Annotated in this window: 69 protein-coding genes, 2 tRNA genes and 16 pseudogenes; 37 read left to right on the top strand and 50 right to left on the bottom strand. The window is 44.4% G+C overall.

Annotated elements, in window-relative coordinates; genetic code table 11:
• The coding region (locus JCM10512_RS12585; RefSeq protein ID WP_044163506.1) for a carboxypeptidase-like regulatory domain-containing protein at window positions 1-275 on the bottom strand (275 nt) is incomplete at its 3' end.
• Between the two features lie 698 nt (window positions 276-973).
• Here JCM10512_RS12585 and JCM10512_RS12580 point away from each other — a divergent pair.
• The 10 genes and pseudogenes from JCM10512_RS12580 to JCM10512_RS12535 all read left to right on the top strand — a co-directional run bounded on the left by JCM10512_RS12580 (window position 974) and on the right by JCM10512_RS12535 (window position 14,232).
• Window positions 974-2,832, top strand: a pseudogene (locus JCM10512_RS12580) (outer membrane protein assembly factor BamB family protein).
• A gap of 25 nt (window positions 2,833-2,857) precedes the next feature.
• Window positions 2,858-4,320 (top strand): annotated as a pseudogene (locus JCM10512_RS12575) (glycosyltransferase family 2 protein).
• 17 nt (window positions 4,321-4,337) lie between these two features.
• Window positions 4,338-5,288: a DUF4922 domain-containing protein gene (locus tag JCM10512_RS12570; protein WP_394354199.1), complete on the top strand. Its 951-nt coding sequence runs from the start codon at window positions 4,338-4,340 to the stop codon at window positions 5,286-5,288.
• 12 nt (window positions 5,289-5,300) lie between these two features.
• A pseudogene (locus JCM10512_RS12565) lies at window positions 5,301-6,592 on the top strand (MFS transporter).
• A gap of 18 nt (window positions 6,593-6,610) precedes the next feature.
• Window positions 6,611-7,849, top strand: coding sequence for an exo-beta-N-acetylmuramidase NamZ family protein (locus JCM10512_RS12560; RefSeq protein ID WP_044163504.1), 1,239 nt, complete (start codon window positions 6,611-6,613; stop codon window positions 7,847-7,849).
• 6 nt (window positions 7,850-7,855) lie between these two features.
• Entirely contained in the window at window positions 7,856-10,696 is a 2,841-nt protein-coding gene (locus JCM10512_RS12555; RefSeq protein WP_044163501.1) for an FAD-binding and (Fe-S)-binding domain-containing protein, read from the top strand.
• A gap of 12 nt (window positions 10,697-10,708) precedes the next feature.
• Window positions 10,709-11,872 carry an acyltransferase family protein gene (locus JCM10512_RS12550; RefSeq protein ID WP_044163500.1) on the top strand — a complete coding sequence of 388 codons (1,164 nt, stop codon included), beginning with the start codon at window positions 10,709-10,711 and terminating at the stop codon, window positions 11,870-11,872.
• The gene (locus JCM10512_RS12545; protein WP_044163498.1) at window positions 11,869-12,720 is read left to right on the top strand and encodes an ATPase; all 852 of its coding nucleotides are present in this window, start codon (window positions 11,869-11,871) and stop codon (window positions 12,718-12,720) included. Before JCM10512_RS12550 ends, JCM10512_RS12545 begins: the two co-directional genes overlap by 4 nt.
• 2 nt (window positions 12,721-12,722) lie before the next feature.
• Complete coding sequence (gene murQ, locus JCM10512_RS12540; RefSeq protein WP_044163494.1) at window positions 12,723-13,559, top strand: N-acetylmuramic acid 6-phosphate etherase; 837 nt, start codon at window positions 12,723-12,725, stop codon at window positions 13,557-13,559.
• Between the two features lie 7 nt (window positions 13,560-13,566).
• On the top strand, window positions 13,567-14,232 hold the full coding sequence (locus JCM10512_RS12535; protein ID WP_081741296.1) for a GDSL-type esterase/lipase family protein: 666 nt from the start codon (window positions 13,567-13,569) through the stop codon (window positions 14,230-14,232).
• Between the two features lie 1,328 nt (window positions 14,233-15,560).
• Here JCM10512_RS12535 and JCM10512_RS12530 read toward each other — a convergent pair.
• The 3 genes from JCM10512_RS12530 to JCM10512_RS12520 form a co-directional block, all read right to left on the bottom strand.
• Window positions 15,561-17,177 carry an alpha/beta fold hydrolase gene (locus JCM10512_RS12530; RefSeq protein WP_044163493.1) on the bottom strand — a complete coding sequence of 539 codons (1,617 nt, stop codon included), beginning with the start codon at window positions 17,175-17,177 and terminating at the stop codon, window positions 15,561-15,563.
• Window positions 17,178-17,185: 8 nt separating this feature from the next.
• Window positions 17,186-19,132 (bottom strand): glycoside hydrolase family 97 protein, encoded by a 1,947-nt coding sequence (locus tag JCM10512_RS12525; protein ID WP_044163491.1) that lies wholly within the window; start codon window positions 19,130-19,132, stop codon window positions 17,186-17,188.
• Between the two features lie 67 nt (window positions 19,133-19,199).
• Entirely contained in the window at window positions 19,200-20,063 is an 864-nt protein-coding gene (locus JCM10512_RS12520) for a helix-turn-helix domain-containing protein (protein ID WP_044163489.1), read from the bottom strand.
• 117 nt (window positions 20,064-20,180) lie between these two features.
• Here JCM10512_RS12520 and JCM10512_RS12515 point away from each other — a divergent pair, with 117 nt between their 5' ends.
• A complete protein-coding gene (locus JCM10512_RS12515; RefSeq protein ID WP_044163487.1) occupies window positions 20,181-20,999 on the top strand; it encodes an SDR family oxidoreductase in 819 nt (272 codons plus the stop codon).
• Window positions 21,000-21,031: 32 nt separating this feature from the next.
• Window positions 21,032-22,213, top strand: coding sequence for a mannonate dehydratase (gene uxuA, locus JCM10512_RS12510; protein ID WP_183208842.1), 1,182 nt, complete (start codon window positions 21,032-21,034; stop codon window positions 22,211-22,213).
• Between the two features lie 572 nt (window positions 22,214-22,785).
• Here the strand turns inward: uxuA and JCM10512_RS12505 are convergent.
• The 10 genes and pseudogenes from JCM10512_RS12505 to JCM10512_RS24855 all read right to left on the bottom strand — a co-directional run.
• Window positions 22,786-25,227 carry a family 43 glycosylhydrolase gene (locus tag JCM10512_RS12505; protein ID WP_044163485.1) on the bottom strand — a complete coding sequence of 814 codons (2,442 nt, stop codon included), beginning with the start codon at window positions 25,225-25,227 and terminating at the stop codon, window positions 22,786-22,788.
• Between the two features lie 258 nt (window positions 25,228-25,485).
• A complete protein-coding gene (locus JCM10512_RS12500) occupies window positions 25,486-26,895 on the bottom strand; it encodes a glycosyl hydrolase family 28 protein (RefSeq protein WP_044163537.1) in 1,410 nt (469 codons plus the stop codon).
• An 88-nt stretch (window positions 26,896-26,983) separates the two neighbouring features.
• A complete protein-coding gene (locus JCM10512_RS12495) occupies window positions 26,984-28,279 on the bottom strand; it encodes an alginate lyase family protein (protein ID WP_044163483.1) in 1,296 nt (431 codons plus the stop codon).
• Window positions 28,280-28,316: 37 nt separating this feature from the next.
• Window positions 28,317-30,338: an IPT/TIG domain-containing protein gene (locus tag JCM10512_RS12490; protein ID WP_158332217.1), complete on the bottom strand. Its 2,022-nt coding sequence runs from the start codon at window positions 30,336-30,338 to the stop codon at window positions 28,317-28,319.
• A 26-nt stretch (window positions 30,339-30,364) separates the two neighbouring features.
• Window positions 30,365-31,528: an IPT/TIG domain-containing protein gene (locus tag JCM10512_RS12485; RefSeq protein ID WP_044163481.1), complete on the bottom strand. Its 1,164-nt coding sequence runs from the start codon at window positions 31,526-31,528 to the stop codon at window positions 30,365-30,367.
• A 39-nt stretch (window positions 31,529-31,567) separates the two neighbouring features.
• Complete coding sequence (locus JCM10512_RS12480) at window positions 31,568-33,325, bottom strand: RagB/SusD family nutrient uptake outer membrane protein (protein ID WP_044163479.1); 1,758 nt, start codon at window positions 33,323-33,325, stop codon at window positions 31,568-31,570.
• A gap of 19 nt (window positions 33,326-33,344) precedes the next feature.
• Window positions 33,345-36,605 (bottom strand): SusC/RagA family TonB-linked outer membrane protein, encoded by a 3,261-nt coding sequence (locus JCM10512_RS12475; RefSeq protein WP_044163477.1) that lies wholly within the window; start codon window positions 36,603-36,605, stop codon window positions 33,345-33,347.
• A gap of 46 nt (window positions 36,606-36,651) precedes the next feature.
• Window positions 36,652-37,182 (bottom strand): sigma-70 family RNA polymerase sigma factor, encoded by a 531-nt coding sequence (locus JCM10512_RS12470; RefSeq protein ID WP_044163476.1) that lies wholly within the window; start codon window positions 37,180-37,182, stop codon window positions 36,652-36,654.
• A gap of 225 nt (window positions 37,183-37,407) precedes the next feature.
• A pseudogene (locus JCM10512_RS25090) lies at window positions 37,408-38,175 on the bottom strand (response regulator transcription factor); the annotation flags it as partial.
• 80 nt (window positions 38,176-38,255) lie between these two features.
• Window positions 38,256-41,486 (bottom strand): annotated as a pseudogene (locus JCM10512_RS24855) (sensor histidine kinase); the annotation flags it as partial.
• 255 nt (window positions 41,487-41,741) lie between these two features.
• Here JCM10512_RS24855 and JCM10512_RS12460 point away from each other — a divergent pair.
• From JCM10512_RS12460 to JCM10512_RS12450, 3 genes are all read left to right on the top strand, one after another.
• Window positions 41,742-42,179: a MarR family winged helix-turn-helix transcriptional regulator gene (locus JCM10512_RS12460; RefSeq protein WP_044163474.1), complete on the top strand. Its 438-nt coding sequence runs from the start codon at window positions 41,742-41,744 to the stop codon at window positions 42,177-42,179.
• A gap of 79 nt (window positions 42,180-42,258) precedes the next feature.
• Window positions 42,259-42,627: a DUF1304 domain-containing protein gene (locus JCM10512_RS12455; protein ID WP_044163473.1), complete on the top strand. Its 369-nt coding sequence runs from the start codon at window positions 42,259-42,261 to the stop codon at window positions 42,625-42,627.
• 6 nt (window positions 42,628-42,633) lie between these two features.
• Window positions 42,634-43,266, top strand: a complete 633-nt coding sequence (locus tag JCM10512_RS12450) for a nitroreductase family protein (protein WP_044163472.1) — start codon at window positions 42,634-42,636, stop codon at window positions 43,264-43,266.
• 362 nt (window positions 43,267-43,628) lie between these two features.
• Here JCM10512_RS12450 and JCM10512_RS12445 read toward each other — a convergent pair.
• The 6 genes and pseudogenes from JCM10512_RS12445 to JCM10512_RS12425 form a co-directional block, all read right to left on the bottom strand.
• Window positions 43,629-45,039: pseudogene (locus JCM10512_RS12445) on the bottom strand (glycosyl hydrolase family 28 protein).
• Between the two features lie 159 nt (window positions 45,040-45,198).
• Window positions 45,199-47,682, bottom strand: a complete 2,484-nt coding sequence (locus JCM10512_RS12440; protein ID WP_244437164.1) for a hypothetical protein — start codon at window positions 47,680-47,682, stop codon at window positions 45,199-45,201.
• Complete coding sequence (locus tag JCM10512_RS23940; protein WP_244437163.1) at window positions 47,658-47,999, bottom strand: hypothetical protein; 342 nt, start codon at window positions 47,997-47,999, stop codon at window positions 47,658-47,660. The genes JCM10512_RS12440 and JCM10512_RS23940 overlap by 25 nt, the downstream gene beginning before the upstream one ends.
• A gap of 5 nt (window positions 48,000-48,004) precedes the next feature.
• The gene (locus tag JCM10512_RS12435) at window positions 48,005-50,002 is read right to left on the bottom strand and encodes a tetratricopeptide repeat protein (RefSeq protein WP_394354198.1); all 1,998 of its coding nucleotides are present in this window, start codon (window positions 50,000-50,002) and stop codon (window positions 48,005-48,007) included.
• Window positions 50,003-50,083: 81 nt separating this feature from the next.
• Window positions 50,084-50,625, bottom strand: a pseudogene (locus tag JCM10512_RS12430) (DUF3575 domain-containing protein).
• Window positions 50,626-50,766: 141 nt separating this feature from the next.
• Window positions 50,767-53,513, bottom strand: a pseudogene (locus tag JCM10512_RS12425) (endo-acting ulvan lysase-like protein).
• Between the two features lie 317 nt (window positions 53,514-53,830).
• On the opposite strand from JCM10512_RS12425, the gene JCM10512_RS12420 reads away from it, so the two are divergent.
• A complete protein-coding gene (locus tag JCM10512_RS12420; protein WP_044163533.1) occupies window positions 53,831-54,619 on the top strand; it encodes an aspartate dehydrogenase domain-containing protein in 789 nt (262 codons plus the stop codon).
• Here the strand turns inward: JCM10512_RS12420 and JCM10512_RS12415 are convergent.
• On the bottom strand, window positions 54,602-55,486 hold the full coding sequence (locus JCM10512_RS12415; protein ID WP_044163467.1) for an NAD(P)-dependent oxidoreductase: 885 nt from the start codon (window positions 55,484-55,486) through the stop codon (window positions 54,602-54,604). The two genes, JCM10512_RS12420 and JCM10512_RS12415, sit on opposite strands and share 18 nt — an antisense overlap.
• 186 nt (window positions 55,487-55,672) lie before the next feature.
• Here JCM10512_RS12415 and JCM10512_RS12410 point away from each other — a divergent pair, with 186 nt between their 5' ends.
• From JCM10512_RS12410 to JCM10512_RS12370, 9 genes and pseudogenes are all read left to right on the top strand, one after another.
• Entirely contained in the window at window positions 55,673-56,101 is a 429-nt protein-coding gene (locus JCM10512_RS12410; protein ID WP_044163465.1) for a DUF3788 family protein, read from the top strand.
• On the top strand, window positions 56,098-56,625 hold the full coding sequence (locus JCM10512_RS12405) for a DUF2867 domain-containing protein (protein WP_044163464.1): 528 nt from the start codon (window positions 56,098-56,100) through the stop codon (window positions 56,623-56,625). Before JCM10512_RS12410 ends, JCM10512_RS12405 begins: the two co-directional genes overlap by 4 nt.
• A pseudogene (locus JCM10512_RS12400) lies at window positions 56,613-57,325 on the top strand (DNA alkylation repair protein). Before JCM10512_RS12405 ends, JCM10512_RS12400 begins: the two are co-directional and overlap by 13 nt.
• Before the next feature lie 6 nt (window positions 57,326-57,331).
• Window positions 57,332-57,694, top strand: coding sequence for an MmcQ/YjbR family DNA-binding protein (locus JCM10512_RS12395; RefSeq protein ID WP_044163462.1), 363 nt, complete (start codon window positions 57,332-57,334; stop codon window positions 57,692-57,694).
• Window positions 57,695-57,699: 5 nt separating this feature from the next.
• Window positions 57,700-58,197 (top strand): HXXEE domain-containing protein, encoded by a 498-nt coding sequence (locus tag JCM10512_RS12390; RefSeq protein WP_044163460.1) that lies wholly within the window; start codon window positions 57,700-57,702, stop codon window positions 58,195-58,197.
• A 27-nt stretch (window positions 58,198-58,224) separates the two neighbouring features.
• Window positions 58,225-59,103: a DUF7000 family protein gene (locus tag JCM10512_RS22020; protein WP_081741295.1), complete on the top strand. Its 879-nt coding sequence runs from the start codon at window positions 58,225-58,227 to the stop codon at window positions 59,101-59,103.
• A 40-nt stretch (window positions 59,104-59,143) separates the two neighbouring features.
• Entirely contained in the window at window positions 59,144-59,707 is a 564-nt protein-coding gene (locus JCM10512_RS12380; RefSeq protein WP_044163458.1) for an anthranilate synthase component II, read from the top strand.
• The gene (locus JCM10512_RS12375; RefSeq protein ID WP_044163456.1) at window positions 59,704-60,690 is read left to right on the top strand and encodes an aminodeoxychorismate synthase component I; all 987 of its coding nucleotides are present in this window, start codon (window positions 59,704-59,706) and stop codon (window positions 60,688-60,690) included. Before JCM10512_RS12380 ends, JCM10512_RS12375 begins: the two co-directional genes overlap by 4 nt.
• Window positions 60,687-61,289: an aminotransferase class IV gene (locus tag JCM10512_RS12370; protein ID WP_044163455.1), complete on the top strand. Its 603-nt coding sequence runs from the start codon at window positions 60,687-60,689 to the stop codon at window positions 61,287-61,289. The genes JCM10512_RS12375 and JCM10512_RS12370 overlap by 4 nt, the downstream gene beginning before the upstream one ends.
• Window positions 61,290-61,315: 26 nt before the next feature.
• Here the strand turns inward: JCM10512_RS12370 and JCM10512_RS12365 are convergent, their stop codons facing one another.
• The gene (locus tag JCM10512_RS12365) at window positions 61,316-61,942 is read right to left on the bottom strand and encodes a class I SAM-dependent methyltransferase (protein WP_044163529.1); all 627 of its coding nucleotides are present in this window, start codon (window positions 61,940-61,942) and stop codon (window positions 61,316-61,318) included.
• Window positions 61,943-62,072: 130 nt separating this feature from the next.
• Window positions 62,073-62,837: a helix-turn-helix transcriptional regulator gene (locus JCM10512_RS12360; protein WP_044163454.1), complete on the bottom strand. Its 765-nt coding sequence runs from the start codon at window positions 62,835-62,837 to the stop codon at window positions 62,073-62,075.
• 215 nt (window positions 62,838-63,052) lie between these two features.
• Between JCM10512_RS12360 and JCM10512_RS12355 the strand changes: the two genes are divergently transcribed.
• Window positions 63,053-63,667 carry a DUF1349 domain-containing protein gene (locus JCM10512_RS12355; RefSeq protein ID WP_044163453.1) on the top strand — a complete coding sequence of 205 codons (615 nt, stop codon included), beginning with the start codon at window positions 63,053-63,055 and terminating at the stop codon, window positions 63,665-63,667.
• Between the two features lie 99 nt (window positions 63,668-63,766).
• Here the strand turns inward: JCM10512_RS12355 and JCM10512_RS12350 are convergent, their stop codons facing one another.
• On the bottom strand, window positions 63,767-64,513 hold the full coding sequence (locus JCM10512_RS12350) for a DUF3667 domain-containing protein (RefSeq protein WP_158332216.1): 747 nt from the start codon (window positions 64,511-64,513) through the stop codon (window positions 63,767-63,769).
• 1,034 nt (window positions 64,514-65,547) lie between these two features.
• Here JCM10512_RS12350 and mgtE point away from each other — a divergent pair.
• Both mgtE and JCM10512_RS12340 read left to right on the top strand, forming a co-directional pair.
• A complete protein-coding gene (gene mgtE, locus JCM10512_RS12345; RefSeq protein ID WP_044163451.1) occupies window positions 65,548-66,930 on the top strand; it encodes a magnesium transporter in 1,383 nt (460 codons plus the stop codon).
• 298 nt (window positions 66,931-67,228) lie between these two features.
• A complete protein-coding gene (locus JCM10512_RS12340) occupies window positions 67,229-67,621 on the top strand; it encodes a hypothetical protein (RefSeq protein WP_044163450.1) in 393 nt (130 codons plus the stop codon).
• Between the two features lie 1,644 nt (window positions 67,622-69,265).
• Here JCM10512_RS12340 and JCM10512_RS12335 read toward each other — a convergent pair.
• From JCM10512_RS12335 to JCM10512_RS12325, 3 genes are all read right to left on the bottom strand, one after another.
• On the bottom strand, window positions 69,266-70,621 hold the full coding sequence (locus JCM10512_RS12335) for a WG repeat-containing protein (protein WP_148298387.1): 1,356 nt from the start codon (window positions 70,619-70,621) through the stop codon (window positions 69,266-69,268).
• Window positions 70,622-71,410: 789 nt separating this feature from the next.
• Window positions 71,411-71,498, bottom strand: a tRNA-Ser gene (locus JCM10512_RS12330).
• Between the two features lie 62 nt (window positions 71,499-71,560).
• Window positions 71,561-71,645, bottom strand: a tRNA-Ser gene (locus tag JCM10512_RS12325).
• Window positions 71,646-71,941: 296 nt separating this feature from the next.
• Here JCM10512_RS12325 and pflB point away from each other — a divergent pair.
• Window positions 71,942-74,169, top strand: a pseudogene (gene pflB / locus JCM10512_RS12320) (formate C-acetyltransferase).
• A 16-nt stretch (window positions 74,170-74,185) separates the two neighbouring features.
• Window positions 74,186-74,911 carry a pyruvate formate-lyase-activating protein gene (gene pflA, locus JCM10512_RS12315; RefSeq protein WP_044163525.1) on the top strand — a complete coding sequence of 242 codons (726 nt, stop codon included), beginning with the start codon at window positions 74,186-74,188 and terminating at the stop codon, window positions 74,909-74,911.
• Window positions 74,912-74,989: 78 nt separating this feature from the next.
• On the opposite strand, the gene JCM10512_RS12310 is transcribed toward pflA, so the two are convergent.
• Together JCM10512_RS12310 and JCM10512_RS12305 are read right to left on the bottom strand one after the other, a co-directional pair.
• On the bottom strand, window positions 74,990-76,237 hold the full coding sequence (locus tag JCM10512_RS12310; protein ID WP_044163522.1) for an outer membrane beta-barrel protein: 1,248 nt from the start codon (window positions 76,235-76,237) through the stop codon (window positions 74,990-74,992).
• Window positions 76,238-76,244: 7 nt separating this feature from the next.
• Window positions 76,245-76,793, bottom strand: coding sequence for an RNA polymerase sigma factor (locus JCM10512_RS12305; protein ID WP_044163448.1), 549 nt, complete (start codon window positions 76,791-76,793; stop codon window positions 76,245-76,247).
• A 173-nt stretch (window positions 76,794-76,966) separates the two neighbouring features.
• Here JCM10512_RS12305 and JCM10512_RS12300 point away from each other — a divergent pair, with 173 nt between their 5' ends.
• Window positions 76,967-77,680: a NigD1/NigD2 family lipoprotein gene (locus tag JCM10512_RS12300; protein ID WP_044163447.1), complete on the top strand. Its 714-nt coding sequence runs from the start codon at window positions 76,967-76,969 to the stop codon at window positions 77,678-77,680.
• A gap of 106 nt (window positions 77,681-77,786) precedes the next feature.
• Here the strand turns inward: JCM10512_RS12300 and JCM10512_RS12295 are convergent, their stop codons facing one another.
• Complete coding sequence (locus JCM10512_RS12295; protein ID WP_044163446.1) at window positions 77,787-78,713, bottom strand: hydrogen peroxide-inducible genes activator; 927 nt, start codon at window positions 78,711-78,713, stop codon at window positions 77,787-77,789.
• 133 nt (window positions 78,714-78,846) lie between these two features.
• On the opposite strand from JCM10512_RS12295, the gene JCM10512_RS12290 reads away from it, so the two are divergent.
• Complete coding sequence (locus tag JCM10512_RS12290) at window positions 78,847-79,323, top strand: Dps family protein (protein WP_044163444.1); 477 nt, start codon at window positions 78,847-78,849, stop codon at window positions 79,321-79,323.
• Window positions 79,324-79,897: 574 nt separating this feature from the next.
• Here JCM10512_RS12290 and JCM10512_RS12285 read toward each other — a convergent pair.
• From JCM10512_RS12285 to JCM10512_RS12245, 9 genes and pseudogenes are all read right to left on the bottom strand, one after another.
• A complete protein-coding gene (locus JCM10512_RS12285) occupies window positions 79,898-82,267 on the bottom strand; it encodes a glycoside hydrolase family 3 N-terminal domain-containing protein (protein WP_044163442.1) in 2,370 nt (789 codons plus the stop codon).
• Between the two features lie 26 nt (window positions 82,268-82,293).
• Window positions 82,294-84,177, bottom strand: a complete 1,884-nt coding sequence (locus JCM10512_RS12280) for an alpha-L-fucosidase (protein WP_044163519.1) — start codon at window positions 84,175-84,177, stop codon at window positions 82,294-82,296.
• Between the two features lie 18 nt (window positions 84,178-84,195).
• A complete protein-coding gene (locus JCM10512_RS12275; protein WP_052517195.1) occupies window positions 84,196-84,936 on the bottom strand; it encodes a DUF1573 domain-containing protein in 741 nt (246 codons plus the stop codon).
• 132 nt (window positions 84,937-85,068) lie between these two features.
• The gene (locus JCM10512_RS12270; protein ID WP_052517194.1) at window positions 85,069-86,793 is read right to left on the bottom strand and encodes a DUF1735 and LamG domain-containing protein; all 1,725 of its coding nucleotides are present in this window, start codon (window positions 86,791-86,793) and stop codon (window positions 85,069-85,071) included.
• 10 nt (window positions 86,794-86,803) lie between these two features.
• Complete coding sequence (locus tag JCM10512_RS12265) at window positions 86,804-88,015, bottom strand: DUF1735 and LamG domain-containing protein (RefSeq protein WP_044163440.1); 1,212 nt, start codon at window positions 88,013-88,015, stop codon at window positions 86,804-86,806.
• Between the two features lie 40 nt (window positions 88,016-88,055).
• The gene (locus JCM10512_RS12260; protein ID WP_044163438.1) at window positions 88,056-89,087 is read right to left on the bottom strand and encodes a glycoside hydrolase family 18; all 1,032 of its coding nucleotides are present in this window, start codon (window positions 89,085-89,087) and stop codon (window positions 88,056-88,058) included.
• 70 nt (window positions 89,088-89,157) lie between these two features.
• Complete coding sequence (locus JCM10512_RS12255; protein WP_052517193.1) at window positions 89,158-90,753, bottom strand: RagB/SusD family nutrient uptake outer membrane protein; 1,596 nt, start codon at window positions 90,751-90,753, stop codon at window positions 89,158-89,160.
• Between the two features lie 24 nt (window positions 90,754-90,777).
• Window positions 90,778-94,077, bottom strand: a complete 3,300-nt coding sequence (locus JCM10512_RS12250) for a SusC/RagA family TonB-linked outer membrane protein (protein ID WP_044163435.1) — start codon at window positions 94,075-94,077, stop codon at window positions 90,778-90,780.
• 251 nt (window positions 94,078-94,328) lie between these two features.
• Window positions 94,329-95,241: pseudogene (locus tag JCM10512_RS12245) on the bottom strand (FecR family protein).
• A gap of 312 nt (window positions 95,242-95,553) precedes the next feature.
• On the opposite strand from JCM10512_RS12245, the gene JCM10512_RS12240 reads away from it, so the two are divergent.
• The gene (locus JCM10512_RS12240) at window positions 95,554-96,117 is read left to right on the top strand and encodes an RNA polymerase sigma-70 factor (protein ID WP_044163432.1); all 564 of its coding nucleotides are present in this window, start codon (window positions 95,554-95,556) and stop codon (window positions 96,115-96,117) included.
• On the opposite strand, the pseudogene JCM10512_RS12235 reads toward JCM10512_RS12240, so the two are convergent.
• From JCM10512_RS12235 to JCM10512_RS12200, 8 genes and pseudogenes are all read right to left on the bottom strand, one after another.
• Window positions 96,094-97,192: pseudogene (locus JCM10512_RS12235) on the bottom strand (AMP-binding protein). The gene JCM10512_RS12240 and the pseudogene JCM10512_RS12235 sit on opposite strands and share 24 nt — an antisense overlap.
• Window positions 97,192-98,222: pseudogene (locus tag JCM10512_RS12230) on the bottom strand (o-succinylbenzoate synthase). The pseudogenes JCM10512_RS12235 and JCM10512_RS12230 overlap by 1 nt, the downstream one beginning before the upstream one ends.
• Before the next feature lie 2 nt (window positions 98,223-98,224).
• Window positions 98,225-99,049 carry a 1,4-dihydroxy-2-naphthoyl-CoA synthase gene (gene menB / locus JCM10512_RS12225; protein ID WP_044163430.1) on the bottom strand — a complete coding sequence of 275 codons (825 nt, stop codon included), beginning with the start codon at window positions 99,047-99,049 and terminating at the stop codon, window positions 98,225-98,227.
• 3 nt (window positions 99,050-99,052) lie between these two features.
• Window positions 99,053-100,720, bottom strand: coding sequence for a 2-succinyl-5-enolpyruvyl-6-hydroxy-3-cyclohexene-1-carboxylic-acid synthase (gene menD / locus JCM10512_RS12220; RefSeq protein WP_044163428.1), 1,668 nt, complete (start codon window positions 100,718-100,720; stop codon window positions 99,053-99,055).
• Window positions 100,721-100,815: 95 nt separating this feature from the next.
• On the bottom strand, window positions 100,816-101,925 hold the full coding sequence (locus JCM10512_RS12215; protein ID WP_044163426.1) for an isochorismate synthase: 1,110 nt from the start codon (window positions 101,923-101,925) through the stop codon (window positions 100,816-100,818).
• Window positions 101,922-103,153 (bottom strand): annotated as a pseudogene (locus JCM10512_RS12210) (Cof-type HAD-IIB family hydrolase). The gene JCM10512_RS12215 and the pseudogene JCM10512_RS12210 overlap by 4 nt, the downstream one beginning before the upstream one ends.
• 84 nt (window positions 103,154-103,237) lie before the next feature.
• Window positions 103,238-103,600 (bottom strand): DUF488 domain-containing protein, encoded by a 363-nt coding sequence (locus tag JCM10512_RS12205; RefSeq protein ID WP_044163511.1) that lies wholly within the window; start codon window positions 103,598-103,600, stop codon window positions 103,238-103,240.
• Between the two features lie 550 nt (window positions 103,601-104,150).
• A complete protein-coding gene (locus JCM10512_RS12200) occupies window positions 104,151-104,696 on the bottom strand; it encodes a signal peptidase II (protein WP_044163508.1) in 546 nt (181 codons plus the stop codon).
• A 141-nt stretch (window positions 104,697-104,837) separates the two neighbouring features.
• Between JCM10512_RS12200 and JCM10512_RS12195 the strand changes: the two genes are divergently transcribed.
• Together JCM10512_RS12195 and JCM10512_RS12190 are read left to right on the top strand one after the other, a co-directional pair.
• On the top strand, window positions 104,838-105,296 hold the full coding sequence (locus JCM10512_RS12195; protein ID WP_044163424.1) for a GNAT family N-acetyltransferase: 459 nt from the start codon (window positions 104,838-104,840) through the stop codon (window positions 105,294-105,296).
• A gap of 38 nt (window positions 105,297-105,334) precedes the next feature.
• Window positions 105,335-105,829, top strand: coding sequence for a hypothetical protein (locus JCM10512_RS12190; RefSeq protein ID WP_044163422.1), 495 nt, complete (start codon window positions 105,335-105,337; stop codon window positions 105,827-105,829).
• 221 nt (window positions 105,830-106,050) lie between these two features.
• On the opposite strand, the pseudogene JCM10512_RS12185 reads toward JCM10512_RS12190, so the two are convergent.
• A pseudogene (locus JCM10512_RS12185) lies at window positions 106,051-107,936 on the bottom strand (beta-galactosidase).
• A 311-nt stretch (window positions 107,937-108,247) separates the two neighbouring features.
• Here JCM10512_RS12185 and JCM10512_RS23930 point away from each other — a divergent pair.
• Window positions 108,248-108,691 carry a GNAT family N-acetyltransferase gene (locus tag JCM10512_RS23930; protein WP_244437158.1) on the top strand — a complete coding sequence of 148 codons (444 nt, stop codon included), beginning with the start codon at window positions 108,248-108,250 and terminating at the stop codon, window positions 108,689-108,691.
• Window positions 108,649-109,368, top strand: a complete 720-nt coding sequence (locus JCM10512_RS23925; protein ID WP_244437157.1) for a lipid II:glycine glycyltransferase FemX — start codon at window positions 108,649-108,651, stop codon at window positions 109,366-109,368. Before JCM10512_RS23930 ends, JCM10512_RS23925 begins: the two co-directional genes overlap by 43 nt.
• Window positions 109,369-109,773: 405 nt before the next feature.
• Here the strand turns inward: JCM10512_RS23925 and JCM10512_RS12175 are convergent, their stop codons facing one another.
• Together JCM10512_RS12175 and JCM10512_RS12170 are read right to left on the bottom strand one after the other, a co-directional pair.
• Complete coding sequence (locus tag JCM10512_RS12175) at window positions 109,774-110,136, bottom strand: fibrobacter succinogenes major paralogous domain-containing protein (protein WP_148298385.1); 363 nt, start codon at window positions 110,134-110,136, stop codon at window positions 109,774-109,776.
• A pseudogene (locus tag JCM10512_RS12170) lies at window positions 110,061-111,567 on the bottom strand (BACON domain-containing protein); the annotation flags it as partial. The gene JCM10512_RS12175 and the pseudogene JCM10512_RS12170, both read right to left, overlap by 76 nt.

Below are 111,567 nucleotides of genomic sequence, written 5' to 3'. Positions count from 1 at the left end.
TGCGTTTTATACCCCACAAACGAGATAAGCAGGGTAGATCCCGGTTTCACATTCAATAAGTATTTCCCGTCAAAATCGCTAATCGTGCCATTGGTCGTCCCTTTTTCTATGACACTGGCACCAATTATCGGTTCTTTATTGGCATCTTCGATCACACCTTTTACAGTGAGTTGTTGTTGCTGTGTTGTCTCAATAGCATTCACAGATACAACATGACCAGATTCCGCATGACTGTTCCCCGCTATAAATAGGATGTCAGCATTACAGCAATACATAACTTGCTGTTTACAGCTTTCCGCTTGTTGTGATTTTCATTCATAAAGGATTATGATTAGTTGGTTTTTACTTTGTTATTTTCTCTGAAAGGTCAAACGAAATAAAATAGATTGGACTACTTATTATGAGTCCGAAGAGGCACTTAATCAATCATAGGCTTTTCATTTATTATCATTTTAGATTTAAGAATCATTATTTAAGGTTATTGACATTTGTATTTTAAAAAAATACGCTGGTTCAAGCGTCAATCAAATATTCTCTCTATTTAAATTATATTCGAATAAGAATAATTAGAAGTCACAGAGAGTCAGAACAGTCTTCAATAGTATACAATGACAAAGATATATATTTATTTATTACCACCTACTAAGACATCTTATTTTTTCATATTATATTCTTATATTCACATATATAAATACTTAAATCACTCCAAAAGCATTAAAATTGAACCTATCTGACTATTACACACCCTATTAAATCCTTTGAGCATACAGTAAAGCGCATCTAGTAAATCCTAAATATATAACCTTAATCATTAATTTTAGTAAATTAAAGCTGCGAGATAGAAATCTTTGGTATATTTGCATATCAGATCAGGAATAAGTCCGGTTACTCTTACATAAAAACCGGATATGCATCTTTAAGAGATGGTATTTCAAGCGAACAAGATTCTATTCACTAATATACGCCAAATACTATGAATAAGAAAGTTATATTATTGATTATATTTCAATTACTCTCATTCACGACCTATAAGGCAACTGCAAAGGGTTTCAAATTTGCAATCATCACTGATACACACTTATCATCGGGGAACCCAAAGCCGGCAGAGGATCTACAGCTCTCTGTGAACCAAATCAATGCAACACCGAATATCGACTTCGTATTAGTAACCGGAGACATTACAGAGAATGGAGACCGCGCCAGTTTGTTACACGCTAAATCAATATTAGACCGTTTGCATATAAAGTACTATATCATTCCCGGAAACCATGAAACAAAGTGGAGTGAATCGGGCATGACCGACTTCGCCCAGATTTTCGGTAGCGAACGCTTCGATTTTGAACATCAGGATTTCAGATTCCTCGGTTTCAATACCGGTCCGTTAATGCGCATGGCTTACGGCCATGTAGCCCCTCAAGACATAACATGGCTTAAACAAGAACTTGAAAAAGCAGGAAAAGACAGACCGATTGTTTTAGCCACCCACTACCCTATTCAGGAGGGAGATGTAGACAATTGGTATGAACTGACAGACGCTGTACGCCCCTACAACATCCGCATGTTCATCGGTGGACATTACCACTCAAACCGACAGTTGTCATACGATGGAATACCCGGCATCCTCATTCGCTCCAACCTAAGAGATAAAGATGGCATCGGAGGATACGGCATAGCTGAAGTGACAAGTGATTCGATTCTGATATACAATGAGCGTATCGGCGAACCCAAACAGAAATGGGCTGCATTGTCTCTACACCATACTTATTACCCGCGTGCAGGCAAAGCAACTAAATACCCGGACTTTTCCGTGAACCAGAAGTTTCCACAGGTTAAGTACGATTGGTTACTTCACACCGGAATCGGAATATACAGTTCTCCTTATATATATAAGGATAGAGTGTATATAGGGGATGACATGGGATATCTTTCATGTTATACACTCAAAGAGGGACATAAATGCTGGAGCTTCCAATCAAAGCAACGCATCGTAGGAACACCGGCAGCAGCGGACGGCGTAGTCGTGTTTGGCTCAGCCGATAATCATATCTATGGGCTGGATTCACAAACAGGAGTGCAGAAGTGGAAAATACAAACCAATGCGCCTGTGCTGGGAGCCGTTAGCATCGAAAACGGAGTAGCTTACATCGGAGCAAGTGACCATACATTCAGAGCCATCCATATGCAAACCGGTAAGGTTGTATGGGAGTATACACAGGTAAAGGGGTATATCGAAACCAAACCATTGCTTACCAAAGACGAGGTAGTATTCGGTGCTTGGGACAATACACTTTACGCACTTCAAAAGAAGAACGGAACCGAACGTTGGAAGTGGACAGGAGGATTGACACGCATCCACTTCTCCCCCGCCGCTGTATGGCCTGTGTATGCAAATAATAAAGTCTTCATCGCAGATCACAACGTGCCTTAACAGCAATTGATCTGCAAACAGGTGAAACGGTCTGGAGAACTTTTCAATCTCAAGTAAGAGAAACCATCGGTATATCAACTGACAAGAAACGCCTATACGCCAAAACAATGAATGACAGCATAGTGTGTTACTCGACTGAGCCTAACACAGCTGTAAAGTTGTGGAGTACAAATGTAGGTTTTGGCTATGAACACGCACCATCGATGCTGATAGAAAAAAATAACATATTGTTTGGTAGTACCAAAGAAGGAGTTATTTTTGCAGTAAAAGCAAAGAGTGGCGAAGTTGTGTGGATATATAAAGTAGGTAATTCTCTGGTTAACACAGTACTTCCCATTGGAAGCCAAAAATTACTTTTTACAACAACCAATGGAGAAGTCGGATTATTAAATTGGAGAAACTAACGAAAATAACAAATTAATACGAGCCATGAAACTAACCGTAAACTGCTTTATTCCCTATATGGGGAAAGCGCAAGCTGAAAAAACCATCCAAGGATTACAATCGCTACAGGTAGTCGATAAGATATTCCTGCTAACCAATGCCCCAGACGCAGAACCTATTTCGGGATGCGAATTGCTTCCGATCGGTCATTTATATGCCACCGATTCCATCCGGGCGATAGCCGAACACACCCATGCAGACTTCACCTTACTCTATACCAAATATACGACACTCGAATTGGGGCTGTTCGCTTTAGAGAGAATGATGCATATCGCCACAGACACGAAGGCAGGAATGGTTTACGCGGATCATTATCAACGAATCGATGCTGACATACAAAAGGCACCGGTTATAGATTATCAGGAAGGAAGTTTGCGGGATGATTTCAACTTCGGTTCAGTCTTACTCTTCCGTTCCACCGCATTCAGAGAAGCCGCATCCCGAATAAAGACAGACTATCAGTATGCCGGTTGGTACGATATGCGCCTAAAGCTTTCACAAACGGCCCCGCTCATTCATATCAATGAATATCTATATACAGAAATAGAAGAAGATGTACGTAGAAGCGGAGAGAAGATATTCGATTATGTAGACCCTAGAAACAGAGGAGTACAAATTGAAATGGAACAAGCCTGTACCGAACATTTGCAAGAAGTAGGAGGATACCTCCAACCCGACTTCCGCACCGTTGACTTTACCAGCACTTCTTTTGCGTACGAAGCTTCTGTCATCATCCCCGTACGCAACCGTATTCGTACAATCCGAGACGCTATTCATTCCGTACTCAACCAAAAGACCGATTTCAAATTCAATCTAATAGTGATCGACAACCACTCCACAGATGGAACAACAGAAGCTATTCAAGAATTTGCTTCCGACAAACGCCTGACACATCTTATTCCAGAGCGAAAAGACCTGGGAATAGGCGGATGTTGGAATTTCGGCGTACACCATCCACATTGTGGAAAGTTTGCCGTCCAGCTCGACAGTGACGATGTTTATAGTGACGAGAAATCATTGCGTACGTTGGTGAAGCTTTTTATGAACAAAACTGCGCCATGGTAGTAGGTACGTATATGATGACAGATTTCAAAATGGACATGATCCCTCCCGGCATTATCGACCATAAAGAATGGACACCCGAGAACGGGCGAAACAACGCTTTACGCATCAATGGACTGGGGGCTCCGCGCGCCTTCTACACCCCCCTACTCCGCGACATTCAAGTACCGAACACCAGTTATGGAGAAGATTACGCACTCGGACTAAGGTTCTCAAGGAATTATCAGATCGGACGTGTGTATGACGTAGTTTATCTATGCCGTCGCTGGGAAGATAACTCTGACGCCTCACTGGATATTGCAAAGATGAATGAACATAACTTATACAAAGACCGCATCCGCACTTGGGAGCTCCAGGCGCGAATCAACCTGAACAAAAAAGAATAATGAGTATGCATCGAACCATAAAGGAAAACATACAGACCTTACTAGCCGGCCAACTCTCTACATGGGAGTTGGCAAAGCTTAACTATAAAGCGTTGGAAGCTGTCCGAACAAAGGAGTTTCAGATAAACAACGCGAACGAACGCGTACAATTCAACCCGGCACGTATTCTTTCGTCTGCCGCCAAGGTAGATGCAACTTCTATTCGCGAGAGGAAGTGTTTTCTGTGTACCGCCAATCGTCCTGCCATTCAACAAAGTATTTTATTCGGAGAGAAATATCAGATATTGGTAAACCCATATCCCATTTTCCCACAACATCTGACCATCCCTGATGTCGTCCATCTCGACCAACGTATAAAGGGCCGTTTCAATGATATGCTCGATTTAGCAGAAGCGATCGACAATTTTGTGATATTCTATAACGGACCTCAGTGTGGAGCCTCCGCACCGGACCACGCCCACTTCCAAGCGGGTAACAAAGGGTTCCTACCCATAGAAAGCGAATGGAAAGCTTACCGGAAAGAGGAAATCAAAACCACCGTTCATGCTTCGATTCAAGTGTTGGACAGCTATCCGAGAACAGCTTTGATTATAGAAGCGACCCACAAACAAGAGGCGAATCGTTTATTTGAGTGTATCTATAAAGAAGCATCTCGTATCAGCTCGATGGCTAATGCCACGCATCCGATAGAACCGATGATGAATATTCTCACTTGGAAAGAGGCCGAAAAATGGATAACGGTTGTTTTCTTACGCAGCAAGCACCGTCCTTCCTGCTTTACTGAGCAAGGGGAAAACAATCTTTTGATCAGCCCGGCTTCTGTCGACTTGGGAGGCGTATGGATCACTCCCCAGGAGAAAGACTTTGAAAAGCTTACAGCCGAAACAATACATAGAATCATTGAAGAAGTCAGTTTGCCAACCGATGACTTCCTCCAATTAATAGAAAGAATAAAAGGAACTAAATAACCTCATTAAATAATGAAAGAAAAAAAGACCTCACCGTGGGCGTGGATCCCTACCCTTTACTTCGCGCAAGGACTTCCTTATGTAGCCGTCATGACTATTTCCGTAATCATGTACAAGAACCTGGGTATATCCAATACCGATATCGCCCTTTACACCTCATGGCTCTACCTACCTTGGGTTATCAAACCCTTCTGGAGTCCTTTCATCGATCTTTTAAAGACGAAACGTTGGTGGGTCGTCAGCATGCAGCTATTGGTTGGCGCAGGGCTAGCGGGCATTGCCTTTACAATCCCCATGTCGAACTTCTTTCAGACAACACTTGCCATATTCTGGCTAGTAGCATTCAGTTCCGCTACGCACGACATAGCCGCCGACGGATTCTACATGCTTGCACTCGATGTGAAAGATCAAGCCCTCTATGTGGGCATTCGAAGTACCTTCTACCGTATCGCAACCATTGCCGGCCAAGGACTGCTAGTCATGCTTGCAGGAGGCCTGGAGATTTGGACAGGGAGCATTAAATATGGTTGGAGCATCACATTCTTTGTGTTAAGCGGCCTATTCATCGGTTTCTGTCTATATCATCATTTCATTCTGCCTAAGCCTGTCTCGGATAAAGCAGTAGCCAATGAAGGAAACGCTCGAGCCATCTTCAACGGTTTTCTAGAGACATTCGCCTCTTTTTTCCGAAAGAAACAAGCGGGAGTAGCTATTCTGTTCATGCTATTCTACCGATTCCCCGAAGCTCAATTGGTGAAACTGATTAATCCTTTTCTACTAGACCCGCTCGAAAAAGGAGGGTTGGGATTGACAACAGCCGAAGTCGGTCTGGTGTACGGCACAATCGGCATCATCGGATTAACGATTGGTGGCATCATCGGCGGAATCTGCGCGGCCAGAGGCGGCCTGCAAAAGTGGCTGTGGCCAATGGCCTGGAGCCTCTCGCTGACCTGCCTGACTTTTGTTTACCTCGGTTATTTCCAGCCTCAGAACTTCTTCATCATCAGCCTGTGTGTCTTCATCGAACAGTTTGGGTACGGCTTCGGCTTCACTGCTATATGCTCTACCTCATCTATTATTCCGACGGTGAGCACAAGACCGCCCATTACGCAATCTGTACAGCCTTCATGGCACTAGGCATGATGCTACCGGGCATGGCAGCCGGATGGTTGCAAGAGCAAATCGGATACGAGAAGTTCTTCTTGTGGATCATGCTATGCTGTGCAGCTACTATTGCGGTATGCGCCTTTATCAAAATCGATCCGACATACGGGAAGAAAGACCCGGTCAATAAGCAGTCATAACCTTATAAGAAGATAAACATGAAAAAAACAACTCTTTTAATCCTTTGGATAATGTGCCTACACATATACAACGTACAGGCGCAAAAAATAAAGATTAAAACCGGAATCGAAGTTCTCAAGGAGCAAAACTTCAAGTGCATAGACGGCAAACGTGTCGGTCTCATCACGAATCCAACGGGAGTAGATAACCAAATGCGCTCTACTGTAGATATTCTGCACGAAGCACCCAATGTTAAACTGGTAGCCTTGTACGGACCGGAGCATGGAGTTCGGGGAGATAGTCATGCCGGAGACGCGGTTGGTAGTTCCGTTGATTCAATCACCGGACTTCCCTTATTGTCCTTATACGGCAAAACCCGCAAGCCCACACCTGAAATGCTGAAAGGAGTAGATGTACTAGTATACGACATACAAGACATCGGGTGCAGATCTTTTACCTACATCAGCACCATGGGGTTGGCTATGGAAGCGGCTGCGGAGAACGGAATAGAAGTTATTGTGCTGGACCGTCCCAATCCGTTGGGAGGGAATAAAGTAGAAGGTAACTTAACAGAAGACGATTGCATCTCCTTCGTCAGCCAGTTTAAAATCCCGTATCTCTATGGACTGACATGTGGCGAGTTGGCACAAATGCTCAACGAAGAGCAACCGGCTGCCAAACGTTGCAAGCTTCAGGTTGTGAAAATGAAAGGTTGGAAGCGCAAGATGAATTATATGCAAACTGGTTTGCAGTGGATTCCCTCTTCTCCCCACATTCCCCAACCGGTATCCGCGTTTTTCTATCCGGTATCCGGCATCCTTGGCGAATTGGGCTATATCTCCATCGGAGTAGGCTATACAATTCCTTTCCAGCTATTCGCAGCCTCTTGGATTGAAGCCGACCGGTTGGCCGACCGACTAAACGCACTCCGGTTACCGGGCATTCAGTTCCGCCCCATTCACCTGAAGCCTTTCTATGCTTTTGGAAAAGGAGAAGATCTGCAAGGCGTACAAGTACATCTTATGAATTACGAAGCAGCGGCACTGAGCGAGATTCAGTTCCTCGTCATGCAAGAAATAGCAGTTCTCTACCCGGACCGAGCCGTATTTTCTCATGCAGACCCGAAGCGATTCAGGATGTTCGACCAAGTCTCCGGTTCCAAACAGATTCGGGAGCTATTCAGCAAACGCAATCGGTGGGAAGACATCAGAGACTATTGGTATAAAGACGTAGATAGCTTCCGCAAATATTCAAAACGATTCCATTTATACAAATAAGAACGTATGAAAGAGAGAGAGATACTTTTCCTGAAAGAAATAAGTAAATTCATCCCACGTGACCGAATTTACACGGATGAACTGCGCCGCTTAGCCTGGGGAACAGACGCAGGCTTCTATCGCCTTGTTCCGAAAATCGTCATTCGTTCGAAAGGCGAACAGGAAGTATCCGAATTGCTGCAAACAGCCGACCGCCACCAGTTGCCTGTTACCTTCCGGGCAGCCGGTACCAGTCTGTCCGGACAGGCGATCAGCGATTCCATTCTCATCATTGCCGGAAAGCATTGGGAAAACTATTCAATCTCTGCGGATCATCAATCCATATCCTTACAACCCGGCATCATCGGGCAACGCATCAATGAAGTGTTAGCTCCATTCGGACGCAAATTCGCTCCCGACCCGGCTTCTATCAAGAGTGCGATGCTGGGAGGTATTGTCATGAACAACGCCTCGGGTATGAATTGCGGCACCCACGCCAACAGCGATAAGGTGTTATTATCCGCTCGAATCATATTAGCAGACGGTACAATACTGGACACAGGCAATCCGGATTCTCGCAATGCTTTCGAACAAAGCCATCCGGAGTTCATCCGACAGATAGTCCGGTTGAGAGATCGTGTAAAGCATGACGAGCAATTGTCAAGCCGTATACGCTACAAATATTCCATTAAGAATGTGACAGGGCTCAACCTACTTCCTTTGCTGACCTTCGACGATCCTTTCGACATCATCACACACCTAATGGTTGGTTCCGAAGGTACGCTCGCTTTTCTGGCTGAAGCCACTATGCAGACGGAATACGATTATCCGCACAAAGCAAGTGCCATGCTCTATTTCGAAGATATAAAAGAAGCTTGTAGGGCCGTAGTCGCTCTGAAAGGAATAACCTCTCCGACTGGCGAACGGATTGTAAAAGGAGCCGAATTATTGGATTGGAAATCGCTCGCATCGGTGAACGACCCCACAGGTGAAGGGCTTACGGCTGTACTTACCGAGACAAAAGCATGTACTTCAGAGGAGTTAAACGAGCGTATTGCCGCTATCAAAGAAGCCCTGGCACCCTTCCGAACGTTCACGCCCATCTATTTTACAGACAATCCGGAGGAGTATTCCAAGTATTGGGCAATCCGCTCCGGCATCTTTCCTTCCGTAGGCGGTACACGTCCCTTGGGGACAACCAGCCTGATTGAAGATGTTGCGTTCCATATTGAAGACCTTCCCGAAGCCACCGCAGAGTTGCAGCAACTCCTTGCCAAGCACGGTTACGAAGACGCCTGCATTTACGGACACGCCCTTGAAGGTAATTACCACTTCATCATTAACCAGTCGTTTCACACGGAAAAAGAAGTGAATCGCTATGAAGATTTGATGAATGATGTTATCACCCTCGTTGTAGACAAGTATGACGGATCGCTCAAAGCAGAACATGGTACGGGACGCAACATGGCCCCGTTTGTACGCTACGAATGGGGAAATGACGCTTACGACCTGATGAAAAGCGTCAAACAGTTATTCGATCCGAAAGGGTTATTGAACCCCGGCGTTATTTTCAACGACGATCCGAAATGCCACATTAAGAACTTCAAACCGCTTCCTCTGACTAACCCCCACGTGGATAAATGCATCGAATGCGGATTCTGCGAAGTCAACTGCCTGACCTGTGGCTTCACGCTTTCGTCCCGGCAACGGATCGTTTTGCAAAGAGAAATTACGCGCCTTACGCAGAGTCAAGAAGATCCGGTCAGATTAAAAACATTGCAACGCCAATACCTGTATCCCGGAAATTCGACTTGTGCCGGCGACGGACTCTGCTCCATGTCATGCCCGATGAGTATTAATGTGGGCGACCTCACCCATGATCTCCGACAAGCCGCAATTCCTGTGGGAAGCCTGAGCTATTCGGTTGGCAACTGGACCGCCTCACACTTCCGGGGTGTGAAAAAAGGCATGCGTTCGGTATTGACTCTGGCCGATGCGGCACATACTGTCTTGGGAACTACCGTGATGAGTTCATTAACTCAACGTATGCATCAACTGGTAAAGGTACCTCTATGGACACCGTCAATGCCTAAGGCGTACCAGATTAAAGAGAACGTCAAGCGAGATGCGGCAAATCATACCGAAGCCTGCAAAGTCGTTTACTTCCCCAGTTGCATCAATCAATCGATGGGAGTGAGCGCGCAATCGCCCGTTAAGCAACCGCTTGTTGAGAAGAGCATACAGCTATTGCAAAAAGCCGGATATGAGGTTATCTTCCCCAAAGAGATGGATAAGCTATGCTGCGGTACAATTTGGGAAAGCAAAGGTATGCCCGATATTGCAGACCGTAAAGCTTCGGAATTAGAAGAAGCCTTATGGGAAGCGAGCCAACAGGGACTTTACCCGGTGTTGTGCGATCAAAGTCCTTGTTTGTACCGCATGCGGAATACCATACATAAGATGCATTTATTCGAACCGGTAGAGTTTATCTACACCTTCTTGCGTGATCAATTGGAGTTTATCCCAACCGAGCAACCCATCGCCATACACATCACTTGTTCCATGCGCAAAATGGGATTGGACAAAACCTTCATCTCCTTAGCCCGGCTATGCGCCAATCAGGTTCTTGTACCGGAAGAAGTAGGCTGTTGCGGATTTGCCGGTGACAAAGGATTCACGCAACCCGAGGTAAACGCTTATGCATTGAGGAAGCTTAAACCTCAACTAGAACAACATGATATACGCGTGGGCTATTCCAACAGCCGGACCTGCGAAATCGGATTAACCACACATTCGGGCATATCCTACATTTCGCTAGTCTATCTGGTAGACCAATGTACACGCCCTAAAAAGAACTTAACACACTAATACTATCAAACGATGATTCGAACAGTCAACCAACGTCTATTATCTCTAGACATCCTTCGAGGCATTACGATTGCCGGAATGATTCTGGTCAACAACCCCGGAAGTTGGAGCCATGTCTATGCTCCTTTGAGGCATGCCGAGTGGATCGGACTCACCCCAACCGATCTGGTGTTTCCTTTCTTCATGTTCATCATGGGAATATCAACCTACATCTCTTTACGGAAGTATGAGTTCCGATTCAGTCGGACAGCGGCTATGAAAATACTCCGCCGGTCGGTTGTTATTTTTGCGATCGGGCTAGGCATTACCTGGTTCTCGATGCTTTGCCAGACCTGGAACTCCTTGTCCGAGCAGTCGCTTCCGTTCTTCGCTCGGCTGGGACAGTCGATGTGGACCTTCGACCACATTCGGATTCCGGGAGTTATGCAACGATTGGGAATCTGCTATGGTGCTACCGCCCTCATCGCCCTCACGATGAAGCATAAGCATATTCCTTACCTCATAGCCACCTTGCTGGTGGGTTACTTTCTACTGCTTGTCAACGGCAACGGTTTTGAATACAACTCATCTAACCTGTTGTCTGTTGTCGATCGTGCCGTATTGGGAGAAGTGCATATGTACAAAGATAACGGCATCGACCCGGAAGGGATTCTCAGCACCATCCCTTCCATCGCCCATGTACTTATTGGTTTCTGTGTCGGCAGACTGATGATGCGTACTAAGGATATCCATGCAAAGATCGAACGGTTATTTCTGGTAGGAACCGTGCTCACGTTCAGCGGCTTCTTACTCAGTTACGGCTGCCCGATCAGCAAGAAGATATGGTCGCCCACCTTCGTGCTGACTACTTGCGGACTCGGCTCTACCCTGCTTGCCCTACTCATTTGGCTGATTGATGTGAAAGGTTACCAAAAGCCCACTCGCTTTTTCGAATCTTTCGGTGTCAATCCACTATTCATGTATGTGGCGGGAGGCGTACTTTCAATCTTGCTCAACAACCTACTATTCACCTATCAGAGAGAAACAATCAGCATGCATGGATTCGCTTATGAAACCATACTAAGGCCTTTCTTTGGCGACTATTTCGGATCGTTTCTATTCGCGATCCTATTCGTTGGTCTCATTTGGTGCATCGGATATATATTATACAAAAAAAAGATATACATAAAGATATGATTCTAATAGCAGATAGCGGCTCCACCAAAACAGCCTGGTGCCTGGTAGAGGATGGCCGTATTAAACAACAGATAAAGACGAAAGGCATCAATCCTTTTTTCCAGTCGGAAGAAGAGATTCAGGAAGAGATAGGCAAAGGACTTATCCCATACTTGCCCACGCACAGGATGGGGGAAGTTCATTTCTATGGCGCAGGTTGCGCCTTTCCCGATAAGCTGGCCATTATCCACCGGGTGATTACCAGTCATTTTGAAGTAACCCGGGAAGTTGAAGTCAACACCGATATGCTGGCAGCAGCACGCAGCCTGTGCGGACATCTGCCGGGGATAGCCTGCATTTTGGGAACAGGCTCCAACTCATGCCATTACGATGGCAGAGACATCGTAGAGAATGTTTCTCCGTTGGGTTTTATCTTGGGAGACGAAGGTAGCGGAGCAGTCTTGGGAAGAGTGCTGGTTGGCAATATCCTCAAAAACCAACTGCCTACTGAGATGAAGAATGAGTTTCTAAACCAATACGGTTTATCAGCTTCGGAGATTATCGACAAGGTCTACCGTCACCCCTTCCCGAATCGCTTTCTGGCAAGCCTTTCTCCCTTTCTGGCCCAACATATCGATGTTCCTGAAATACGTCGGTTGGTTTTGGAAAGCTTCAAAGACTTTCTGAAGCGCAACGTCATGCAGTATGATTACAACCAGTATCCTGTACATTTCACCGGCTCCGTCGCATTTTATTATCAAGACATCTTGAGACAAGCGACTCAGGAAACGGAGATCGAGCTGGGAAACATATCCCAAAGCCCGATGGAAGGGTTAGTCAAGTACCACCAAACAGTAAGAAACAATTAGTTATGGATTTTATAAAAATAACAGAGCAGCCTTCGCTCTACAATGATCTTGAGAGTAAGTCGGTAGAAGAGATTCTAAAAGAGATCAACGCCGAAGATCATAAGATTGCGGATGCCGTACACAAAACCATTCCGCAGATAGAGAAATTGGTTGAACAGATTCTTCCCCGTGTAAAGGAAGGAGGACGCATCTTCTATATGGGCGCAGGCACCAGTGGACGTTTGGGGGTGCTCGACGCATCGGAGATTCCGCCGACATTCGGTATGCCTTCCAATGTTGTTATCGGCTTGATTGCAGGCGGTGAGACCGCTCTACGCAATCCGGTAGAAAACGCGGAAGACAATACAGAACAAGGCTGGCAGGATCTGTTGGCATACAGCATTAACCCGAAAGACACCGTGATTGGAATTGCGGCTTCGGGCACAACTCCGTATGTCATTGGGGCTATGCATACAGCTCGTGAGCATGGCATCTTGACCGGATGTATCACCAGCAATCCCAACTCGCCCATGGCTGCCGAAGCGGATGTAGCAATCGAAATGATTGTCGGCCCGGAATATGTGACAGGTAGCTCGCGCATGAAATCGGGCACCGGACAAAAGATGATTCTGAACATGATCAGCACCACGGTCATGATCGGACTCGGAAGAGTGAAAGGAAACAAGATGGTCAATATGCAACTCAGCAACCACAAACTGGTTGACCGCGGTACGCGTATGATTATCGAGGAGCTGCCATTGAGTTACGAAGAAGCCGAAGCCTTATTGTTACAATACGGTTCGGTCAAGGAAGCAGTAGAAGCTTACCGAAACCAACAAACGACTACCCCTCTAACATAAAATCGAAATGAATAAAATACGGCTTCTCACAATTCTGTTACTGCTTCCTCTCAATTTCATTCCGGCTCAGGAGCCTGTACGATCGGCGCACTATGACAGCCGTTTACAGGTGTTTGAGCAGGAAACTCCCATCTGCCACCAGGAGATTGTTATGCTTGGCAACAGTTTGACGCAAAACGGAGGTGACTGGAATACCCGCCTTGGGAAAAAGCTGATTCGGAACCGGGGAATTATCGGTGATGACGCACAGGGAATATACGACCGTTTAGATGAAATAACTTCCGGGCACCCTCGTAAGATCTTTCTGCTGGCAGGAGTTAATGACTTATCGCACGACCTGACTGTAGATAGCATTGTGGCACAGCTAACCAAAGTGATTGATAAAATCCGAAAAGACAGTCCCCAAACCCGTTTGTATGTACAAAGTTTGCTACCGATTAACGAAAGCTTCAACCGTTATCAGCGGCTCAACGGTAAGAGCGACTCGATACCTGCCATAAACCGTAAACTAAAAAAGGTGGCCAAAAGCAGAAAGGCACGTTTCATCAATCTATTTCCTCGATTTACAGCTCATGATGCACGCTCACTTCGCCCCGAGCTGACTACTGATGGTCTACATTTGAATGAATCCGGTTATGTAATTTGGTGCAAAGCACTCAAAAAGCGTTTCTAATTAAAAGAAGCTTTTGCCTTTCCTCTTTTGATAAAAGACCCGCCATTCGGAATCAGAGACCAGCATAAACAGAAGCCATAAATGTATACTTATTTCAAAATACGATATCAACATATTAACATTCATAGTGGCAGTACTTACTGCCACAAAAAGCAAAGCCCCACAAAGTAAAAAAAGATATTAAACACTATATATCAACAACTTATCTCTTTTTGAGAGCCAAATTTATTGCTGCCACTGCCAACTGCCACCTTAATGCCTATATCCACAGAGATTTTAGTCTAACAAGCCAACCAATTGTAAATTTATAATGAAGTAAAGCAACGCTATTTACTAACCATTTTTACTAATTTCCACACTTGGTTGAACGTGTGTATATCAAACATTCACAGCTATCTCTATCAACAGAGTAATGCATTTGGAAGTTGGGCTCACCCTTTTACCTTTTTTTGATGCATTTCTCATGCTTATTCAAGGCATTTCTCATTGCATATTGCTCATTTTCCAAGAGTGAGAATGCAATACCCCACTAAGCTGAAGGTAGGAAACTAGAAAAGCTAGTACTAAGTAGGTAAAAGCTAGTACTAAGTTAGGGTAAAGCTAGTACTAGGTTAGGGTGAACCTAGTACTAACATTGGTCGGACCTAGTACTAGGTTTGGGTCAATGTAGTACTAGCTTTTGGAAATTGTAGCACTTGACTCTCCTTTCTTAATAAATACGTTGGTAACTCTCAGAAGAAAAGAAACAATACTGTTTGCAACTTCAATGAAAGATCCGACTAGTAGAAGGTCACATTCGTAGTTATTGTATATCTGCATCAAAAGATCCTTTAAGTAACCCGGTAATTGGGGGTATACATATCAAGAGGGATGGTGAAGAAACAACGACTCAAAACCATCATTATATAGTTACATATCATTCTTGCTTTTTATTAAAATCGCTGCTGAGATAGGCATTAAGGTGGCAGTTGGCAATGGCGGCAGCATTTTTGCTAATAAAAACCGAGTAACTCACTGAACAACAACGAATAACATATCAACAACCCTACTGCCACTTATTTATTTCTTATTGAAGATACTGCCACAAAAAATGGCTATTCGCATAGAACCAAATTCAATAATAATATACAAACAGATAATTATCTTGATAGTAAGTGACGGTTCAGAATAACATATTCCCCACCCCTTTCACACCTTTACGAGTACGTGCAACTCACCCTTTTCGTATTCTAGCTAAAGCTACCAAACAAGAAACCACTCCTGCTAAAGTTGCTTTAAGCAGGAGTGGTTTCACATAAAACAGTTCTTTGAAATAATCTTTTCGAGTCTTACCGAGCGGTAATGAAAAAGCTCCGTTCGACAGCTTCAGCCGTTTGAACTTTGGGTTCGATGCTACGCCCATATTGCCAGGCAACAACCGTGATCTTTACCGGATATTTGGCGCGGGGAGGAATCGATGTCAATACAAGTCGATTGCCTTTCATTTCGGCAGGTCCCTCCTTGACATAGTAATAAACCGGAAGCCCGGAGTCGGATGTAGCTGAAAGCGCTATCGTTTGAATGCTTTTATCTACCGAGGGCAGTTCCGGAAAAGTAATCCGCTGAGGCTTGCCTTCTTTATGGCGATAAGGCATACGTATTTCTACCTGCTGAACGGTACTCTTGTACTTTTTGTCCTGTGAGACAGCAGCCATCAGACAAATACTGGCAGTTCGTCTCGGATTGTGCAGGCCCATTCGGTAAAAGCGAACGGTGAATGTGGTATCGTTCACCACTTCTACCGGGCCACAAAGGCGAGAAACTGTTATCGACCGCTTGCCATGATCTGCCGAATAAGCAGCTCGCAACGTGTCTGTATATACAGCTTTCAAGTGGAAAGTCACGCCATCTTTCTCGGGTAGAAACGCAGGAGACATCCGCACATGAGACTTGGGATCAAACAGAACAAGTCGGTTAGCTTGTTCGAAACCGATGTATTGCTCCTTTTTCCCTCGTTCGTTGGCATAGTACCTTTCAGTGGCTTGGGCCATTTCCTTATCGAAATACCAGAAAGCTTGTGTTTTATCACCTTTATATTCGGCATAAGGAGCAGCCTCTGCTACGGGCAGTTCGTCTTTTCTCCAACGATCGGCCAACCAGCCTTTATGCGCCTCAACGGGAATCAATTGAACCGGAGCATCCAAAGGAGCTGTCCGAGGCAATCGGTATTGGGTGGCTTTGGTTAAGAACAGGTTCAGATAATCAATCAGTTCATCCGATATATCGAAATGCCCATGTCCGGCATCGGCCAGGAAAGAGAGTGGTGCATTGGGATGCTCCCGCCGGTAATCGAAAGAGGTAAATAACCGATCTTCCCACCACTCGTATTCCCCCATCACCATCAAAGAAGGAATACCTTCAATGCTGCGTGTGCCCCAATCCAGATTCGCCCTTCCATAACCGGTAAGATGAGTCCGCGGAGAATCACCGTGAATGGAAAGCACGGCAAGTGTCCGTTCCGGATTCCATGCGGCATAGTTCCACGGATAGGTTGCCATAGCCGAATGGCCAACCGGAATAACGGGAGCAAACTCCAATTCCGTATAGCCACTCACTGCCGAGAAATCTTTCAGCATCTTTTCGAAGATACGTTGCACGCCCGTTGCGATATCCCATCGTTGATCAACTCCGGGGGTGATCCATATTTCCGCGATTCCGAGTTTACTGAGGGTCTTGCGGAATTCAGGGTGTTCAAATATTGTTTCCTCGGTCATGTTATGCTGACCGATAATGACCGCGCGAACCTGCTTGCAGTTCTCCGGTATCCACAAGAATGCACGGGGATGGCTCTTTGTCTCATCGGAAACAAAGTCTTCGAGTTCAACCGACCATTGCCAAGGGGCTGCCATTGCCCTGCCAACACATAGAGACAGGGCTAACAATACGAGTACAAGATGTTTTTTCATACGATTGCTTATTTAGCCGGAGTAAAATGCAATGCCGCACCTCCACTGGCTTTCAGTTTCAAAACCAGTTTGTCACCCGCTTTAATATTCTTGCGAGTGATACGCACTTTCGTACGTGTATTCAACCGATCGTCGTCTTCGTACAGAGCCAAGCTGTATTTTGTTCCCGGAGTCAGAAAATCAGTAGGTACAGTTACCGTACGCGCGTCGGTGTTGGTCATTGCCCCAACAAACCACTCGTTGCCGGAACGACGTGCCTGCACGATATACTCACCTATTTCTCCGTCAAGGGCACGACTATCGTCCCAAACGGTAGGAATCGCTTTCCAAAACTCCAATTCTTCTTCGCCTCTATAAAGTGACGGCTGATCGTACCAGAACATGAACTGCAAAGGACTGTAGTAAACAGCCGCCATTGCCAACTGATGTGCCTTGGTGTTTTTCACACGGTTATTAAAGTAACAGAGCGTATAGTCGGCAGCTCCGGCCAGGAAACGGGTATAAGGCAACAGTACGTTGTGTGTAGCATCGGGCATTTCTTCGTTCCCCCGAATACCTTCCTGTGTCATTAGGTTCGGATACGTACGGCTGAAACCTGTGGGGCGATATTCATCGTGAATATCGACAAGCATCTCATACGCGGCACATTTGCGGATCGCATCGTGCAACCAAGTACTCCAATGTTGGTTGCCGATTTGTACGAAACCAAACTTGATGCCTTTCACCCCCCATTGCTTATAGAGTGGCAACAGCACATCGAGTTGCTGCACCAGCGCACGCTGATTGACGTAAACAAAGACTCCCACTCCTTTGGACTCGGCGTATTTACATAATGCGGGGATATCGAGGTCTTTCGCTTCGTCCACGGACGTTGCATCAGAGCTCATCTTCATCTCCGGACCGTACCAGCCGGCATCCATATGTACGTATTGCAGACCCCGCTCAGCCGCAAAGTCGATTCCTGCTCTAACCTCAGCCTGTTTCAATCCGCAACGGAATACCTTACCGGGTTTAATCCAAGAGGTATCGGCGATCCGACACGCCGGGTTCAGGTTGAGTATGAGATCGTTGTTGTTTATCAATTCGATGGGTCGCGTAGCCGCCATAATAACTCGCCAAGGGGTATTGTAAGGTGAAATCACATCCACACTGCTGTATAGACTTGTAACCAGCGTAGACGGTTTTTCGGCGGATAAGCGGAACTTACCACGGGCGTAGTCCACCATTTCGGCTTCGGTGAGTGCCACGAATAATCCGTTCGGCAGTTTCAGAGTCAGCGGGCGTTCGCTCTCTTCTTCGCCCCATCCTTTCAACGGGCGGAGTTCGCAAGGGCCTTGTGCCCAACGCTCATAATAGGCCAATGTTCCTTCGGGCATCGTGAAGCTCGTTTGTTCGCCGGTGATATGCAAGAACAATCCGTTGGTCGTTTCCGGAAAGTGATAGCGGAATGCCACTCCTTCATTGTAAGCACGGACAACGATATTCATGCGGTAGTTCTTACGCTTATCATATCCGCCTTCCCTATCACCCTCTCCTTCTCCCTTTTGGAGTTTCAGGGTCATTTCATGATAACGATCCAGAACTTCCGAACGCTCGCCATATACAGGCTTCCACGAATGGTCTACCGACTGACGCTCTACATCGGTCATGCGCAGGTTTTCACACCAGAAGTGGCAGGTGTCATTCGGGACGCCTAGTGCGGACTCGAACAATTGGTTCTTGATCTGTACGCCCAACTCGCTTTCTTCTACAACCACCTGATCTTTGTACATCAGCGTGTAATACATCCGGGCATTATCTACCCCGAACGAGCGTTGATAAAACGTAAACCGATAGTTTCCGTCAGGAGAAGCTAACTCCTGACGAGTCTCTGTCATCACATCTTGTGCGTTCGCCAACATGGGCACACACAGTAGCAGAAGCCAAATTCTTTTCTTCATTCTATTTAAATTCATGTTTATTCATTTTCCTTTATATACGAACGGAACCTTGCTTCCACTCAACCGGAAGGTATAGAAAAGCTTATTCCATCTGTTCGCGGTAAAGAGTAGGCGTCATCCCAATCAGTCTTTTGAAAACACGATAGAAATGGGCGGGTGTATCGAAACCACACGTGACACATATCTGAGACACATTCATCCGACTACCCGTCAAGAGTTTGCACGCGTAACTGATGCGCATTTCCAGTATATATTCTTTCAGTGTTTTGCCGGTATTCTCTTTGAAATAGCGACAGAACGCCGCCGGATTCATCGCGATATAAGACGCTATTTCGTTCAACCCGATTGGTTCGGTATAGTGTTTGTTCAGGTACGCGATAACCTTTTCCATTCTTTCATTCTTCAAGATGGAGGTGGTTGGTGTGTAATGGGGTGTTGTCAGGCACTTCCGCTCTTCTCCCGTAGCGATAGTTTGAAGGAGTGAAAGCAGTAGGATGATTTGTTCGGCTCCTTTCGCCAGGGGCAGCTGTTTGAGCAACCGGACAACCTTTCCGGCACGAGGAAGGGATAATTTGATTCCCCGGGAGGACTCTTCAAGCAGATTCCGGATCGAAATAAACTGGGAGTATTGCGATATGGAATAATGCATAAAGTCTTTCTCGAACTGTATATTCACTCCTCTCACACACTGTTCCGGCATCCCCTCGCAACGGGACGGACTTTGCATACTGTGTGGAAGCCCGGAACCGAAAAAGAATAAATCACCTTTTGAATAAGGAACAATGCTGTCGCCAACCAGACACTCTCCCTCTCCTTCTTCGACATAGATAATTTCATATTCGTCATGATAGTGCCACGGATAAGTAAAACACGGATAGTCATAAAGACGGGCTCGAATGGGATGGGTGGTCGAGATGGCCAGCTTCTCGTTCATTATTTTCTTCATAGTACTCTTCTGCTTTATAGATTTCCGCAAATATAAGCAAACTTCTTGCAAATATACGCATGAAAAGATGTAGAAAAACCACCTATTTTTGCATCAATTCAAATAAACACTAATAGAATGAAGAACGAGTTATTTAGCATTGCCGGTAAGGTAGCTGTCATTACCGGAGCAGGTGGAGTCTTGGGTGGTAGTATTGCCCAGCACTTTATACAGCAGGGAGCCAAAGTTGTAGCGATCGATATCCGTCAGGAGCAGTTGGATAGCCGGGTGGCGGAACTTAAGAAATACGGGACGGACGTGATCGGAATTATCGGTAATGTACTGGACATCTCAAGTTTGGAAAAAGTTGCCGAAGAGATAGTCAACCAATGGGGACGGATTGATATTCTGCTCAACATTGCGGGAGGAAATATGCCGGGAGCTACACTCGAACCGGAACAACACTTCTACGATATGGATATTGCGTGCTGGGAAAAGGTGACGAATCTGAATATGAACGGAACTGTTTACCCTTCGATGGTATTCGGTAAGGTGATGGCTAAGCAAGGCAAAGGATGCATTATTAACGTATCTTCCATGGCTGCTTATAGTGCCATAACTCGCGTACCGGGTTATTCGGCAGCCAAGACCGCCGTAGCTAACTTCACTCAATGGCTTGCCACCGAAATGGCCTTGAAGTATGGCGATGGCATCCGTGTGAATGCTATTGCTCCGGGGTTCTTCATTGGCGATCAGAACCGTCGTGTACTTATTAACCCGGACGGATCACTGACAGAAAGAAGCGTAAAGGTGCTGGCTAAGACCCCGATGAAGCGTTTCGGAGACATCAATGAGTTGAACGGCTCTGTGCACTTTTTGTGCAGTGAAGCCGCCAGCTTTATAACAGGGGCTATGTTGCCTATCGATGGTGGTTTCAGTGCCTTTAGTGGCGTTTAATAAGCTGCTCCTAAATATAAAGATAAGAAGCTATGATGGAAAAAACATGGAGATGGTTCGGCAAAAAAGATAAGATCACGTTGCCGATGCTCCGTCAGATAGGTGTCGAAGGAATCGTCACCGCTTTACACGATGTACCGAACGGTGAAGTCTGGACGGTAGAGGCAATCAGTGAACTGAAGTCGTACATTGAGTCGCACGGCTTGCGTTGGTCGGTGGTGGAAAGCCTTCCGGTTAGCGAAGCGATTAAATATGCCGGTCCGGAACGCGAACGATTGATCGCGAACTACCAAACGAGCCTGGCGAATCTGGGCAAATGCGGGGTGAAAACCATCTGTTACAACTTCATGCCCGTGATCGACTGGATACGTACCGACCTGCAACACCCCTGGGCCGATGGCACCAGCTCGTTATATTACGACCGCATCCGCTTTGCCTATTTCGATATCCGGATCTTGGAACGTGAAGGGGCAGCCAATGACTATACTGCGGAGGAACTTCGCAAGGTCGACGAGTTGGATAAAGTGATTACGGAAGCGGAAAAGGAGGAACTGATCGATACCATTATCGTCAAGACGCAGGGCTTTGTGAATGGGAACATCAAGGAAGGAGACAAGAATCCGGTTGCTATCTTCAAGCGATTATTGGCTTTATACAAAGATATTGACCGGGATGCTTTACGCGAAAATATGCGTTACTTCCTAGCTGCTATAATGCCTATATGCGATGAATACGACATCAATATGTGTGTGCATCCGGACGATCCTCCCTTTCAGGTACTCGGACTACCCCGTATCGTGACTAACGAAACAGATATTGCTTGGTACTTGCAAGCGGTAGACAATCCTCACAACGGTTTGACATTCTGTGCCGGTTCACTGAGTGCGGGTGAACACAACGACACCCGCGTACTGGCGAAGAAGTTCGCCAAACGTACGCACTTTGTTCATCTGCGCAGTACGGCTGCCATGGCCGATGGCAACTTTATCGAAAGCTCTCACCTCGAAGGCAGAGGACACCTCATCGAGCTGATTCGTATCTTTGAACGGGAGAATCCGGGACTACCCATGCGTGTGGATCATGGAAGGATGATGCTGGGTGATGAGGATAAGGGTTACAATCCGGGCTATTCGTTTCACGGACGTATGTTGGCTCTGGCACAGGTCGAGGGAATGATGGCGGTGATTGATGACGAGAAAAAAAACAAGTCCTAACAGATAGCTGGGGAAGCGCTGTGGTGATCACAGAACATCCGCCACAACGTAAACGAAAAGCAAATGCAACACCCTACTTTCTCAGCGGGAAGAAGGGTTGACAAAAGGAGGGAACAATCTGTTTCCTCCTTTTATTTGGGAGAATGCCCCTTTTGTTTCAGCTGTTTCCTACTGATGAAACAAAATTCTCACCGTGGTGAGAATTTATTCTCCTACCGATGAGAAAAAAGTTTCATCCTGATGAGCAAACGATTTGCAAGGCTTTCCCTATTCCTTCGGTCTTAAGCATTCCCGGCACGTAGCGGATCGTTTATGCAATTATCTCCGGACGATAAATAAATAGCTACCGGATGCTAGTTTCAACACGACTTTCCCATCTTCTACACCCACTGTCTCTATTCCTTTACACTTATTCAATGGCTTCCCCCCTTCGGTTATATGCTCCACTGAAGCAGCAGGCAGGTATAATCGGGCAGTCGTATTCGCAGGAACTGTAAACTGATAAATATCTAATTAACACCAACAACGTAGGTGAATAATTCCGGATTCTTTCGCATGAATGCCGCAGAAGATTAGTCCTTTTGATGATTTAGCCAATAGTTTGTCAGCTTATCGGCCTCTTCCGCAGTGAGATGAATTACCGCACCGTGCTTCGGGGATGTGAAATTAGTCGTTTTCATCACGCCTTCATTGAAGCGGCCCAGATCTTTGAAGTGTACAAAGTCGGCGGTTTCTATAAAGCCGAAGTTATGAGGCCGAATACTATATACGTCGTACATCAACACCCACTTCTCTTCTCCGATGCGTTTCCATACATTGGGAGCCTCACAGGCTTTGGCTTCCAAATCGTACCAACGAGGATCATACACGTAATCTCCATTGATCCGACTCGAGACCGCTTGCTTGATCCCCGCTTCACCGTCATGAGACACATAGAACAGGCGATACGTATCTCCTACCTTGGTTATATCTCCATCGATAGCCGAAACTTTCTCGTCGGGGTATTCAAACAGTATTTGCGGAGTCGTCTCGATGGTATCAAAATCATCGTTCACATAGACATAGTAGAGCTTGTTAGCCTCTTTCTTGTAGCGCATGGTAAAGTAAATCATCAACTTCCCTTTCTGATCATCATAAGCAACTTCGGGTGCCCACACACAGCCGACTTCGCTCAATCCGGCCGAAAGCTTATCAAAAGAAACATTGGCACGCTTCCAACGGATCAAATCCCACGACTTCATCAGCACCAAGCCGCGATTATTGCCCCAGCCGTACTCGTCGCCATCACGTTCCCACTCCGTCGACCGGAATCCTGCCTTCTGGGCGTATATATGTAAGTCGGTCATAGCTAAATAGAAAGCACCATCCGGACCCCGGAAGATGTGCGGATCCCGAATGCCTTGCTGAATCGCAATCGTATCTCCGGCAATCACAGGCTTGGCGTCATTCAAAGCGGTAAACGTATAACCATCCCGACTGAGAGCCATATAGAGTCCATGAGTTTCATCTTGGTGGAAGACCATCAGGTAAGCACTCATATCCTTCTCCTGCGGAATAGCATCTTTGTAACGGAAGTGACTAAAGCCGGCAGTTCCTTTTCCGGCAGAGAACAACCCGATGCGCAAGGCAAAGAAACCTCGATAGTTGTTATGATGGAATTGAGAAACATCCATGTGCTCGATCAGCGTGATCCATGTCTTCTGATCCTTGCTAACCATTATGCGGACACTGTTTCCCTGATTCTGAATCTTGGCGGTAAACTGCTTGCCAATCGTATTGGGCAGTTCGGTTTTCTTCTCCGCACCTTGGTAAATAACGAACTTCTTTCCATCCGAGACAATTCCGGCATAAGCGCTCTCATTGTAGAAAAGGACGAGTCCGGCTGTATTTCCTTTGCCTACCTGTACATCGACTTGGGTTTCATAGTTCTTATCTTCGGCAGTAGTCAGCAACATACGCCCGTCAGCCGGAGTAGTTCCTTTGGCCTCAACCCATAAAGTCCGCTGTTTGAAAGCAAGCGATTGAGGAGCGTATTCTTTCCAGAAGGTCCATTGGATTCCCAATTCCGGACCCTTAAAATTATCAGATAGTTCCAGGCCATGCTTAATGGACTGATTCGGTTGGATCGGAGTAGCTGTGGACTTGGTACGATACCAGCCATCGGTTGTCCATTCAATCGGTTCAAGCAACGTCTGACGTCCCAAAGTATGGTAGCCTTTGGCATACGCATGATATACGATCCACCAATTGCCATTCACATCATCGACCAGTGTTCCATGCCCTTTCGACCACCAATTATCCGTCACGCTATACGTGTGTACCACCGGATTATAAGGAGAGTTCTCCCACGGGCCGAGCGGACTCTTGGAACGGGCGGAAACAACCATGTGACTGGTAGCAGGCCCTGCTGTTCCTCCTTCGGCCGAAGTCATATAATAGTAACCATCTTTATAGCTTAATTTAGGGGATTCCAGACACATACACTCGGTGTCCCATCCCTTCGGATATTCCCATCCATTGTAGACGTCCTTCGCATCGCCTATCGTAGACAAGCCATCATCCGACAGCCCTATCACCTGACCTTTCGAGAGGTAAAGGTAGCGTTTGCCATCTTCGCCGACAACATGACCGGGATCGATGCCACCCACTTTCAAATCAATCGGTTTGCTCCACGGGCCCCGAATGTCTTCCGCATAGATCACCCAATTCGTTCCGGCAGAAGGATAATAGATATAATACTTATTTTGATACTTTATCAGGTCAGGCGCCATAGCCGAACCTGTCCATTCGGTTAAGGCACGGGCAACCGGCTCCCAATTGATCAGATCCTGCGAATGCCAGATAAGAAAGCCGGGAGCATAATAGAAGGGAGAATGTGTGAGGTAGTAATCATTGCCATCTCTCAAGATCGTAGGATCGGCATAATCGCCTGAAATGATTACTCTCGGATATTCTTGTGCGTGAAAGATTCCTGTTGCCAAGGCAAATAGGAAGAGAATAATAGATCTTTTCATTCGTTTCAATATAAAGTTAACACTAAGCGGTGGTGTACTAGTAAATACGGTAAGAAGAACAGATCCACCTATTCATATCACACACAAAACTAAACATTTATTTGTACCCGAGACAGCAAATCTTGCTAAAACTGTCAAATAAGGTGATGATTTAGCCCGATCAGCAAACAAAACCATCGATATCAAGCTAAAAGGTGACAAGAGAATACCATTCAATTGCCACCTTATTTATTACGACTTATACGCAGTATCGTACCATCACTTTAATTGTATTTTACCTACAAAGTCTTTCTTATCCACATTCAGTTCGTCTAAAGAAGTAACCCGTTTCCCATTCAACACGATATTCTCGAATACGATATTCTCGACCCTTCGATTCGCATCGTACCCTTCCACCACAGAAGCATTGATATACTTTCCGGTGCAGGATATGTTGCGGAAAACAATGTCCTTAATGCCTCGTCCGGGACCGGTGTTGTATTTCGGATTGTACATGACCCGCAGATGGAACAATTGCCCCTCCTGAATATTCTCTACCCGAATATCTTCGAACGTAATGTTCCGGGCCAGATTATGGTCACCCACATTGATTGTCATGCAACCCTGATAATCGCGATCGTCTTCATCGTGCTCCAGAATGTCGATGTTCTTAAACAAGATATGCTCCAGGACCTCATCACCGGTCTTGGTATTCCCGTGCGTACCGATATTGATAGGATGCGCGATATCCGCCCAGAGCGTGGAGTTAAGTACCTGTACGTTGCGGCAATCGCCATAGAAATCCCAACGATGGGTATAGAGTGCGATGCAATCGTCTGAGTTACGCAGAAAGACATCGTCTATCAGCACATCCGAACACGACATGAAATCGAGTCCATCGCTCCATCCCTGATAACTGAATGATTTCAGGTTCTTAATTGTGATGCCTTCCGATTGCCCGCCTGAAACGGTGTAATAGCGCGGGTTAACGATTGTAGGCCCGTCTATCTCGATGTTCTTTGAATACGAAATAGCGATGCCTTGCTCCGGTTCCAACAACATTCCGTGTCCCAATATCTTAATGTTCTCCACATGATCACAAAGTAAACGACCTTTCAGCACCGCTCCTCCCTCCAGATAGACCGTTGTATTGGAAGGAATCCGAAAGCCTTTGGATGCCGCGTCCGTGGGTTCATGAATACCCGACTCAAAATACATCACGTTGGGATCGTTCTTATCAGGCACATGATGAATGATGGGATTGGCAAACAGATGCAGGTTGTTCAAACGATCGCCATTAAACTCAATCGACAGTTTCTGCGGTTTATCCAGCGTAAACAACAGATGCTCACCATCGATTTCCGACTGGATTCCCTTGGACAAAGGACGCACCACTGCCGACCGGATCTCTCCGTTATTCTTCCGTATCAACACTTCTACCTTACCCGTAAAATCAAACTGTACCATCGTCGCGTCAGACTTGGTATCCATGTCTACCTTTACATTATACTCATAAAGGTCTACCCACTCTTTTTCTCCTATTTGTCGCACTTTTACTGTGTAATCATCGTTGTGACGGGCATAGTAGATTCCCATCGGAACGGGATAGGTAACTATTTCCGCCAAGGCACTACTCCACCCTACGATCAATACTAAAAATACAGTAACCAGCCTTGCTAATATCTTCATACCTATAATTTCACTAAACAATTCATATAAAAAGGTTCTATCATCTTCTTCCGTCCAATGGTCGAAAAAAGATGATAGCCCCTGCTCTTTATCTCGCAAACATCAATGTACCAAGTCCCAATACATCGTAACCACCGGAATTAGCATCATAATAACCTCCACCACCTTCAATACCAACATATTCAGTAGCAATCTTCGTGTATTTAAGTAGATTGGATGAGATGTCTTTCACTTCTTTATAGTGGTAGTAAGGCAGTGCCCATATGGCGCGTTTAATCCATTTACCATCACCAAGAGCGGTCTGTTCTTCCGGAATCGGGTAGCCCCACGCACTTTGTTTCTGCCAGATATACGTAGTGTACGGAACAGTCTCTTCAGTATAGTTACTACACGCTGCATATTCACAAGCTCTCATGAAGAGATTATTATCATAGGCGAAGAAATCGTCTCCCTGTGTCCATGCCAGCTGGCAAATCACTCCCATCAAACCGACACACATCAATGTATGGCCTTGGTCACGTCCACTCTCTTGCCACTGGGCCAGATTGTACTCCGGCGAATAATCATGATAGATGGCACGACGGAGGCGTCCGTTTGTATCTCCTGTTTGCAAATGCTCGATACCTTCGTTATAGATGTCGCGACGATCAGCTACGATACCGATAGCCATCTTGGCAGCAATGTTACATAAACACCAGTTTGCCCAGTAATGCAAGGGATTGGTATCATGATGGCGTTGCAGGAAGTCTTTGTTAGCTGGATAAAAGACTTTAACCAACCAATCCTGAAAAGCACGGAAGTCTTCAGGCGCCCATCCGTCATAGTCTCTTAGTAACTCACCTGCAATGGCAAATTCATATCCGTAGAGTCCCGCTGCTAACGATAAATTGGTATTTCCGGTTACACCTACGCAAGTCTTCACCCATTTATTCAAGTTGGCAACTGCCTTGGCTGCATACTCGTCGTCTTTTTCTATTCGCCAGCGTATGGCTTGCTGATAAGCGATGGTCGCTCCCCTTGCTGCGTTCATATAGTTTTCATCTCCTGATACGCCGCGTTTGATCCACTCTACCGGCCAGGTTTCCGTATCTTTCTGTGCAAAGCTACTCTCTTCCAGTAGTTTGTAAGCACTAACCCAGGGCTCTTCTTCAGCATTCAACTTCTCGGTAATACGTTCATAGTCTGCTGCCGAATGGAAGCCACCGTGCAGCATGGGAGTATCTGCCGATTTAAGTTCCACCTGTACCAGATTGATTTCATTATCAGGAAGAGGTATCTTGTTCAAGTCTGTTTCTACATTGACTCCCGGAAGATCGACACCGTCACCGCATCCTGTCAATGACAGGAAGGCGAGTGTCGCGGTTATATAATATATCTTTTTCATGATGTCCTTTTAATTTAAGTCAGTAACTATATGCATTTTATTCAGTAACCAAGTGAACTGTCACTGAGGTGAAAGTTGCCCAAACGGTATTATCAGCCCATACAACAAAGCCAACAATCAAATGGTCCAAATTCTCTGTCAAGTTCAAGTTTAGAGTCTCGGACGCCTGATGGCCAATCGTCATTGCGATTTCTCCTTTCACACCCGTTTGTCCGGCAATCCAATTCCCATTATCATATCCGGGTATATCACTTGCTTCTGTGCCTTTGCATACTACGAATGCTGCATTGGAATAACCACTCGACTTGCCTAACGATATACCGTCTAGGCCTATCCTGTATTTTCCCTTCGGCAAGCTCGTTTTCTGCCACATCTTCCCATTCTTATTATTACGTTTCCCCCACTGATGCAGTGCAATGCAGCCATTCGAATCACGACCTCCCGTTATACTGGGATATTGCAAACCACCATTGTTTTGAATGTCGGTCTTTTCCCAGTCGTGCAAGCCGTCACGGTCCCACTCGGCTCCGGCAAATCCGGCACCTTGGAAAGGCTGTACGCTATTCTTCAATACATACTTCGTAATATCTCCGTTTGCCGGAAGCAAAGCCAATTCTTTATCACTTATCACAGGCTCGTCTATATCTGTAAATACAGCAGTTACTTTTCCTGCGTTAAATCCATTCGGAACTTTCACCGTGATTTTTGTTGAAGTAATATTAGTAATCTCCGCCGGTGCTGTCACCCCATCAAATGTTACCGAAACATTATTCTTATTCGTATCGAAGTCATGTCCTATCAAAGTGATCTCTTCGCCGACTTCGACCAGTGTACCATACGGATAAACATAAGACGACTGTACGGAACTTATCTCCGGTGTTTGCAACACATTGAATGTGCCATATTTACCCATTGGGATTTCGGTATCCATAATAACCAGCCGGATAACCACGTTCTCACTCGGAGTAACTCCTTTCGGTACATTCACTACAATATTGCCCGACTTATTCAATTTTACACTACTGCACTCCATCTCATCAAAGAAGACTTTAATGTGATCCGCATTTGTTCCAAAGTTCGTACCGGAGATTGCTACTTCTGCATTGATGTATCCTTTCTGCACCGAGATACCTGTCACTCCCGGTGTAGGCAATACGGTATAAGTTAGCGTTTTTTCGATGGTTTCGAATGAAGTGCTGACAGTAACGGCGTATTCACCCGCTACCAAATCAGCCGGAACTTTAACCTTAATCTCTGTATTGGTAGGATCACCTACCACCTCAGCAGCCACCGGCTCGTCTTTCTTTCCTTTCTTAAAGAACACGCGAATCCCTTCTAGCTCAAGCCCTTCACTTGCCAGAATCTCCGGATTAAGATTCGTTCCGGTAATGGTAACTTGACTACCGGCAAAGCCAGTTTCAAGAGATAGTTTATCTAATGTAGCATGTTGTAACACCGTGAATGGCACCGGAAGATTCACCGGCTTATCGGTAATCGTTAGGGTTATCTCTCCGCTTTCTGCGCCATTAGGTACTTTCACTACAAAACTATCGACGGTTGGTTCGCTGGAAAATAGTGCAGCCTCTGCCTTTCCGGCAAATAGTAGGTTATAGAAAGTAGAAGATACTCCCAGATCATGTCCTTTAAAGGTTATTTCATCACCAACAAAGCCATAAACCGGTTCAATCTTCACAACTCCCGGATTGCCGAGTACATCATACATTAGTTGCGTATCTACTTTTTGTCCGTAAACAACCACTGAAATACGCCCTGCAGTAGCTCCTTGCGGCACTCTTACGGTTATCGCTTCGTCTTCACAAGAAACGATCTCCAATTCCGAGCTTCCTACATATACTTTGACGTCACTTGCTATTATACCGAAGTTTGTACCTTTCACGGTAAATTCGTTATCTTCATAACCTTTGTTCGGTGAGACTTCAGTAACAGTCACCACGGGATCCTGGTTGATTATGTTGACCACCTCCTCGTTGTCTCCATCACATGAAACTGCGAAAACCAAGAGTAGAACCGGTAACACATAATTATATAACTTCTTCATAATCATTTTCGTTTTATTAATTTATTCTATTCAAGAATCAGCTTCACATCTGCAGCCTTGAAATAAGTGTTACTAGATTTAATGGTAGTAAGGAAGCCTATTACCACATCCGATGCATCGTCCAGCGTGAAAGAAGGAGTCTTCATAATGCCCTCTACACCATCCTTATCCCAATCATTGAACGCCACATAAGTCCCGTTCTGAGCAGTTATGGTAGATAGATCTGTCGGAATACTCGTCTCAGCAGCTCCTTTCACGATTAATGCCACCACACGGTTTCCATCTTTATTGGGTACATAGGTTCCGGTGTATGATATTTCCATTCGATAAGTTCCTTTGCGAAGTTGAGTGGTCTGCCAAACTTTAGCGTCTATAAGGTCTGTTTTACCCCAGCCCTTTTGGAACACAAGCCAAGAAACCCCGTTCTTTTCCTGTCGGCATCCGGTAGGATTCTTCATACTTTGATTCCAATCATTCGGATCCGTCCATTCACCTGTACCGGTGGTTGCGAAAGGTTGCTTGTAGTTCTGTAGATAGACCATTGTCACGTCGCCTTTCATTGTAGGATTGAACAGAGCCGATCCTTTCATTTCATATCCACGGATCGTAACAGTCACATTGCCTGACGCATAACCCACAGGGGTAGTTGCTTCGATTGTCTTTTCATCAATCAAGGCGATGTCGGTAGCCGGAGTACCGTTGAAGTCTACTGAAATCAGATTGGCATCTGTTCCGAAGTTTTCGCCCAATATGGTAACTTTGTCACCCGGTTCGGCAACACCTGCTCCCGATTCGTTATCCGACACTACAGCCTGAATATGAGGTGTGGGAAGCACCGTGTATTGTCCTATCACACCTACCTCGTTAGTCCAGACTTGCAGAGTCACATCGCCACTTACCGCATTTTCGGGTACTTCTACCGCTATGCGATTGTTCTTACACATCAGGACTTTCGTCGCTTGCACTCCTCCAAAGAGTACTTTTACCGACTCTGTACGATCACCGAAGTTCGTCCCCGTAATAACGACTTGGGAAGTAACATACCCGATGGAAGGAGTCATCCCCGACACCTCTGGCATCGGATACACATATTTCTTTATTTGCGGGTCTTGCTCACAACCGACTATCAGCATGGAGGTCACCATCGCCAATAGGTGCAAAGCAAATGTATTTTTCAATAAATGTTTCATATACCTTTATTTACTATTTTAGTATCGACTATTTGTTTGTTAATATCCCGGGTTCTGCTTCAGATTTGGATTCAAATCTATCTGACGCTGTGGGAGCGGATAGAGATAGTGCGCTTTACGAAGCGTACAGTTTGATGCTGGGATCAGCACGACACAAGATAACTCGCCATTTCCTGTTGCCACCGACGCTTCACCATAACGGTAAGAATCGGGACTGTATGTAGCAGTTATCACAGAACCGGATGCGTCTTTAAACGGAGTGGCATACCCTTGCTGGCCTACCACCATTCCCAAACGGGACTGATTCAAAGTTTTCTCCAGTATGCCCCAACGCTTGAGGTCGTCGTAGCGGAAACCTTCCAGGAAAAGCTCTACAGTTCGTTCACGGCGAATCTCTGTCAGCATATCCAATCCGTTATTGTCTGCTAACTCATTCGTTAAATGAGCTACACCGGCACGATCACGTAACTTGTTGATGGAAGCGTTTAATTGATCATTCGTAATCTTACCATTGCGTTCTACCAATGCTTCTGCATAAATAAGATACACCTCTGCCAATCGGAGTATAGGATAGTTAGCCGACTCTTCTTTGTCTTTTGCGGTTGGACAACGGAACTTCTGGTCACCATAACCGGTAAACCCGATTGTACCTGCCAGATTGATGGTTGATCCCGTAGGGTCTCCAACATAGGAATTCAAGCGATAATCGCGATTCTTGAACTCATCTCCCACTTTATGATAGCCCTGAAACTGAGCATTGCCCGTAATCGGAAGGCCGTTGGTGCAAAGGAACATATCTATGAACTTCCGCGTAGGATAGATATACGACAGGATGTTTTTATTCAATTCTTGTGCACCCGGATTTGCTACGCGGTCGAATACCGAATAAAGGATAAACTCCTGATTCGTATCCCGTCCATAGGCACCCGGATTACTTTCCGCATTCTCAATACAGAATAAATAACGGTTGCTCAGATTCTTTATATCAGGATTGGTATTATAGTTCCAAAGTCTGAAGGCCGAATCATCCATTACTTCTTTCGCCAGTGTGATAGCTTCATCCAGGAACTCATTCACCTGATCGCGAGCCGGCCCTGCAGAACCTACATAATCGGTAGATGTACCATTGTACTTTCTCCAAGTCGCTTCGTAAAGCAAGACACGTGCTTTGAAAGCCTTCGCAGCCTGACGACTGATATGTCCTTTATCCGCAGATGCAATATTTTGTTCAATCGGTAGTGACTCAATAGCTTTATCAAGATCGGACAGTATAAAGTCTATCACCTCATAACGACTGTTTCGTGGGTTTTTCAATCCGGATGAACTGGTCGTATATACTTCAGTAACAATAGGAACACCTCCAAAATATTTCAGCAAATAGAAGTAATTATAAGCACGAAAGAAGTGAGCCGCACTCAAATAGGGCTGAATTTCCCTGCGATCTCCCTGATAAGAATCGCCTCTTTGCAGTAAAATGTTAGCTGTACGAATGCTATTGAAAAGGTCCCAACGTCCATCATCAGAAATGATAGAGATTGATCCACATCCCATATCCGTTTGTTCACCGTTACGGCTTGTTATTAAATCGGACTGAAGATCCATATGTCCGGTAATGCCTGAACGCCATCCCAACAACTGTGAGTAAAAGCCATTTGCATACTCCTGAAAATGTGTTGGGTTCTTGAAGTAGGCTTGGTCTGTTTTCATATCAAGCGGGTCCAGATCAAGGAACGTATCCGCACATGAAGAGAATGCTATCATGCAAGCGCAAGCCAATATATAAGTTATCTTTTTCATATGATTGTCAATGTATTAATTATAAAGTAACATTAAGTCCGAATGACCATGTGCGGGCAAACGGGTATCCACTTGTATTGGAAGCTGAGCCCATTTCCGGGTCAAAGCCATCACGAATACTGGTAGTTTCCCACAAGTCGTTGCCGGAGAAATAAACACGTACTTTTTCCAGTTTCAGTTTGCGTGTCCATACCTGTGGTAATGTATAACCGACAATTAACGTTTTCAAACGAATGTAGCGGCTATTCTGGAGCATAAAATCATTCATCTGGTAATTCCAGGCCGAACGATTCGTATTATTAGTCAAACGCGGATACTTAGCGTTCGGACTATCTTCCGTCCAAGTCTGACCGAGGAATGTAGGATTCTGGTTGGTATAGATTGTACGGAACGGATAAGCCATCCAGTCGTTACGCATGATATATTGCTTACCAACTCCTTGGAACATGGCATTGAAATCAATTCCTTTCCATGAGCCGCCTACAGTTAGCCCATAAACAAAATGCGGATTGGCATCGCCCATAAACTGCAGGTCACTGTTTTCCGAGCCAATATCTGTGATTTTATAATCACCATTCAAATCAAGGCGTTTGGTATCGCCGGGACGCAGTTCCGCTTCAGTACCCTTTCCAGCATTAGTCAAGGCACCTCCCTGGCTACCATACAACGCATAGTAACGATCGACTTCTGCCTGATCCTTGAAGTATCCGTCGGTGCGGTAAAGGAAGAAAGCATTCAACGGATATTCGTTCACTTTTCCATTCAGTCCACCGCCATAGCTGTCTGCTCCTTCCAACTTTTTCAACATACTCTTTGTATCACCGATATTAAAGTTGGCATAGTAAGAGAAGTCTTTTATCTGATCACGCCATCCGATGGTAAACTCCCAACCTTTCACATTCAGATGTCCGCTATTGGTTTTAGGAGCCGCGCCACCCAATACACCGGGATAAGTAACCTGCGACAACATTTCGGTGTTATCCTTCATAAAGTAGTCGAAAGAGGTTGTCAGGCGACTGTCAAGGAAATGTAAGTCAACACCTAGGTTCTTTTGCGTCACCCGTTCCCATACATTATCCATTGTCACCAATCCGTTACGTCCCAAACTTGTACTGACGAACTTTCCAGGGGCGAGTCCAAAAGCCGTAGAACCTTGAGAAATAGATGTAACATACTCAAAATCACCCAAGCCTGCATCATTTCCGGAGCCACCATAGCTGAAACGAAGTTTACCGAAATTCACAACAGGAGTAATCGCTTTCAAGAAGTCTTCTGCCGTAAATACCCAGCCAACAGATCCGGATATGAAATTCTTATACTTATTTCCTTTCGCGAATTTGGAGTTTCCATCACGGCGTCCAATCAATTCTACGAGATACTTTTCCGCATAATTGTAGTTTAACCGCATTATGTAAGAATAATATCCGTTCTGAGTCTTTCCGCCGGCATTACCTTGAGCTCCGGAAGCGAGATTCAAATCATATACGCCTGCATCTTCCATCTTCTCCCGGGCAGCAGTCATATTCTTATTCGTCCATTTCTCAGCATTGATACCAAACATACCTTCTACGTTATGAATATCGGCAAACGTACGTTTATATCTCAACAATCCTGAATAATACTGATACTGACGATTATTAGCTTGCATTAAGTACGCAGGGTTGTGAATATCTTTCAGGTTCAGCACATCTTCGGGATAGATCAATGACTGCTCTGTGTTTTTTACTATTTTATCTGCCGGATTACCAAACCAGTCATATGTCTGCACTGGGATGACATAACGGTCACGGCGATATTCTTCGTTCTGCAAAGAAGCCATTCCCTCAAAGCTGAATCCTCTCCAAATATCAACGATTGCTTTCACATCCACACGGGTAGTTAAATTCGACCGTTCATCACGTCCGCCATCCGACGTAGCAGCTACCGGTTGGCGGTCGCCTACCTTTCCATAGTTAGCGTACCACTGCCCATAAGGGTTCTTAGCCGGAAAGAACGGAGGTTCGTTTCCATACATCGAAGTATCGATACCCGAAGAAGGCATATCGGTATTTGTTTTGATTACACTGGCAGAGGTTTCCAATTTGAACCAGTCAGTCAGTCTGATCCCATAGTTCAAACGTAAATTCAACTGTTTCTGTCCGTCGTATGCGGTCGCTAAGTTTGCCTGATTATCTGCATACGCCAAAGATATGCGATAATCGGTTTTCTCTGTAGCACCGGCTATACTCAGGTTGTGTTGATAAGAGTAACGACGAGCGAACATCTCTTCCAGACGGTTAGCGTTTCCAATGAATAGATCATAGCCCCAGTCTTTTGCATTGGTATGGTAGATCCCTTCAATGCCTTGTTGCATCTTCAACAGGTTTTCTTCCGTGCTCCAGTTCCACCAGTTCTTTATTTTCTGCTCTTTGTTGGCTTCCAACCACATACTTGCATACTCCTGCATGCTTGGAGAAAAGGCCATGATACCATTGGTAGTGAAACGCATATTGAAGTTATAATCAACCGTCACTTTACCTCTACCTTTTTTAGTTGTCACCAGAATCACACCGTTAGCAGCACGTGCACCGTAGATAGATGCAGAACCGTCCTTCAGCACACTGAGACTCTCGATATCATCAGGGTTCAAATTCTGAAAAGCCACATCATTCAATGCCGGTACTCCATCAATTACGATCAACGGACTTCCACCATTGACAGATGTCAGACCGCGAATCTGGAATTTCAATCCTTCATTACCCGGACGTGAAGAAGAACGGGTTACCACTAAACCAGGCGTTGCTCCTTGCAAAGCAGCACCCACATTGGTGATAGCACGACTCTCCAAAACTTGACTACCGACCTGTTCGATCGCTCCGGTCAAGGTGGCTTTCTTTTGCGTACCATAACCTACTACAACCACTTCTTCCAAGGCGTTATTGTCTTCTTTGAGGGTGATTTTGAAGTCGGCACGGTCTTGAATGTTAACGATTTGGTCGACATAACCGATGTAGCTGATCTTTATTTGTTTGGCCTCAGCCGGAACATGGAGCGTAAACTGACCGTTTATATCCGTAATCACACCCGCATTATCTCCGACAACGACTACATTGCAACCGATTAACGGTTCACCATTCGCATCCGTAACAAGTCCTTTGATTGTGCGACTTGCCTGGGCGACAACCCAATTATCTTCCACAGAGCCATTTGCATAGAGAGCCGCACCGGGTGAGCCGCCCAACAGCATGGCAAAAGCCAATGCAACTCCTCTACTACATAAGAATTTGGATTTAATTTCCATAATACTATTGTTATTAAAGTTAAATATGTTTTTCCGAGCCGGTTGTTTAGCCGACCTTGGAGTATTCGTTCTGCAAATACGTGCGTACGGTTTTACGTGCCAACAACAACTGACATTCTACGGTACGAGGGGACAAAGAAAGTTTCCCGGCAATGGCGGGACATGATAGTTCCTGATTGAAACTTAATTCATAAATCTGCCGACGCTTGGGTGGGAGTTTTTCCACAACTGAACGATGCATCTCTTTCAGTTCACCATATTGCACCGTCTCTTCGGTGGTGCTCCGGCTTTCCTCTTTTACATTATTATATAGATAGGCAACAAAGTCTTCCTGTTTGTAGTAACGTCGTATTTTATCGGTCACGATGTTACGGGCGATGGTGAAAAGCAGGGACCAAACAGTCTCTTTATTCACAAAAGCCCTGTACTCCCATAAACGCACGAAAACATCTTGCGCCAAATCTTCCGCCTCATAGGAGTTACAAATGCGGATAGCGATATAGTTTTTGATATATCTCTGATGTTTGAGGTAACATGCAGAGAAGAAGTCGTCAAATGTAGCTGGCTGTTTATTCATGGTATTAAATTTATCCGTTTAACGATGTCACAAAGGTACAATGCAGCATCCTGAGCGGATAACAGAAAAGTAACAGATAAGAGCATTATGGTAACAGATGCGTGTTTTCTCACTAAAATTGCGTTCGGAAGTGGTTTGTGCTTGCTGTCTCTCAAAAAAAGAACAGGAGTTTTGTTCGTTGCAACATGCTCCTGTTCTTAAATTCGTATGGATGATACCTGGTTATTATTTCGTCCGATGCTCCTCTGCATATTGCTTGGGCAGCATACCGAACATCTCTCTGAAACACTTCGAAAAATAACTGGGTGAGCTAAAGCCTACCTGATTGGCTATTTCGACAATGGGCAGTCGGCTGCCTTGCAACAGTTGAGCGGCGCGCTTCAAACGAATGCTCCGAATAAAGTCGGTCGGCGTATTGCCGGTTATCGATTGCAGTTTGCGGTACAAGCTCATACGCACCATGCCTAAGTCACGGCTCAGTTCTTCTACGCCATATTCCGGGTTATCCATATTCTTTTCAATATATTCCAGACTTTTCTGTATCAGTTGCTCATCGACTGAGGTTATCGTAATCGCACTCGGATTGACTTCGATATTCTTCCGGAACTCCTGTTTCCTCTTTTCCTGTTGTTCGATCAGTTTCTCGATACGCACCATCAACATATCGAAGTTGAAAGGCTTCGCCATATACGAATCCGCACCAACCTCGTAGCTGTTGATCTTGATATCATCCGCCGTACGGGCAGTCAACAAGATGACGGGAATATGGGATGTGTGCACATTGGTCTTTATCCGGCGGCAAAGCTCGATACCATCTACCTTGGGCATCATGATATCACTGATTATCAAATCGGGATTCTCCTCAATCGCACACTTTGCTCCTTCTTCTCCATCACCGGCTTCTATAATCTGATAGTAATCTTCCAACTGCTCTTTCAGGAAAGTACGGAACTCTTTATTATCCTCTACCAGCAGCAACTTCTTGCGTCCATCTTCTTTTTTACCGACCGGGGACGCAAGTACCACCTCATCCGGATTCAGCCCGGAATCTATTTCGGAAGAAACATCCTCCATCCCGTCGGGTTTCAGATCCATCGGAAGCCATACGACAAACACGGTTCCGCAATCCATCCGGCTCTCCACAGTAACTCTGCCGCCGTGGATGTTGACGTACTCTCTAACCAGATGAAGTCCGATACCGCTCCCCATCTTATCGTCTCCCGAAGTACCAACCTGATAGAAACGGTCGAAGATATAGGCAGATCGGATTCGGATATGCCGATTCCGGTATCTGAGACCTCAATCCGAACGTAGTCTCTTTGTTCGATCTGTTCAATGGAAAGTTGCAAGTTAACGGTACCTCCCTCGGGAGTAAATTTAAAAGCGTTAGAAAGCAGGTTGTTGACGATCTTGTGTACCTTGTCGCGATCGAAGAACATATAAAGTGCCTTGTGAGGTGTCTGATTGACAAAGTTGAGATGCTTTTCCACAGCCATCGGTGTAAAGTTGTTGTAGGCCGAAGTGACAAACTCCTCCATATCTCCGTTCATCAAGTGTAACTTCTCTCCCTTCATCTCCAGTTTGCGGAAATCGAGTAACTGATTAACGAGTCCCAAAAGACTTTGGGCATTCTTATAAATGGTAGTCAGTTGTTTCTTTGTCTTTTCATCCGTCATGCGGCGAACCATCATATCCAACGGGGTGATGATAAGCGTCAGGGGGGTACGTAGTTCGTGACTGATATTCGTAAAGAAGCGGAACTTCATCTGATCTAACTCCTCTTTCTGCTTCAGCGCTTCTTCTCGTTGCATACGAAGCATCTTCCGTTTATTCCGGCGGTTCAACCTGTAAATCACCCCGAAAATCAAGAAGCAACTCAACAGGGCATAGAATATACGAGCTGCCAATGTATCCCAAAACGGAGGATGAATGAGGATTGTAAACTCGGCTTCCGGTCCCCATACTCCATCGTTACCTGCCGCCAAAACACGGAATACATACTCGCCGGGAGGAAGATTGTTGTAAGTCACACGTCCATGTCCGTTTTCGAACAGGCTCTCCGTCCACTCTTTATCGAACCCTTTCAGAATATAGCGAAACGAGGTTTGCGAAGGATTCGGGAAGTTTAGTCCCGAGAATTCAAGCGTAATGAAGTTCTCGTCATAGTCGAGTTCCACTTTATCCGAATAGCCGAGAGCCTTGTCGAACAATACACGTCCGTTGTACGCTTCGCCCGAAGCAATCGGGGTGTTGAACAGTCTGAAAGACGTAAATAAGGGACGGGTAAGGCACTGATTATCGATCAACGTTTCGGGTGAGAAGGTGATAAAGCCACTCATCAGGCCGAAGTACATTTGATTGTCATGCGTAATCAACGAAGGAAAGCTGAACAGATCGTCCTGCCGTATTTCCGCCTCGGACAGGTAGCTGATCACATGGAACTCATAGCCCTCCGTCTTCCTTTCCACCTTTATTTTATAAATACAAGTAACCGTAGACACCCAAATGTTATGTTCTTTATCCTCCACTACATTCAGAATCGCACTGGTAAACCCATCTTCCTTCCCCAGAATGTAACTCTGATTATTGCGCGTCAATATATTCAGTCCGTATTGGGTAGCGAACCACAGGGTGCCTTCATGATCTTTCAGGATCTGATTGTATTTGTAACTGCCCCGACTAAAGATCGAGTTAGCCTGACCGGGCTGTTCCTGTGTCCACACCGTATTCTTCTCCGGATCGAAAATGTACAATCCGTTATCACTCCCTACAAGCAACCGGGATTGATTATCGATTGCCAGCGTATTGGCCACCTTATACTTCTTAAGTTCCGGAAACTGTTCGGACAATAAGGTAATCTTGCCACTCTCCGGATCGAGCAACCCGACTCCTCCGTATATACTAATCCAGAGCCGTCCTGCCGGGTCTTCGATCATGACTCGTATGTTGCTGTAATCCTGTTCGTTCTGATAGTCGGTATCCGGATAGGCATAAGCCCGTACTTTCCCGTTATCAATGCAATAGAGTCCGTCGTGATAGGTTCCTACCCATATACGCTTCTTGCTGTCTTCATAAAGTGTACGGCAATTCTTCTGGGTAAACTCCTGATGATACATATCCATGCGCTGGGTCACGGGATCATAGCGATAGAGCCCCTGCACAGCTCCCATCAGGATCTCGCCTTTCGAGGTTTCCAACATGCAACGTATTTCGTCTCCATGCCAAGTTCCTCCCGTCGCCTTCTTATTATGCAACTTGAATTTATTCATGCTGGGATGATAGTAACAGATTCCCTGATTAAACAACCCCATCCAGACAGCGTCGCTTTCAGGATCGCAATAAATGCTCTGTATGCCATTCCGAATGAATTTGCCGGATAACAACGGAATATCCAAAGACTGATGCACGGAAAAGTTGTGCATATCAATCACATAAAAACCGTCGTTCACGGTACCAACCCACGCATTGCCTCCTTTATCTACATCCATCGATGTAAACCACGAATAATGACCTAGCCGGATGCTGGAAATCGGATTCCACTTTTTGTTGAACACATCGTAATAGCCTATCCCCCGGTCCCACATCAACCAGAAATCGCCATTGCCAAGTATCTTCAGTATGATCCGATCGTCCGGCTTTAGTTGTCCCTCCAGAAAGTCGACTTGCTTCACAAAGCGTTTCTTCTCCTGATCGTAGCAACGAATAATGCCTTTCTGGTGAACCATCCAGCTATATTTCCCATTACTTTCAACCCCCAACAGTCCACCGTAATACTCCATGAACTCATCATTCCTACCAACCAGTTCCAAGGTCCCCGGCTCGCTGTCATACATATAGATGGAGGAGCATGCTGTCAGGAACCAACATCTCTCTTCGGCATCAACAAACATATCCGCCACCTTTTCTTTCAATCCAAATTGCTGAAACAGGGAGTCTATGTTGTAGATGTATTGCTCGGTCGTTAAGTCGAATACCCGCAATCCGCGGCGTTCCTTCATCCACAAACGTTTGTCCGCGTCCATGTATTGTTCGGGAATGATGTGATTATAGGAAATGGGATACTCTCCCCGAAGATTAAAAAGATAATCCGAGCAGTTTGTTCCGTCGTATAAGCTCAACAGTACGGTGCTGCGAATGCCAATGCGTCCGTCCGGAAGCGGAAAAACGCTCTTCACATAATTGTCAGGCAGCCCTTCGTTTACACCGATATGGCGGAATATATAAGGTGATTCCTGCGAACGAATATGTTCCGGGAATAGAAGCCCTATTAACAAAAGCACCGGCAAGTATAGTTGTGTTCTCATAGTTTTCATTCTTTATTTATCACGACTACCTTAGTATACGAACCAAAAGTCAAACTCCCGTATTCCGTATCTGTTTTTTTAGCTGTGATGATGAGCAAAGATAAGGTTTAGCAAGCAAAGTAAAGTCTAAAAGAGGGAATTAAGTGCCCAAGCATCTCGCATCTCACTCTCTTATAGTAGCTTAACTTTTTTACGGGCAATTATATTGTGCGCAATCTAATTGCCCGCTATCTTTGCGGAATAAAATAGAATTCAATGCCACAACAATTAAAATTAGCCAATCAGGTTTGCTTCCCGGTATATATGCTGGCCAAGGAGATTGTGAGTCGCTATCGACCTTTTCTCGATAAATTAGACATTACATATCCTCAGTACCTGGTCCTACTGGTACTTTGGGAGGAGGATGGGCAAACAGTTTCGCAGATAGGTGAAAAACTGAATCTCGACAGCGGGACGCTTACTCCATTGCTAAAGCGCATGGAGCAAAAGCAGCTGATTGTCCGGACACGAAACATCGAAGACGAACGCAGTGTGAACATTACGCTGACACAACCAGGCAAAGAGCTGCGGGAAAAAGCTTTAGCAGTTCCCCAAAAGCTTGTGGAAGCAATGAAAGTATCCACAGAAGAATTGATGCAATTAAAGAAAATAATCGATCATATATTATCAAAAGTAGAAACTAAAGAAAGGTGAAAACGTTGTATATTATCGGTGTCACACCCACCGGAGCGTAGAACGAAGATGCAAGAAACAATTTAAAATAAGTAGGAGTATGCATATCATCGCAATTATTCTGACTGCATTCGTAGCAGTCGAGCATCTATACATTCTTTGGATGGAGATGTTTGCTTGGGAATCTGTCGGCAAAAAAACATTCGGAGGTTCTTTACCACCCGATTTATTTAAGCCTACTACGAACTTAGCAGCCAATCAAGGGCTTTACAACGGTTTTCTGGTGGCAGGCCTCACTTGGTCTTTTCTCATTGACGACTCGTTATGGAGCACCAATGTGCGGTTGTTTTTCCTAGGTTGTGTCGTCGTAGCCGGTATTTTCGGCGCGCTGACCGCAAGCCGGAAGATATTCTTTCTACAGGCATTGCCTGCACTTTTAGCAATTATATTTATAATCATTTCAAAATAAACAGATATGTCATTAATAGAAGATTTAAAATGGAGACATGCCGTAAAGGCATATAACCCCGCAAAGAAAGTAAGCAAGGAAACAATAGACAAAATCGTGGAAGCTGCCCGTTTGGCACCAACTTCTTCAGGATTACAACCGTTCAAGGTTATTGTAGTCGAGAATCAGGAAATCAAAGAGAAGCTGGTTGCCGGAGCCTTGAACCCCGAATGTATGAGGGATTGTTCGCATGTCATCATCTTTGCCGCATGGGACAAGTACTCAATGGAACGCATCGATAAGATGTACGACTTCACAACCGATGAGAGAGGGCTGCCCCGAGGAAGATTCAGCTCGTACACCGATAAGCTGAAAGCAATTTACCTGAACCAGCCGGCAGAAGTAAACTTTGCTCATACGGCCCGACAGACTTATATTGCGCTGGCAATGGCCTTGGCGCAAGCAGCAGAACTACGAGTAGATACTACTCCCGCCGAAGGATTCGACAATCAGGTGGTAGACGACGTACTCGAATTGAGCAAGTACGGTTTGAAGAGTGTTTCGCTGATGTATGTTGGCTATGCTGACCCTGCAAACGACTGGATCGCTCCGATGAAGAAAGTGAGAGTTTCAGCAGATGAGTTCGTCATACGGTTCTAGACGAATTTCTAACTCATAGATAAAGATAAAGGGAGTCTTGTTTTGATCTAAAACAAGACTCCCTTTATCATTCTTTTGGATCAGATGAAGCGGATGTGAAGCTTCCCCCGAGCATTTGGAAAAATCGACCGCTTCTCCTAAGTAAATTGAGTACTCATTCTGAGTAAATCGACCGGTGTAGTTGAGCAAGTCGACCCCTTCTCTTAAGCAACTTGAGTACTTGTCTCAAGCAACCGAAGCCTTTGATTAAAGTTACTTGAATTCCAGCATATTAATACTTAGCAGATAGACTATTAACACATCAGAACCAAGCTATTAACGTTCCAAGGCCTGACTAAAGCAAACGGGCACAAGCCCGAAGACTAGCGCACCTTAACTCCTTTGATAAACTCGTTCTGAATAAAGGAATCGATGCTTTTCATTTTGGTTCCGTTAAGCATCACGTTCTCGAATGTGACATTCCGGATACCACGTTCTGCATCCAACCCCTTGATTAAAGAAGGATTCTCGCCTACCCCGTTGTAGGTAATGTTACGAAAAGTCACATCCTCAATGCCACGTCCGGGTTGTTTATCGTATTTGGGATTGAAACGAACACGAATGTGGAATAATCGCCCCTCCTGAATACTTTCCACACGGATGTCTTCAAACAAAACGTTCCGCACCAGATTCTTATCACCGCAGTCGATCGCCATGCAGCCCTGATAAAGCGGATCATCTTCATCCTGCTCCAGAATATCGACGTTGCGAATCGTTATATTTTCAATCACTTCTCCGATCTTGTCCGCCGGATTACCGTGGCCGCCAATGTTGATCGGGTGAGCGATATCCGCCCATAAAACAGCATTTTGCAAAGTCACGTCCCTGCTACCTCCGTAGTAATTCCAACGATGGGCGTAGATGGCGATGCAGTCGTCGCTATTACGCATAAAGACATGGTCGATAAGCACTTCATTGCAACACATCAAGTCGATTCCGTCGCTCCATCCTTTGCAACTGAAAGACTTCAGGTTTTTGATAGTCAGTCCGGTGCTTTCTCCTCCGAACACCGTATAATGATCGGGATTCACAACCGTAATTCCATCGATCAATACGTTTTTTGAGTGCGTAACTTCAATGCCGCGAATGGGATGATCGAGAATTCCCCGACCGATTACCCGTACATTCTCAGCTTTATCGATCAAGAGTTTTGCCTTCACAATGGCTCCCGGAGCCAAGTAGACCGTAGTGTTGGAAGGTATTTGTATTTGCGTATTCGGCAAATCTTCCGGTCGGTGAATGCCGGGACCAAAATAGATCACCTTATCACTGCTTTCCGTATAGGTTTCGGTTTCCAACGGATTGGCAAACAGGTGGAGGTTGTGCAGACGGTCGCCGTTAAACTCGACCGACAGGTACTGTGGCTTTTCCAACGTAAAGAGAATAGTATTGCGGTTTACCGTATGCTGCACTCCTTTGACCAACGGGCGAATCTGAACATCCTGAATCAGTCCGTTATTCTTTTTCACCATCACTTCCACGGGACTGCCCATATCGAACTGTACCATGGAGGCGGACTGCACATTGTCCATATCAACCTGCACATTGTATTCAAATAGATCACTCCATTCTCCTCCGGGAACACGGACCTTCACTGTATAATCGTCGTTATGCGGCATGCCCACATTAACCCTTCGGATAAGTCACCAATTGAGCACTTGCCCAAGTCGTCAAGACAAGAGAGGCTGCCAAGAACCATTTTCTTTTACCTGATAGAATTGCTGTTATATTCATTTCGATTACTATTTTCATTTAGTTTGCCATACTTCTTCCCTATTAATTACGAACAAAGGCAAAGAATTACCTACCAGACACCACTTTTTTATGGATATGAGGGATTATCGGCGGGATAACAGCCTATCTGTTACCGGCTAAACGAGTAAATAGTAGAAATTAGAAACGATACATCGTACCCAACAAAACATTGGCACTCAAAGAGGTTGTTTCTCCCTGTCGCCCATCCGTTTTCGCATTATACATATTGAGCAGAGGTTCCACGAACAGATCGAAGTGCTTCGACAGAGTCAATTTGGCTTGCGCGCCGACATTGCCACCGAACGAGACTTTGGCGGTTGGCGCTGAAGAGGTATTCAAGCCGACTCCGACAATTCCACTAAGGGTAAAACGCCGATCGGGTACATATCCGTTCAGCAACGTGGTCATATCCAACAAGTAGTCGGCATGAACCTGGGTGTGATTGACACGATCGACAGTACCCGCCATTCGCAGATCGGCATGGGTTACGCCCAAGCGGATACCCGAAAGAGGGGTGAAATAACGTCCAATGGTGAGATCGGTGCGGAAAGAAAAATCGTTTCTGCTCGCACTGTTATTGTGAAGTCCCGTGCCTGCGCCTAAAGAAACAAAAGTACGGGGTTTGAAGTCCTGCGTCAAAGAGCGCATTACGCGCCCGGCTCCACGAGGTTTATAGGTAACACCACCAAGCAACGCCACGACCCGATCGGGCCGTCCGTTATCTATTCCATTGAATCTATCGGCACGTATGCCCACTTTGGGCTCGACAAACAAATCGAGCGAACGGGATACATTAAACTTCAGTTGCGCACCGGCATCTATACCGGGAATAACCGCGAAGTCGGAATGACGATACGAAGTACCGATCGTAGCACCGACAAAAGGTACTACGTCGATCACGTGGGTGGTGCTATATCCTTTGGCCAGGGTAGCCAGACTCATCATATAGTCTACTCCCACCCCTGCATAATGCATTCTTTGCGACCGAGTAATATCCATACGGGCAACCGTTCCGTTCACCCGCCATGCCGATAAAGGGGTAAACCATTTGCCGACACTGACCTGCATCCCCGTCCCCATTCGCTTGAAAAGATCCTTATTGGCAACAAACATACCACTCGCTCCACCTGCTACCGAGACAAACATACGTCGGTCATTCTCGATGAAGCGACTGCGATAAGCAGCCTTGGAATAAGGCGTAAAGCGATAATGAAGTCCGGCACTCAGACTAAACAAGACATCTTTCTGCATAAAGCCCAGATTGCCTTTCACCATTTTGTCGCCATACACACGCACCTGAGGTTCGAGATATAAACCCAAAAAGTCGTTCAGATGCCATATACCCTGCAACCCGCCATCAAGTCCCGGCGTCCATTGCCGGTTGGACTTAGACGTATAAGCGAAGTTCACCCCCGCCGAGCCGATCAGTTCGAAAACACGTTCGGGATTGTATCCGCTCATTGTAGAAGTGATGTTCCACAAATAATCGATTCCGGCACTTATATGAGCGTGTCGTTCCCGACTGGGAGAAGCGCTATAATTGCCAAAGTATCCGGCTGTCCCCACCAGCCTGAGTCCGGAAGAGGGAGAAAGCCACTTACCGAGTGTAGCTGTGGCGATGGGTCCCCAAGCTCCTCCTTTCTTTAGATTGGTTTTATTCACAAACAGTTGCGCTCCCAATCCGGTAGTCATAAACAAGTTGTCGGTGAATTTTCGGCCTGTAAATTTCGTTCCGGTAGATAATTCCCTCCGATCTGTCGCATGATAGGTCAAACCGATGTTCAACTCGCCCAACTGATCGGAATTAAAATATCCCCGACCACCGGCATACCGTTTACCATATACGTTCAGTCGGGGTTCGACAAATAAGTCGACCGACCGATTCAGTCGAAAGCTTCCCTGCATCCCCACGCCTGCACCAAGCAAATAGTTAGCCGTTTTATCGGTTCCTTTCACACCTGTTACATTCACACCTGCCACACCCGAAAGCGTAAAGAAACGATCTTCATCATATCCCCACAAAACGTTAGTCACATTTAGCAGGTAGTCGGCACGCGCGTCGACATGTTTCAGGTAATTACTTTCACTTCCGGCGGGCGTGTCTCCATATCCCACCACTCCCGACAAACGAAGTCCCGAAGACGGACTGAACCATTTACCGATAGCAGCTGTAAAATGTGGTCCCGCTCCTTTGAGTGAATTTTTAATTCCCGGTACTTTCAGCACATTGACTCCACTCGAAAAGGAGACGAATGTATGATTCCAGAACGAGCTCCGGTCGAACTCATCCGTATGGTTCCGGGTAGCAATAGGAATAGTGGGCATATACGTCAGACCCGCCAATACCGTACCCGTCATTCGATAGTTTCGCCAACTGTCGGCATGCGTAAGCGCGTCATTAGCCCAGCCAATGCGAGGCTCCACAAAAAGATCAACGGACGGAGACAAGCGCACGCTCCCCTGTAAGCCCAGATGTCCGCCTCCAAACAGCTTACCACGTCCTTCCACCCTCGAATAACCCGCATCCAAACCTGCCACGCCAATCAGTTCGAACACCCTCTTCTCGTTGTATCCGTAAGCCAGCGCAGACATATTCATCAAATAGTCCAGGCTACCACCCAACTGTTTGATTTTAGAATTGTAGTAGTTGGTAGCATATAGGCCATATTCACACCCAGCCGAAGCCCGTGTACGGGCGTGAACCACTTGCCCACGAACAGATAAGCGTTCATTCCAACGGAAGCACGTTCTTCCGCATTCGACAGCAGATGGTAAGGCCCGATTCCGGCTGAGAGGAAGAGGTGTTCATTCCATCGGTTAGTAGTAAATTTCTCGTTCGCAGGTCTCTTCTGCAACATATATTGCAAAGCACCGTAGTCTTGTGCACGCAGAGTAACCGCAGCAAACAACGTCCAGACAAGTATAGTAATTCGCGACATTCCGATCATTTTTCCAAGGTGTTTTTAATTTTCTGTTCTTCCGGAAGGAGGTCGATTATATCACCGTCTATCCGGGCAATCTCTAACAGCGAAGGGTCTAGGGAGAGCGCAGCTTCGATATTCAGTATCGCTTCGCCGATCTTATCCAACCGATTGGCAGCAATAGCTCTCACGTAATATTCTTTAGCCGAACCGGCATTCAACTTAACAGCTTTCTCCCAAGCCTCCTCGTTCTTCTTCATGGCCAGCAACATCACTACTTCGTTTAAAGGGCTGGTCGAAGCGACTCGTTCAAACGCTTCTTCATGGCTACCCGACATAGCGAGTACAATCGCTTCCAAATCGGCGGGAACGGTTCCGGCAGGTGCCAGAGTTAATACCGAATCGGCTTTCATATATTTACCCTCGTGTAACAAGGCAATGGCTTGGTTGGACAGCAGTTCCACCGGAGCCGATCGACCGACAAACGGGGCAAGAATGGAAGCATCGGGCGTATCCCTGGCAATATTCAGCACCGCAAGTTCATTAGCTGCATAGGTAAATCCTTCGTAGGCTTCGATCGCTTCCTTGCCATATTTCTCTTTTTCCGCTTGCGTTTCCGCCGTAACCAGAAGTCGGTAATATTCAAAGCGGGTCAAGTCATGCGGTTTCTGCCGATAAAGCGCTTTGATCTCTTCGTCGGTCAGCGAACGGAAGATGGAGTAGCCATAAGTGTATTGCACCTTACGTAATTTAGGCAGGTAAACAGACAGTATTTTATCGTAATAAGAGGTCGACTTAACAGCCTTGTTCAACCGGTAGGTGCGTTCGCCATATTGTTTGATCAGGCCTTCTATCTCTGCCGCTTCTTTCACAAGCCCGTCTTTCCGAAGCAATCCGACAACGTCTTTCCACGGAGCAACCTGAGCGGCGGACTTTAGTTCCAATGCCTTGCGTGTAGACGCGTCCAGTTGGGAAAGGATTCGTTCCAACGCTTTGTCGGTTCGTAGCCCTGCCAACTTCTGGTTATTCTCATAACCCCCATCGGGGGAGGCAATTCCGACAATGTGAAAACTCCGAAGCGAAGCGTCGGGGTTATTTTCGATCGCCCGCAACTCGCTGTTTAAACGGTTCAATTCGATTTGATTCCGGGGATTCCGATCGTCCAGACTGGCCTTACCTACCAGAAAAGTAAGATTCACTTCTCCTTTCGTATCACGCAGTTGCATGATCGGTTTCGGGATATAACGCTCGTCGGTAAGGCTAAATGCCGAAAACTTATATTCGAGGAAACGCAACGGGTTGACCGTTCCCCGAGCTATCGAGAAAGAGTCCCGATAGACAATATTCCGATAGTTCTCCATAGCTATGTGAACGTCGGCACGGTAATCGTGTTTCAGGTTTTCGATATACAAGGAATCGTGATAAGCAATCACATCACCCTGCCGGGTGGAGGTTTCTTTTACCCGTACATAGGCATTCAGCGGATCACGATCGGGTTCGTAATCATACATACGTTTTTGGCTGACGTGATAGTCTTCACCATCGAAAACCACGGGTTGCATCAACAAACGTTTCTTTTCGGTAACGTCGTAGATAGAGGGCTGAAGGATAAGTCGCCGATGTGAGTTGAACATCTCTTTCGGGACAGGTACCCGGGTTTTCAGGTGGAAGTAGTTGCCCTTTATTTCAATATCGGTCGGTTCGGGAACCACCTTGTTCTTCACTTTGGAAATCACCGTAACTTCATCCAGAGCAAAAACCGCCTCTTTCAGTACCACGTCAATGATTTGCTTATTTCCGATCTTCACGGTATAGTCTTCGTATCCGATACAGGTAAATTTCAGCGACGCGTTTTTATCGGCCAGCACACTGTACCGCCCATCTTCGTCGGACATATCAATACGTTCTTTCTTCTCCGAACTAAAAACATTGGCATTCGGAACACCTTTGCCGTTGCGATCGGTTATCTGCCCTTGCACACGTATGCGCTGAGCCGATAGATTGACGCAACATGCCAACATTAATAAAAGAAAAACTCCTGCTGACCAATGACGTGTTATTTTGTTTTCCATCTCTTCCTTGTCTACAATGATTCGTTTGGTTTATCGAAGAATGTACGCGAAAGACACCCCTAGTTTGATCGGTGCGAGCATCGTTCGCCGATCGTTCGTTGAAGCGGGTTTTGCCGTACCCACATCGTATTTGAACTGCCGATAATGCAGAACGCCCACCCCCAGAGTTGCTTCGATGTTCCAATGAGAACTCAAAATCCAGGCGTAACCGTATGTAAATCCGGCAGCGAACGCATCGCCTTGGTGATTGACATCGTCAAAACGCATATTAAAGTTGTTGGCAAAAGCGGTAAGCCCCACGAAATGACTCACCATCGGACGGTTGATCCAGTATCGTACTTCGGGCTGGAAATGGGTAAACGTAGTTTTAAGCTTCTCGGTACGAAGCGGATTCGCCGCGACACTCATGCCTAACGTGAAATGCTGCTCAGCACAAACTCCCCTTCGATATTGGGACTTGCTGTCAGCCAACCTAATGTATTTGTTTTTATCGCTACACGCTGGGAATACCCTGACGAGATACTTCCTAAAATAAAAAAGAGAATGGCGATAACCCTTCTTCCTGTTTTCATAATGTCTATTGATTTCGCACTAAACAAAAAAGCTTCTAACCGGACCAGACACCGATTAGAAGCTGTAAAAATAGCAAATTTATACTATTTCATCACATCTATATGCACCTTTTTTGCCACCTTCGAACGAGGTGGCAACGCTTATTGAATAAATAATAATGTCGAATGAACCGTCGTTCCGACATGGACTTTCTTCTTACCGATAACGACTGTGCAGGGGGCGGAAGCGGTCACATACCATTCTCCGTTTTTCTTTTCAAGCAGCACATTGGTGGCTTTATCAGCGAATATATTCACCCCTGAAGCTTTTAAAAGCGTACCGTTTCCTAAAAACAGGGTACGGTTTTCTGCATATTCATTACTTACAAGAGCATAGTCCGCACGAACCTGCATATCCTGATAAGTCACCGTTTTTGAACAATCGGATAAAGAAAATATATGATCGATTCGCCCCGATTTATTTTCTACACAAATCCCCGCAAAATCAGTTAGCGTTTGTTCGGCCGCGTCGAAATAGCTCACTTTCCGGATAGAGGAAGGCTCTTTCACCGAGCTAGGTTCGTAGATAGCCACAAACGGACGGTTCCAGGCTTCGCCATGTTGACGTGCTACAAAAGTGAGCGTGGGTTGCTCTTTGATATTATAGGGCATACCGGGCGTACGGCTCAAGCCTTCCGTCATAGGGGCTAAAGCGGTAAACACCTCACGCTCCGGCTCTCCTTTCATCCAAAGATTCATGGATATGTCATCTCCCTCTTTCATGGTCATGCGGAAGGTAGCTTTGACATCCTTGCCTGTTGCCACCATTTTCTTATCATATAGGTAGGAATAAGCATAGAGGTGAGCTCCGGCAAAAGCAAGTTCTTCGGTCGGTTGCAGATTCAAATCGCTTCCGTCGGCGGCTGTCAGCGTCAGGGTTTGTCCCAGGTTGTGATAAAAGTAATCGTGCATCTTATCTCCTCCCCGCTCTTTCCGGCTACGGAATACATCTACATAGTAGCCTGCATCGGCTGCCGTCGTGACAATACTCATCATACGAGTTTGATCGGCACGGCTCTCCGGTTCCCGAAAAGCGACATTGCTGTACGTTACCGAAGCAAACTCTTTTCCCGGTTCGGCAGAAGCCGGAAAGCAGGATTGCAGATCAAAAGCGTGATTGCTCTTCATCACCGGGTAACTGGATATTCCATCTACGCAGACTGTGTTATGACTGGGAAACTGAGAATAGTATTCGGCATAATCCAATCCGCTGTACAGCGACAGCCCGATACCGGCATCAGGCCCAACACATATCCTTTGCCATAAAGTTCCATCGATATGCCGTTGGCGTGCATATGGTTCCCCTCACTCCCATTCAGCGAGATCATCAGGCTGTGGCGGGGATTCATCCCGTTACGCTGCACCAACCACGACACATTCGGAGCATAGAACAAGGGAGAGACATAAGCTTCCAGGTTACCGGCTTGCACAGAGGGGTCGAGAACCAAAGGTTTCTCGTCAAAGAAGGAGTTAACCGATACACGAACGCTTTGGGGCTCATCCATACTTTGCCCGGCTTTCGGATCTAAGCATTTCAGTAAAGCGGTGAAGTATTTCTCCTGTTCCTTTTTGCCATTCATTTGCGCATTCTGCACCATTCGGATAAAGAAGTTCGACTTTAGATACGTAGGATGCGTATCGCCAAAGCCACAAATCATCCGGTTCGGAAACAGGTATTGAGGCGTGGTTGCTACGGCTTTAGCAAGTATGGGCATCGCCTTCACCAAGTCATATTGTAGGTTGCGGTCGAATATATTCACAAAATTGGCGTAATCGTTAATCACAACACTGCTATAGCCGGGACATTCCGCCCAGATTCCCGTTTGGGAGTCGAAACCGTAGTTAGCTAGTTTGGAAAGGCTCCATTGGCGAATGCTTGATTGGTTCAACACATAGTCGATGTAGTATTCACGTCCTTTCCCGTCGGCATACTGTTTATTGTCCTCCAACACCAATCCGACATTCATGATATAGTGAGCCTGCAACAAATCCCAATTATTATGAGGCACTCCGTTGGCAATGATATTGTCCGCCCACTTTTTGAAAGCGTCGGCATATATATTCATTTGGGCGGAGTAGTTGACTTTCAGGTAATCGTAGAGAAAGTCGTAGAGTGGAACAATGATATGCAAGGCATCTTCGTGTATGACTTCGAACGAGGTCATTCCGACTAAGGTCTGCTGGTGTCCGTGATTCAGGTCGACGGGGATATTCCGATAATAAATCCCCGTCATATACGTATCAAACACATTGGCGGCAAGTGTGGCGTATTGTTTCTCTCCCGTCATCCAATAAAGGAAAGCGGCATCACGCGCAATACCGAGTATTTCGCAATTCAGGCTCTCAATATTTCGGCCAGTCTTAGCCGGATGAACGATTTCCAGCGGACGGCCGGGCAAAGCATTGTTGCAGAAAGTCACATTGCCATCCGAATCGTCGTACGGAACGACATCTTCCAGTTTAGGGCGCCCATGGGTTGCCGTTGTGCCGCGCGTACCGGTATAACGCACCGTGGGAGCCGGAGCCTTCGCTCCTCCCGCATGATCGAAGTTTTCTCCTTTTATATATACATCGGTGGCATGCGACTTCCAATACATGGCCAATCGGGAGAGTAGCCAGTCCGGTTCCTTTTCCGTGCGCTGCGTATATGTGTCGATACGCTGCTTCAAACCGTCGAATACTTCTTTAGCCCAGGTTTCTTTTTGAATCAAGGCCCAGGTCTCTTTTTTGCCATCGGGCGTTGTCAATACCCGCGGATGGTTTTGAGGCATGGATGTGGGTAAAGGTATGTGCTGCGCATAAAGGCTCAGGGAAGTTAAAAAGCAAACTAATAATCCGATTCGTTTCATGTATCATTCTTTTTTAGAGTTCCAATTGATGTAATATACGAAGAGATGGTACCTTTTACCTAATTAACGAATAAAGTAAATAATACTCGCAGCCTACTCATCACAATCAATGCTCTACATAGATAATCAACAAAGATTCTTCTTTTTCGGCATATATGCAAGTACTCAGTAAACAAATTGGTGGCAGAGAACAATTCGTTCCAGCCCACTCGCCCGCTGGTTCCTTCGGCAGTTGGACAATAGTTCACGAACATATAATCACCGGTCAACTAAATGTCTTTTTGGAGTTTATGCGAATAAGCGGTATCTTTGCCTTTATGAAAAAATTAGTAATTGTAGGATGTGGACAGTTGGCCGGAATTGTTTCGGATGCAATTGTCAGCGGCATATTGCCGGATTATGACTTAGTAGGTGTGTACTCGCGTACAACCGCCAAAGCCGAGCGTCTTGCCGGCAAAATGGACCAACATGGAAAAGTATGCAAAGTATGTACATCCATGGAAGAACTGCTGGCTTTGAAGCCGGACTACCTGGTAGAAGCTGCTTCGCCCGCTGCTATGAAAGAATTTGCTTTACCTGCTTTGAAGAACGGAACTTCGGTTGTGACCTTGTCTATCGGCGCCTTGGCTGATGAGAAGTTCCGCGAAGAAGTGATCAGTACTGCTAAAGCGAACAATACGCGTGTACATATCGTATCTGGTGCTACCGGAGGTTTCGACGTACTCCGCACAGCTTTCTTAATGGGGAATGCTACGGCTACTTTCTTCAATGAGAAAAGCCCTTATGCGCTAAGAGGAACTCCGGTATATGAGAACTCTTTGTTGACGGAGAAGAAAGTGGTATTTACCGGTAATGCTAAAGAGGCTATCGACCTTTTCCCAACTCGTGTGAATGTAGCTGTTGCTGCTTCATTGGCTTCTGTCGGACCGGAAAAGATGCAGTTCGCTATGCAGTCGACTCCCGGTTTTGTAGGAGATACACAAAGAGTGGAAATTAAAAATGATCAGGTACACGCAGTGGTAGATGTGTACAGTGCAACACCTGCAATAGCAGGATGGTCAGTAGTGAACACCCTGCTTAATATTACCTCACCCCTTGTATTCTGATAAGTTGGCCAGGACTTTTGCACTCAGGCGGTCAAACGCCTGACGTGTACGTCCGGTCGAAACTTGCATACAACGTACATGGGGATGATTAAGGAAACGAGCATCACCCAATGCTATCAGCGTATCGCAATAGCAAAGGTTATCTCCCTCTAACCATTTCTCAAACGCCGGCTCATCCCAAGCAGGTGACAATCCGGTGTTGAACAATATTTTCTTATTACCCAACTTTTCAAATTCGGCTTCGTGCAACAGGATAGTATGCTTATTTAAGCAACAGCACACTACTTCACTTTCGGCAAGCAGTTCGCCTAAGGGTAGAAAACGATATCCTTTAGCAGTCGCTTCGGCCTTCTCGCTCCGAGCGAAATAGGAAATCTCCGCACCAAAGTGTTTCATAGCATCTGCAATCATCCCTCCGGATTTACCCAATCCAACGATACCGACTTTCAAACCGGTTATTTCACGCGCCATTCCGTCCCACGGTTCTTGTCCGAAGCCATGCAGGCAACGCACCAGTTCGCTCGTGATATATTCCACTACGCCTTCATCACCATAATCACGTATGCCGGTCACGGTAATACCACGCTCATTCGCATAGAGAATATCGACATTCGCACTCTCGGGAGAGTAGAGTGAACAACACATACCGATGTATTTCACATTCGGACATTGCTCCAATACACTCCGGTTGATTTGAGAAGTATAACTGAGGAGAACGGCATCTGCATCTCCGATTCGGGCTACTATTTCATCATCTCCTGCCGGTATGTTGGGGTACATGATAACTTCGGAAGCAAAAGATTTCAACGCTTCTTCTGCTGACGGGATTAGGCTCAAAGGCTCTATAGCTACAAGTTTCTGAAACATAATTTTGTATAGTTTAAAAAGGCGAAGATAACAAAAAGGAAGCTGAATAGCAAAACTGAAGTTAGGAAGACGGTATATGATTCAAGTTTATTATCAATAATTCCATTAAGTAATAGCAGAGAAGTGCAAATATAAAACTATATTTGCAAGAACTAATCTTTCAAAAAACGTAAAAGCAAAGTAGGTATGGAAGCACAAATGCTATTAAGAGATCCGGAGGTTTTTCCATCGGAGGAGATTTTGAGCAAGGAACTTGATGTGCGGGTTTACAGCACATTAGCTTCTTTCACCAGCACAATCACTAGCCCGGAATATGGACTGGAAACTGAGTGGAGGTACTACAATGATGGTAAAGCATGGCTTTGCAAAGTAACTCATAAGAAAAAAACGATTCTATGGCTGTCCATCTGGGAAGGCTTCTTCAAGGTAAGTTTCTACTTTACCGAAAAACATCTCGAAGCCATTGATACGTTGGAGATTTCGGAAACAATCAAACAGGCATTTATGCAAACTAAACCTATCGGACGTCTGATTCCTATGATTTTTGACATCACTGACAATGAGCAGCTCCAAGATCTACTAACCGTCGTCCGCTTTAAAAAGAACTTAAAATGAAAAGTTATAAAACAGACATTCCTACTGATAGCCTAACACAAGAGTATCTACCCGCCAATTATACGGACGCTTTTGCTTGCGAAGTGACCGGAGCGCAAAAGCTGTCGGCGGATGATATGATGATTAGCTTCTGGACAGTCGTGCCCGACTGGGTGGACGCATTATTCAAAGTACGTAACCTGCTTGTTCGCCCCTTCGGATTGGAGACCGGCGAAACTGATAATTATATCGAAAAGTTTGAAGAGATAATTCGGGCAGGCAAAGGGAGCAACGGCATCATGTCGGTAGTCGCCAAATCGGATAACGAAACGGTAGTGCTACTCAGCGATAAACATCTCGATGCTTATATGTCTGTTTATACGACAAGTCGTGATGATTCGCAGACGGTCGTGGTGCTGACTCTTGTGCATTACAAGAATATATTCGGGAAGGTTTATTTCTTCTTTATTCGCCCTTTCCACACCGTGATTGTGAAATCCATTCTTCAGAACACCCTTAAAAGATTGCTGTCATGTCCCACATAGTTGATAATATCCGTCAAGCGTTGATCGAAAGCAGCGATCGGAAAACATTAGCCTCATCGGACCGCTTCTTTAAAGAAGGCGAAGCTGCCAAAGTGCATGGCGTAAAGATGGGAGAAGTAAGCAAGATTGCTAAATATGGCTTTCAGCAAATAAAAGGTTTGCCCAAACAGGAGATCTTCGACTTATGCGAAGAGCTTTGGCAAGCGGGCTATCTGGAAGAGTCGGTTGTAGCTTGCAACTGGGCGGAATCTCTCCATAAACAATATGCGCCTGCCGACTTTAAAGTCTTTGAGCATTGGGTACATGACTACCTGACCAACTGGGCGGATTGCGACACGTTGTGCAATCATACCATCGGTATGTTTGTGATGCAGTATCCCGAATATATTGAAGAGCTGAAAAGGTGGGCAAAGTCTTCCAAACGGTTTGTCAAACGCGCTTCTGCCGTAACGCTGATTATTCCGGCCCGCAAAGGTTTCTTCCTGGACGAGATCTTCGAAATAGCGGATACTCTTTTATTGGATACTGACGATCTGGTGCAGAAGGGATATGTTGGATGCTTAAAGCAGCCAGTGAAGCGCACCGGGAGGAAGTGTTCGAGTATGTGGTTTCTAAAAAGGCAGTCATGCCTCGCACGGCGCTGCGTTACGCCATCGAAAAGATGCCTGCTGATATGAAAGCGGAAGCCATGAAAAAATAGATTAGTATGAATATCGAGGAATTACGTGAATGTTGTTTATCCGTTAAAGGAAGTAGTGAGTCTCTGCCTTTTCTAGGACATAATGTATTGGTGTTTAAAGTGATGGAAAAGATGTTCGCTTACGTTGCCTTGGAACCTAAAGACGGTGTATTCAGGGTTAATTTGAAATGTGATGCAGCCAGATCGATTGAGTTGCGCGAAAAATATAATGGCGTAGTTCCAACTGACTTCAAAACATTGCAGTGGAACTTGGTCATACTCGATAGCGATGTTCCTGATGAATTAATAAGGGAACTTATCCATCATTCGGTAGATGAAGTCATCAAGAAACTCCCGAAGAAGAAACAGCTAGAATATTTGAGTTTATAATCGTCATGCTGAAAAAGAAGAAAGCGCGGATAGCAGTTCAAGCATTGCCTTTTGTATTTGCCTTGCACAACATCGAGGAAGCCTTGTTTATGGGTAAACCTGAACTAGGTCCGCAAATGCCGATGATTGTTAGCTCGCAACAATTCATCATAGCAGTTTCGCTTTTCACGGTTCTGGGCTTCATGCTGGTATTTGGACGGAGGTTTTATCCATCACCTCAGAGCTACCGATATGCAGTCACCGCTTTTTCGGGCATGTTGTTCCTCAACTCTTTTCTCCCTCACATCCTTTCGGCCCTTTTTCTCAACGCATATACACCCGGCCTGCTTACTGCATCGCTATTGGTACTACCGCTTACCACCTATATTCTATGGGAAATTAAGCAATCGCATTGGTTCTCCGGTAAACAGATGACCGCCGCAATTCTTTTAGGAGGGGTTTGCGGTTTTGTTCTGGTATTCTTATTTCTTGGGATAGGCTCCTTATTTACGTGTAGCACATAAAAGAATTATAACTTAAAAAACAAACAAATGAAATTCAACGACTTATCTTTCACCTTTCATACAGATAAAATAACTGAGTGTGTCGACTTTTACAGCAAATACTTTCAGGCTACCATGACTTTCGACGCGGGCTGGTATATCGTTATCTGCCTGCCAAGCGGAAAGACGCCTTTACTGCTTTCGTTCCAAGGAAATACGGAAGATATGGAAAGTGAACTCTTCGCAGGAGGGGTGACGCTGAATCTGTTAGTTGATGACGTAGATGGTCTCTACGAACGCCTTAAGCAAGACGGACTTTCTTTCGCTGAGGAAATAGCCGATCATGAATGGGGTGACAGGGCATTCAGCCTGTACGATCCAATCGGTAACCTGATCTATATCTATTCCGCACGGGAGTTGCACGAGAAATACAAGGACGCCGTGAAAGAGAACGAGTACCTAGCCGTATACAAAGAGATCTTGCAAAAAGGTATTGTTCAGAAAGCGTACCGTGACTTACAAAAGAGCGTCACAGGCCTGAAAGCTTTCCTCGAAAAGGGGGCGTTGAGTGAATATTCTTTGGGGAATGTATCACCGGGTTATATGGATTTTACCTATTTCCCCTTTTCCAATGACTTCCTCAGGGAACGGAAATTGCGCTTCGGCATCGTACTGAATCATGAGAAGTTACGATTCGAACTCTGGTTGATGGGACAAAACGCTGCAATTCAAAAAGAGTATTGGGAAGTTCTGAAGCATTCGGAATGGAATAAGCAGCAACCTGCCATGCCTCAGTATTCGGTTCTGGAAGTGGTATTGACCGAGGAACCGAACTTTGCGAATCCAGATGAGTTGAATCGGGATATTGAAAAGAAGTTATTGCTACTGGTCCAAGAGATTGTTGATTACATTCAAGCCGGTAAATAAAGAAAAACCGATTATCTTTGCCTAAACTTTAATTGCAGACATGAACGTATTGCTCATTGACAACTATGACTCATTTGTGTACAACCTCTATCACTTGATAAAAGAGGCTGTTCCGGCAACGTCCATAGCGATCAGATACAATAATGAGATTAGCGTGAAAGAGGCGTCGCGCTATGATCGGATCATAATTTCTCCCGGACCGGGAGTCCCATCGGAGGCGGGAAATATTTTGGATATTATAAAGGAACTGGCCTCATCTGTCCCCATCTTAGGAATATGTCTGGGGCATCAGGCAATCGCGCAAGCTTTCGGAGCGGAGATATATCGCATGGATCAACCTCTTCACGGCATCAAGGATAGGGCTCGCCTGCTCGATCATACTACTTTATTCAGAGATATGCCCGATTTTATTTCCATCGGACACTACCATTCGTGGTTGGTCGCCAAAGATTCTCTTCCCGGCTCACTCGAAGTGACCGCTATCGATGAGGCGGGCGACATTATGGCTCTTTCGCACAAGGAATGGAATGTGCATGGAGTGCAGTTTCATCCGGAATCGATCATGACACCTGCCGGGAAAAACATAGTAACCAACTTCTTATGAAAAAGATAACGATAGACGAACTAAAGGAGCGAATGAACCAAAGTGGAGCGAATGGAACTCCTTTTTTATTCATTGTCGATTTTGAACTAAGCGGAGGTTTCTTCCTTGAAAATCCTACCCGCCAGCAAGAGGTGCTGTTCCAGTGTACAAAGGAAGGCAATGCATCTTCGGACGGTAGTTGTTCCCACCGGACAGAGGAGGTTGGACTTATCATCAATCCCATTTCTTTCGAGGCATACAAACAGAAGTTCGATGTTGTGATGGAAGGCCTGCAACAAGGGAATTCGTTTCTGGCCAACCTGACAATTCAAACGCCGATAGAGGTTTCGCTTACGCTACCAGAAATATTCTTTCGGAGCAAATCGCCTTACCGACTTTACGTACCGGGACAGTTTGTATGCTTCTCCCCGGAACGGTTTGTCAAGATAGCCAACGGCAGAATATCGACCAATCCGATGAAAGGTACGATTAGCGCGGAGGTCGAAAATGCGGAAGAAACCATTCTGGCAGATACCAAAGAGACTGCCGAGCACTATACGATTGTCGACCTATTACGCAATGATTTGGGTATGGTAGCTAGTGATATTTGTGTAGAGCGTTTCCGCTATATCGATCGTATCCGGACCAGTCGGCAAGACATCTTGCAAGTAAGTTCGGAAGTAGCCGGTAACTTGGCTAGTGACTATCCGGCTCATTTGGGTGATATTATCTTTCGCATGCTTCCGGCCGGTTCAATCTCCGGTGCTCCGAAAAGATCGACGACTGACATACTCCGCCATGCCGAATCGAAACCGAGAGGTTTCTACACAGGCGTTTTTGGTTATTTCGACGGTAAGGAGTTGGATAGTGCTGTGCTGATTCGCTACATCGAAGAGGTGGAAGGACAAAAGTACTTCCGCAGTGGAGGAGGAATCACAATCAACAGTGATCCGAATAAAGAGTATGAAGAAGTTCTTGAAAAAATATACCTACCTTTCGTATGAATACATTATTCTCTGAAGCGATCAAGTTAAAAGATGGGGTTCTGTATAACTTGGACTACCATCAAATGAGGGTCAATCGTACCTTGCAACAGTTCTTCGGAACAAGTATCGACCTTTCCGTGTTAGCGCAACTAATCCCGGAAGATAAAAAGAGCGGGCTTTATAAATGTCGGGTGCTCTACAACACACGCATAGTCAGTGTGGAGTGTACTCCTTATCAGTTCCGTTCGATACAATCTGTTGGTGTGGTCAACGCTAATCACATAAGCTACGATTATAAATACGCCGACCGCAGCGACTTGAACAGGTTGCTTGAGAAGTCGGGATGCGATGATATGATTCTGATTAAAGACAGGCTGGTTACGGATGCTTCTTTTGCCAATCTTGTTTTCCAATCCCCAAACGGACTCTATACACCGACAAGCTACCTCTTGCGGGGAACGAAGCGAGAGTACTTACTCGACAAAGGTCTCATTCAGGAAAGAGAAATCAGGCAAGAAGACCTGACTCAGTACGAACGTGTATTCTTTATAAATGCGTTAATTGACTTAGAAGACAATATCAGCATGGACATTCAGTCTTTGCGTTATTTGACGTGACAGCATCCAAGTGCTTTGTGCTTGGCTTACTTTCGACAGACTATGTACCAGAACTTCAACGAAAGCTTATGATCAGTGGAGTTTGCAGCCTCATCTATACGCACAAAATCAACCAGTCCATACTTTCCAAAATCTCTTCTGATGGTGTCAGGATCATAAAAGTAAAGATTAACACCGGGCATCGTTTCAAAACGGTCTTTACTCAACTGGCGACCTCTGCCATAAGTCGGGTAATCTTTGGAGACAGTTACAAAAACCATATACCCACCTTGTCGAAGTTGGCTAAAACAGTCTCTAATCAGTTTAACCCGCTCTCTCGAATTGAGCAGATGAATCAACGCATAACAGAAAACGCTGTCGTATAGCACCTGATCGAACGGCATATCGACAACCGAACCATGGTATACCTTTAGATTCTCTCCAGAATGTTTCTTCGCCAAGGCAATTGCCGTCTCTGAGATTTCGATTCCGGTCACATCAAAACCATCGTCAATAAACAACCGGGCGTTGCGTCCATAGCCGAATCCGGGTATAAGTATCTTCTGCAAGCTGTTCTCACGAAACAACGCTAAGGCGGCAGCGGCAGAGTGAGTCGATTCGAATCCCCACATCTCTTGCTTCTCTCTAAAACTCGTTTCCCAAAATTCCTCCATAAACGTACGACTGATTGTAAGTATCAAGTAAATCGAACTAATTTGGCGTAAATATATACCATCTTCTCTTTTTGGGAAAGCAATCGGGCACTTTTCTATGTATCAAGTCGATCGGCATGGCCTGCATATACTAAATAAGCTTCATTAGTTTAGCAATCCGACAGGCTTCAATCGAGTTTTTAACCCTCAATTTCTCCAAGATATTCTGCCGATGCCTGTCAACCGTGTTTTTGCTGATGGATAATAGTTCAGATATATCTTTGCTTATTTTCCCCCTGTCGATCAGTTGCAAGATCTCTTTCTCTCTGGAAGACAGGAGATCCACGCATTTCTCCTTGTCAGACCGGACTATATCTCCCGTAGCGGAATTGATAATTATACCACTGGAGATTTCAAGTGTCTCGCTCTCGTACGGGAAATTATAGAGACAGACAGCTAACCATAAATTACCCGACGGACAACTGCACACATAAAACATTCGATGCAGTATGGTGATATACTCTCCCGCCCCACCCTTCATCCTCATCTTACTGACAATGTGGTAATCCGAACGTTCGACTATTGGGAGGGTTTTCAATAAATGAAAGAACTGAAGTTCGAGCAGATGCTTCTGAGCAAGATCGTCGGGATGAATCCGATTGAAGATATCTTCTTCCCAGATAGAGTTGATCTGTCTGACAGCTCCCTTTTCTGTTAAACCCATCTTTTCGGCAAACCCACCACTGTATATGTAACTTCTATTGGACTTCAGATCACTTAATACTGCAAGCGAATTCTCTACTTTAGCATATCCGTACGCTATTCGTTGTCCCTGTTCTAACAGGGCAGCTTCGTTGCCGTCATCACCAAACGGCTGTGCAAGCAGTTCTTTGTTTAAGGTCGATACTATACTCATATCGTATCAAAAATGGTTATTAATCAGTATTGTCTATTCGTTCACAAGCTTTTATCTTTGCAAAGATAATACTTCCTGATGGTTATTTCTTCAATCACAAAGTTGTTAGTAACCGTTGCCGTATTATTCGCTCATAGACAAAGGTGATAAAGCAATATAAATTTAATAAATGATGTAACAATGAAAAAAAGTATTTTAGCCATATTGGTGCTATTATGTGCCAGATGGGTCATTCTCAAACTTTGGAGAAGATGCAATGGTTTAACGAACCGGAGAGATGGGAGATTAAAAACAATACCCTTTCCATGTTCGTAACCCCGCAGAGTGATTATTGGCGTATCTCGCATTACGGGTTTACGGTGGATGATGCACCTTTTCTATACACGACCTATGGCGGGGAGTTTGAAGTGAAAGTCAAAATATCTGGTGACTATAAAGTCCGCTTCGACCAATCCGGGCTAATGCTGCGTATCGATCATGAGAACTACATCAAGACGGGTATCGAGTTTGTAGATGGCAAATATAATCTAAGTGCTGTAGTTACACATAAAACCAGTGACTGGAGTGTGATAACTCTAGACAAACCGGTTCCATTCGTTTGGATCAAGGCTGTCAGACGATTGGATGCCGTAGAAATATACTATTCATTCGACGACAAAGATTACGTAATGATGCGTAATGCGTGGTTGCAAGACAATTGTCCGGTAATGATTGGTTTAATGGGTGCATGTCCCGATGGGAAAGGATTCAATGCTAAGTTCGAACACTTCTCAGTAAAGCATCTACCGGATATGCGCAGGTTGAAGTGGCTAAAAGAGAATGCGGAATAAGCGATATCTAAATCGCCCAATGATAAGTAAACTATTGTCCACTTTGTATTGGCATCTTGGGCAATAGTTTGGCTTAATGATTGGAGTATTGTGCACTATTTATAATTTCACATTATAGATTTGAAGTATTAGAAAGGCAATAGAGATGATAATCAACATGATTATTAATGCCATGACCAGACTTAACAAAACCTTCAATAGAGTTTTGATCCACGATGTTGTTTTAAAGAACTGAGTGAGTCCCCAGATAAGGTATATTTCGGAAACAATTTGAGCTATCTTATAAACATGTGGCGACTTGGTCAGATATATTATAGCATAAAAGCATAGCAATAAAGCGATTTTAGCTCCCGTTAAATACGAGAACAAGACAAGGTGCTCTGCATAATTATATTCTTTTTTATGGAATAGCCAAAAAGTAGATAGCGAATAAAAAGGAATAATAAGTAACACAACCAGCGAATAGTGTTCTAAATACCATTTGTAAATGGGGATATATTCGAATACCGGAGAATCCTGCCTATTCATTTCCTGCATTGGGAAATAATGAAAAAAGTGAAATACCAGACTGTAAACCACTCCCACAATTATTAAGAAGACAAATGGCTTGGTGTATTTTACCCTTTTGCCCAATATATAATCTTTCACGGTTTTTCCCGGCCGGAAGATTAACTCTTTCGTAGTATAAAGTATACCCTTGTTTATATGCAAGAAGCCATATTGCAATTCCTCTACAAGATGTTTGATATTGATGCGTGAAGTATGGACCGACTGACCGCATTTGCTACAATAATTACCTTTCACTACATTATGGCAATTAAGGCAATGTGTATTCTTTGTATTCATGAGTGCTGAAGCTTTTTCCATATAAACGTCCGCAAGCAAAATAAGTTTATAAAAGCCCAGTAGAAAGAGTTTTTGAAAAGCTAGTTAATAACAAATATAGGTTCTCTTTTTGCACGACATACCACATCCGTGTAGCCAATATGCATCTATATTTTCATCTTCATGGCTTGACAGAAGCACTTTGCACAATGATGCAACACTCTTATGAGTTAATCACTTTTTCGCATATCATTCAGTATATCAAACAATTACAATGCGCCATCTTTTTCTTGATCATTTTATTCCGATGAGTGATAGCTATTGCTTACTTCCCCCAAGAACAGAGCCTTCAATTCACCAAACAAATCATTTCTTTAGCTGTATCGTATCCACTGGTTAGTGGATTTAAGCAGCCTTTTTCTATATTTTTCCCCTTCTATTTCCTGTTGCACAATATGTGCGACGCCTGTTCCACATTATGTGGGACACGTGCTTCACATTATGTGAGTCAGCTGTTCCACATTTGTGGAACAGGAAATATAATAGGCAAAAATGCCTTTTTACTTAGTTGTTTACGACTATTTGGCAGGGGATTTTGCCAAGTATACAGCCTTTGAAAATCGGTTATCTATTGAGTAGATCAGTCTCAGAAAAGTAGACGCAATATATCAAATTGGCAATCAGTCATTTACGGCAAAAAGTGATTATGACGAGATGTTGTTTACATATGTATAGAATAACGAAGTTTTATCCATAGCTCACATGATTTTACCAATGAGCCAGTATCAGTACATTGTTCGACCACAAGTCTAGTCATGTCTACCCCCATTTCTCTTTGTCTATAAGCCTATTTCAATAAAAATGCAAGAAGTATACGCTCATGTTATTTAAAATGCGTACCTTTGCACAGTTTTAAAAATATCCAGACTATTCATTAAAAATTAAAAATCATGGACGAAGGCCCTTATCCGAGTTACAGTAAACAGAAGTATTAACCACTCCGTAAGGGACTTTCGCAGTTGCCTTGCAGAGTTAATTTGTAAGGAGATTGCATCATGAACGAAATCATAATCCGTTTCCAAGAACTGATTGAAAATAAAAATTGGAAAACCGTAAAGAATGAACTGAGTAACCTTGAACCAGTTCAAATAGCAGAAGTTATAAGCTGCCTACAGAAATCAGATCAAATAATTTTATTCCGCCTTTTGTCACGAGATCAGGCAAAAGAATCCTTTCAACATCTTTCACACGATGAACAGGAAGATACAATTGAAGCACTAGCAGCCAATATTAATAAACTGACAGGACTACTCAATGACCTTGACCCTGACGACCGTACAGCCTTTTTTGAAGAATTACCAGGCACGGTGAGTCAGCGTTTGATGCAATTACTGTCAGAAGAAGAACGCGAAATCACCACGCAACTATTAGGTTATCCCAAAGACAGTATCGGACGTCTGATGACTACTGAATTTGTAGCGGTAAAGCCGAATTTCACAGTTTTACAAGCATTGGAACATATCCGCAAATTCGGTCGCGATTCCGAAACGCTGAACGTTGTTTACATTGTAGATTCCGATTGGAAGCTCATTGACGACGTGCGTATCAAGGAGATCATTTTGGCATCGCCCGAACAGTCCGTTTCTGAAATAAGTGACAATCGCTTTATTTCTCTCAATGCATACGATGATCAGGAAGTAGCAATTAAAGTATTTGCCGACCACGACCGCGTAGCATTACCTGTGACCGGCACGGACGGAACTTTGCTGGGTATTGTCACCGTTGACGACGTAATGGATATACAGGAAAAGGAAAGCACCGAAGACTTTCAAAAGTTTGGAGGTACGGAGGGATTGGATATGTCTTATACCAAAACATCGCTATCCGATATGATACGGAAGCGCGCCGGATGGCTCGTTATCCTGTTCTTAGGTGAAATGCTTACCGCCTCGGCTATGGCACATTTTGACGGAGAAATCGCACGTGCTGTGGTTCTGGCTCTTTTCGTCCCACTGATTATTTCAAGCGGTGGTAATTCCGGCTCACAAGCAGCCAGCCTTATTATCCGTTCGCTCGCATTAGGCGAATTAAAACTGAGAGATTGGTGGTATGTCATGCGAAAAGAAATATTTTTAGGATTGATGTTAGGTATCATCCTCGGCTCCATCGGTTTTATCCGCATATTGATTTGGCAACAAACAGGAATTTACGACTATGGAGAGTATTGGAGCTTAGTCGGAGCAAGCGTTGCCGTTTCGTTGGTTCTAATCGTATTGTGGGGTACACTTTCCGGTTCAATGATTCCGATTATTCTGAAAAAGATAGGACTAGACCCGGCTACCGCCTCAGCACCTTTTGTCGCAACTCTTGTGGATGTCACCGGACTGATTATCTACTTCACGGTAGCTGCATTGTTTTTAAGCGGCAAGTTGCTTTAATCATTTGCTGATACCCTCCACTTACAGGCATCCATATAAAGGAGTTTTCTGCAAGTCTAAATAAAAACAATTACCCACCAACACTTCCATCGATAATATCATTGGGACGGTGACTTGAATCACCGCCCCAATATCGCGAACATTGGCCGTCATCGAAAGACCAGATTGACATGCCGCAAATAAAGTTAATGAATAAAATTTTATTTTCTCTAAAATATATCTTCCTCTTGTCCGTCTTCATACATAGAGTGCGCACTCGAAAACAAATAAAAGTAGAAACATATAAAATTGTAGTGTTATGATGACAAGAGATTTTGGAATGGGATTCTTTGGAAGAATTCCATTCGGTACAGATGCAAGAAAAGAGATGTTTGAAAAATGGTCTAAAATGACTGATGAGGCAAAACTTGAATGCATGAATAAACGCATGGATGACATGCACAATGGCAAACATGAAGGTTTTTGCGGCAAACGGGAATTCACAGTAGAGGCTATCGATAAGCGTTGCGAAGAGTGGATGAAAAAGACGCCCGAAGAAAAAGAAGCATCGATCAAAGAGAAGAAAGAAATGATGGAGAAGTTTCACGAACATTTCCACAGTCATGCTCATTTCTTCGCACATGGAAGAGGCTTTGGATTCGGTGGCGACGATCGCTGCTATGCAGAAACTAAAACTGACGAGAAACAATAAGATATAAGCACCGTACTATTGAGCTGTTTTTATCTTCGTCAAAGTACCTAGAAAAAGTCCCACAAATTGTTTGTTTGTGGGACTTTACCATCAACTAATTAACCAGTAAAACACGCAAATTAAGCGAGTGTAAGAATGCAAACAACATTTAATCATTATCACACCTTCTCGTAAACACATGATTGTCGAATAGATAAAATCCATATACTTTCCTGAGGCTGGTCTATTCAATAGATAATACCAATTTCCAAAAGCTATGTACTTTGCCTTTGACAGAAAGTGAATCATCCGCAAAAGCAGCCGGAAACCACAAGCCAAAAGTTGTTTCATATACCAATCTCATGCTGTTTTCTTGCACCCACATACGTTGCCTCGTAATATGATTTGTCGCCTGTCAAAAGGGGGATAAGAAAAAGGCAAGTCAATTGGAAACAGACAGAAATTTATATAAAGTCAACGCATTGGGATCTTTCACACAACTGCCAGTCCGGAATAGACAGTTTCGCCGCTTAGAATATTTGTTTCCTGTAGAGAAGTAAACTGTTTCATAGGCACGAGCATGTTGTTTTACGGGGAACTCCTGAAAAATAGGAGAGATTGTGGCAACGACTAGGCTCCGTTTACACGTTTATATCTATTCTTTCTGATTCACGATACTACTTTATTGAAAGACTTCTGATTTACTCCACAAACATTTCCTATCCTTCCGGCTGGGTTTACATAAGAGATCGACTGCATCGAATAGACTAATCAGCCTGGGAAATAAGCAATTCAAGCGCGTGAATAAATGCTATCTAAAAGAAGACGCAAAATAAGCAATTGATATACTGGTAGATATACAAAAAAGTGATTAACTCATAAGAGTGTTGTCTTTTTGTACAAAGTACTTATATCGAGCCTCTCTGAAGAAATCAGGAACACAGATCGGAATATACGGATGTAGTATCGTTTGCAAAAAGAGTCGAAACTTACGTAGTACTCAGGAGAAATGAGCGCTTACAGATACATACTTTGGCAACTGATCCGAAAAAGTCGTATTCTTATTCTTTCTCAACTACACCTAACTATAGACACTGCTCCTTTTCTATGCCGTTCTAGAACGATCTCCATTTTACGAGATCAAAATTTGCACATAATTAGCACGAAAGTTACGGTAAATATAGGTTATTACAGGTATCTAAAAGGTCTTGTCTTATACATGGTTAATATATAAACGCAAAATGAGGCAGCTACAAATTAGTGCAACGACCTCATTCTCTGCGGAGAGAGAGGATTTTGTGCTTTACTATAACCGCCTTATAATCAGCTCAACAAAATCTCGTAAATCGTAGTGTCACCGATTTTGTCCTTACGGTCTTGCGGTAATTTGCACCGCATTTGATTAAAGATACATAATTTTAATATATATATCCTTTTTATCTGACAAACACTTCTCTTATGGAAAGAATGAATAAGGTAAGGCTTTTATCAAAAATACTCTTTCGAGGAACGAGAAAGGAAGATTCCCGATAAAATTCACTTTAGCCTTGACGTTTTATTTTTGGGATATATATTTGTGTTCAGAAAATAAAAGATTAAGTCCTCTATCAGTTCGACTGACGCCAAACTATTTTTTAGAGGCAGTTGATTTGCTCATTCAAATTATCATCTTTCTCTTGTTATTCCTCCTTTTTGTTTGAGGTCAAAATCAGAACTTTCATTTGAAGGGTCGCTCCACTTGAAGGTATAATCATATTGATCATTTATTTCTTTCAATGGTACATTCGATTGTAAAAGATTTCCGTTTAAGTCGAAATACTTCCACACATCTCGTTGTAAGCCAACTATTTTGGGTTTCTGCTTTTCCTCTCCAAAGTTAAACCAAGAGATATCTAGAACAATCTCATCGTATATACAAGATAATATTGTTTTATTTTTCCAAGACATAACGCCGTATTTTCCGTCTTTTCTAACTCGAATAACTCCACTTTGAGGAAGTCCGACATAATCATACTCTATTGGTATAACAACTTCTCCTTTGTGTGATATTATTCCGTATTTGCCGTTCTTTTTTACAAAATGGGCTTCAGGTCCATATTCCACCCAACCTGATAATCCATCATAAACAATCGGAATTATCACATTATTTTTGTTGTCTATAGTACCAATTTTTCCATCTTTTTCAACGATAAATATATCCATATCACTTGGAAACTCTTTTGTAAGGTGATTATTATACGAAGTGCTATAAATTGCATCATACTCAAAAGGTATCATTATTTTTCCATTTTCATCAAAAATCCCAACTTTATTATTTTTGCCAACATATACCGCATATCCTCCTTTCAACACATAAATGTAATTGTATTTAAATGGCTGAATAATTTCATTTTTACGAGAAACAAAACCATAAAAACCATCTTTTTTCGCTATAAATCCGGAAATTCTCGGAACAGAATGTTCGTTGTACAATGTGTCATAGAGAAATGGAATTGTTTGTTTTCCTTTGTAATCAATAAGTCCGATTTTATTCTCTTTATTCGTAACAAAAATATTGCCATCCCAATCCCGATACGACGCAATGTCTTTTATCGGGATTACTTTCAATTTTTCATCAAATATTGTAACTGCGTTTTGTTTCGTTGCTAAAAATATACTTGCATAATTAGAATAAATAGAAGGCTGTTCAATAAAATCATACTCCAATGGCAAAACTAATTTGCCATATTCGTCTATTATTCCGTATTTTCCTTTGTTCGCAACAATCGCTTTTCGTCCCAAACCGAAAACATCGGCAAAATCATACTCGCCAAAAGGAACAATAAAATTATTGTTCTTGTCGAAATATGCATATTTTACTCCTGCTTGTGTTAACATAAAATTTTTCTGTTTCTTGTTCCCATTCAAATAATCAGTTGTATTTTCGAGTGTTGCCAAAGTTCTTTCATCTTCTTTAGTTGTTAAAAGAATTGGCAAATTCTTGCTATCTTTTGGCAAATAACCCAATGGCGATTTCTCCACAAATTTATAATCTCCTTGACAAAACGCAAAAGTTTGATAGCAAAAAGAAAAAACACTATCAATAGATTTCGCTTTTCTACTTGTTTCAAATTGTTTCTATTGCTCATAAATTTCAAATTCTAATTTTCTGTCGGTACGCTTAAAATTATCTACAACGGACCTCTTTTACTCGCTTCCAAATCGCACTTCGCTGTCCGCCGATTACCACTAACTCTTAAATAGGCACAATAGTTATTCAAAATACGCAATGCGTATAAAGAATAAAAATGCCGATGCAATTTATTAGCAAATACAAATATAGTAACTATCTGTAAAACAGGCACTATTTACCGTTAAAATCCTTTAACATTGCCGATTCCGGGCTTTATATGGGGGTCTATAGCTGGCTTTATCTCTTGATACTAGTCTAAGATAGTTTGCCCGTTGATAGATAATTGATAGATAAACGGTACTTGTCGGGGCGTTCGGTTTTCCCTGCTCCTTTAAAATTTCCAGCTTGGCATCCTGTACGTCAAAATTCCGCTCGTATTCGGGCGAATGTAGTTTGCCCATAAACACGATTTGCTCCCCACGAAACAGCTTCTTAAAATAGCCTCAACTGTTCATCCTAAACCCTTGCACAATTTCACCACACGCAGGTTCCCGCCTAATATTAGTAGAAATCCAGACAGCACACTTTTTGTCTTTTTTTGTCTTTCAGACCAGACTGAATTGCAAGAAAAAACCCTACAAGTCATTGAACTTGTAGGGTTTGTCTTTGTTTTGGCTTCTTTTATCTTAGCCTTTCAGCGGAGAGAGGGGGATTCGAACCCCCGGTACACTTTTGGCGTACACACGCTTTCCAGGCGTGCCTCTTCAACCACTCGAGCACCTCTCCTTTTGTATTTAGGTTATAATAGTTCTGAAAAGAAACAGCAGCTTTACGGGCTGCTGCGTTTGCGGAGAGGGAGGGATTCGAACCCCCGGAAGTATGACCTTCAACGGTTTTCAAGACCGCCGCAATCGACCACTCTGCCACCTCTCCATAACTCCTTTCCAGAAGTACTTTCCTCTAAAAGCGCTGCAAAGGTACAAAGATATTTTAAACATGCAAATGTTTCCTTTAAAAAAATAAGTAGACCGATTGATAACTGCGGAAAAGAATCTAAACAAAACTCTTTAGCAGGCAAAATATCGCCAACTTCACCTTCATACCCATAAATAGGTATTTCATGTTTTTCAAGATAAAATAGAGCATATTTATACTAGTTATATGAGAATTCGTCGTAACTTTGTGCGCTCTAAAGAGAAGGATAACAAAAACTCTAATTTTATCATGTTATGGAATTAAATAAGATCTTTAAAAATGGTCTTTGGAGCAAAGAAATCAATGTGAGAGATTTCGTAAGCAACAATGTAACTCCGTATACCGGAGATTCCTCTTTTCTGGAAGGACCTACCCAAAGAACCCAAACTGTTTGGAATCATTGCTTGAAAGCGTTAGCTGAAGAAATAAACAACAATGGTGTCCGTTCATTGGACAATAAAACAGTTTCGACCATTACTTCCCACAAAGCCGGATATATCGACAAGGAAAATGAGCTCATCGTTGGTTTGCAAACCGATGAACTCCTAAGACGTGCTATCAAGCCTTTTGGAGGTATCAATGTAGTAAGTAAAGCTTGCCACGAGAATGGAGTGGAAGTGGATGAACGCGTAAAAGACATCTTCACGAATTATCGTAAAACGCATAATGACGGGGTGTTTGACGTATATACCGAAGAGATTCGCTCGTTCCGTTCTTTAGGTTTCCTCACCGGACTCCCTGACAATTATGCTCGCGGACGTATTATCGGTGACTATCGCCGTATGGCTCTGTATGGAATTGATCGATTGATTGAAGCCAAACAAGCAGACCTACAAGGATTGACCGGTCCGATGACCGATGCCCGAATCCGCTTACGCGAAGAAGTAGCCGAACAGATCAAAGCTCTAAAAGAGATGAAGGTCATGGGTGAATATTACGGTATCGATCTAAGTCGTCCGGCCTATACTGCCCAAGAAGCCGTACAATGGTTTATATGGCTTATCTGGCCGCAGTTAAAGAACAGGATGGTGCTGCCATGTCATTGGGTAATGTATCTTCTTTCCTCGACATCTATTTGGAATATGAATTGAGTAAAGGGATCATTACAGAATCTTTTGCTCAGGAGTTGATCGACCAATTCGTGATCAAATTGCGTATGGTACGTCACCTGCGGATGCAATCTTACAATGATATATTCGCCGGAGACCCGACTTGGGTTACCGAATCATTAGGCGGACGTTTCAATGACGGACGCACAAAGGTAACTAAGACCTCTTTCCGCTTCTTACAAACGCTGTATAACCTGGGTCCTTCGCCGGAACCGAACCTGACTGTACTTTGGAGTCCCGAATTGCCGGAAGGCTTTAAAGAGTTCTGTGCACAAGTTTCTATTGACACCTCTTCTATCCAGTACGAAAATGACGATCTGATGCGTGAAGTACGCCAATCAGACGATTATGGTATTGCTTGCTGTGTGTCGTATCAGGAGATCGGTAAGCAAATTCAGTTCTTCGGTGCCCGTTGCAACTTGGCAAAAGCCCTGTTATTAGCTATCAACGGAGGACGTTGCGAGAATAGCGGAACGCTGATGGTGAAAGATATCCCTGTACTGACCGGTGATACACTAAGAATTGAAGAGGTTATGAGTAACTATAAGAAAGTGCTGATCGAAATTGCCCGTATTTACAACGAGTCAATGAACATCATCCACTATATGCACGATAAGTATTATTACGAAAAGGCTCAAATGGCTCTCGTCGATACAGATCCGCGTATCAATCTGGCTTATGGTGTAGCAGGACTTTCCATTGCGCTCGACTCGTTGTCAGCTATCAAGTATGCGAAGGTTACTGCTCGTCGCAACGACATCGGCCTGACGGAAGGATTCGATATTGAAGGTGAATTCCCTTGCTTCGGTAATGACAATGATAAAGTTGACCACTTAGGTGTTGACCTCGTCTATTTCTTTAGCGAAGAGTTGAAGAAACTACCAGTTTACAAGAATGCCCGCCCTACCCTCTCGTTGCTAACCATTACTTCGAATGTGATGTATGGTAAGAAAACAGGAGCTACGCCTGATGGCCGCGCCAAAGGTATAGCATTTGCTCCGGGAGCTAATCCGATGCATGGACGCGATAAGAACGGAGCTATTGCTTCATTGAGTTCAGTAGCCAAACTACGTTATCGTGATGCGCAGGACGGTGTCAGCAATACTTTCTCTATTGTACCGAAATCATTAGGAGCTACTGCGGAAGATCGCATAGAGAATCTGGTTACCATGATGGATGGTTATTTCATCAAGGGAGCTCATCACCTAAATGTGAATGTGCTAAACCGGGATATGCTGTATGATGCAATGGAACACCCTGAGAAATATCCTCAGCTGACTATTCGTGTATCAGGATACGCCGTTAATTTTGTAAAATTAAGTCGTGAACACCAGTTGGAAGTGATTAGCCGCTCTTTCCACGAACGTATGTAAATCGAATTTATATATGATGATAAAAGTTCACTCGTACGAAAGTATGGGAACATTCGACGGGCCGGGCTTACGGCTCGTCGTTTTTCTTCAAGGATGCAATTTCCGTTGTTTGTATTGTGCCAATCCTGACACAATAGCAAGCAAAGGAGGAACCCTGACCCCACCCGAAGAGATTATCCGTATGGCTATGAGTCAGCGTCCTTTCTTTGGGAAGCGCGGAGGAATTACTTTCTCCGGAGGGGAACCTACGTTTCAGGCGAAAGCATTAGTACCGTTAGTTCGCGAGTTGAAAGAAAAAGGTATACACACTTGCCTGGATAGCAATGGAGGAATCTGGAACCAGGATGTGAAAGAACTTCTGGGACTTATTGATTTGGTGTTATTGGATGTCAAAGAGTTTAATACCGTCCGTCATCAAGCCCTGACAGGAAAAGGAAATGAGCAAACGCTTCGCACAGCCGCTTGGTTGGAGGAGCATGAAAAGCCTTTCTGGTTACGTTATGTGCTTGTACCCGGCTACAGTGATTTTGAAGAAGACCTCCGTCAACTGGGAGAAAGCTTGGGGAATTACAAGATGATTCAGCGCGTAGAGCTTCTTCCTTATCACACGTTGGGCGTTCACAAGTATGAGGCTATGGAAAAGCAGTACATCCTGAAAGAAGTGAAAGAAAATACACCTGAACAACTTGAAAAAGCCGCCGGAATTCTCCGGGAATACTTCCGGCAGGTACAAATCAATTGAGATACTTATATAAAAGAAACGTCGTTGCTCGAACTAGTAAGTTTAAGCAACGACGTTTCTTTTTATATTGTATCTATATTAATAGGTAAAGCGAATACCTGCTTGTATATTGAAGTTGAACGGGTTTTCTTTACGTATTGTTTCCACGTCCGAACCATCCTTAAAGTAATAAGCTACTCCGGGTTCAACATAAACTCCGAGACGTTTAGTCGCATTTAACTGAGCACCCACACCTCCCGATACGGAGAACTGCAAGGGTTTTACCGTTTCTTTTTCGCTTCCTAACTTGCCGTATATACATTTCTCTACCATACCTCCACCGGTTACATATAGAGTTACGAGTTTCTTATCCAGAAAGTTCCAGTTAGCTCGCAAAGGAATACCGAGGTAATGCAACTTCTGTTCAATGTTCTGTTTATCATCGGCCAACTCCACATCCGAAGAAAGCAACGTATAAGTCAATCCGGTTTCGATGGAGAATCCCTTTTTCAGGTTTTTACGAACGGAGAACCCGACCGAGATTGGCTGATGGTGTTCGATATTCATCACTTCTTTAGCGTATCGCAAATAAGGTATCCCATCATCAAAGACCAGAGTCTGATCGTTTGGAATAGTTATTCCGTTAGTCACCGCAGTCATGCTCAAGCGCGACATATAGGGAGGGACTCCACTTCCGAGTTCCGTATTAGTTGCACCGGAGTTTCCGACTGAAAGCCCCATTGCCCATTTTCCTTTCTTTGTTGGTTTCTTTTCTATCGGAATATGCAATTTGTCTTTTCCGGATGGACGACGTGGTTGCTTTTGAGGTTTCACATCTACTTCTGATTCATTTTGTTTTTCCTCAACCAATAGCTGCTTTTCCGTTGATTCCTGTTTCTCAACCACCTTGGGTGTCTCCTTCGTTTCTTCTCCCCTCTCCAACTCCTGCAGGGGTGTAGGAATCGAAATTATATTTTCAGCCTTTGCCAGTCGTTGATGTTTTATTGGCACAACCGGACGGGTAAGTGGTTCCACATCTATTCCTTCTGCATCGGGTTGTCTCACTCCCGGCATTTCATTCGGCGTAGAGGCCACTGCAGGGGATGAGAAATGACGTATTTCATCTGCAGCGGGTGTTCCTAAGAAATAGAGACTGACTGACGAGACTAAAGCCAGTACAATCACAGCCGCAGCAGCTACAATCCATTTGCGATAAGGATATATCTTTTTTTCTACCGGAGGACTAAGTTCCTGTTCCAGTCGTTCCCAACCGGAAGCGGGGATCGGTTCGGAATGATTCTCGAACTTCTCCTTTAGCTTATCCATCCATAATTCTCTATCTTTCATATCTCTGCTATCCATTATTCATTATCCACTCTTTTACTTTGTTTGCTAATACCTTCTTCGCCCTAAATAGCTGTGAAGCGGACGATTTTTCATTAATACCTAAAAGGTCTGCTATCTCCTTATGAGATTTCTCTTCAAATACATAAAGGTTAAACACAGTGCGGTAGCCCGGAGGCAGTTCATCGATGAACTGCATAAGCACTTTTTGGGGAATCGTCTCGACTTCCATAGCATCGGGTTCTTCGTATGTATCGGGTACTTCTTCTAAAGGATTCGATAGATTCATTACATCATTCTTACGCAGATATTGCAAAGCCGTATTGATCATAACGCGCTCCATCCATGCCCGTAAGGACCCCTCACCACGCCATGTAAACTTGTCGAATGAATCAAAGATTTTGAGAAATCCATCGTGAAGCCAATCTTCGGCTGTATCTCGGTTGCCCGCATAGCGAAGACATACCCCAAGCATACGCCCCGCATATTGTTCATACAGTTCTTTGCGGGCTTGATTATTCCCCAGCCTGCATTGTTCCGACAACTCAAATTCTTCCATTCTTTTCCTGTACACGTGTTTACCTAAATAAATGCAGCAAAGATAGAAATACTGCATAGACAGAACAACTCTTCGATAGCTTTTGTTTCTTTAACAGTCACGAACGCAATAATTTAATTCTTTTCGTATTTCTCAAGTACGAAACAAAGCTTTAATATCAAAACCAATAACATATGAAGTTTCTTAGATTTAGTGTATACATACTTGTAATATTCACACTCACATTAACCGTCCAATCGTGTTTGGATGACGATAAGGATTCTACCGAAACATTGGTCATAAGTACCATTAAGATGCCCGATCCGAAAGGAACGGAGTTTTATTTCGGACTGGATGACGGAAAGAAAATGTATCCGGGAGATATTAAAAGTATCGGAGACTACAAGCCGATAGATGGGCAACGTGCTTTTGTGATATTCAATTCCTTTGAAGAAAAGGTTGCGGGTTACGACTATAATATCCAAGTCAGGAAAATCGTAGATATATTAACTAAGGAAATTGTTACGCTAGGAGAAGGAGAAAATACAGAGGAGAATCTGGGGAATGACAAGATCAATATTACCTATATGTGGGTTACCAATGACTTGAAGTACCTAACTATAGAGTTTCAGTATTATGGCACACAAAACTCAGAGAAGAAACACTTCCTGAATTTAGCTATTAAGAACTTGGAACCAGCTCCTACGTCAAACGAAGACAGCGAATACATCACGTTGGAGTTCCGCCATAACAAGAAAGGCGACACTCCCGATCGACTAGGAGAAGGTTACGTCTCTTTCAAACTTAATCAGATAGAGTCGCAGATGGAAGGTAAAAAAGGACTAAAGATACGTGTCAACACGCTTTATGAAGGAGAGAAGTACCTTACTGTAAACTTCCCCTCTTAGCATCGTACTTCTTATAAAGGATTACACTTTTTTTCTTAGATCTTAATATATAATTACACTGAAGAAGAAAGGGCTGATCGGCAAACGGTCAACCCTTTCTCTTTTTTCAGAGCAGATACTGAACAGGCTGTAAAGACATCATCTCTTTGGGTACGGAAGCTTGTACCCGTTCTTTCAATACCTGTAACAGCGTATGCCGCACAAAATCTTTATTGGTTATAAGCACAACCTGGCGGGTTGGACGCGGTATGGCAAACGGGCGAACCAGTTCGCGTTGTACTTCCGTCAGTTGGGAAACGGCAAGTTCGGGTATAAAGGTAACTCCTTTCCCACTCTCCACCATACGCATAAACGTCTCCATGCTTCCTAAATGATAAGCCATTTGACTAACCTTCACTGCTTCCATCTGGCAAAAGCGTACCAACTGATCACGAAAACAATGCCCTTCATCCAACAACCACAACCGTTCACCGGTAACATCCGAGCTACGGATCACTTCGTGCTTAAACAGCGGATCCTTCCGGGAAACGTATCCATAGAATTGTTCATAGAAAAGCGTGTCTTCGCTCAACATACGATCGTCTAACAAGCTGGCAATGATACCCGCGTCAATATCGCCGGAATGCAACGCTTGCTGAATCTCGTGTGTTTTCATCTCCGTAATGCGGATATCCAGTTCGGGGTACTCTTCCATTAACTGCGGAAAGAAACGAGGAAGCAGATAAGGAGCGATCGTGGGCAGAACCGCTAACCTAAAAGTGCCGGTCATCGACTGCTTCTCTTCACATATGATTTCCTTTACCAGTGCAGTCTCTCCCAGAATGATGCGGGCTTGGGCTATTACCTTTTCACCGATCGCAGTCGGACAAACCGGCTGCACCGTTCGATCGAACAGCTTTACGTCCAATTCTTCTTCTAACTTTTGAACCATCGCACTCAAGGTGGGTTGGGTAACCCGACAGTACTCTGCCGCACGGGCAAAGTGCCGAAACTGGTCAATAGCCAGTATGTATTCCAATTGTTGTATCGTCATCTATTAAAAAAGCATTAGTTATAGACTGTATCTATGCAAAGATAGAAATTTTCAGTTTGACACAAAGCTTTTTCCTGCTTAACTTTGTCGTACGAAAAAGAAAACAGATATAAATTTTTAAAACGAAAAGAATATGAAAACTCTATCTTTAATCCATTTGAATGAATCGGGAGCTAACAATGTAGTCGTTTCTTTGCAACAGTTACTGGCAGACTTCCAAGTATATTACACAAATCTACGTGGGTTCCACTGGAACATTAAAGGATCTGATTTCTTTGTACTCCACAGTCAGTTTGAAACCATGTATGATGATGTTGCGGAAAAGATCGACGAAATAGCCGAACGAATTCTGATGCTGGGAGGAACTCCTTCCAATAAGTTTAGTGACTATCTGAAAGTGAGCCACATCAACGAAGTCGATCAGGTAACTAATGGTGGAAAGGCTTTGGAGAATGTACTGCAAACATTGAGTACATTGATTGGAGAGGAACGCAAGATTTTAGCCATTGCCTCTCAGGCCGAAGATGAAGGTACTGTTGCATTGATGAGCGATTACCTGAAAGAACAGGAGAAATCGGTTTGGATGCTGACAGCTTACAGCAGTAAGTAATTAGCCTTTCAAAGGCTATAATAACGAAAGAGGGAGCTACTTTTTTATAAGTAGCTCCCTCTTTCGTTATTAGTAAGTATGCATTGACGGATGACAAGTACTTTAACCAGTCATAAAGAGTATAGAATGACTAAAATGAGATAAAAAATCGTCTTTGGTCTTGTTGTCGAAAGATAGGAATGACTGGCTTCGAAGTTGTGGCAAATGTGTGTCGGGGTTGCGTCTATCCAATATTGGTTTGTTGATTCACTACACAACTGAAGACAAACGCCACATTCGGAAAACAAACAACGTTTCTTTTATCAAGATTCCCCCGCTCTGTTTATTCGTGCCAACGTAGAGTCACGGCAGTGCCAGCACGTTGTCACAGTAGTGCCACCAGTATGTCACAGTTGTGCCAAGGCGTTGGCACAGTCGTGACAGTGGCTTGGCACAGAAGAAGAGCCCCTTAGTTTGCGGATTAATGCTGTAACATACTATCGGGTAAGCTGCTACCCGGCCACTCATTAGAAACTATATTTTTGAAGCTCCCTAGCGCAGTTTCATTTATTTGCTTCTTTGCCAAATAGGCCGATTATGGATAGAGTATTTGGGTAGTCAGCTTGATATCATCGGAGGAGGCTCCCACCATAACCTGAAAACTTCCCGGCTCAACAACCCGTTTAAAGTTCCGGTCGATGATCATAAAGTCTTCCTTAGTAAGCGTAAAACGGACAGACTTGGTTTCTCCACGTTTCAGGAATAAGCGCTTAAACTGTTTCAATTGCTTGAGAGGTTGCACAACAGACGCAAATTCATCTCGGAGATAGAGCTGCGCCACCTCCTCACCATCGTATTTCCCTGTATTGGTGATATTAAAGGATACTTCTTTTGTGTCATTTTCTTTCGAAACAATACGTAAGTCCGCATACTCAAACGTGGTATAGCTAAGTCCGTAACCAAAGGAATAGAGAGGTGTGGCAGGCATTTCTACATAATTGTGTACCAGAGGAGCTTTCTTATTGTAATGCACCGGAAGCTGTCCCACAGATCTCGGCGTAGAAATAGGCAATCGCCCTGCCGGATTGTAGTCTCCAAATAAAACATCAGCAATGGCAAGCCCACCTTCCTGCCCAGGGTAATAGGCTGTAAGTAGTGCATTAGCATGCTCGGCTGCCCAATTTTTGTTCAACGGACGCCCTTCAATATAAATAACGATCAAAGGCTTGCCGGTCTTTTGCAAAGCTTCCAGTAATTCTTGCTGCCGACCCAGCAGAGATAAACTAGCCCGATCGAATCCTTCGCCACATTCCATGTCACTAAGCTGTTCCTTATCCGTTACCGCTGCTCCTGTTTCCTTGTAAGTGGTCTTAAAGTCACGTGCACTGGAACCACCAACCACCGCAATGACAACGTCTGAGCGGAGGGCGGCGGCAACAGCTTCGTTTATTTCGTTCATTGTGGTATCCCGAATAGCACAGCCTCGAACATATTCGACCTTCGAAGAAGTGAGCTTGGAAACAACCCCATCCAATACGGTTTTTACATTCTTGTCCTCCTGCGGAGCCGTGTAATCTCCCAACATATTGTACCGATTATCAGCGTTAGGACCAACCACGGCCACTTTACGTATATTCTTATCTAAAGGCAAGATGGAAGCTTTATTCTTCAATAAGGTAACAGAAGCCTGTGCCATCTGACGAGCGCAGTCTATATGTGCCGCGTTACGAACGCTCTCTACAGCTTTTTGAGAGTCGACATAGGGGTTTTCAAACAATCCCATAGCAAACTTCAACTGCAAGACTCGGCGAACAGCCGTATCAATAGCAACCTCAGCGATCCGATGATCTTCTACAGACTGACAGAGTTTTATGTACGCGTCGCCTCCCAAATCAATATCGACTCCTGCAGTCAGGGCTTGGACAGCCGCCTCATCCACGGAAGAAGCGACATAGTGATTCTCATGAATTCCTTCAATGCTATACAAGTCGGAAACCACAAATCCCTTAAACTGCCATTCGTTGCGCAAGAGCTCGGTCAGCAGATACGAGTTGGCTGTACAAGGAATGCCGTCAATCGAATTATAGGAAGTCATAACCGAGAGTGCGCCGGCATCAATCGCGCGTTGAAAAGGAGGAAGAAAACTCTCATGCAGCTCCCGCATGCCTACTACAGCCTGATTTCCATTTTGTCCACTCTCCGGAACGGCATAAGCCAGAAAGTGCTTCAAAGTGGCTACTGTACTATGGGGAAGAGAAAGATCTCCGCCATTAGTCAGCCCCTGCACCATCGAAGCTCCTAATATTCCGCTTAATACGGGGTCTTCACCAAAGGTTTCTTCGACTCGCGACCAACGAGGATCACGCGTCAGGTCGAGCACAGGACCATAACTTATGTGGGCCCCCTGAGATCGTATCTCCTCTCCTATTATTCTGCCTGCCTTTTGTAATAAATCGGGTGACCAGGTAGCCGCCATACCGATTCCGGTCGGAAAAACGGTTGTCCCAATTGCCATATGCCCATGCGGAGCTTCTTCCGCCAAGAACAAAGGAATACCCAACCGCGTATTCTCAATTACATATTTCTGTAAGGCATTTCCCGCTTTGGCTGCTAAAGCCGGAGTCAGGCCATTGGCCAAGGTCTTTTTGGTCCAGGGATCGGCGCGGTAGGTAGCCCAAAGCATCCCCGCATTGCGATCTTTGATTAGTTGTTTAAACTTATCCGAAGGTTGAACACGGTTGCCCTGTATGACATACATCTCCCACCCTAAAGGACAAAGTAGCTGACCGACCTTCTCCTTCAACGTCATTCGGGAGAGCAAGTCCTGCACTCTAGCCTCAACGGGCAGAGCCGCATCTTTGTAAGGTAGAGTCTTTTTCTGGGCAGAAACAAAAACGGTTGTTATTGCTACAACAAGAAGAAGAAAAAGTCTTGGGTTATTAGTACTCTTTATAGTAAGCATCATCGTAAACTTCGATTAATAATAAACTATCATTGAACTCCGACTTCCGCCAAACCGATGCTATCTTCTCCATCGATAGTACGAATAGCTTTCACTTTGACGTATCGGGCATTAACGGGAGTGAAATAGATCTTTTGCAGTATCGGATTATTGCGGATATTAGAGAACTCCCCTGTGGTAATCGTTTTGAAGTTCGAATCGGATCCTGCTACAGAAAGCTCATAGGATGCAATCAATCCCTTATTATATTCCCCCTGATCGGGCAGATAATAGAATGTTTGTATCTCTTTCTCTTCTCCCAGATCAAGGACAAATTCCTTCCCCTGAATGAAACAGGTTGTTTGTTCCTGCTTATCCCTACATTTAGCCAGTTCCTCTTCATGAACTCCCAAGAGTGTGAAAGGCAAGCTTTTGAGTTCGGCCACGGCAGGCTGGTAGTTTTCCTGCGAACCAGCTACATAGTATGCACCAAGCTCATTGATACACAAACAAGCACGCGCATCGACAAAGCGAATACGTACCTGATCCGTCTCGACTGTTTCAAAACGAAGCAGACGTTTATAACCGATTGTCGTGGTCTCTTCGTTACACTTCACAGGCAACCACTGATGCCCCTGTTTGTATTCCACAACGAATGCTTTCACCCGCTGACCTAAAGGTATATATTCTTGAATCATAAGCCGATTGATCAGAGTAGGGTGCTCAAAAGAACAAGTCAGATCGGCAGAAGTCACTCCATCATTCGTAGCCCAATACGTATCATATACACCATCCGTCAAGGCCAAAGTAGAAAACTGCTTTCCGCGTTCGCCGGAAGCATTTATCTTAGCTGTTGCGAGTAAGTTGTTAGCCAGTTCAGCCTGAACACGTTGATGAAACTGAACGGCATTTAATGAATCCGCCGGATGGATCAATCCGTTGCGACCGACCGGAAAGTTCAACAACAAAGTCGCATTGTGTCCTACACTCCGGTAATATAAATCGGTCAATTCATCGACCGTCTTGACTTTATCATTTTCCTCCGGATGATAAAACCATCCCGGACGGATAGACACATCACATTCAGCAGCGACCCACTGATTGCCGTCCGCATACCCATACTGCAATTCTCGGTATTTGGGATAACCCGGATATACTTCCCCCGCACGTAAGAAAGACCAATTGGTAGCTCCCGCAAATCCACTCTCATTGCCAACCCAGCGACAGCCGGGACCGCCATCGGAGAAGATAACCGCCTGCGGTTGCAATTCATCAATCATCCGATAAGCTCGCGGATAATCATAGTATGTTTTACGATCAATTGTACGTACTTCTTTACTTCCTCCGTACCATCCGTCGCCACCATTAGCACCATCAAACCACACTTCGAAGACTTCGCCGTAATTGGATAGTAATTCGTGCAACTGTTTGTAGAAGTAATCGACATATTCCGGAGTTCCGTAGTTAGCCTGATGCCTATCCCAAGGAGATAGATACACGGCAAACTTGATACCGTATTTCTTACAGGCATCTGAAAGTTCACGCACAATATCCCCCTTACCATCTTTATAAGGCGTATTCCGAATGCAATATTCCGTCAATTGTGTAGGCCACAGACAAAAACCGTCATGATGCTTAGCGGTAAGAATAACACCTTTCATGCCGGCTTTTACAAATGTCTGCACCCATTGTTCGCAGTCCAATCGAGTCGGGTTGAAAGTTTGGAGATCAGAATCGCCGTATCCCCACTCCCGATCGTTAAAAGTATTCAGCCCGAAGTGTACAAAAGCGTAAGTCTCCATCTTCTGCCAGTTGACTTGTTTCTCCTGCGGAACAGGCAGAACGGGCTCAGGCGCCTTAACTGTTTGACAACCGGAAAGTAGCAGAAAGGGTAATGCTACAACAATGGATCTCAGAGATAAATGTGTTTTCATAATCATATATCTTTTTTATTATTTACCAATGGCGATAACCTTCAATGGCTGATTCAGGGCTTTGTCGTCTACTACCGGATATACCGAGGTTTCCTGCATACCGACTAGCGGTTTTGTGCAATAATAGGTAACGTTCATTTCGCCTCTTTCCTTCGCCTTTACCAATTTGGGGGCGGAATAGTGGATATCCGCATTCCCTCCGACAGTTACAAAGGTAAGATTTATATCCCGATCCGAATCGTTGGCATACTTTAATTTTATCGTTTTGCGCTCGTTTACCTGCACGGTTCCAAAAGCCAACACCTTGAGATTCATCCATAAACCATTTCCGTAGTTATACGAATAGTTTTCTTCCACCGGATGTTCGTAAGGATTCACCGTTCCTTTTACCCAAATACGGGTATAAGCGGCGTTGTTATTACTTAGTACAACAATTTCTTTACTGAAGAAGCCAGGGCGATAAGCCGGATTATAGGATACTTTGACCCACCCCGTACCATTCGCTCTGACCGGTTCTTTAGAAAATTCAAATTGCACACAGCTACATCCGCTGTTCACCGCGTTTATGAAAACGGGTTCCTTACTTGTGTTCTTAAACTTAAATATGTGAGAGGCAACGCCATCTACTTCATTGATTTTACCAAAATCAAAGATCTTCTCTTCAAACCGAATAGCTTCACTAAACACAGGTGTTTGAGCTTTCAGAAAAGAAGAAAACAATAAAAACAAAACTGTTATGGACAAGACTATTGGTTTCACAATCCTTTTCAATTATTTACCGTTAAACATCTACTTCTATACAACCAGTCGCAGGCGGCAGTATATAATGAGGGGAACAAAGCCAGCCTTAGCAAACTCAGCTTTGTTCCTCTCCATTCCTATTTCCGGTTGTTATTTACAGATATTGCTTTCGCTCTTATCCCAACCGATATAATTCTGTCTGTCAGTCAAGTGGGTGCCCGGATCAGCTTCGGATTCCGTAACACAACGCCAAGTGTCCGACCAGTCGATCGTATATCCATTGCCTGTGGCATCATGGAATATATAACCACTTCCCTCGTTCAGTTTCCAATAAGCTACCAGCCCCTGAGATTTAGGATCCACACGGCAAATTCCATCCACTAATTCGTATTCGTTCAACACCCGGTCCCATACTCTGGCCTCGCTGATGCTACCTTTGAAAACCTGGCTGGACGGATATCCAGCCCAAGACATACCAATTTCAACTCCTTTGAATACAGTCGAATAACTTGTAACAGTCTGTTCGCTGTCTTTCACTCCATCCACGTACATCGTAAGTTTACTTCCATTGTAAGTAAGTGAAAGCATATACCATCTACCCGGTTCAAAAGTTGTTGTAGCAAAGTGATTCTTTCCTGCGCCAGTGCAGTACTGCAAACGGTTAGCAACGCCACCTTCTCCAAAACGGAACATAACCGTATTCGACCCATTGAAAGAGAAGAAACGAGAGATACCACTCAGTTCTTTGGCATTAATCTTAATTTCATACGTGAAGTTTGTCAAAACTTTCTGTTTAGCCTCAGCAAAGTAGTAGTTACTGTAAGACTGAGAATTGCTAATGTCTAAAGCGGCAAACTTGCCGGAAGGATCATCCGGCGTATAATCACCCGGATCAGTAGGAACTGTTACTTTCGGATAGTCGACAATCAAGTAAACCGTATTGTAATTCGCTTTAGCTTGCAGACCGATGGAAACTTCTTTCATCGTAATCGGCAACATATACGTAGTACCTTCAGTCAGATTGGCCAATGAATTCAACGTGACTTTCACTTCCGACGACTTCTGTTCGCCTACCGGTATAGTCGTATTTAAACCTTCAACCGTAACATCGGCATTTGTCGGAAGAGCCACATAGCTTCCTCCTCTATTCGTGTTGTAGTATGCAACCAGTGAGCGATCTACCTCGAACGTTACCGTCTCGTCCTGTTGAACGCGACTTGCAGCAGAAGCTGTGAACGAGTAAGAAGAAGGAAGGTTTGCAATACTGACTTTAGATGTTCCCATATAAGTTCCACCTGTAATAGATACGTCAGACTTCACATCTCCCGGATATTTAACTTTCACCGTTGCCCAAGCCGTATTATTCTGCACAGACACTTTACCGCTTCCATCAACACTGGTCAGGCGAACCGGTAATAAGTATTCGCGCTTATTCAGCGTGATAAAGTTTTCCGCAGGAACTCTTACTTCGATCGAATCGACCGATTGATTCTTACCGGTCTCTAATGTAGCGATCGATTTAACGATCTTATAGGCATCTGCCGGAAAAGCTTCATAAGAAGTTCCGTTGGTTGTATTGTAAAGAGCGACTAACGAGTTGTCGACTTCTGCATGCACCTTGATCGTTTTTTCTGCCGAGCGGGTAGACTTCACCGGTAGTTTAACAACCACCTCATCTCCCAACGCACCGATCGAAGTCCAATCCACATTGAAACTTAACGAATTAGCAGGCGTTGTTATTTTCGAAGAGGTAAAGTAAATCAAGTTGTTAGGGTTACCCTCAACATCGTAACTTTCACTATCACATGATTGGAGGTTCAGAACTCCAATTAGGGTCAATAATCCTAGGATATACTTATTAATTTTCATAATCATTGTATATTCTTTATTGGTTACACTTATTCTTATCATCACTATCCCAAGCTATAGCCGAGCTATAATTCAGGTTATAAGATAGGCCGGCACCCTCATTGATTTCACGTGCGGTTTTTGTCCAGTCCATGTCATATCCATGTCCGGTTGCATCTTTAAAGATACTTCCCTGGCCTTCGTTCATCTTCCAGTAAGCAAGCAATCCTTCCGATTGAGCGTCGACACCACAAAGTCCCATCTGGAGTTCAGCCGGACTCAAAGCCCGATTCCATACACGAACTTCGGCAATACGACCACGGAAATACTGAGAACCCCGATAGCTAGTCCAGGACATCCCCAATTCGAAGCGTTGGAAATCTACAGGTTTACCATCACCAGCGCCTTCGGTATCTTTCACACCATCCACATACATGGTCAGCTTGTTGCCATCATAGGTCAGAGAAACCATATACCAACGATCCGTGCTAAAACGGGTATTCGAAACAATACTTCCACTCGGACTAACCCACTGCATGGCATTTACATCCATACCGGCCTCACCGAAACGAAGCATACTCGAGCGTTTCTCATCGGCAGAAGTAAAGCTGCACAAACGGGCAATGCTATGCCACTGTTGCGAATGAAACTTAATCTCATACGTAAAGTTTGAAAGCTCCTTTTTCTTATCTTCCGAGAAGATAAAGTTGCTATAGAGATTTGTATTGCTAACATTCAACGAAGTAAACTGAATAACCCGCGAAATCTGCAAGAATATAGTCTTCGACGGTTGGAGTACTTCCAAACCGTCTACTTGTGTCATTGTTACAGGAACAACATAAACGCGGCCTTCTGCAAAGTTTTCGGTAGAAACGACCTTTACGGTTGCCGGTGTTGAGAAAGCCTTGCCTGACGGAATAACCACATCGTTACCTTCCAGCGTTACCGCTCCATCGGGAATTACATAGTAGCTTGTTTTATGCTCCTTATTATAGGCTTCAACCAACGAATTGTCGATCGCAAACTTTACTTTTACTTCCTTATCAACTTTACTGGTAGCAGATGCTGTTACGGCATAAGCAGATGGAGTATCCTCTACTACAAACTTCGTAACGGGTGTAGTTTCTGTTCCGGTGATGTAAACGACCGTCTTTCCATAGTCAAACTTATCGCCCTCTGTGCAGCCCATCAAAGCTAACGCTCCGAAAGACATGGCCAACAAAGAATTTCTTAAATTATATGTTTTCATATTCAAAATGTCTTTTTATATATTCATCCAACAAACCAAATTACTCCTTGATAGAAGGGTTACAAAGCTGAATACCACGACGGACATTGTAGTAGGGTACACCAGTCTTTGAATAATAGTCACGGTCAAAGTAGAAAGCGCCAAAACCGCCTTTTCTACCCTGAGTCGGATTCCAACGTGCCATACCTTCCATCGAATACATTCGCGTTCCCTTACCTACCGGATCGCTCCATACAGGAGAAGTGATCGTGTTACCGTCTGCTTCGGTAAAGGCAACTCCACCGTTTTCATAGTAATCACCAAATGTCTCGCAACAGATGTATTTGGAAGGTTCAATCCAGTTAACAGCGGCGTATGCACTCTGCAAACGGGATGCGGAACCGAATCCGTAACACTGCTGTACATAGTAATTCACTAATTCGCCCGAACTACGTGGAGGCCTTTCGCTATAATAGTCGATTATAAACAACTTATCCGAATGTATTCCTTTCGGACCAATCAGTTCGCCCAGATATTTGCAAAGAATCTCAAAGCGAACTCCGCCATCTCCCCAATATCCACGAGGTTCGTAGTCAATGTCCGTACCATCAATATCGTACTTCAAGATATCGGCAACAATACTTTCGGCATACGCTTTCAGTCCCTCTTCACCATCCACATTCAAATCCCATTTTTTCCCGTTATACGTAAACTCGGTATGCCAGGAAGCATCGGTATGAGATACAAAACGCGTACCTTTCACCTGCTGACAGTGGCGCATATCTTGATAAGCGATAGGCATATAATTAACTTCCGACGGATCGTTACTTGGAATTCCCATCCATAAGTTAACGATATCCAGACTGTCCGGCAAACCGATGAAACGCTCGCCCCATGAAGCGGGATCTTTATACCCTTCTACCCCCTCGATAGGAGCGTAAGCTGCATAATAGCCAAAAAAGACAGCATGATCGCTCTTTTTATATTCGCGAAGGTTTTTATAATACTGCTCATCATAAGTTTTGAGTTTTTGTATTGCTTCGGACTCAATATCAGTATCACAACTATAAAAAGCCAGTGCACCGACAAGCAAAGCAAGTAACTCGTTATTTTTGTCTTCATTGTAATCAGTTTTTTATTAAACAAAGTTATAGTCCCAAGTCTCAGCGAGCTCTCTGATCCCACCAAAGTTTTGTTCCACCATTATCTTGTCCTCCCAAAGCGGCAATACCACTGGCAACACCGTCAGCGTTATTAATCTTTTCATCACGTGTATAAGGCAACCGACGAACCTGCAAGGTTGTGTTGATCGTACCGTTACTACTGTTTCTTACCACAGGAATCACTTCCGGATAGCCCGTACGACGGTATTCACTCCATCCCTCCGGTCCGTCAGGATATATGGCGATCCATTTCTGGGTAATTATACGTTCCAGCTTACTTTCAAAACCGGCACTCTCGTTCCATGCCGGAGTAACCTTACTGGTAAATGTGTAGTTATCACTTCCCACATTATCGGTGAAAGCTCCCGGAGTAGAAGTGGCATCAGCCAAATAATCGTCTATACCTGCAGCATTATTCTCTTCAAAAGAGATGCGTACGCCCTGTTCGTAGAAATGTTTGGCAGTTCCACCCATCGTCCAACCACGTAAAGCACCTTCAGCACGCAGGAAGGAAGATTCAGCAGCCGTCATCCATACAACCGGAGTCGATGCACGGGCAATGTTTAAGTTGGAAATCTTGTCACCTTGATAATTGCTCATGTTGCTTGTAGTGATACCAATGCGTACCCCGTGATACTTACCGTCTGCTGCAGCAGTAAAGTAAGAACTCACGCGAGGGTCTTTCAATCCGCTCATATACGAAACAATGGTAGCACCCGGCCGACAGTCGCCCGAGTTGAAGTTATAAGCAATCTCGTGCAACGGATGATGGTACTCCAACATATTGTGCAACAATTCGGCGCGATCGGCTTTCGTTTCGATCAATCCGAAAGGAGATTGAACTGATTTCAGAGCTTCCTTTTCCGCCAATTCAGCATCGGCATAAGCGACACGTATAGCCAGACGCAAACGTAGCGTATTAGCGAACTTCACCCATTTGGCTACATTACCGGCATATACACAATCATAATCACTCATCAGTTTGGCATTACTATTACCATTGACATAGTTGCCCAATACTTCAATCGCGTTATCCAATTCTTCAAAGAACTGGGCATAAACCTTGTCCATAGAATTATATAAGCTGGAAGAGCCGTAGGTTACATACGGAATCGGACCGAATGAGTCGGCAATCCGGTGCATACCTTCTACCTTTACGATAGTAGCCAATGCATCTACTTCAGCCAGACCTTGTTCCGTAGCTATTTTATGTATATTCTGCCAAGGAGCCATGATACCGGTGTATGCATAGTCAAATGTAGCATTCACCCATTGCTCCTGAAAGTTATACTGACCGTTATGGTTCGTAGAACCTAAAGTGGCAGCTATATAACCCGAATAAAGGTCATGTGATAGATTTTGAGCGATCTGATAGTCAGAGTCGAGTTTGTCTCCATCATTAACGATAACAACCCGTCGGATCATCTGAGAAAAGAAAGCCCCTGTTTTCAGGTTATCGACCTCCATCATCTCCTCTGTCACCTCATTCGGATTCACATTATCAATATAATCAATGCATGAAGTAGTATTTAATAGAATCAAAGACATTCCCATGACAGGAAGCTTACTCCATGATAATATTTTATTTAATATCATATCTTCTACAATTTATAATTTTGATTAGAAATTAACTTTCACAGAGAATCCCAAATTGCGCAAACTTGGCGACATGAACATGTCAATGCCTTGGAAATAAGTTCCTGTACTTGCAGTTAATTCAGGATCAAACGGAGCCTTTTTGTATAGGAAGAAAAGGTTTTTACCTATAAAAGATACATTCATGCTCTTGATCCAATCTACATACTTGTTAATCGGTACGTTATAGCCTAACGACAACTCACTCAAACGGATATTGCTAGCGCTGTACGTATACATCGAGCCAATTCCTCCCTGAGCACCGGAGCCACCTATCTTCGTATAATAATCTTCTGCACCGATCGGACGGCCATTCACGAGAGCACCTCCATTGTCACGAGCATCAGCTGTGGCCTTCGATGAACCGTATGCGTCCATAGTAGCCTGAGTCTGTGAAACTACGATACCACCTACACGTGCCGTAAACAAGAATCCCAATGAAACGCCTTTATACGTCAGCGTATTTCCCCAACCTAAGTTGTATTTAGGAGCACTATTACCAGCCTTCACGAAAACGTCAGGTTGCGTCACAACCACTTGATCCGAAGGATGTACATAGATAGCGCCATGTTCGTCGGTACGAAGAGTATTCACATAAATATCGCCAATAGAACCGCCTTCGGTCAAGATCATCTTATACATACTTGTACCACCCATATCGATTTTATTCAACGTAGTCAGTTCATGTGTATAAGGGTCTTCGTAATTGCGCAACAATTCCACTACTTTATTCTTGTTCAACGAATAAGTCAGGTACGAACTCCAACCGAAGTCTCCCCACTTATCTTCATAGCGCAACGACAGCTCAACACCTTTATTATCTACACGACCACCATTCACAACCTCCGATTTGTAACCGGTAGTAGACGAAAGCGTACGTTCAAAGAACTGATTATAGGTACGTGAGTTATAAATCGACGCATCAAGTCTTAACTTATTCTGGAAGAATACAAAGTTGAAACCGGCCTCCCAAGACTTTGTACGTTCAGGCTTCAAGTTCGGATTGGGGCGGCGAGATTGAGTTACGGGCACACCATCTACCAACGCATAAGTAGGAATAGCCAAGAATACGGCCGGAGAGTTACCTACTTCCGAGTACGACACGCGAACCTTCATATAAGGCATGATGTCTGTACTGCAATGGAAGATATCCGTGATAATACCTGAAAGACCGACAGAAGGATAGAAGAATGATCCGGTGTCAGTTCCTTTAAAGGTAGACGACCAGTCGTTACGAGCAGTCACATCCAAATAAGCCATTGACTTATAACCAATCTGTGTACTGGCAAAGACTGCACGCTTCTTCATATGGTAACCATATTGATTAGCCAGATTCTTTTCCGTAGTATTTACGTTACCAAAAGTGAAAAGGTTGGCAACAGACTTCAGCTTACCACCAAAATAGTCTGCTTGGTAATCATTATTCTCGAAGTTCGCACCAACGTTGGCTGTTAGATTCACCGTGTTAGCGGCAAAATACTTATTGATATTCAGCAACAACTCACCATATACTTGTTGATTTTCGATGTTACTCTTTGAGTAAAAACCGTATTTAGAAGCAAAAAGTGTATTCGTACCTGCATCGTATTTGCGTTCGCGACGCTCATTGTTACGATCCATCTTTACACGAGCAGTCAAATTAACCCAGTCAGCAAAATCATACTTCGCCGATGCAGTAGCCATATAGCGGTTTTTGTGGTTAGGCATTTTTATGTGCTCCGTGGTCCAATATGGATTTTGCAAAGCCAAGCTCGTACTGTACGGCCAGTATTGTGTCATCAGGTTGCGTTCCGCATCATAACGTTGATAAGCCTGCACTTTAGAGAAATCATCACCGGCGGGAAACAAATAGAGAGAAACCAGCGGGTTGAAATAAAGTCCCTGAGAAGTCATATTTTGCTCTTTCACCGAACTGAGCATAAAGCTCATATCCAGCGTCAGCTTATCTTTTAGCATCTTAGCCACATTACGAAAAGTCAAGTTGTAACGTTCGTAATCGTTATTATGAATAATTCCTCGGGCATTCGTTGTACCAAGTGACAAATAAGTCTGATTCTTATCTGTACCTGTAGACAAGCTAGCACCGTTAGTCACATTGAGTCCGGTTTGGAAAAAGTCTTTCGGATCATAGCTGCTCGGAGTATTCAACTTAGTTCCCCAGCTATAATAACTTCCGGTTTCAGACTGTCCATACGTATTCTGGAACTCCGGCAAAGCAAGCGGAGAAGAAAAAGTCGTATTGTTAGAAATAGTCACCGATGTGCGTCCTTCTTTACCCTTTTTAGTTGTAACCATTACAACACCATTGGCAGCAGCACTACCATACAAGGCAGCAGCCGAAGGACCACTCAATACAGATATACTTTCGATATCATCCGGGTTAATTCCGGAAATAGGATCACCCGTCTGCCCTGCCCCTTCGTAAGAATCGGTAGGTTGAGTAGAAGAAGCCGTCATATCAATCATCGGAATACCATCTACTACATAGAGCGCATTGTTATTACCGTTGATAGACTTGGTACCACGCATTACCACACGTGAAGAACCTCCGACTCCAGACGCTGACGCATTAATTGTAACACCGGCAATTTTACCGTTCAAGTTGTTCACAAAGTTCGCATCAGCTACACGCGTAATCTCGTCATTGTTAATCTGCTGTACATTATAAGAAAGAGATTTCGCTTCTTTCTTGATACCCAATGCCGTCACAACGACCTCGTTCAGAACTCGGTTATCCTCCTGAAGTACAATCGATAGAGGTTGAGTTCCGCTGATTTTCAAGACCTGCGTGGTATATCCTACGTAAGAGACTTCAATTTGATCTCCTTTCTTAGCTTGCAAAGCAAACCGACCATCAATATCGGTAATGGTACCGGATGATGTGTTTTTTACTTTCACATTTACACCGATCAAAGGGTCGCCTTGTGTATCTTTAACGATACCTTTAATTTGAACGCCCACTTCTTGAGTTACTGCATCCACCTTCTTTGTAGCCAAAATTATCTGTTTGTCTACAACTGTATAAGAGATGTTAGTACCTTGAAAGATGTCATCGAGAATATCCAGAATCTTTCCGGATTTATTACTTACTGTAACAACCCGATTCGTTTGAATCGTTTTGTCATTATAGAGGAATACATAATCAGAATTATCCTCTATTTTGTTTAACACTTGTTCAATCGAAACATTCGACATAGAGATAGATATCCGGGTTCGTTGGGCATATCCATTCTCTGCTGAAAGTTGTAATACTACTGTAAAAAGTAGTGCCAGACTAATCCTCATAACTAAAGGAAGTTTTAGATTTAAAGCATATTTTGGACATATTGCAATAAATGGATGATTTTTTTTCATACATTTGCGGTTAACTAGAGTTTATTACTATAATGAACTTTGGGTTGATTCCGGATAGTGTTTGCAAGACCTTTCACCGTGAATCTTAGAGCGATCGAGGGGAAGATGGCTGTTGGTAGCAGCTGTCTTCCTTGTTTTGTTTTTCTGTGTTATATCATAGGCTACTTCCGTTTTAAAAGTTATTAATATAAATCAACTATTATTTTTTTCTTTGTAAATGTTTCATCAGCTTGTTGAACGCCTTCTTCTGTTCGCCACTTCAGTGAGGCCGACTTGGCAGATAGTCCAGTATCTGAGGTAAAGTCTCGTCCCGGAACGTCGCCCGGTACTTATATTCTTTCCCGGTTTTGTTGTTAAACTGAATGTCTACATTGAAATGCCGTGCCAGACGTTTAAAGATCTCATCCAATGCGGCATTGCGGAATATCAGTTTACCATCTTTCCAAGCTACCTTCTCATAGACATCAACCACCCCTTTCGACATGGTATGTGCTAACTTATCATAGAGTAGTCGTTCTCCCGGCAACAAATGTATTTCATGTTCACCGTCCGGAGATATAACATTCACTTTTCCTGTTTCCAATACCGTTTCTACGCTATTATCATCCTCATAAGCATTGACGTTAAATTTCGTGCCATACACATAAACGCTCAATCCACCAGGCGTATTTACATAAAAAGGTCTCTTCTTATCGGCTTCAACTTCAAAATAAGCTTCTCCTTTCAGTTCCACTTTCCGATTGTCCCGTCTGAACACCGTTGGGTAGCGTAACGTACTTCCGGAGTTCAACCAAACAACCGAATGATCCGGCAATTCATAGCGTATGACCGATCCTGTAGCCGCTGTCACTTCCGCATATTGCTCATTCACCTTGGCACCGTAGAAATACAGATAGCTAAAATGAAAGAAGACAGTAGCAAAGGTATTGTCAGAAAGGCTGCATAGCGCATCACGTGCTGGTAGAAGTTCTTCTTCTGACGCTTTTCTATCTTATCCTGCGCTCGCTTATAAGCCTTTATCGTGTCGATAGACTCCATTTCGCGGATATCATATCCCAATGCTTGAGCCTTGCGAAGCAGTGATTCCGGATTCATATTTTCTAAATTCTCTTTCAATGTTGTATCGTTTTAGTTGCTTTTACACTTATAATACAACTGAGGGCAACATAAAGGGACAGCAAAAACATTCTTTTTTTTATTTCAGCTCAAAACTCGCACAAATTTCATCCATCTATCGGGCCGTTTACTTCCTGCCCTGTTGCTGCATAGAGCCATTTACCACACAAAACTACTGCCCATGCCATGCCGGAAAACCGCATAGACATACAAAAAAACATCCAAAAGGGGGACTTCCTAATTATCTTTCATATATTTGCAAAAATTCTCGGAATACAGAATCTAATTAGAATGAAGTTATCTTTTTCGAAACAGACTAAAGAACGAGCCTTCAAACAGCTCTATGAAGAATATTACGCACCTTTCTGCCTGTATGCAAAAAGATTTATAGATGACAGAGAGGCTCGTGAAGACATCGTGTCGGATGTATTCACCTTGTTATGGGATAAGATTGACTCATTAGACTTCCAGTCGTCCACCGCATTGGCCTATATCAAAATGTGCGTGCGCAACAGCTGCCTGAACTACCTCAAACACCAGGAATATGAATGGAATTATGCGGAAACTCTCCAGAAGAAAGATCCGATTTACGCAACAGAGGCCGACAGTATTTTCACGTTGAACGAACTCTACAGCATGCTATATGCAACGCTCAATAAGCTACCCGACAACTACCGAACCGTCTTTATGAAAAGCTTCTTTGAAGGAAAAACACATTCCGAAATAGCCGAAGAGATGAACCTCAGCGTGAAGTCCATCAACCGGTATAAGCAAAAGACGATGGAGCTTCTGCGAAGTGAATTAAAAGATTTTCTACCGCTCGCACTGCTATTACTTTTCCCGATCCAGCAGTAAACGTTCCGCCAGCACGCGACATTGCATCCGATCAACCTTACCATTTCCTACCTGTGGAATAGCATCCACCACGCAAATATGCTTCGGACACTCATAAGGAGATAATATCCGGGAGAGTTCTTGCTCAAGCATCACAAGATCCACCTGCTTGCCAAGCAACAACGTGACAGCCTGCCCCAAACGTTCATCCGCAATCGAGGTGACTACCAAAGGAGCGTCAATAATCGAATGAATCCGTTTTTCCAACTCTTCGGCCTGCACTTTAATCCTCCGGTATTAATCACATTGTCTGCCCGTCCCAGAATCGTGAAACTACCATCGGGTAGATACGAGCCACATCATTGGTTTGCAGAACTTCTTCACAAACGAGCGGTGCTTCGATAATCAAGGTGCTTTCCGGCGAAAGAGATAAGTTGACAGATGAGAAAGGATGATAGTGATCGGAAGCCGACTCTCCGTTCAGCCGGCGAAGAGCGATATGCGAGAGGGTTTCCGTCATGCCGTAAGTGGAATAAACAGCTCCGGGCAGAGCGTTAAGTGCACTGACCAACGCCTCATCGACAGCACCTCCCCCGATAATCAAATTACCTACACGCATCAACCGTTCTTTCTCTTCCGGCACCTGTAATGTGTTGTATACCTGCAACGGAACCATTGCCACAAACTGCAACTGCTCTTCCACATCGACCAACGGATGACCGGATGCGGGGCGAACAATAAGATTCAATCCGGCAACCAACGAGCGGACTATAACCATCATTGCACCAATATATCGAAGGTTCATGCAGAGCAAAGCGGTTTCACCCTTTTGCAAGTCGAGATATTCGCAAGTCAGGCGGGCACTCTGCATCATCCGATCTTTACAGACTGAGAGTTCTTTCGGCTCGCCCGTGGAACCGGAAGTATGTACGATTATAGAAGGTGAATCGTCAAACCACTTGGCTAAAAACAGAAACAGATCGGTCTGAGCGGAGGAAAGATCCCCTCTGCCCTCACCAACAAGCTGATATATCTCTTCCGGAGTGTAAATTTTACCCTCCAAACACAAACGCTGCTTATGCCGATCGAACTCCATCATTTGCCGAACCACATACAATCGCTTCGTATTTCAAGCGGCATCTCTACATTATCAGTAAAAAGCATTCCCGTGCCCAAGCCTTGTGGCAACGGGTTATTATACGTTGCACACCACTGGGCTATCGCATTCAAACCGATATTCGACTCCAACGCCGAAGTGATCCACCAACCGATATTTCGTTTTTCAGCTAGTGCAATCCATTCCTCTCCTCCACAAATGCCACCATGCAACGACGGCTTCAGAATTATATATTGAGGACGAATGACGGAAAGAAGTTTCTCTTTACCATGCAAAGCATTGCAGCCGATCAACTCTTCGTCCAGCGCAATCGGTAAAGGAGATTCGGAAGTCAGGCGAGCCATTTCAGCCCACTGTCCGGCACAAATCGGCTGTTCGATGGAATGTAAATCCAGTTCGGCAAGCCGTTTGAGTTTATCCAGCGCATCGCTTGGCGAGAAAGCCCCGTTGGCATCCACCGAAGTTCGATCTCAGCCCGGGAGAAGTGCGCACGGATATACTTCAACAAAGCCAGTTCTTCATCAAAATGGATGGCACCGATCTTTAGCTTGATGCAACGGAATCCTGCCTGCATCTTCGTTTCGATCTGAGTCAGCATCCGGTCGTAGTCGCCCATCCAGATCAGCCCGTTAATCGGAATACCCGCTTCACTGCGTGAGAAAGGAGTATCCCAAAGTGCCCAACTACCCGCAGCATGATGACGAATCGCTGTTTCCAAACCAAAAAGGATGGACGGATAATCTTGCAACGCTTCATAATCCAGTACACCTCCTTGCTCTTCAACTTGCCGACAAGCACGGTTCAACACCTGCTCATAATCGGCATCGGGCAAGGCATCCCAACTCAAGTCGGGCAAAGGAGCACACTCTCCGATCCCCACCCGACCGGGATTGTCGGAAGAAGTGAAATGTATATACCACACTTTCCGAGTGGTATATACACCTCGTGAAGTCCCCGCCGGTTGTTTAAAGTGCAACACGTGCGGGACTATGTTGATTTTGCAATCCATCATTAAGGAAACTTGGGGTACTGTTTGAAGTTCGGTTTGCGTTTTTCAAGGAAAGCAGTCTTTCCTTCCTGCGCTTCATCAGTCATATAATAGAGCATCGTAGCATCACCCGCCAATTCCTGAATACCTGCCTGTCCGTCCAGTTCGGCATTCAATCCGGCTTTAATCATGCGCAACGCCAACGGACTGAGCAACATCATCTCTTCCGCCCACTGCACATATTCGTCTTCGAGCTGCTCCAACGGAACGATCTTATTGATCAGACCCATGTCGAGTGCTTCCTGCGCATTGTATTGCCGACAAAGGAACCATATTTCGCGTGCTTTCTTCTGACCTACCACCCGAGCAAGGTAAGAGGAACCAAATCCGGCATCGAAACTTCCCACACGAGGTCCTGTTTGCCCAAAGATCGCGTTTTCGGAAGCGATGGAAAGATCGCAAACCACGTGCAGTACATGGCCTCCACCGATAGCAAAGCCATTGACAGCCGCAATGACCGGTTTGGGAATGCTGCGGATCTGCTTTTGCACATCGAGCACACTCAGTCGAGGTATACCGTCTTTACCAATATATCCGCCACGTCCTTTCACATTCTGATCGCCTCCCGAACAGAAAGCCTTATCGCCCGCACCGGTTATCACAACCACACTAATGTCCGCTTCCTCCCGGCAGATGCGCAACGCGTCACTCATTTCACCGGTAGTAGTAGGTGTAAACGCATTGCGATACCGTTCGCGATTGATCGTGATGCGTGCTATTCCATTATAATAATCAAACAGAATATCTTCGTATTCTCTGATAGTCGTCCATTCTCTCTGTACTGACATAATCTATACTTGTTTTAATTGATGATAATAATCTTTCAAGATGCGAGTGTCCGCATCCTTATCGGTAAACACTTCCACCAGCACGGGCTGATCGATGTGTTCCGGTTGTGCTAAAAAGGATATTGCCTCCGCTAACTCGCTTTCATGAGCGACCGCCCGGTAGCGGAATCCGCGTTCTTCCGCCCATCCTTTGGCAGTAGTCTGATGTGTGGCAGTTATAAACCGATGCGACACGCCCGATGCTTCCAGTCCGGGTAAGGTTTGGAATATCTCCCCGCCCCCGTTGTTGAGCAACAGAATACGTAAGTTAGTCCGCAGGTGATTGTTCCACAAAGCATTCATATCGTAAAAGAAACTAAGATCTCCGATAACAACAAAGTTCAGTTTATCGGAAGCAGCCGCATAACCGACTGTGGTAGAAAGTGAACCTTCGATACCACTCGTCCCCCGGTTGCCATAAACTTCGATGGTTGGATGCAAGGTATACAGCTGTGCGTACCGGATGGAGGAACTGTTTGCCAAATGCAAAACGCTATTCTCCGGCAGGGAATTGAGCAACGCTCCGATGGCGGACATTTCCGAATAGGCTAAGTCCGGCAAAGGAATTGCAGTACATAGATTCTTCCACATACGGGGGTAATCCGGTTTGTGGACAACAAGAACGGTAGCCACCTCTTGCAGAAACTCGAAAGGCTCCATCTCAAAAACGGTCGTCAACGCACCAAACAAGTCGGCTATTTCTCCGTCCGGGGAAATATGCCAATGTTCTTTGGGCGGATTCTCCCGAATCAGTTTCTTCAATCGTTTCGACACGATGTGTCCGCCGTAAGTTATGAGTAAGTCCGGTGCCACCTCCGCCTTCATCTCTTCGGACATGGCATAAAGTGCTGTATCGAAGTTTCTGACAGCTCCGGCTGGTACGGCCCGGTTGCCGATATGTTCCGCCAGCCAAGTGAACCGACCGGATAAAGCCGCTTCCAACTCTTTCGGAAAACAAACATTCCCCCGATGCTGGCCGGCAATCACCATTCGCTTTCCATATCCGTTCAGTCGCGCGGACAGGTCTTTATCTTGATTCTTGTATGCTCGCCAACTCAGATAACGGCTGACGACACGCACTTCGGGAAGTGTTTCTGTCGAGAACCGGAACAGCGGTTCGGAAAGCGGTATATTAATATGTACGGGGCCTTTGCCATGATGATCGACTTCAAGCAACGCTTCATTCACCAAACGGTTGCAGAACCATTCATCTTCTTCGGTATGTATCTCAGGCAGATTGACCGACTTCCTGACCAAGGTTCTAAACACCTCCGGTTGAGGAAGCGTTTGCCCGTCCATCTGTCCGATCCAGGCGGCAGGACGGTCGGCGGAAATAACGACCAACGGTACTTGTTGATAGTACGCTTCGGCAACTGCGGGATGCAAATTGAGCAACGCCGTACCGGATGTACAGCAAACGGCAGCGGGTTTGTCTGCATTCAACGCAAGTCCCAACGCAAAGAATCCCGCACTCCGCTCGTCCGTCACCGAATAGCACGTAAAGTCGGGATGCGTAGACAGCGTGTGAATAAGGGGTGCGTTCCGACTACCGGGGCAGAGTACTACCTGCGTAACTCCATGTGCCCGTAGTAGAGCCACCAACTGCAATATATTTTTCTTATCCGAATACATAAAAGCCTTTCACTAGTCCCATCTCCCAATGGAAAGACGGGTTATTATCTATTTATTTATATTCATTTAATCGATCTCCGAGCACGCCCTTTATCCTAAGAAAGGGTTGGCGTGGAAAGGATAAGCCGCTTCATGGTCTGCAATTTCTTCTCTGTTTCCACCCACTCGTCATTCACCTCCGAAGAAGCCAAAAGTCCGCCGCCCGCATAGAGTACAAGCCGGTCGGCTTCCACATTCATACAACGCAGATTGACATACAAGTCTGTTTGCCCGTCCGGATCGAGCCATCCGATGAAGCCCGAATAGTACTTACGGTCGTACCCTTCGTGATCCAGAATAAAACGGTACGCTTCTTCCTTCGGCAATCCGCAAACGGCAGGCGTGGGATGGAGCACTTCGAGTAGATCACCCAAGTTGTCGGGATCGCTCAACGAAAAGCGAAAATCGGTTTTAAGATGCGACAACGCTCCCGCATAAGCCGGGTAAGGACTTTTCGTGCGCTTCGATACCCAACGAATGGAGTTGACGACGGATATAGCAGTTACATACGCCTGCTCTTCCCGGTTCTTTTCATCCCATACTTGAGGCAACTCTCCATTCTGTAACGATTGAGTTCCCGCCAAAGCAACCGTATTCCATTCGCCTTGTCTGCCCGACAGAATTATTTCGGGAGTGCTTCCAAGCCAGACTCCTGTCTGGGGCGTATAGCACAGATAGACATACGAATGAACATACCGGCTACAAGCGGCACGAAAAGCGGCGGCAGGAGAAAAACCTTCCATCCGTTCTTCGGTGATACTACGTGAGAGCACCAACTTCTCGAACGTCTTGTTTTGCAGCGCTTCTAAAAAAGTCCGGAAACAGACACCATATCCCTCCGTGCTGAGAGTTTCCATCTGCTCGTCCGAAAGAGATTGTGTACCCGCTTCCAACGGTTCGTCCGCATCAAACGTACAAAAGTCAATATCTTCATCGGGCTGCAACAGCACAATCGGATGTTGTTCACTCACCCGAAACGGTGCAATGACAAAGCCTCGTTCTCCGTTCAACTCTTTCAAATCCTTGAGTTGCCGAATGCTTCCGTGTTCCTGGCGCAAGAGTCGAAATTTCTCGCTACCCGGAGTCCGGTAAACGGCAAAAGGTTGTTGCTGCAAGATGAGCTCGTCAATCGTTGTCAATTTACATCTCTTATCTTCGCCTATCATCTCTTTTTCATCACACTGTTGACTACCCGTATAGAAGACACCAGTTTGTTGGTTGAAGTAAAGACGTCCACATTCCAAACATGCGACGAACGTCCTTTATGTACAATGGTTGCCACAGCACGTACCGTATCGCCCTCGTGTGCCGAAGAGATATGACTTCCGCTTACTTGCATACCGACAACAAATTCGTCCGGCTGGCATAACACCATCGATCCCAGCCCGGCAACGGTTTCGGCTAGCGCAAGCGTCGCTCCTCCGTGCAAAATGCCGAAAGGCTGGCGGGTGCGGTAATCAACCGGCATGGTTGCTTCTACCCGATCTTCGGAAACATAAGTATATAGGATACCTAAATTACCCATCAGGCGTGTTGCGCCTGCGAATTGAGGTGGTCTAACGAAATATTCTCCGGACGAAAATCGGTCAGAATCGTTTTCTCCACGGCAATTGCTACTCCGTCTTCTTCGTTGGAAGCGGTTACCATTTCGGCACATCGCTTCACCGACTCCTGCGCATTGCCCATGGCAACTCCTATTCCGGCCATTTGGATCATCGTGACATCGCACACACCGTCGCCAATCGCTATGACCTCTTCGGACTTAACGCCCAGCATTTCCATCAATGCGCCTAAGGTATTGGCTTTATCAATGCCGCAGGGCACAACTTCCAGAAAATGAGATTCCGACCGGAACGCATCCAGCGTACCCGCCAAACGTCTCTTCCAATGCTCCTCCAAGCCTACCAACGTCTCTTCGTCATCGCTTACCAACATACATTTGCAGGGTGCAAAGTCTACGGCTATCGAGAAGTTGTCTTCCCGAACGATTTCAAGGTTATTTAGTTGGGCTTCATATTGTATATGCGCATTATCCGGATCATTGGTAACAAGAATATTTTCATTGTAGGTAAACATTGAAAAACCATTCTTACGTGCTTTCTTCTCCAGATAGGGTAACATTTCGGGATTGATACGTCGTTCAAAGAGCAACGTTCCGTCTTTGGCGTTTATCACCTGACAGCCGTTATAAGAAAGAATATATCCTCCATAGTTACCCAACTCCAGTGTCTTAGCCAATGGCATAAGTCCATAAGTTGGTCTGCCGGATGCCAGCACGACACGCACGCCCATTTGCTGCACTTTGACTAAAGCAGCTAATGTGCGCTTACTTATTTCCTTCGAATTATCGAGAAGAGTCCCGTCTACATCGAGAACTAATAATTTGTACTTCATGACTTCTCAGTTTTGAATTGAGCTACAAAGGTAAAAAATAGCGCGAACCATAAAAAGCGGAAACAGATAAATGTTACTTTATGATCACTCTTTCAGATGTATTTCCAAATAATCCCGCAGAATACGGGCATGATTGTGCACCGGTTCCTTCGAAGCATAAAGCAAAGTGACTACAGGATAGGGTTTGATGAGGTCGAGAAAGTCGGCTACATGGGAAGAATCGGCCAACTCTTCTTGATACCGGATGGTGAACTCGTTCCAATGTCCCGGTATATCTTCATGACACCACCGTCGCAAGGCCGTGGAAGGGGTTATATCTTTTGCCCAATAATCATACTTCAACGCCTCTTTCTTCATTCCCCGAGGCCAGAGTTTATCTACCAGCACCCGGTAACCATCGGCTTCGGCATAATCTTCATACACACGTTTTATCTTAAATTGAACCATTTTGTTTATACTTTGATCTTTAAAGTAAACCAATAGAACCTTGAAAATGTTCTGCGCAGCTGTCTCATTTGAAGTCATACTTCCCCCCTCCCCTACATACAAGATAAAATATTTTATCTCTCATGCTCTCATCATTTTTCACTTAACAATCAATAATTCAACGTATTACACAATGAGAGATACTTTTCAAAAGCGGTATCTCTCATCATTTTCCCGCATTTTCCCCTCTTTTTGAGCCTATCTCTCATCATTTTTGAGCCTATCTCTCATTCTTTTTGGCTGTATTTCGTATGAGACAGGGCTTTATTCTCTCGGAAAGTTTGCGATAGCATTTTAGCTTTTACAAATTTGTGACCCTGCCACGCGGTATAGCTTAGTACTTGACTTACTACTATCCAACTCCTAAGACAAGTGAAAGCAAATTTATAAAAACAAGGTTCTTCTTCAATTTTAGTGCAAGGTAACTTGAAAAGGTGTCAGTAGCTTGAAGGCATAGCAACACCTTGTCACCCGAATGTATCTTAGTGTGACTATGGCTGACTATCTGAAATCAAGCTCTTCCGCCAAATAAGCCTTTCAGATAGTCAGCCATATCTTTTAGTTTAATATGATGTCTGGACTCAACCCTCTTTGTACTTATAAGTAAGCATACAACAAAGCAGTTAATATAGAGATCCTTCAAGTCGAAAATAATTTTGCCAAACGGCCTAAGCTGTAGAAAGTCGAGTACCCCCTCTTCCCAAACCAAGATTCCTAAATAGGCGCATAGAACCCCTGCCGTCAGCAAGCTGAAAGAGACGTCAAGCGTCTTATTCGTGGGAGCAACTCGCTTATAAAATCGATAAAACACAAATACGACAAGCCATATTAGCGCAAATAGGACAATATGAAATATCAACCCTGCATCCATGCCTGTTCCTTTGTGGATTGAATGATTCACAAAACTATACTTGCTATTGAAAAAGGGTTTAAAGTCAAGTACCCGAGGTATAATTTCAAAGTTGACATCCATAAAATATTGATAAATAAGCAGTTTAACCGCCTGATCAAGTCCAACCAATAGCGCAATCAAAAGAATAATGCTTCGTACTTTCATATTTCTAACAGTATTTTGAGCCAACCGCCTATAAAAGGTCTCGCTTTTGCCGGAAAGATAGTAAAGTTTCGACAGACACTCTTTTCTATTACATTATTTAATATCTTTGTCTACTCAATGACAAACTAAACAATCTATTCCATGGAAACAATAAGAATCACAAAAGCAGAACAATTCACCCCTGAACTCACACCGATTATACAGGGATTCCTCAAACAACTGAGTGATCAGCCTTTCCCTTTTGACGACCAAGCCCTTCAGGAACTACTGGCCGATTCCAACAGCCATTTATTCCTACTGCAAAGCAACGAGAAAACGATCGGAATGCTTACCGTAGGCATATACTACAGCCCCACAGGTGGCAAAGCATGGATCGAAGACGTAGTGGTGGACGAAGATTACCGGGGAAAAGGATATAGCAAACTGCTCGTTGCTCATGCCATCGAGTATGTAAAGCAATGCAAAGTACCTTTGCTAATGCTGACTTCTTCGCCTCAACGAATAGCGGCTAACCAACTCTATCAGCGCGTGGGATTCGAACAGAAACCGACCAACGTGTATCGGATGGCTCCTTGCGCAACCGATTCTGAACCGAAATAGCAAGAACGATTCTATATAACCCCCTAAAACATCAAGTTATGAAATACATATATATCATATTTATTCTAAGTTTATTTTATTCTTGCAGCCAAGAAGAGCATACCTCTATATCTGTAAATGACACATATATAGATATGTACGTTACAGACAAAGATGGGAATGATTTGCTTAATCCTGAAAGCAAAAATGACAAGAATGTAGATCTAAATAAATTGACCTTAACTTATTTGATAAATAATAAAGAAATAGTTTATTATAAAAAAGATTCAGATGCTCCGAATGGGTTTATGCTGTTACCTCCTAATGCAGATTATAACAAATATATACTAAGAATCTTTCCTAATGCAACTTATGACAAGTCTATATCCTACCTCAAGTGGGACATATCGAATGTAGACACCATATCTATAGAAACAAACAAAACAAATTCATCTACAATTTGTGTTGGAGTAGAATTAAATGGGAAAAAAGTATGGGGAGTTGGTCATCAGAATGAAGATAAAGACAGAAGGCTAATTACAATTATAAAATAAGAAATAGTAATAGATTTATAAAAGGGGATGTGTAAAAACAGACATATCCCCGTTATACTCCTGATCCATTCCAAATCGAGAACCTTCACTACAATGCCGATGAGGATTAGTATGTTTGTCCCATAGAACAAGCACATGAACCGCATAGGGACCAGACAAGGATAAAAAAAGAGGATGAATCAGTTTTGACACATCCTCTTTTAGGTTCAAGAACCATTATTTCAGTTCAATTCGGATTTCAGTTCTTGAAGAACAGGTACTTTCGTTGTCCGAAGTTCTTTCTGTGGTTTGAGGTTCAATTGCTCGAAAACAACAATCTTGTTCTCTCCTTTTCGCAACCATACCCCGGGGATATACAACGTTTGCTGCGGTCCTACCTGCCAATAGCGTCCGATGTTGATGCCATTAACAAAGATAATTCCTTTACCCCAGTCGGCCATGTCGATGAACGTATCACCCACCTTGTCGAGTGTAAATTTACCGCTATAGACAATCGGCATATTCTTCAACTTGGTAGTCGCGGAAGCAGAGTTTGCCACACCCAGCTTATCAGCATCAGGAGCTTCGGCCATCGGCAAAGAATACATTTTCCAATTGCCTTGTATCTCTTTACCGGCAATCTTAACCGGACTGATAATCCCTTTATTGTTGTGCACAATCTCACTACCGTAATTGATTCGTCCCATATTCTCTACCAGAATCTGCACAGTAGAATTGAAAGGTACGTCTATCTCAAGTGAATAGGTCTTCGTATTCCGGTTCAGTACGCCTACTTTCTCTCCGTCCACGTAAACCACCGCATAATCTCTCAAACCGGGAATCTCGAGCGTGCCGGAGATCGGTTGATTGAAATGACGGGTATACAGCACATAGCCATATCCCTGGTTCAGCTGTTCAAAAGTCAAAGGTTCTTCCGCCAATACCGGTTTTTGCTTTTCGGCATAAGCCAACAGATCCATTACCTTATCCAACTGAATGGAGGGTATTTCGATCGTAGCTATGGGAGCCGGAATAGCAGGAACAGGATATTTCACATATTTCTTAATCACGTTGCGAAGCGAATCGTATTTGGGAGTTTCCCAACCGGCTTCGCTGATAGGCGCATCGTAATCATAACTAGTCAAGTCGGGTTGAATATCCCGCTTCTTGTCATAATTCGCTCCACTCGAAAAGCCGAAGTTCGTTCCTCCGTGTACCATATATACATTAAAAGAGACATCGTTCTGCAAATACTTCTCTGTTTGACGAGCAATGCTCGAAGCGCTGATCTGCGGAAAGTCTTCCGCCCAATGCGATAACCAGCCGGGATAGAACTCGGCAACCATGTAAGGCCCTTTGCCGTCATGATACTGATTGACTACCTTTTTAAGATTTTCTATATCATTTTCACCGTTAGCAGTCGGCAAAGCTCCCGGAGTAGCGCCGCCTTCAAACAGCCAACTGCCATCCGAAGTAAACATCGGTACATTAAATCCGGCATCGATCAATTGCTGTTTGATCTTGGCATTATACGCCTGATGCTCTTCCAGTGGAATATCCTTTCGTTGAGCCACATAAGAACCAAACTCGTTCTCGCATTGCACCATGATGATAGGTCCTCCTTTGGTACATTGCAAACTGCCCACCTCTTTGTACAAACGTTCGAGGTAGCTTTTGGTACGCGCCAGAAATTCCGGATTATCTCTTCGAATCTCCATACCTTTTATATTCTGCAACCACCAGGGATAGCCACCGAACTCCCATTCGGCACACACATAAGGGCCAGGGCGCAGGATAACCATCATGTTCTCCTCTCCGGCTATCCGGATGTACTCCGCCAGATTCTTATCGCCGGTAAAATCCCACTTGTCCGGTTCCGGCTCATGGAAGTTCCAGAATACGTAAGTAGCCACTGTGTTAAGCCCCATAGCTTCATCATTTGCAGCCGATGCCGCCAATACTGATGAGGGATGCGCATGTAATGCATTTCGCCGGAAAGAACCGGAGTTTCTTTACCGTTTCGATAGAAATGTCCATTTTTAATTTCGAATGTTTTGGGGGATTGGGGGTAAGCAAACATTGGAAAAATGGCAGCGAGTAAAAGCCAATAAATTGATTTTCTTAGCATAGTAAATGAAATTGGGTTATAAATTCATGTTCATAATTGAAATAATATATTGATAGCTGCTTATGCTAAAGTAGCTTCTATCAGACCACAAAGATTCGTTCTCTGATGCAAATATAGAGTTTTCCCGTGTATTTGCGAACGAACAATCTGAGAATAATCGGGCAAAAGCCGAATTTCTCCCCGATTGCTGCACATGGTAAACTTTCGCTCATTGGTTCGCGTCCATGCGTCAGGGGTTCTTCTCACCAAAGATGGGTCGAATCACAGCTTTTTTGCCTACCTTTGCAGTTTTTATTTTAATAGTTGGAGTTATGACATTAGAAATTGAGCCGAAAGAGGTTATCGATGCTTACAGCACGCCGATCATACAACAGACTTCTTTCTGGTCAAACGTGAAACAACATCACGGCATACCGTCTGCCGCTTTTGATTTTAAGATCAAAAACAGCGACCTTTACCTGAATGTGGGAGGATATTCTTATACACAAGCTGACTTTATTGTCTTTTTCGAGTACCTCAACAGCACAGATTATGTAGCATATTTACCTTATGGCCCGGAGATAGAGCCTTCGGAAGAGAATCAAGGTAGTTTTCTGGAAGAACTATCCGAATCGTTGCGTTCGCACCTGCCCAACAACTGTTTGGCTCTGCGCTATGATCTGAATTGGGAGTCGCATTGGTGCAAAGAAGATGATTTCGATGAGAACGGGATTTGGAAAGCTCACCCGCCAAAACTTTTCAGGAGTTACGTTTAAACTATGGGACCTGCAATTGGAACCTAAAGAAGAGTAATAGCAACATTCTGCCGGCTCATACCATTCTGCTCGACTTGCGGAATGAGGAAGAGCAAATCTTGGCACAGATGAAATCCAAAACCCGGTATAACATCAATCTGTCGAAACGCAAAGGGATTGAGGTACGTAATGTAGGTATCGAAGGATTGGACATCTGGTATCAGTTGTATTGTGAAACAGCCATTCGCAACGGACTCAATACCAACAGTCTGGAATATTTCCGAATGGTATTCACCACGAAGATGGAGCAGGAAAGTAAAGATGTGCAAGTCAAACTACTCGTTGCTTATACCGGAGACCAGCCGCTAGCCGCTATGTTCTTAGTTTTATCGAGCCATCGGGCGACGTATTTATATGGAGCTTCTTCGTCTGAGCACAGAAACCTCATGCCTACTTACGCTCTGCAATGGGAAGCCATCCGGTTAGCTAAGGCGAACGCCTGCACGGAATATGATATGTTCGGCATCGCACCACGTCCCGAGCCCTCGCACCCCATGTACGGACTCTATAAGTTCAAGCAAGGTTTCGGCGGACAAATCTATCACCAGTTAGGTTGTTGGGACTATCCGCTCGATCCGGATAAGTATGCCGTTTTCCAAGCTTATGAAATGAATCGTCAGGGATATTATCAACAATAATATCCCTTTTTCCGGCATAGACCTATAAGAAAACCGCGCGAATTATCTCAATCCACGCGGTCAAAAACAAAATTTATAAAACTAAACACCAGTGTCTCACGACACCTGATTTACCAAAGCCATAAAGGCTAGATCGGAAGAAGTCCGTATCTGCATCGCATAATAACTAAGACTTCATTTCATCATATTAACTTCCGAAAAAGGATAGGGATTATTATATTTTGTTTCATGTATAAAATCGGTTGGAAATAGGTTCTGCCTTTTCCGCTAATTAGGCATACTTTACAACTGAGAAATATAGGCTGTGCTATTTCTTTCTTAACTCCTAATAAGCGGTATGTACCTTCGGTGCATTTAAATGCACCGAAGGGATAAATCAAAAGAATCGAATAGGCTAGTTCGCTCTTATTTTATGTCTACAACGCAACGGACACTACATGCATTACGACGTGAAAAATTAGTGTAAGCATATTCTGTATTAATCTTGTCTTCACCGCTATTCCTACGGAAACTCAGGTAGTATGTGTAAATGTTATTCTGAGGCGATGATGCCCAATAAGACCCTTCTATCCCCATAGCAGTCAATTTTCCAGCATTTGATTGGCGGCTTCCGGCAGCAGGGAAATATGTTTTCTCTCTTATATAAGCTCTTTCTATAATGCGACTGCCGTCAACCTCTTCTTTAGGATCCATTACAGTGCCTTCGTAACCACCAATCCATTTGTAATCCTCCGCCTTCTCAAATTCGTTGGAGGTAGCATCCGCCATTTTTTACCATAAAGTAGACCACCTGCGGCTTTCTCCGTAAGATATTTACAAATATCTCCAATGCCTTTTGAACCATCCGTTATTTCATAGAGATAGGCACGGTCTCTTTCGGTTTTTCCGACCGGAGGATTAGATGGAATAGCAACCTGTGCAACTTGCGGCCACTTAAGCCAGACCAAAATGTATTCCCAACCACTCGGTCCATAAACTCCATCGCTACTGCTCCAAGCCGTACTTCCAACATTGTAAGTATTAGCAGGAGGAATACCGTAAAGACTAGCCCAGTTGAAGAAGACGCCCTGGTATTTCTTATGAGGTGCACTCTCTCCCAAACTATCATCAAAGGTTAACTTCGTACCGTCCCAATAGATGTTGGAACCTGCCCAACCTCCATGTGTCTTTGGATAATATTCACCCATTATTTCAAGAGTGATTTTCTTTTCAGCAAATTTTGGAGGCATATCTGCACTCTCAAATACAACATCTACAGTCCCTTTAACTCCGGAGAACTCATCATTGACAACAGTAAACTGAACAGCGGTACCCGTCGAAAGATTGGCATTGCCCCTGAATCCCTCTACCAGATTGTCTCCTGATTGAATATTCAATAGTTTATCACTGCTCGGCTCTATTGACTTTATCCTCCAATCGACATTACTTTTTATCTTGAAAGTATACGTACTTCCATTAGGCGAATAAGAGGAAGCAATCTCTTCGGCAGACATATTATAATTGACATGGCGTAGGAATACCGATGCCGAAGCATGGTTGATTCCATCGGTAGTGGTAAAGTCCAGTTTGGAAATCCTTTCAAAAGGCTTCTCTTTATCCTCAGGAATAAAAGCAATCGGAGTTATTGCATAAGAAATGATTCCCGTACCACCGGATACTGTTGTTGTACCCGGCATGTCTCCCTCAAAAGGAAAAGAGCCAGGAGCAGAATTGACAATAGCTAGATCACCGTCGCTAGGAGACCATTTTATATCGAGCTTCTGTGATATAGTTTCGTCCATAGAGGTAAATAGTAATTCACTCACAACCTGGCCATTCGATGTAACCTCTATACTCACCTCGTCATCCGTCGATTGATTTACAGTCAGGTATATCTTAGTATTGGCATATTGGATGTAGATATAACCTACACGTTCATTACCAGTATTGTTAGCATCCACCGTAAGGGTCATCGGTACTTTCGAACCATCCTTGCCTTGCGCCTCATTTTTCGGTTTGTCCACCTTCAGCCAACCGCTTGTTTGATCGATCAAGGTTGTTTTATCTTCTTCGGTTACTCCAACCACTTTCCATCCACCCGGATAGTCGGTCTTTATATTAACTATTTGAGGATCGCCGTTGCGGTAGAACTCGAAGATGCTTCCCGGACTGAGTGCCAGGCGATAACCACCCGACTCATTAATCTCGCCCACTTCACCG

The organism is Bacteroides reticulotermitis JCM 10512, assembly GCF_000517545.1.
Lineage (GTDB): Bacteria > Bacteroidota > Bacteroidia > Bacteroidales > Bacteroidaceae > Bacteroides > Bacteroides reticulotermitis.
This window is presented reverse-complemented; position numbering and strand designations above follow the sequence as displayed.

Bases quoted from the DNA above. Each gene is read 5' to 3' on its own strand.
- JCM10512_RS12560 (WP_044163504.1), top strand. From the start codon at position 6,611: ATGAAAAAAACAACTCTTTTAATCCTTTGGATAATGTGCCTACACATA.
- JCM10512_RS12555 (WP_044163501.1), top strand. From the start codon at position 7,856: ATGAAAGAGAGAGAGATACTTTTCCTGAAAGAAATAAGTAAATTCATC.
- JCM10512_RS12550 (WP_044163500.1), top strand. From the start codon at position 10,709: ATGATTCGAACAGTCAACCAACGTCTATTATCTCTAGACATCCTTCGA.
- JCM10512_RS12545 (WP_044163498.1), top strand. From the start codon at position 11,869: ATGATTCTAATAGCAGATAGCGGCTCCACCAAAACAGCCTGGTGCCTG.
- murQ (WP_044163494.1), top strand. From the start codon at position 12,723: ATGGATTTTATAAAAATAACAGAGCAGCCTTCGCTCTACAATGATCTT.
- JCM10512_RS12535 (WP_081741296.1), top strand. From the start codon at position 13,567: ATGAATAAAATACGGCTTCTCACAATTCTGTTACTGCTTCCTCTCAAT.
- JCM10512_RS12530 (WP_044163493.1), bottom strand. From the start codon at position 17,177: ATGAAAAAACATCTTGTACTCGTATTGTTAGCCCTGTCTCTATGTGTT.
- JCM10512_RS12525 (WP_044163491.1), bottom strand. From the start codon at position 19,132: ATGAATTTAAATAGAATGAAGAAAAGAATTTGGCTTCTGCTACTGTGT.
- JCM10512_RS12520 (WP_044163489.1), bottom strand. From the start codon at position 20,063: ATGAAGAAAATAATGAACGAGAAGCTGGCCATCTCGACCACCCATCCC.
- JCM10512_RS12515 (WP_044163487.1), top strand. From the start codon at position 20,181: ATGAAGAACGAGTTATTTAGCATTGCCGGTAAGGTAGCTGTCATTACC.
- uxuA (WP_183208842.1), top strand. From the start codon at position 21,032: ATGATGGAAAAAACATGGAGATGGTTCGGCAAAAAAGATAAGATCACG.
- JCM10512_RS12505 (WP_044163485.1), bottom strand. From the start codon at position 25,227: ATGAAAAGATCTATTATTCTCTTCCTATTTGCCTTGGCAACAGGAATC.
- JCM10512_RS12500 (WP_044163537.1), bottom strand. From the start codon at position 26,895: ATGAAGATATTAGCAAGGCTGGTTACTGTATTTTTAGTATTGATCGTA.
- JCM10512_RS12495 (WP_044163483.1), bottom strand. From the start codon at position 28,279: ATGAAAAAGATATATTATATAACCGCGACACTCGCCTTCCTGTCATTG.
- JCM10512_RS12490 (WP_158332217.1), bottom strand. From the start codon at position 30,338: ATGAAGAAGTTATATAATTATGTGTTACCGGTTCTACTCTTGGTTTTC.
- JCM10512_RS12485 (WP_044163481.1), bottom strand. From the start codon at position 31,528: ATGAAACATTTATTGAAAAATACATTTGCTTTGCACCTATTGGCGATG.
- JCM10512_RS12480 (WP_044163479.1), bottom strand. From the start codon at position 33,325: ATGAAAAAGATAACTTATATATTGGCTTGCGCTTGCATGATAGCATTC.
- JCM10512_RS12475 (WP_044163477.1), bottom strand. From the start codon at position 36,605: ATGGAAATTAAATCCAAATTCTTATGTAGTAGAGGAGTTGCATTGGCT.
- JCM10512_RS12470 (WP_044163476.1), bottom strand. From the start codon at position 37,182: ATGAATAAACAGCCAGCTACATTTGACGACTTCTTCTCTGCATGTTAC.
- JCM10512_RS12460 (WP_044163474.1), top strand. From the start codon at position 41,742: ATGCCACAACAATTAAAATTAGCCAATCAGGTTTGCTTCCCGGTATAT.
- JCM10512_RS12455 (WP_044163473.1), top strand. From the start codon at position 42,259: ATGCATATCATCGCAATTATTCTGACTGCATTCGTAGCAGTCGAGCAT.
- JCM10512_RS12450 (WP_044163472.1), top strand. From the start codon at position 42,634: ATGTCATTAATAGAAGATTTAAAATGGAGACATGCCGTAAAGGCATAT.
- JCM10512_RS23940 (WP_244437163.1), bottom strand. From the start codon at position 47,999: ATGTCGCGAATTACTATACTTGTCTGGACGTTGTTTGCTGCGGTTACT.
- JCM10512_RS12435 (WP_394354198.1), bottom strand. From the start codon at position 50,002: ATGTTGGCATGTTGCGTCAATCTATCGGCTCAGCGCATACGTGTGCAA.
- JCM10512_RS12420 (WP_044163533.1), top strand. From the start codon at position 53,831: ATGAAAAAATTAGTAATTGTAGGATGTGGACAGTTGGCCGGAATTGTT.
- JCM10512_RS12415 (WP_044163467.1), bottom strand. From the start codon at position 55,486: ATGTTTCAGAAACTTGTAGCTATAGAGCCTTTGAGCCTAATCCCGTCA.
- JCM10512_RS12410 (WP_044163465.1), top strand. From the start codon at position 55,673: ATGGAAGCACAAATGCTATTAAGAGATCCGGAGGTTTTTCCATCGGAG.
- JCM10512_RS12405 (WP_044163464.1), top strand. From the start codon at position 56,098: ATGAAAAGTTATAAAACAGACATTCCTACTGATAGCCTAACACAAGAG.
- JCM10512_RS12395 (WP_044163462.1), top strand. From the start codon at position 57,332: ATGAATATCGAGGAATTACGTGAATGTTGTTTATCCGTTAAAGGAAGT.
- JCM10512_RS12390 (WP_044163460.1), top strand. From the start codon at position 57,700: ATGCTGAAAAAGAAGAAAGCGCGGATAGCAGTTCAAGCATTGCCTTTT.
- JCM10512_RS22020 (WP_081741295.1), top strand. From the start codon at position 58,225: ATGAAATTCAACGACTTATCTTTCACCTTTCATACAGATAAAATAACT.
- JCM10512_RS12380 (WP_044163458.1), top strand. From the start codon at position 59,144: ATGAACGTATTGCTCATTGACAACTATGACTCATTTGTGTACAACCTC.
- JCM10512_RS12375 (WP_044163456.1), top strand. From the start codon at position 59,704: ATGAAAAAGATAACGATAGACGAACTAAAGGAGCGAATGAACCAAAGT.
- JCM10512_RS12370 (WP_044163455.1), top strand. From the start codon at position 60,687: ATGAATACATTATTCTCTGAAGCGATCAAGTTAAAAGATGGGGTTCTG.
- JCM10512_RS12365 (WP_044163529.1), bottom strand. From the start codon at position 61,942: ATGGAGGAATTTTGGGAAACGAGTTTTAGAGAGAAGCAAGAGATGTGG.
- JCM10512_RS12360 (WP_044163454.1), bottom strand. From the start codon at position 62,837: ATGAGTATAGTATCGACCTTAAACAAAGAACTGCTTGCACAGCCGTTT.
- JCM10512_RS12355 (WP_044163453.1), top strand. From the start codon at position 63,053: ATGTGCCAGATGGGTCATTCTCAAACTTTGGAGAAGATGCAATGGTTT.
- JCM10512_RS12350 (WP_158332216.1), bottom strand. From the start codon at position 64,513: ATGAATACAAAGAATACACATTGCCTTAATTGCCATAATGTAGTGAAA.
- mgtE (WP_044163451.1), top strand. From the start codon at position 65,548: ATGAACGAAATCATAATCCGTTTCCAAGAACTGATTGAAAATAAAAAT.
- JCM10512_RS12340 (WP_044163450.1), top strand. From the start codon at position 67,229: ATGATGACAAGAGATTTTGGAATGGGATTCTTTGGAAGAATTCCATTC.
- pflA (WP_044163525.1), top strand. From the start codon at position 74,186: ATGATAAAAGTTCACTCGTACGAAAGTATGGGAACATTCGACGGGCCG.
- JCM10512_RS12310 (WP_044163522.1), bottom strand. From the start codon at position 76,237: ATGAAAGATAGAGAATTATGGATGGATAAGCTAAAGGAGAAGTTCGAG.
- JCM10512_RS12305 (WP_044163448.1), bottom strand. From the start codon at position 76,793: ATGGAAGAATTTGAGTTGTCGGAACAATGCAGGCTGGGGAATAATCAA.
- JCM10512_RS12300 (WP_044163447.1), top strand. From the start codon at position 76,967: ATGAAGTTTCTTAGATTTAGTGTATACATACTTGTAATATTCACACTC.
- JCM10512_RS12295 (WP_044163446.1), bottom strand. From the start codon at position 78,713: ATGACGATACAACAATTGGAATACATACTGGCTATTGACCAGTTTCGG.
- JCM10512_RS12290 (WP_044163444.1), top strand. From the start codon at position 78,847: ATGAAAACTCTATCTTTAATCCATTTGAATGAATCGGGAGCTAACAAT.
- JCM10512_RS12285 (WP_044163442.1), bottom strand. From the start codon at position 82,267: ATGATGCTTACTATAAAGAGTACTAATAACCCAAGACTTTTTCTTCTT.
- JCM10512_RS12280 (WP_044163519.1), bottom strand. From the start codon at position 84,177: ATGAAAACACATTTATCTCTGAGATCCATTGTTGTAGCATTACCCTTT.
- JCM10512_RS12270 (WP_052517194.1), bottom strand. From the start codon at position 86,793: ATGATTATGAAAATTAATAAGTATATCCTAGGATTATTGACCCTAATT.
- JCM10512_RS12265 (WP_044163440.1), bottom strand. From the start codon at position 88,015: ATGAAAACATATAATTTAAGAAATTCTTTGTTGGCCATGTCTTTCGGA.
- JCM10512_RS12255 (WP_052517193.1), bottom strand. From the start codon at position 90,753: ATGATATTAAATAAAATATTATCATGGAGTAAGCTTCCTGTCATGGGA.
- JCM10512_RS12250 (WP_044163435.1), bottom strand. From the start codon at position 94,077: ATGAGGATTAGTCTGGCACTACTTTTTACAGTAGTATTACAACTTTCA.
- JCM10512_RS12240 (WP_044163432.1), top strand. From the start codon at position 95,554: ATGAAGTTATCTTTTTCGAAACAGACTAAAGAACGAGCCTTCAAACAG.
- menB (WP_044163430.1), bottom strand. From the start codon at position 99,049: ATGTCAGTACAGAGAGAATGGACGACTATCAGAGAATACGAAGATATT.
- menD (WP_044163428.1), bottom strand. From the start codon at position 100,720: ATGTATTCGGATAAGAAAAATATATTGCAGTTGGTGGCTCTACTACGG.
- JCM10512_RS12215 (WP_044163426.1), bottom strand. From the start codon at position 101,925: ATGATAGGCGAAGATAAGAGATGTAAATTGACAACGATTGACGAGCTC.
- JCM10512_RS12205 (WP_044163511.1), bottom strand. From the start codon at position 103,600: ATGGTTCAATTTAAGATAAAACGTGTGTATGAAGATTATGCCGAAGCC.
- JCM10512_RS12200 (WP_044163508.1), bottom strand. From the start codon at position 104,696: ATGAAAGTACGAAGCATTATTCTTTTGATTGCGCTATTGGTTGGACTT.
- JCM10512_RS12195 (WP_044163424.1), top strand. From the start codon at position 104,838: ATGGAAACAATAAGAATCACAAAAGCAGAACAATTCACCCCTGAACTC.
- JCM10512_RS12190 (WP_044163422.1), top strand. From the start codon at position 105,335: ATGAAATACATATATATCATATTTATTCTAAGTTTATTTTATTCTTGC.
- JCM10512_RS23930 (WP_244437158.1), top strand. From the start codon at position 108,248: ATGACATTAGAAATTGAGCCGAAAGAGGTTATCGATGCTTACAGCACG.
- JCM10512_RS12175 (WP_148298385.1), bottom strand. From the start codon at position 110,136: ATGGCGGATGCTACCTCCAACGAATTTGAGAAGGCGGAGGATTACAAA.